The 115,343-nt window shown below is 70.6% G+C and carries 98 protein-coding genes, 1 tRNA gene, 4 pseudogenes and 1 riboswitch (2 of these 104 only partly in view); of the genes and pseudogenes, 61 read left to right on the top strand and 42 right to left on the bottom strand.

The window, feature by feature from the left end; genetic code table 11:
• Positions 1-394: the final stretch of an NUDIX hydrolase gene (locus CCZ36_RS19155; RefSeq protein ID WP_128818198.1), read on the top strand. 503 nt of this gene lie to the left of the window's left edge; only the last 394 of its 897 coding nucleotides appear in the window; its start codon lies beyond the left edge, outside the window; it ends in the stop codon at positions 392-394.
• Positions 391-1,227 carry an MBL fold metallo-hydrolase gene (locus CCZ36_RS19160; RefSeq protein ID WP_069735514.1) on the top strand — a complete coding sequence of 279 codons (837 nt, stop codon included), beginning with the start codon at positions 391-393 and terminating at the stop codon, positions 1,225-1,227. The genes CCZ36_RS19155 and CCZ36_RS19160 overlap by 4 nt, the downstream gene beginning before the upstream one ends.
• Positions 1,228-1,338: 111 nt before the next feature.
• On the opposite strand, the gene CCZ36_RS19165 is transcribed toward CCZ36_RS19160, so the two are convergent.
• On the bottom strand, positions 1,339-2,013 hold the full coding sequence (locus tag CCZ36_RS19165; RefSeq protein WP_003967450.1) for a Crp/Fnr family transcriptional regulator: 675 nt from the start codon (positions 2,011-2,013) through the stop codon (positions 1,339-1,341).
• A 496-nt stretch (positions 2,014-2,509) separates the two neighbouring features.
• Here CCZ36_RS19165 and nth point away from each other — a divergent pair, with 496 nt between their 5' ends.
• From nth to CCZ36_RS19180, 3 genes are all read left to right on the top strand, one after another.
• Positions 2,510-3,256: an endonuclease III gene (gene nth / locus CCZ36_RS19170; RefSeq protein WP_069735622.1), complete on the top strand. Its 747-nt coding sequence runs from the start codon at positions 2,510-2,512 to the stop codon at positions 3,254-3,256.
• Between the two features lie 221 nt (positions 3,257-3,477).
• Positions 3,478-4,260, top strand: a complete 783-nt coding sequence (locus CCZ36_RS19175; RefSeq protein ID WP_128818199.1) for an NUDIX hydrolase — start codon at positions 3,478-3,480, stop codon at positions 4,258-4,260.
• Positions 4,261-4,351: 91 nt separating this feature from the next.
• Positions 4,352-5,557: a MarP family serine protease gene (locus CCZ36_RS19180; protein WP_128818200.1), complete on the top strand. Its 1,206-nt coding sequence runs from the start codon at positions 4,352-4,354 to the stop codon at positions 5,555-5,557.
• Between the two features lie 239 nt (positions 5,558-5,796).
• Here the strand turns inward: CCZ36_RS19180 and CCZ36_RS35835 are convergent, their stop codons facing one another.
• The 5 genes and pseudogenes from CCZ36_RS35835 to acs all read right to left on the bottom strand — a co-directional run bounded on the left by CCZ36_RS35835 (position 5,797) and on the right by acs (position 11,388).
• Positions 5,797-6,000 carry a hypothetical protein gene (locus tag CCZ36_RS35835; protein ID WP_075265043.1) on the bottom strand — a complete coding sequence of 68 codons (204 nt, stop codon included), beginning with the start codon at positions 5,998-6,000 and terminating at the stop codon, positions 5,797-5,799.
• A 115-nt stretch (positions 6,001-6,115) separates the two neighbouring features.
• Positions 6,116-7,140, bottom strand: a pseudogene (locus tag CCZ36_RS19195) (alpha/beta fold hydrolase).
• Entirely contained in the window at positions 7,137-7,676 is a 540-nt protein-coding gene (locus tag CCZ36_RS19200) for a phage holin family protein (protein ID WP_069735510.1), read from the bottom strand. The pseudogene CCZ36_RS19195 and the gene CCZ36_RS19200 overlap by 4 nt, the downstream one beginning before the upstream one ends.
• Before the next feature lie 40 nt (positions 7,677-7,716).
• Positions 7,717-9,129, bottom strand: coding sequence for a Na+/H+ antiporter NhaA (gene nhaA, locus CCZ36_RS19205; RefSeq protein ID WP_079149438.1), 1,413 nt, complete (start codon positions 9,127-9,129; stop codon positions 7,717-7,719).
• Between the two features lie 255 nt (positions 9,130-9,384).
• Positions 9,385-11,388: an acetate--CoA ligase gene (acs, locus tag CCZ36_RS19210; protein ID WP_069735508.1), complete on the bottom strand. Its 2,004-nt coding sequence runs from the start codon at positions 11,386-11,388 to the stop codon at positions 9,385-9,387.
• 371 nt (positions 11,389-11,759) lie between these two features.
• Between acs and CCZ36_RS19215 the strand changes: the two genes are divergently transcribed.
• Positions 11,760-13,088, top strand: a complete 1,329-nt coding sequence (locus CCZ36_RS19215) for a hypothetical protein (protein WP_069735507.1) — start codon at positions 11,760-11,762, stop codon at positions 13,086-13,088.
• Positions 13,089-13,485: 397 nt separating this feature from the next.
• Here CCZ36_RS19215 and CCZ36_RS19225 read toward each other — a convergent pair whose 3' ends face one another.
• Positions 13,486-14,541: an ATP-binding protein gene (locus tag CCZ36_RS19225; protein WP_237302699.1), complete on the bottom strand. Its 1,056-nt coding sequence runs from the start codon at positions 14,539-14,541 to the stop codon at positions 13,486-13,488.
• A gap of 102 nt (positions 14,542-14,643) precedes the next feature.
• Between CCZ36_RS19225 and CCZ36_RS19230 the strand changes: the two genes are divergently transcribed.
• A complete protein-coding gene (locus CCZ36_RS19230; RefSeq protein ID WP_128818202.1) occupies positions 14,644-15,468 on the top strand; it encodes an oxidoreductase in 825 nt (274 codons plus the stop codon).
• 564 nt (positions 15,469-16,032) lie between these two features.
• Here the strand turns inward: CCZ36_RS19230 and CCZ36_RS19235 are convergent.
• Positions 16,033-16,878 (bottom strand): HAD family hydrolase, encoded by an 846-nt coding sequence (locus CCZ36_RS19235; RefSeq protein WP_069735505.1) that lies wholly within the window; start codon positions 16,876-16,878, stop codon positions 16,033-16,035.
• Positions 16,879-17,380: 502 nt separating this feature from the next.
• Here CCZ36_RS19235 and ssd point away from each other — a divergent pair.
• The 7 genes from ssd (at position 17,381) to CCZ36_RS19270 (ending at position 23,030) form a co-directional block, all read left to right on the top strand.
• On the top strand, positions 17,381-18,517 hold the full coding sequence (gene ssd / locus CCZ36_RS19240) for a septum site-determining protein Ssd (protein ID WP_128818203.1): 1,137 nt from the start codon (positions 17,381-17,383) through the stop codon (positions 18,515-18,517).
• The gene (locus tag CCZ36_RS19245) at positions 18,514-19,662 is read left to right on the top strand and encodes a TadA family conjugal transfer-associated ATPase (RefSeq protein WP_069740856.1); all 1,149 of its coding nucleotides are present in this window, start codon (positions 18,514-18,516) and stop codon (positions 19,660-19,662) included. Before ssd ends, CCZ36_RS19245 begins: the two co-directional genes overlap by 4 nt.
• A gap of 5 nt (positions 19,663-19,667) precedes the next feature.
• Positions 19,668-20,621 carry a type II secretion system F family protein gene (locus CCZ36_RS19250; RefSeq protein WP_206515750.1) on the top strand — a complete coding sequence of 318 codons (954 nt, stop codon included), beginning with the start codon at positions 19,668-19,670 and terminating at the stop codon, positions 20,619-20,621.
• Between the two features lie 35 nt (positions 20,622-20,656).
• Positions 20,657-21,460 (top strand): type II secretion system F family protein, encoded by an 804-nt coding sequence (locus CCZ36_RS19255; RefSeq protein WP_164873624.1) that lies wholly within the window; start codon positions 20,657-20,659, stop codon positions 21,458-21,460.
• 134 nt (positions 21,461-21,594) lie between these two features.
• Entirely contained in the window at positions 21,595-21,861 is a 267-nt protein-coding gene (locus CCZ36_RS19260; protein ID WP_128818206.1) for a DUF4244 domain-containing protein, read from the top strand.
• A 169-nt stretch (positions 21,862-22,030) separates the two neighbouring features.
• Positions 22,031-22,525, top strand: a complete 495-nt coding sequence (locus CCZ36_RS19265) for a TadE family type IV pilus minor pilin (protein WP_237302700.1) — start codon at positions 22,031-22,033, stop codon at positions 22,523-22,525.
• Between the two features lie 16 nt (positions 22,526-22,541).
• The gene (locus CCZ36_RS19270) at positions 22,542-23,030 is read left to right on the top strand and encodes an Rv3654c family TadE-like protein (RefSeq protein ID WP_237302701.1); all 489 of its coding nucleotides are present in this window, start codon (positions 22,542-22,544) and stop codon (positions 23,028-23,030) included.
• Positions 23,031-23,080: 50 nt separating this feature from the next.
• Here CCZ36_RS19270 and CCZ36_RS19275 read toward each other — a convergent pair.
• Positions 23,081-25,560 (bottom strand): annotated as a pseudogene (locus CCZ36_RS19275) (DEAD/DEAH box helicase).
• Between the two features lie 79 nt (positions 25,561-25,639).
• Here CCZ36_RS19275 and CCZ36_RS19280 point away from each other — a divergent pair.
• From CCZ36_RS19280 to CCZ36_RS19330, 11 genes are all read left to right on the top strand, one after another.
• A complete protein-coding gene (locus tag CCZ36_RS19280) occupies positions 25,640-25,993 on the top strand; it encodes an STAS domain-containing protein (protein ID WP_003967428.1) in 354 nt (117 codons plus the stop codon).
• A gap of 201 nt (positions 25,994-26,194) precedes the next feature.
• A complete protein-coding gene (locus tag CCZ36_RS19285) occupies positions 26,195-26,668 on the top strand; it encodes an ATP-binding protein (protein ID WP_069741043.1) in 474 nt (157 codons plus the stop codon).
• Positions 26,669-27,168: 500 nt separating this feature from the next.
• Positions 27,169-29,598 (top strand): sodium-translocating pyrophosphatase, encoded by a 2,430-nt coding sequence (locus CCZ36_RS19290; protein ID WP_128818209.1) that lies wholly within the window; start codon positions 27,169-27,171, stop codon positions 29,596-29,598.
• Between the two features lie 396 nt (positions 29,599-29,994).
• Complete coding sequence (locus CCZ36_RS19295) at positions 29,995-30,702, top strand: small secreted protein (RefSeq protein WP_128818210.1); 708 nt, start codon at positions 29,995-29,997, stop codon at positions 30,700-30,702.
• An 84-nt stretch (positions 30,703-30,786) separates the two neighbouring features.
• Entirely contained in the window at positions 30,787-32,322 is a 1,536-nt protein-coding gene (locus CCZ36_RS19300) for a DUF7059 domain-containing protein (RefSeq protein WP_128818211.1), read from the top strand.
• A 632-nt stretch (positions 32,323-32,954) separates the two neighbouring features.
• Positions 32,955-33,152: a hypothetical protein gene (locus CCZ36_RS19305; protein WP_006126426.1), complete on the top strand. Its 198-nt coding sequence runs from the start codon at positions 32,955-32,957 to the stop codon at positions 33,150-33,152.
• 281 nt (positions 33,153-33,433) lie between these two features.
• On the top strand, positions 33,434-36,322 hold the full coding sequence (gene topA / locus CCZ36_RS19310) for a type I DNA topoisomerase (protein ID WP_128818212.1): 2,889 nt from the start codon (positions 33,434-33,436) through the stop codon (positions 36,320-36,322).
• A 164-nt stretch (positions 36,323-36,486) separates the two neighbouring features.
• Positions 36,487-39,732, top strand: a complete 3,246-nt coding sequence (gene tmk / locus CCZ36_RS19315) for a dTMP kinase (RefSeq protein ID WP_128818213.1) — start codon at positions 36,487-36,489, stop codon at positions 39,730-39,732.
• 152 nt (positions 39,733-39,884) lie between these two features.
• Entirely contained in the window at positions 39,885-41,090 is a 1,206-nt protein-coding gene (locus tag CCZ36_RS19320; protein ID WP_069735492.1) for a DNA polymerase III subunit delta', read from the top strand.
• A 109-nt stretch (positions 41,091-41,199) separates the two neighbouring features.
• Positions 41,200-42,729: an alpha/beta hydrolase gene (locus CCZ36_RS19325; RefSeq protein ID WP_128818214.1), complete on the top strand. Its 1,530-nt coding sequence runs from the start codon at positions 41,200-41,202 to the stop codon at positions 42,727-42,729.
• A gap of 108 nt (positions 42,730-42,837) precedes the next feature.
• Positions 42,838-42,911, top strand: a tRNA-Thr gene (locus tag CCZ36_RS19330).
• Between the two features lie 505 nt (positions 42,912-43,416).
• On the opposite strand, the gene CCZ36_RS19340 is transcribed toward CCZ36_RS19330, so the two are convergent.
• The 5 genes from CCZ36_RS19340 to CCZ36_RS19360 form a co-directional block, all read right to left on the bottom strand.
• The gene (locus CCZ36_RS19340) at positions 43,417-44,004 is read right to left on the bottom strand and encodes a class IV adenylate cyclase (protein WP_128818215.1); all 588 of its coding nucleotides are present in this window, start codon (positions 44,002-44,004) and stop codon (positions 43,417-43,419) included.
• Between the two features lie 11 nt (positions 44,005-44,015).
• The gene (locus CCZ36_RS19345; RefSeq protein WP_128818216.1) at positions 44,016-44,678 is read right to left on the bottom strand and encodes a class I SAM-dependent methyltransferase; all 663 of its coding nucleotides are present in this window, start codon (positions 44,676-44,678) and stop codon (positions 44,016-44,018) included.
• Positions 44,596-45,168 carry a hypothetical protein gene (locus CCZ36_RS19350; protein WP_128818217.1) on the bottom strand — a complete coding sequence of 191 codons (573 nt, stop codon included), beginning with the start codon at positions 45,166-45,168 and terminating at the stop codon, positions 44,596-44,598. Before CCZ36_RS19350 ends, CCZ36_RS19345 begins: the two co-directional genes overlap by 83 nt.
• Positions 45,169-45,229: 61 nt before the next feature.
• A complete protein-coding gene (locus CCZ36_RS19355) occupies positions 45,230-46,132 on the bottom strand; it encodes a radical SAM protein (RefSeq protein WP_128818218.1) in 903 nt (300 codons plus the stop codon).
• Between the two features lie 104 nt (positions 46,133-46,236).
• Positions 46,237-46,929 carry an HAD family hydrolase gene (locus tag CCZ36_RS19360; RefSeq protein WP_128818219.1) on the bottom strand — a complete coding sequence of 231 codons (693 nt, stop codon included), beginning with the start codon at positions 46,927-46,929 and terminating at the stop codon, positions 46,237-46,239.
• Between the two features lie 96 nt (positions 46,930-47,025).
• On the opposite strand from CCZ36_RS19360, the gene CCZ36_RS19365 reads away from it, so the two are divergent.
• On the top strand, positions 47,026-47,799 hold the full coding sequence (locus tag CCZ36_RS19365) for a helix-turn-helix domain-containing protein (protein WP_206515751.1): 774 nt from the start codon (positions 47,026-47,028) through the stop codon (positions 47,797-47,799).
• A complete protein-coding gene (locus CCZ36_RS19370) occupies positions 47,786-48,253 on the top strand; it encodes an NUDIX hydrolase (RefSeq protein ID WP_128818220.1) in 468 nt (155 codons plus the stop codon). Before CCZ36_RS19365 ends, CCZ36_RS19370 begins: the two co-directional genes overlap by 14 nt.
• On the opposite strand, the gene CCZ36_RS19375 is transcribed toward CCZ36_RS19370, so the two are convergent.
• Both CCZ36_RS19375 and CCZ36_RS19380 read right to left on the bottom strand, forming a co-directional pair.
• Positions 48,241-48,804 (bottom strand): HD domain-containing protein, encoded by a 564-nt coding sequence (locus tag CCZ36_RS19375; RefSeq protein ID WP_128818221.1) that lies wholly within the window; start codon positions 48,802-48,804, stop codon positions 48,241-48,243. The two genes, CCZ36_RS19370 and CCZ36_RS19375, sit on opposite strands and share 13 nt — an antisense overlap.
• A gap of 131 nt (positions 48,805-48,935) precedes the next feature.
• Positions 48,936-49,472 carry a very short patch repair endonuclease gene (locus tag CCZ36_RS19380; RefSeq protein ID WP_128818222.1) on the bottom strand — a complete coding sequence of 179 codons (537 nt, stop codon included), beginning with the start codon at positions 49,470-49,472 and terminating at the stop codon, positions 48,936-48,938.
• A 31-nt stretch (positions 49,473-49,503) separates the two neighbouring features.
• Here CCZ36_RS19380 and CCZ36_RS19385 point away from each other — a divergent pair, with 31 nt between their 5' ends.
• The 4 genes from CCZ36_RS19385 to CCZ36_RS19400 all read left to right on the top strand — a co-directional run bounded on the left by CCZ36_RS19385 (position 49,504) and on the right by CCZ36_RS19400 (position 53,210).
• A complete protein-coding gene (locus tag CCZ36_RS19385; protein ID WP_237302702.1) occupies positions 49,504-50,763 on the top strand; it encodes a DNA cytosine methyltransferase in 1,260 nt (419 codons plus the stop codon).
• Positions 50,760-50,948, top strand: a complete 189-nt coding sequence (locus CCZ36_RS19390) for a hypothetical protein (protein WP_128818223.1) — start codon at positions 50,760-50,762, stop codon at positions 50,946-50,948. The genes CCZ36_RS19385 and CCZ36_RS19390 overlap by 4 nt, the downstream gene beginning before the upstream one ends.
• A 71-nt stretch (positions 50,949-51,019) precedes the next feature.
• Positions 51,020-52,030: a DUF4928 family protein gene (locus tag CCZ36_RS19395; protein ID WP_128818224.1), complete on the top strand. Its 1,011-nt coding sequence runs from the start codon at positions 51,020-51,022 to the stop codon at positions 52,028-52,030.
• Between the two features lie 151 nt (positions 52,031-52,181).
• Positions 52,182-53,210: a DUF4928 family protein gene (locus tag CCZ36_RS19400; RefSeq protein ID WP_128818225.1), complete on the top strand. Its 1,029-nt coding sequence runs from the start codon at positions 52,182-52,184 to the stop codon at positions 53,208-53,210.
• A 377-nt stretch (positions 53,211-53,587) separates the two neighbouring features.
• Here the strand turns inward: CCZ36_RS19400 and CCZ36_RS19405 are convergent, their stop codons facing one another.
• From CCZ36_RS19405 to CCZ36_RS19455, 11 genes are all read right to left on the bottom strand, one after another.
• The gene (locus CCZ36_RS19405) at positions 53,588-55,450 is read right to left on the bottom strand and encodes an FAD/NAD(P)-binding protein (RefSeq protein WP_237302703.1); all 1,863 of its coding nucleotides are present in this window, start codon (positions 55,448-55,450) and stop codon (positions 53,588-53,590) included.
• Positions 55,451-55,525: 75 nt separating this feature from the next.
• The gene (locus tag CCZ36_RS19410) at positions 55,526-56,455 is read right to left on the bottom strand and encodes an ABC transporter permease (protein ID WP_069735481.1); all 930 of its coding nucleotides are present in this window, start codon (positions 56,453-56,455) and stop codon (positions 55,526-55,528) included.
• Positions 56,442-57,263, bottom strand: coding sequence for an ABC transporter ATP-binding protein (locus CCZ36_RS19415; RefSeq protein ID WP_069735480.1), 822 nt, complete (start codon positions 57,261-57,263; stop codon positions 56,442-56,444). Before CCZ36_RS19415 ends, CCZ36_RS19410 begins: the two co-directional genes overlap by 14 nt.
• Positions 57,264-57,316: 53 nt before the next feature.
• A complete protein-coding gene (locus CCZ36_RS19420; RefSeq protein WP_128818226.1) occupies positions 57,317-58,429 on the bottom strand; it encodes an ABC transporter substrate-binding protein in 1,113 nt (370 codons plus the stop codon).
• A gap of 207 nt (positions 58,430-58,636) precedes the next feature.
• Positions 58,637-59,977, bottom strand: coding sequence for a sulfate adenylyltransferase subunit 1 (locus tag CCZ36_RS19425; RefSeq protein ID WP_128818227.1), 1,341 nt, complete (start codon positions 59,975-59,977; stop codon positions 58,637-58,639).
• A 1-nt stretch (position 59,978) separates the two neighbouring features.
• Entirely contained in the window at positions 59,979-60,914 is a 936-nt protein-coding gene (gene cysD, locus CCZ36_RS19430) for a sulfate adenylyltransferase subunit CysD (RefSeq protein ID WP_069735478.1), read from the bottom strand.
• Positions 60,914-61,477, bottom strand: a complete 564-nt coding sequence (gene cysC, locus CCZ36_RS19435) for an adenylyl-sulfate kinase (protein WP_128819624.1) — start codon at positions 61,475-61,477, stop codon at positions 60,914-60,916. Before cysC ends, cysD begins: the two co-directional genes overlap by 1 nt.
• 120 nt (positions 61,478-61,597) lie before the next feature.
• Positions 61,598-62,563 (bottom strand): 2,3-diaminopropionate biosynthesis protein SbnA, encoded by a 966-nt coding sequence (gene sbnA, locus CCZ36_RS19440; RefSeq protein ID WP_069735615.1) that lies wholly within the window; start codon positions 62,561-62,563, stop codon positions 61,598-61,600.
• Between the two features lie 64 nt (positions 62,564-62,627).
• Positions 62,628-63,875 (bottom strand): GNAT family N-acetyltransferase, encoded by a 1,248-nt coding sequence (locus CCZ36_RS19445; RefSeq protein ID WP_128818228.1) that lies wholly within the window; start codon positions 63,873-63,875, stop codon positions 62,628-62,630.
• Positions 63,876-63,877: 2 nt separating this feature from the next.
• Entirely contained in the window at positions 63,878-64,675 is a 798-nt protein-coding gene (locus CCZ36_RS19450) for a hypothetical protein (RefSeq protein WP_069740877.1), read from the bottom strand.
• 21 nt (positions 64,676-64,696) lie between these two features.
• Positions 64,697-65,983: a DUF1015 family protein gene (locus CCZ36_RS19455; RefSeq protein ID WP_069735474.1), complete on the bottom strand. Its 1,287-nt coding sequence runs from the start codon at positions 65,981-65,983 to the stop codon at positions 64,697-64,699.
• 270 nt (positions 65,984-66,253) lie between these two features.
• Between CCZ36_RS19455 and CCZ36_RS19460 the strand changes: the two genes are divergently transcribed.
• Positions 66,254-67,105 (top strand): LuxR C-terminal-related transcriptional regulator, encoded by an 852-nt coding sequence (locus CCZ36_RS19460; protein WP_164873528.1) that lies wholly within the window; start codon positions 66,254-66,256, stop codon positions 67,103-67,105.
• Here CCZ36_RS19460 and CCZ36_RS19465 read toward each other — a convergent pair.
• Both CCZ36_RS19465 and CCZ36_RS19470 read right to left on the bottom strand, forming a co-directional pair.
• Complete coding sequence (locus tag CCZ36_RS19465; protein ID WP_128818230.1) at positions 67,088-68,338, bottom strand: MFS transporter; 1,251 nt, start codon at positions 68,336-68,338, stop codon at positions 67,088-67,090. The genes CCZ36_RS19460 and CCZ36_RS19465 overlap by 18 nt on opposite strands.
• Positions 68,339-68,389: 51 nt before the next feature.
• Complete coding sequence (locus CCZ36_RS19470) at positions 68,390-69,601, bottom strand: ATP-grasp domain-containing protein (protein WP_069735471.1); 1,212 nt, start codon at positions 69,599-69,601, stop codon at positions 68,390-68,392.
• 197 nt (positions 69,602-69,798) lie between these two features.
• Here CCZ36_RS19470 and CCZ36_RS19475 point away from each other — a divergent pair, with 197 nt between their 5' ends.
• The 11 genes from CCZ36_RS19475 (at position 69,799) to CCZ36_RS19525 (ending at position 83,909) form a co-directional block, all read left to right on the top strand.
• Positions 69,799-70,917, top strand: coding sequence for a helix-turn-helix transcriptional regulator (locus CCZ36_RS19475; RefSeq protein ID WP_128818231.1), 1,119 nt, complete (start codon positions 69,799-69,801; stop codon positions 70,915-70,917).
• A 670-nt stretch (positions 70,918-71,587) separates the two neighbouring features.
• Positions 71,588-72,685: an LLM class flavin-dependent oxidoreductase gene (locus tag CCZ36_RS19480; protein ID WP_128818232.1), complete on the top strand. Its 1,098-nt coding sequence runs from the start codon at positions 71,588-71,590 to the stop codon at positions 72,683-72,685.
• On the top strand, positions 72,685-73,935 hold the full coding sequence (locus CCZ36_RS19485; RefSeq protein ID WP_069735468.1) for an MFS transporter: 1,251 nt from the start codon (positions 72,685-72,687) through the stop codon (positions 73,933-73,935). Before CCZ36_RS19480 ends, CCZ36_RS19485 begins: the two co-directional genes overlap by 1 nt.
• 34 nt (positions 73,936-73,969) lie before the next feature.
• On the top strand, positions 73,970-75,235 hold the full coding sequence (locus CCZ36_RS19490; RefSeq protein WP_128818233.1) for an ATP-grasp domain-containing protein: 1,266 nt from the start codon (positions 73,970-73,972) through the stop codon (positions 75,233-75,235).
• A 31-nt stretch (positions 75,236-75,266) separates the two neighbouring features.
• Positions 75,267-76,532, top strand: coding sequence for an ATP-grasp domain-containing protein (locus CCZ36_RS19495; protein WP_237302704.1), 1,266 nt, complete (start codon positions 75,267-75,269; stop codon positions 76,530-76,532).
• A 55-nt stretch (positions 76,533-76,587) separates the two neighbouring features.
• Positions 76,588-77,130, top strand: coding sequence for a flavin reductase family protein (locus CCZ36_RS19500; RefSeq protein ID WP_069735466.1), 543 nt, complete (start codon positions 76,588-76,590; stop codon positions 77,128-77,130).
• The gene (locus CCZ36_RS19505; RefSeq protein WP_128818234.1) at positions 77,127-78,410 is read left to right on the top strand and encodes an ATP-grasp domain-containing protein; all 1,284 of its coding nucleotides are present in this window, start codon (positions 77,127-77,129) and stop codon (positions 78,408-78,410) included. The genes CCZ36_RS19500 and CCZ36_RS19505 overlap by 4 nt, the downstream gene beginning before the upstream one ends.
• An 8-nt stretch (positions 78,411-78,418) precedes the next feature.
• Positions 78,419-79,429 carry a 2,3-diaminopropionate biosynthesis protein SbnB gene (sbnB, locus tag CCZ36_RS19510; protein WP_128818235.1) on the top strand — a complete coding sequence of 337 codons (1,011 nt, stop codon included), beginning with the start codon at positions 78,419-78,421 and terminating at the stop codon, positions 79,427-79,429.
• Positions 79,420-80,394 carry a 2-hydroxyacid dehydrogenase gene (locus CCZ36_RS19515; RefSeq protein WP_128818236.1) on the top strand — a complete coding sequence of 325 codons (975 nt, stop codon included), beginning with the start codon at positions 79,420-79,422 and terminating at the stop codon, positions 80,392-80,394. Before sbnB ends, CCZ36_RS19515 begins: the two co-directional genes overlap by 10 nt.
• Before the next feature lie 72 nt (positions 80,395-80,466).
• The gene (locus CCZ36_RS19520; RefSeq protein ID WP_069735463.1) at positions 80,467-81,597 is read left to right on the top strand and encodes an iron-containing redox enzyme family protein; all 1,131 of its coding nucleotides are present in this window, start codon (positions 80,467-80,469) and stop codon (positions 81,595-81,597) included.
• A gap of 233 nt (positions 81,598-81,830) precedes the next feature.
• Positions 81,831-83,909 (top strand): serine/threonine-protein kinase, encoded by a 2,079-nt coding sequence (locus tag CCZ36_RS19525; protein ID WP_128818237.1) that lies wholly within the window; start codon positions 81,831-81,833, stop codon positions 83,907-83,909.
• Between the two features lie 30 nt (positions 83,910-83,939).
• On the opposite strand, the gene CCZ36_RS19530 is transcribed toward CCZ36_RS19525, so the two are convergent.
• The 5 genes from CCZ36_RS19530 to CCZ36_RS19550 form a co-directional block, all read right to left on the bottom strand.
• On the bottom strand, positions 83,940-84,344 hold the full coding sequence (locus tag CCZ36_RS19530) for a GntR family transcriptional regulator (protein ID WP_079149421.1): 405 nt from the start codon (positions 84,342-84,344) through the stop codon (positions 83,940-83,942).
• 45 nt (positions 84,345-84,389) lie between these two features.
• Positions 84,390-85,385: an ABC transporter permease gene (locus CCZ36_RS19535; protein ID WP_069735460.1), complete on the bottom strand. Its 996-nt coding sequence runs from the start codon at positions 85,383-85,385 to the stop codon at positions 84,390-84,392.
• Positions 85,382-86,326, bottom strand: coding sequence for an ABC transporter ATP-binding protein (locus CCZ36_RS19540; protein ID WP_069740891.1), 945 nt, complete (start codon positions 86,324-86,326; stop codon positions 85,382-85,384). Before CCZ36_RS19540 ends, CCZ36_RS19535 begins: the two co-directional genes overlap by 4 nt.
• Before the next feature lie 131 nt (positions 86,327-86,457).
• Positions 86,458-87,102, bottom strand: a complete 645-nt coding sequence (locus tag CCZ36_RS19545; protein WP_069735458.1) for a response regulator transcription factor — start codon at positions 87,100-87,102, stop codon at positions 86,458-86,460.
• A complete protein-coding gene (locus CCZ36_RS19550; protein ID WP_128818238.1) occupies positions 87,102-88,319 on the bottom strand; it encodes a sensor histidine kinase in 1,218 nt (405 codons plus the stop codon). Before CCZ36_RS19550 ends, CCZ36_RS19545 begins: the two co-directional genes overlap by 1 nt.
• A gap of 217 nt (positions 88,320-88,536) precedes the next feature.
• On the opposite strand from CCZ36_RS19550, the gene CCZ36_RS19555 reads away from it, so the two are divergent.
• From CCZ36_RS19555 to otsB, 3 genes are read left to right on the top strand one after another with little or no spacing between them, the layout of a single operon-like run.
• Positions 88,537-89,319 carry an ABC transporter ATP-binding protein gene (locus CCZ36_RS19555; RefSeq protein WP_069735612.1) on the top strand — a complete coding sequence of 261 codons (783 nt, stop codon included), beginning with the start codon at positions 88,537-88,539 and terminating at the stop codon, positions 89,317-89,319.
• Positions 89,313-91,856, top strand: a complete 2,544-nt coding sequence (locus CCZ36_RS19560; RefSeq protein ID WP_128818239.1) for an ABC transporter permease — start codon at positions 89,313-89,315, stop codon at positions 91,854-91,856. Before CCZ36_RS19555 ends, CCZ36_RS19560 begins: the two co-directional genes overlap by 7 nt.
• A gap of 59 nt (positions 91,857-91,915) precedes the next feature.
• Positions 91,916-92,767 carry a trehalose-phosphatase gene (gene otsB, locus CCZ36_RS19565; protein WP_069740894.1) on the top strand — a complete coding sequence of 284 codons (852 nt, stop codon included), beginning with the start codon at positions 91,916-91,918 and terminating at the stop codon, positions 92,765-92,767.
• Between the two features lie 51 nt (positions 92,768-92,818).
• Here otsB and CCZ36_RS19570 read toward each other — a convergent pair whose 3' ends face one another.
• Together CCZ36_RS19570 and CCZ36_RS19575 are read right to left on the bottom strand one after the other, a co-directional pair.
• Positions 92,819-94,210, bottom strand: coding sequence for an alpha,alpha-trehalose-phosphate synthase (UDP-forming) (locus tag CCZ36_RS19570; protein ID WP_069740895.1), 1,392 nt, complete (start codon positions 94,208-94,210; stop codon positions 92,819-92,821).
• A gap of 126 nt (positions 94,211-94,336) precedes the next feature.
• Complete coding sequence (locus CCZ36_RS19575; RefSeq protein ID WP_069735611.1) at positions 94,337-95,287, bottom strand: glucosyl-3-phosphoglycerate synthase; 951 nt, start codon at positions 95,285-95,287, stop codon at positions 94,337-94,339.
• Between the two features lie 153 nt (positions 95,288-95,440).
• Positions 95,441-95,568: riboswitch (SAM riboswitch) on the top strand.
• 18 nt (positions 95,569-95,586) lie between these two features.
• Between CCZ36_RS19575 and thrC the strand changes: the two are divergent.
• The 13 genes and pseudogenes from thrC (at position 95,587) to CCZ36_RS19645 (ending at position 108,967) form a co-directional block, all read left to right on the top strand.
• A pseudogene (gene thrC, locus CCZ36_RS19580) lies at positions 95,587-96,881 on the top strand (threonine synthase).
• A gap of 35 nt (positions 96,882-96,916) precedes the next feature.
• Positions 96,917-97,195, top strand: a complete 279-nt coding sequence (locus CCZ36_RS19585) for a MoaD/ThiS family protein (RefSeq protein WP_006126483.1) — start codon at positions 96,917-96,919, stop codon at positions 97,193-97,195.
• Between the two features lie 445 nt (positions 97,196-97,640).
• Positions 97,641-97,847 (top strand): cold-shock protein, encoded by a 207-nt coding sequence (locus tag CCZ36_RS19590; protein ID WP_003967346.1) that lies wholly within the window; start codon positions 97,641-97,643, stop codon positions 97,845-97,847.
• A gap of 365 nt (positions 97,848-98,212) precedes the next feature.
• Positions 98,213-99,835, top strand: coding sequence for a chaperonin GroEL (gene groL / locus CCZ36_RS19595; RefSeq protein WP_003967345.1), 1,623 nt, complete (start codon positions 98,213-98,215; stop codon positions 99,833-99,835).
• A 163-nt stretch (positions 99,836-99,998) separates the two neighbouring features.
• Complete coding sequence (locus CCZ36_RS19600) at positions 99,999-100,508, top strand: hypothetical protein (RefSeq protein ID WP_069735453.1); 510 nt, start codon at positions 99,999-100,001, stop codon at positions 100,506-100,508.
• A 523-nt stretch (positions 100,509-101,031) separates the two neighbouring features.
• The gene (locus CCZ36_RS19605; RefSeq protein ID WP_128818240.1) at positions 101,032-101,163 is read left to right on the top strand and encodes a keywimysin-related RiPP; all 132 of its coding nucleotides are present in this window, start codon (positions 101,032-101,034) and stop codon (positions 101,161-101,163) included.
• Between the two features lie 50 nt (positions 101,164-101,213).
• A complete protein-coding gene (locus tag CCZ36_RS19610; RefSeq protein ID WP_128818241.1) occupies positions 101,214-103,217 on the top strand; it encodes an asparagine synthase-related protein in 2,004 nt (667 codons plus the stop codon).
• Positions 103,214-103,465: a lasso peptide biosynthesis PqqD family chaperone gene (locus CCZ36_RS19615; protein WP_069735451.1), complete on the top strand. Its 252-nt coding sequence runs from the start codon at positions 103,214-103,216 to the stop codon at positions 103,463-103,465. The genes CCZ36_RS19610 and CCZ36_RS19615 overlap by 4 nt, the downstream gene beginning before the upstream one ends.
• A complete protein-coding gene (locus CCZ36_RS19620) occupies positions 103,462-103,959 on the top strand; it encodes a lasso peptide biosynthesis B2 protein (protein WP_128818242.1) in 498 nt (165 codons plus the stop codon). The genes CCZ36_RS19615 and CCZ36_RS19620 overlap by 4 nt, the downstream gene beginning before the upstream one ends.
• A complete protein-coding gene (locus CCZ36_RS19625) occupies positions 103,886-105,775 on the top strand; it encodes an ABC transporter ATP-binding protein (RefSeq protein WP_128818243.1) in 1,890 nt (629 codons plus the stop codon). The genes CCZ36_RS19620 and CCZ36_RS19625 overlap by 74 nt, the downstream gene beginning before the upstream one ends.
• Before the next feature lie 158 nt (positions 105,776-105,933).
• Positions 105,934-106,488 carry a GNAT family N-acetyltransferase gene (locus tag CCZ36_RS19630; protein WP_128818244.1) on the top strand — a complete coding sequence of 185 codons (555 nt, stop codon included), beginning with the start codon at positions 105,934-105,936 and terminating at the stop codon, positions 106,486-106,488.
• Between the two features lie 166 nt (positions 106,489-106,654).
• Positions 106,655-107,155 carry a SigE family RNA polymerase sigma factor gene (locus CCZ36_RS19635; protein WP_065487879.1) on the top strand — a complete coding sequence of 167 codons (501 nt, stop codon included), beginning with the start codon at positions 106,655-106,657 and terminating at the stop codon, positions 107,153-107,155.
• A 588-nt stretch (positions 107,156-107,743) separates the two neighbouring features.
• Positions 107,744-108,967 carry a mannosyltransferase family protein gene (locus CCZ36_RS19645; protein ID WP_206515752.1) on the top strand — a complete coding sequence of 408 codons (1,224 nt, stop codon included), beginning with the start codon at positions 107,744-107,746 and terminating at the stop codon, positions 108,965-108,967.
• 130 nt (positions 108,968-109,097) lie between these two features.
• Here CCZ36_RS19645 and CCZ36_RS19650 read toward each other — a convergent pair whose 3' ends face one another.
• On the bottom strand, positions 109,098-109,676 hold the full coding sequence (locus CCZ36_RS19650; RefSeq protein WP_069735447.1) for a TetR/AcrR family transcriptional regulator: 579 nt from the start codon (positions 109,674-109,676) through the stop codon (positions 109,098-109,100).
• 91 nt (positions 109,677-109,767) lie between these two features.
• On the opposite strand from CCZ36_RS19650, the gene CCZ36_RS19655 reads away from it, so the two are divergent.
• Positions 109,768-110,214, top strand: a complete 447-nt coding sequence (locus CCZ36_RS19655; protein ID WP_069735446.1) for an anthrone oxygenase family protein — start codon at positions 109,768-109,770, stop codon at positions 110,212-110,214.
• A gap of 36 nt (positions 110,215-110,250) precedes the next feature.
• Here CCZ36_RS19655 and CCZ36_RS19660 read toward each other — a convergent pair whose 3' ends face one another.
• Entirely contained in the window at positions 110,251-110,715 is a 465-nt protein-coding gene (locus CCZ36_RS19660; protein WP_069735445.1) for a MarR family winged helix-turn-helix transcriptional regulator, read from the bottom strand.
• Positions 110,716-110,873: 158 nt separating this feature from the next.
• Between CCZ36_RS19660 and CCZ36_RS19665 the strand changes: the two are divergent.
• A pseudogene (locus CCZ36_RS19665) lies at positions 110,874-111,128 on the top strand (GNAT family N-acetyltransferase); the annotation flags it as partial.
• 286 nt (positions 111,129-111,414) lie between these two features.
• Here CCZ36_RS19665 and CCZ36_RS19675 read toward each other — a convergent pair.
• The 4 genes from CCZ36_RS19675 to CCZ36_RS19690 form a co-directional block, all read right to left on the bottom strand.
• The gene (locus tag CCZ36_RS19675; protein WP_237302706.1) at positions 111,415-112,401 is read right to left on the bottom strand and encodes a tetratricopeptide repeat protein; all 987 of its coding nucleotides are present in this window, start codon (positions 112,399-112,401) and stop codon (positions 111,415-111,417) included.
• A gap of 20 nt (positions 112,402-112,421) precedes the next feature.
• Positions 112,422-113,450 (bottom strand): MarR family transcriptional regulator, encoded by a 1,029-nt coding sequence (locus CCZ36_RS19680; protein WP_128818245.1) that lies wholly within the window; start codon positions 113,448-113,450, stop codon positions 112,422-112,424.
• A 552-nt stretch (positions 113,451-114,002) separates the two neighbouring features.
• Positions 114,003-114,854, bottom strand: coding sequence for a helix-turn-helix domain-containing protein (locus CCZ36_RS19685; RefSeq protein ID WP_069735440.1), 852 nt, complete (start codon positions 114,852-114,854; stop codon positions 114,003-114,005).
• Between the two features lie 16 nt (positions 114,855-114,870).
• Positions 114,871-115,343, bottom strand: the 3' portion of a protein-coding gene (locus CCZ36_RS19690) for a DUF6879 family protein (protein ID WP_069735439.1). Its footprint extends 43 nt past the window's final position; only the last 473 of its 516 coding nucleotides appear in the window; the start codon falls outside the window, past its right edge; its stop codon occupies positions 114,871-114,873.

The following is a 115,343-nucleotide window of genomic DNA, read 5'->3' on the forward strand; positions in this document are numbered from 1 at the left end:
GGACCTGCTGGGCGCCTGGGCGCGCTGGATCACCCCGGAGTTCGAACCGCGCCGCTACGACACCTGGTTCTTCGTCGCCGCGCTCCCCGAGGGGCAGCGCACCCGGGACGTCTCCACCGAAGCCGACCGTACGGTGTGGATCGCCCCGGCGGAGGCCGCCCGCCGCTACGACGCTGGCGAGCTGCTGATGATGCCGCCCACCGTGACCACACTGCGGGCCCTCGCGCCGTACAGGACGGCCGCGGCGGCCCTGGAGGCCGCCGACGCGCAGGACATGACCCCCGTCCTGGCGCAGGCCCGGCTGGAGGGCGACGAGCTGGTACTGACGTGGCCGGGACACGACGAGTTCACCAAACACGTGCCCGCGGCGGGTGGGGGAGGCGGGGCCGCATGAGCGACGCAGCAGCCCTGCCCGGACAGCCGCGCGGAACCGTCGTCTCCGGCCCCGCCACCACCCGTACGGTCAACGTCCTCGCGCCCAACCCGTCCGCGATGACGCTCGACGGGACGAACACCTGGATCGTGGCCGAGCCCGACTCCGATCTCGCGGTCGTCATCGACCCCGGGCCGCTCGACGACGTACACCTGCGGGCCGTCATCGACGCGGTGGAGCGGTCGGGGCGGCGCGTGGGCCTGACGCTGCTCACCCACGGTCATCCCGACCACGCGGAGGGCGCGGGCCGGTTCGCGGAGCTGACGGGGACGAAGGTACGGGCCCTGGACGCGGCGCTGCGGCTGGGCGACGAGGGCCTCGCGGCGGGCGACGTGATCACCACCGGCGGCCTGGAGCTGCGCGTGGTGCCGACGCCGGGGCACACCGCGGACTCGCTCTCGTTCCATCTGCCCGCCGACCGGGCGGTGCTGACGGGCGACACGATCCTCGGCCGCGGTACGACGGTGGTCGCGCACCCGGACGGGCGGCTCGGCGACTACCTGGACTCGCTGCGGCGGCTGCGGTCGCTGACGGTCGACGACGGCGTCCACACGGTGCTGCCGGGCCACGGGCCGGTGCTGGAGGACGCGCAGGGGGCGGTGGAGTTCTACCTCGCCCACCGCGCCCATCGGCTCGCCCAGGTGGAGACGGCGGTGGAGGCCGGGCACCGTACGCCGGCGGAGGTGGTCGCGGCGGTGTACGCCGACGTCGACCGCTCCCTGTGGCCGGCCGCCGAGCTGTCCGTGCGGGCGCAGTGGGAATACCTGACCGAGCACGGGCTGATCCAGGGCTGAGCCCCTGATCAGCGCCGGGGAGCCGGATGAGGGCCGGGGGGCCCGGGATCAGCGCCGGACAGCCGGATGAGCGGCCGTAAGGGCGCCGGTGGGGCGCCCCGTGGGCTCGTCTCAGCGCGAGCGCTTCGCCAGCCGCTCGACGTCCAGCAGGATGACCGCCCGGGCCTCCAGCCGCAGCCAGCCGCGGCCCGCGAAGTCCGCGAGGGCCTTGTTGACCGTCTCGCGGGAAGCGCCGACCAGCTGGGCCAGCTCCTCCTGGGTGAGGTCGTGCACGACGTGGATGCCTTCCTCGGACTGGACGCCGAAGCGGCGCGACAGGTCCAGGAGGGCGCGGGCGACACGGCCCGGCACGTCGGAGAAGACCAGGTCGGACATCTGGTCGTTGGTCTTGCGCAGCCGTCGGGCGACCGCGCGCAGCAGCGCGGTGGCCACCTCGGGCCGGGCGTTCAGCCAGGGCTGCAGGTCGCCGTGGCCGAGGCCGAGGAGCTTGACCTCGGTCAGTGCGGAGGCGGTCGCCGTACGCGGGCCCGGGTCGAAGAGCGACAGCTCCCCGATCAGCTCGCCGGGGCCGAGCACGGCCAGCATGTTCTCGCGCCCGTCGGGCGAGGTGCGGTGGAGCTTCACCTTGCCCTCGGTGACCACGTACAGGCGGTCACCCTGGTCGCCCTCGTGGAACAGCGCGTCTCCGCGCGCGAGGGTCACCTCACTCATCGAGGCGCGGAGCTCCGCGGCCTGCTCGTCATCGAGCGCCGCGAAAAGCGGGGCGCGCCGCAGAACGTCGTCCACGAGTTCTCTCCTTGTCGGCCTGTCCAGGGAACCGTGGTCCCCATCATGCCGGACGGTAAAACAGTGCGATCAATCACAAACCAGTTTGACGCACGGGCGTGCCGGACCCTACGGCAGGGGGCCGATCGGGGGCGGATGCGCCGTGGCAAGGGTGGTTGTCGGTGCCTGGCCCTAGGCTGGACGGGTGTCCGGATCACCGGGGAGAGCGCAGGCCGAGGGGGCTGACGGGGTGGCGGAGGGCGACGATTCCGCTGTGGGCGAACAGCCTCTCCCGCGCCCGAAGAATGCCGCGAATGGCTCCGCCGGAGACGCGCAGGGGTCCCCCGGAGGGCCGGGGAAGACGTTCGGGAAGTCGGCCAGGAGGTCCGCAGTGTCATCGTCAACGCCCGGCACAACAGGAAAGAAGACGCCCGGCACGACCGGAAAGAAAGCGAAGGCGGCCCCTGAGGCCAAGGCGGCCCCGCGTAAGGCGCCGAAGGCCGAGTCCCATCTCGCGATGGTCCGCCGGGCGCGCCGGATCAACCGCGAGCTCGCCGAGGTCTATCCGTACGCCCATCCCGAGCTGGACTTCCGTAACCCCTTCGAGCTCCTCGTGGCCACGGTGCTCTCCGCCCAGACCACCGACCTGAGGGTCAACCAGACGACGCCCGCGCTCTTCGCCGCATACCCCACGCCCGAGGACATGGCGGCGGCGGTGCCGGAGGAGATGGAGGAGATCATCCGGCCGACCGGGTTCTTCCGGGCGAAGACGAAGTCGCTGCTGGGCCTCTCGGCGGCCCTCCGGGACGAGTTCGGCGGTGAGGTCCCGGGACGTCTGGAGGACCTCGTCAAACTGCCCGGCGTCGGCCGCAAGACCGCCAATGTCGTCCTCGGTAACGCTTTCGGAGTTCCGGGGATCACGGTCGACACGCACTTCGGGCGCCTGGTGCGGCGCTGGAAGTGGACGGACGAGGAGGACCCGGTGAAGGTCGAGGCGGTCGTCGCCGGCATCTTCCCCAAGAGCGAGTGGACGATGCTCTCGCACCGCGTCGTGTTCCACGGCCGCCGGATCTGCCACGCCCGCAAACCCGCCTGCGGGGCCTGCCCCATCGCCCCGCTGTGCCCGTCGTACGGGGAGGGCGAGACCGATCCGGAGAAGGCCAGGAAGCTCCTGAAGTACGAGATGGGCGGCTACCCGGGCCAGCGGCTCAGCCCGCCCGCCGACTACCCGGGCAAGCCCGCGCCCGCGCTGGGGGCCGGGTGAGCGCCGAGTGAGGGCGAGTGAGGGGACGGAGTGAGGAGCCGGGCGAGGGGGCGGATTGAGGTGCCGGGCCAGGGGCCTTGGAACGGATCGCCCCGGAAACGGATAAACCCCCGGACGGATTTCTCCCTCAGGTTCACCCTCAGGGCGGATTCCTTCCCCAGGACGGAGCGGCTCGGAACGAAATGGCCGACGACAGGCGTTGGGAATCGACGGGGGTGCCTATGACGCACACGCACGCACACAGCACGACGCAGGCCAGGAACAGCCCCGCCGCGGAGCCGGGACACGGGCCGGCGGCGGGGCCGGGCCACGGCCCCGTCAGCCGTGTTCCCGACACGGCCGTCACCGTCAGCACCGACGGCCTGCCCGCCTGGCTCGATCCCGTCGCCGATGCCGCGCGCAGTGTCCGGCCGCAGCAGCTCAGCCGCTTCCTGCCGCCCGAGAGCGGGGCCGGCCGGCAGTCCGCCGTCCTGATCCTGTTCGGCGAGGGGGAGCGCGGACCCGAGCTGCTGCTCATGGAGCGGGCCGGGACCCTGCGCTCCCACGCCGGGCAGCCGTCCTTCCCCGGGGGCGCGCTGGATCCCGAGGACGGCGACCAGACCACCACCGGGCCGCTGAGGGCGGCGCTGCGCGAGGCCGAGGAGGAGACCGGGCTCGACCCGCGGGGCGTGCAGCTCTTCGGGGTGCTGCCCCGGCTCTACATCCCGGTCAGCAGCTTCGTCGTGACACCCGTGCTCGGCTGGTGGCGGGCGCCCAGCCCGGTCGGGGTCGTCGATCCGGCCGAGACGGCCCGGGTCTTCACGGTCCCCGTGGCGGATCTCACGGACCCGGAGAACCGGGCGACGGCCGTCCACCCGAGCGGGCACAGCGGCCCGGCATTTCTGGTCGAATCGGCCCTGGTCTGGGGTTTCACGGCCGGAGTGATCGACCGGATTGTGCACTACGCGGGATGGGAACGCCCCTGGGACAGGACCAGACAGGTGCCGCTCGACTGGCGCGCATGACACGCTGGCTGTTCTGCTGCGCTGTTCCGGGCCCGGCCCGGACCCCGTCACCACCGACGGGCCAGGTGACGAAACTGCGAGGCTACAGACGGTGAACGTGCTGGACATCCTGCTGCTGCTGGCTGCCGTGTGGTTCGCGGTCATCGGCTATCGCCAGGGTTTCGTCGTCGGCATCCTGTCGGTGATCGGCTTCCTCGGGGGCGGGCTCGTCGCCGTCTACCTGCTGCCGGTCATCTGGGACCGGGTGACCGAGGACGCCGAGGTCTCCACGGCGGTCGCCATCGGCGCGGTCGTCGTCGTGATCGTCTGCGCCTCGATCGGCCAGGCGTTCACCACCCACCTGGGCAACAAACTCCGCCGGTACATCACCTGGTCGCCCGCGCGTGCCCTGGACGCCACCGGCGGCGCGCTGGTCAACGTCGTGGCCATGCTGCTGGTGGCCTGGATGATCGGCCTGTTGCTGGCGGGCACTTCGCTGCCGACCCTCGGCAAGGAGGTCCGCAACTCCTCGGTGCTGCTGGGGGTCGACCGGGTGATGCCGGACCAGGCGCCCACCTGGTTCCAGGACTTCTCCTCCGTCCTCGCGCAGAACGGCTTCCCGCAGGTCTTCAGCCCGTTCGCCAACGAGCCGATCACCGAGGTCAAGGCCCCTGACCCGGCCCTGGTGGGCAGCCCGGTGGCCGCCCGCGCCAAGAAGTCGATCGTCAAGGTCGTCGGGACGGCCCCGAGTTGCGGCAAGGTCCTCGAAGGGACCGGCTTCGTCTTCGCCGAGCGCCGGGTCATGACCAACGCCCACGTGGTCGGCGGTGTGGACGAGCCCACCGTCCAGATCGGCGGCGAGGGTCGGCTGTACGACGCGAAGGTCGTCCTCTACGACTGGCAGCGCGACATCGCCGTCCTGGACGTCCCCGACCTCCAGGCCAGGCCGCTGCAGTTCACCGGCCCGGACGACGACGCGGAGACCGGCGACAGCGCGATCGTCGCGGGCTTCCCCGAGAACGGTGCGTACGACGTGCGCTCGGCCCGCGTCCGCGCCCGGATCAACGCCGACGGCCCGGACATCTACCACCGGGGCACGGTGCGCCGCGATGTGTACTCGCTCTTCGCGACGGTGCGCCAGGGCAACTCGGGCGGCCCGCTGCTCACTCCGGACGGAAAGGTGTACGGCGTGGTGTTCGCCAAGTCGCTCGACGACCCGGACACCGGCTACGCGCTGACGGCGGACGAGATCCGCGAGGACATCGAGATCGGCCGCACCGCCAACCAGCAGGTCGACAGCCAGGGCTGCGCCCTGTAGAGCCTGTCTGATCACTCCCGCCTGCCCCACGACGCCATGCGCGCACTCTCGCCGCACCGGCCCCAGAGCCACGTACGTCCAGTACGAGGGCCCGGGGCCGGCACGCCGAGAGCACGTACCTGACACCGTGTGGCCGCCCTGCGGGCGACGACGGGAACGGTCGGACAGGCCCTGGGCGCCGCAGCCGGGCGCGCGCGTCCTGGGGAACTCCACGAGCCCCCGAGGGCCTTGGGCGAGAGTCAGTTACGGGGGTGTCGGAGCCGTGCCGAGACCCAGCGGGCCCGGCGGCGGAGGATGCGGGAAATCCCGAGACGGGAACGGCGAAGGTCATGCACGTGGTGCACCCGGCCCCGAGGGCCGCTCCCCTCATGAGTGCTCACACCGGTCGAGGCGGCGGAGCGGCGGTTGCGTGCTTCGTCAGTGAAGTCGTGCGTCCAGCCCATACCCCGACGTCTGCCCGTGACCCAAGGTCGGTAATCGTGCGCGAGTCAGCCAATTGGCCTATGCGGCAGGCAATTGGCTGTTCGTCGGACACCTGTGCCCGGGCGGGCCCGGCGGCTACCGGTCCGGCTCGGGGTCCTTGAGCCAGTTGATGAGTTCGGTGGAGAAGCCGATCGGATCCTCCTCGTGCGGGAAGTGCCCGACACCGTCGAAAAGTCGCCACCGGTAGGGCGCCTCGACGTACTGGCCGGACCCGGCCGAACTACGGGTGCGGACCGCCGGATCGAGCGACCCGTGCAGGTGCAGCGTGGGCACCCGGACCGGGCGCTTCATCCGCCGGTTGAACTGGATCCCGTCCGGACGCGCCATCGACCGCACCATCCAGCGGTACGGCTCGATCGAGCAGTGCGCGGTCGAGGGGATGCTCATGGCCCGCCGGTAGACGTCCAGGGTCTCCTCGTCGGGGAACTCCGGGGTGCGGGGGCCCGCCCAGTCCTGGATGAGGTTCCCCACCAGGGCGGCGTCGTCCGCGAGGAGTTGACGCTCCGGCAGCCACGGGCGCTGGAATCCCCAGACGTACGAACCGGCCCGCGACTGGGCGAAGTCGGACAGCATCGAGGAGCGCCAGCGACGCGGGTGCGGCATCGAGGAGACGACGAGTCGGCGGACCAGCTTGGGCCGCATCACGGCGGCCGTCCAGGCGAGGTAGCCGCCGAGGTCGTGACCGACCAGGGCCGCGTCGGGCTCACCGAGGGAGCGGATCACACCGGTGACGTCGAGGGCGAGGTTGGCGGGGTCGTAACCGCGCGGCGTACGGTCGCTGCCGCCCACCCCGCGCAGGTCCATCGCGACCGCCCGGAAGCCGGCGTCGGCGAGCGCGGTCATCTGGTGGCGCCAGGTCCACCAGAACTGCGGGAAACCGTGCAGCAGGAGCACGAGCGGCCCTTCGCCCAGCTCGGCGATGTGGAAGCGCGCACCGTTGGCCGCCACGTCACGGTGGGCCCAGGGGCCGTCGATCCGCACCGGCCCCCGGCCGCGGCCCGGCCCGAGGGGCCCGCGGCCGGGCCGGACGGGGCAGCCGGGCCCTCCGGGTCCGCGGGACCCGTCGGACCGAATGCGCTGGAATCGGGGGGAACGGTCATGTGGACGAGCGTGCCACAGACCCGGCCTTCTCCTGACCCGAGCCGCCCTCGACACCCTTCTTCGCCAGCGAGCTGCCGGAGGCGGCGGAGCGCTCGATGATCGCGGCGGCCTCGATCGAGGGACGCGGATGGGGCTTGGCCTTCTGCAGCACGGCGGCGGTCTGCTTGGCGGAGGCGATGGACTTCTCCGGCGGCTTGACCTTCTTGAACTTCCGGATGCCCAGGAACGCCAGCAGCCCGCCCAGCGCGATGAACGCCACGCCCACGATCAGGAACGACCAGGCGAGCCCGAGGCCCAGGTTGTGGATGCCGTACGCCGCGGCGAAGCTCAGCACCGGGATCGAGAAGAGCGCCAGCACGCCCGCGACGATGAACGCGATGCTGCCGATCGCCCCGCGCCTGACGTCCTGTCGCACCTCCGCCTTGGCCAGGGCGATCTCGTCGTGCACCAGCGCGGACATCTCGGCCGTCGCCGAAGCGACCAGCTGTCCGATGCTGCGGTCCGTGCTGCCCGCGTAGTTGCCGGGGTCGCTCATCCCTGACTCCCTCTCCGTCTTCGACACATCCGATGTCAGATCATGCCGGACTGTTCGGCTTGTCGCTCGCTGCCCCCGCCCGCTCTTCGGCGAGGCGGCGGTGTTCGGCCGCCTTGCGCTCAAGGATGGCGGCCATCCGCAGGTGATATTCCGGATCATCCTGCTCGTAGACGTCCGGTACCCCGGATTCGTCCTCGTCCCGCTCCTCGGCCTCGTACAACTCCTTGTACTTGCGCACCCGGAGCCTGAGCAGCACGGCGGCGAGCAGGGCCGCGGTCAGCGAACCGATCAGGACGGCGGCCTTGATCTCGTTGATCATCTGCGTGTCGCCCTCGAAGGCCAGCTCGCCGATGAGCAGCGAGACCGTGAACCCGATGCCGGCGAGGGAGGCGAGCGCCAGGACATCGGCCCAGGCCAGGTCCTTGTTCAGCTCCGCCTTGGTGAAGCGGGCGGCGAGGTAGGTGCCGCCGAAGATGCCGACGGTCTTGCCGACGACGAGACCGAGGACGACGCCGAGTGTCTCCGGCCGGGTGAAGACGTCTGCCAGTGACTTCCCGTTCAGCGCGACCCCGGCCGAGAACAGGGCGAAGAGCGGGACGGCGATCCCGGCCGACAGCGGGCGGACGAGATGCTCGATGTGCTCGCCGGGGGAGTGCTTCTCGCCCTCGCGTCGGCTGCAGCGCAGCATCAGGCCCATGGCGACACCGGCGATGGTCGCGTGGATGCCGCTGTTGTACATCAGGCCCCAGATGACCAGGGCGAGCGGAACGTAGACGTACCAGCCCCGGACGTCGAAACGGAGGAGGAGGTGGAAGACGACCAGGCCGAGGACGGCTCCGCCGAGAGCCAGGAAGTTCAGGTCCGAGGTGAAGAACACCGCGATGATCAGGATCGCGAAGAGGTCGTCGACGACGGCCAGGGTGAGCAGGAAGGCACGCAGCGCGGACGGGAGCGACGTACCGATCACCGCCAGAACGGCGAGCGCGAAGGCGATGTCGGTCGCGGTCGGGACCGCCCAGCCGTCCGTCGAGCCGCCGCCGACGACCACGGTGAGGAAGTAGACGAGAGCGGGCACCGCCATGCCGCACAGGGCCGCCACCACGGGGAGGGCCGCGGCCTTCGGATCGCGGAGTTCGCCCGCGACCAGTTCGCGCTTCAGCTCGACACCGGCGACGAAGAAGAAGACGGCGAGCAGCCCGTCCGCCGCCCAGTGCGCCACGGAGAGGTCCAGGCCCAGGGCGCCCGGACCGAAGTGGAAACTGCTGACTTCCTTGTAGGAGCCGCCGAAGGTGTTGGCCCATACGAGTGCGACGACGGCAGCCACCAGGAGCAGCATCCCGCCGACCGTCTCGGTGCGCAGGGCCTCCGCCACGTAGTTCCGCTCGGGCAGCGAGAGCCTGCCGAACAGTGAGCGCTGAGGCGGTGTGGGGGTGGGTGGGGTGGGCGGTGCCACGGAAGATACCTCCAGGTCGGGACGGTGTTCGGGCATGACCGGTCAGGTGCCGACCAGACTTCCCGGCGCCCCTGTGGAGATGTTCTCTGAAGTTGTGGATGAAGCGCCCACTCTACCGGGAGGCCGAAGATCGGGATCGTACGAGGTGATCGTCGTACTGGAGGTGGTCCTCGGATCACATGCCTGATGGGCACCCGGCGCGTCGCCGGATGCCCATCGGAGCCGCACTCGTGCGGTGGTTCAGCGTCGGCCTCGTCAGTCCTCGTCGGCGGACGAGGAGGACGGCAGCTGGGTGGTGATCAGGTCCATCACCGAGGAGTCGGTCAGCGTGGTGACGTCGCCCAGCTCGCGGTTCTCGGCGACATCGCGCAGCAGTCGGCGCATGATCTTGCCGGAACGGGTCTTCGGCAGTTCGGCGACCGGCAGCACCCGCTTGGGCTTGGCGATCGGGCCGAGTGTCGCCCCGACATGGTTGCGCAGGTCCGCGACCAGCTCGTCGGAGGTGGTCGCCGTACCGCGCAGGATGACGAACGCCACGATGGCCTGGCCGGTCGTCTCGTCGGCGGCGCCGACCACGGCGGCCTCGGCGACCGAGGGGTGGGAGACGAGGGCGGACTCGACCTCGGTGGTCGAGATGTTGTGCCCGGAGACGAGCATGACGTCGTCGACCCGGCCGAGCAGCCAGACGTCGCCGTCCTCGTCCTTCTTGGCGCCGTCGCCCGCGAAGTACTTGCCCTCGAAGCGCGACCAGTAGGTGTCGATGAAGCGCTGGTCGTCGCCCCAGATGGTGCGGAGCATGGAGGGCCACGGCTCGGTGAGGACGAGGTAGCCGCCCCCGCCGTTCGGCACCTCGTTGGCCTCGTCGTCCACGACGGTGGCGGAGATGCCCGGCAGTGCGCGCTGGGCGCTTCCCGGCTTCGTCTCCGTCACACCGGGCAGCGGCGAGATCATCATCGCGCCGGTCTCGGTCTGCCACCAGGTGTCCACGATGGGGCACTTGTCGGCGCCGATGTTCTTCCGGTACCACATCCACGCCTCGGGGTTGATCGGCTCACCGACCGAACCGAGGACGCGGAGCGAGGACAGGTCGAACTTGGCGGGGATGTCGTCGCCCCACTTCATGAACGTACGGATCGCCGTCGGCGCGGTGTAGAGGATCGTGACGCCGTACTTCTGCACGATCTCCCAGAACCGGCCCTGGTGCGGGGTGTCCGGGGTGCCCTCGTACATGACCTGGGTCGCGCCGTTGGCCAGCGGCCCGTAGACGATGTACGAATGGCCGGTCACCCAGCCGATGTCGGCGGTGCACCAGTAGACGTCGCTCGAAGGCTTGAGGTCGAAGACGGCGTGGTGCGTGTACGCCGCCTGGGTGAGGTAGCCGCCGGAGGTGTGCAGGATGCCCTTCGGCTTACCCGTGGTGCCCGAGGTGTAGAGGATGAAGAGCGGCTGCTCCGCGTCGAACGCCTCGGGGGTGTGCTCGGCGGACTGGCGGGCGGTGATCTCGTGCCACCAGATGTCGCGGCCCTCGGTCCAGGCGGTGTCCTGGCCGGTACGACGGACGACGAGGACGTGCTCGACGGTGTCGAACCGGGAGACGGCGTCGTCGACGGCGGGCTTCAGCGCGGAGGGCTTGCCGCGGCGGTAGCCGCCGTCGGCGGTGATGACGACCTTGGCGTCCGCGTCCTTGATCCGGGCGGCGATGGCGTCGGCCGAGAAGCCGCCGAATACCACGGAGTGCGCGGCGCCGATGCGGGCGCAGGCCAGCATCGCGACGGCGGCCTCGGGGATCATCGGCAGATAGACGGCGACCCGGTCGCCCTTGCCGACGCCCAGCTCGGTGAGCGCGTTGGCGGCCCGGGAGACCTCGTCCTTCAGCTCCGCGTAGGTGATGGCCCGGCTGTCGCCCGGCTCGCCCTCGAAGTGGATGGCGACCCGGTCGCCGTTGCCCGCCTCGACGTGGCGGTCGACGCAGTTGTACGCGACGTTCAGCTTGCCGTCCGCGAACCACTTGGCGAAGGGCGGGTTGCTCCAGTCGAGGGTCTCGGTCGGCTCGGTGGCCCACGTCAGGCGGCGGGCCTGCTCGGCCCAGAAGCCCAGCCGGTCCGCCTCGGCCTGCTCGTACGCCTCTGCGGTGACGTTGGCGTTGGCGGCCAGCTCGGCAGGCGGAGCGAACTTCCGCTCTTCCCGAAGCAGGTTGGCCAGGCTCTCGTTGCTCACGACTTCTCCCAGTCCCAGGGTGTCCGTTGTGTCCCGGGGCATAGCTCATCAGGCGCGAGGCCGGGTGACAAGAGCCTTCCGGGAATTGGTTTAGACCTGTGTTCTCGTGTATGGGGCCATGATCCCGCTCCGCGTTCGAGAGCCGCTGGACGACGCGTGGCGCGCGACATTTCCGGCCATCCGAACGGGGTCATCTGATGGCACGGCCCCTGGGCCCGTCCGGTTCAGGCCGGAGGCGTTCGGGCTATTCGATAATTCTTATCGGTGAATAAGAAGCTTTTCATTCGGTATGTCGCCCTTGCTTGTGTGGAACCGCGTGCGAACTTGGCCGCGCCGCCGTCGGTACTTCGACGCACTTCGTCGCACTTCGGCGTACTTCGACGCAAATGACCTGCAAGGAAGAGGGTGGGCGGATGATGGCCGCCACGAAGAGGATCGCCATGGGCGTCATGTCCACGGCCCTGGTCGCCGTTCTCGCGGGCTGCTCCGGCTCTGTATCCGGATCCGGCAATGGAACCGGAGCCGCAGGATCGGCGTCCGGAGGCGCGGAGGGCGACGCGGAGAAGGGTGCCCACGGCGCCAAGGAGAACCCGCCGGCCAACGCCCCGAAGAACGCGGTCAAGCTCATCGGGGACGGGTCCACCGCCTTCACCGGGGTCCAGCCGAACATGCCGGCCGTCGAGCGCCTCGCTCCCGGCGAGAAGCCTCCCCAGTTCGTGGTGTTCTCCTGGGACGGTGCCGGAGAGGACAGTCAGAAGCTCTTCTCGCACTTCCGTGGCGTGGCCAAGAAGTACAACGCCACGATGACGTACTTCCTGAGCGGCGTGTACCTGCTGCCGGAGGAGAAGAAGGACCTCTACAGCCCGCCCCAGCACGCGCCGGGCCGCTCCGACATCGGCTTCAACGACACCGAGGGCATCCGCGACACCCTCACCGAGGTTCGTGCCGCCTGGAAGGACGGCAACGAGATCGGTACCCACTTCAACGGCCACTTCTGCGGCGCGGACGGCGGCGTCGGGACCTGGTCCGTCGATGAGTGGAAGAGCGAAATCAGCCAGGCGAAAGCTTTCGTCAAGGGCTGGAAGACCAACGCCCCGGAGCTGAAGGGTGAGGCCCCGCTCCCCTTCGACTACGACAAGGAACTGATCGGCGCCCGCACCCCCTGCCTCGAAGGGAAGGAGAACATGGTCGCCGCCGCCCGGACCATGGGCTTCCGCTACGACTCCAGCGGCGTCGGCAACCAGGTCTGGCCCCAGAAGAAGGGCGGGGTCTGGGACATTCCGCTCCAGCTCGTCCCGATGCCCGGCCGCGCCTTCGAGACCCTCTCGATGGACTACAACTTCATGGTCAACCAGTCCGGCACGACCACCCAGGGGGACCCCTCCCAGCACGAGTTCTGGGGGAACCAGATGCGGGACGGGCTGCTCCAGGCCTTCGACCGCTCGTACAAGGGCAACCGGGCACCTCTGATCATCGGCAACCACTTCGAGTCCTGGAACGGTGGCACCTACATGCGCGCCATCGAGGAGACCATCGCGAACGTGTGCACCAAGGAAGGTGTGCGCTGCGTGTCCTTCCGGCAGCTCGTCGACTGGCTGGACGCGCAGGACCCGAAGACGCTGGCCAAGCTCACGAAGCTCGGCGTCGGCGAGGCCCCCAAGGCAGGCTGGCCGTCCTACCTCGGCAACCAGCCGGGCGCGGCGAAGCCCGCGGAGAAGCCCGCAGAGAAGCCTGCCGCGTAGGCCGCGTAGGCCGACGCGGGTGAGCCTCCCGCCGGGGCGGCCGACCGAGGCCCCGGCGCAGCGCCCGACCGGCCGAAGGGCCGGCTGACCGCACAACGCCCCCCCACATCACCTCACCGCCTCACCGCCTCACCGCCTCATCGTTCGCCGGCCGCCCGGGGGTGGTCGGCGAACGAGGTCCGGTGGCGGCGTTCGGGAGCCGCTGCCCGGGCCCGGCGCTCGGGGGCCGCTGCCTGGGTCCGGCGTTCGGGGTGCGACGCTCGGGTCCGGCGTTCGGGGTGCGACGCTCGGGCCCGGCGTTCGGGAGCCGCTGCCTGGGTCCGACGTTCAGGGGCCGACGCTCGGGCTCGGTGTTCAGGGGCCGACGTTCCGCGGCGGCTCCCGCGTCGGCACCGCTTCAGGCGGGTGCTGCGACGCCCGCCCCGACGCCCGCCCCGGCGCCCGCCCCGGCGCCCGCCCCGGCGCCCGCCCCGGCGCCCGCCCCGGCGTGCCGTTCGTCGAGCACGAAGGCCGGGTCGACCTGGGCGGCCAGGTCGGCGCCGGTCTTCTCGTTGCCCCAGCTCTCGGCGTTCTTCAGGTGAAAGTGCACCATCTGGCGCGTGTAGCGCTCCCAGTCGCGGAGCCCGTACGAGTCCTCGGCGGCGTCCTGCAGCGTCTGCAGGGCCATCCGGTTGTCGGCCTCCAGCAGTTCGAACCTCGACGGCCGCCCCTTCTCCATCGACCGGACCCAGTCGGAGTGACCGACCCCGATCAGCAGGTCGTCGCCTACCTCCGCGCGCAAGAACTCCAGGTCGTCCTGGCTCTGCACCTTGTTCCCGACGACCTTCAGGGCGACTCCGAAGTCGCGTGCGTATTCCTTGTACTGGCGGTACACCGACACCCCCTTTCGCGTCGGCTCCGCGACCAGGAACGTCATGTCGAAGCGGGTGAACATGCCCGAGGCGAACGAGTCCGAGCCCGCCGTCATGTCGACCACGACGTACTCGTCGGGGCCGTCGACCAGGTGGTTGAGGCAGAGCTCCACCGCCCCCACCTTGGAGTGATAGCAGGCGACTCCGAGATCGGACTCCGTAAAGGGGCCCGTCGCCATCAGCCGGATGTCCCCGTCGTCGAGCCGCACCGTCCGCGCACAGGCATCGAAGATCGGGTTGTCCTCGCGGACCCGGAGCAGTCGGGATCCCTCGCCGGGCGGAGTCGTCTTGATCATCGTCTCGGCGGAAGCGATACGGGGGTTGGCGCCCCGCAGATAGTTCTTGATGAGGGGGAGGTGGGCACCCATGGCGGGCAGCGCGGCGGCTTCCGCGTCGTCCAGCCCGAGGGCGGCACCCAGGTGCTGGTTGATATCGGCGTCCACGGCGATGACGTGGGCTTCGTTGGCGGCGAGGTGGCGGATGAAGAGCGAGGACAGCGTGGTCTTGCCGCTGCCGCCCTTCCCGACGAAAGCGATCTTCATGTTCACCTAGGGTAGCGGGTCGATTGCTTTGTGCAGTCATCGTTCGTGAAGATGGCCACTTGAGGGTGGTCCGGGAGGGGCGGGCGCGTAGCCTCGCTACTTATGAGTACGACTGCCTCAGACCCGCTTGCCGCGCTCGGTTCCCTGCCCGGCGTACCCGAAGCCGTGGACTCCGTGCGCAAGGCCGTCGACCGGGTCTACGGACACCGCGTCATGCGGCGCCGCAGCAATGAGGTCACGGCCGAAGCCGCACTGCGAGGCTCTCGTGGTTCGGCCGCACTGGCCGGTGCCGACTGGAACCTCGAAGAGGTCCGTCGGCGTACCGACTTCAGCGGAGAGGATGAGGCGCGCACCGTCGGTGCTGCGTTGCGGCTTACCGCGGAAGCGGGGCAACTCCTTTCCATCTGGCGGCAGTCGCCGCTGCGGGTGCTGGCCCGGTTGCATCTGGTGGCAGCCGGCGGGGCGGCTCCCGACGACACGGTGGGGCGTCCGCGCCTGGCGGGTGAATCCGTCGACGAGCCGCTGATCGAGGCGCCGCTGCCCGGGGCCGATGAGGTCGCCGGACGACTCGAAGGTCTCTCGCAGCTGATCATCGCGGGCGGTAGTGCTCCGGCCCTGGTCACGGCGGCCGTGGTGCACGGCGAACTGCTTGCGCTGCGCCCGTTCGGTTCGCACAACGCTCTGGTGGCCCGGACCGCTGAGCGCATCGTGCTGATCGGCAGCGGGCTGGACCCGAAGTCGATCTGCCCGGCCGAGGTGGGCCACGCGGAACAGGGCCGGGCGGCCTATGCCGCGGCGTTCGAGGGCTATACGGCCGGCACCCCGGAGGGCATGGCCGCCTGGATCACCCACTGTGGACGCTCGGTCGAACTGGGCGTACGCGAGTCGACCGCGGTGTGCGAGGCGCTCCAGCGGGGCGCTGCCTGAGGATCCGGTGATCGCCCGCGCCGGGCGGGCGATGGCTCGGCCCGGGGCGGCGGCCCGGGTGCACAGAGGGGGTCGAGCCCGAGGGCGATGGTGCGGGTGCAGGGGGGGCGACCCGTGCCCGAGGGAGTTGGCTGAGGCCCTAGGGTTAGCTGGGGCGCGAGAGGGCGGCCGGGCCCAAGGGCGACGGTGTGCGGGCGGCCGGCCTGGAAGCGTCGGCCCGGTGCAAGGGTTGCGGCGGTACCGGAGTGCGGTACCGCCGCTGGCACGTCGGCCCAGTTACCAAGCGTCCTCGTAAATTGCCCATCAGGTCGGGTACTTTGCCCGTCACCTGGTGCGGCTGGCCCGTATTCGACGGGTCGACGTCGCGTGGGTGCTCGGCTTTCGTGCGCGGTCCGTGGGGCCGTTCTGCGTACAACAGGTCATCCTCGCGGATGTCCTTGGTCTCGCGGGCCGTTATGTCCTTTGTACTCCAGGACCAGGGGAACGGAAACCCCTGGCCCCGCTTCTTTACTTTTAGGTTCAATCAAGGGTGAATCGGGCGGCGGTCGCCGACTGGGTCATGCTTCACCCGGGCAGGGCGACGCCGACGGTACGACGGCGGCTGGCGTACCAGACGAGCCCGGCGGTGACGGCTGCCGCGCCGACTGCGGCCGCCGCCACGAGGGCGGGGCGGGGCGGCATCGAGAAGGTGGGCAGGCGCTGCTTGAGCCGGACCGGGCGGTTGAAGACGAGAATCGGCCACTCGCGAAGGGTCGCTTCGCGGCGCAGCGCGCGGTCGGGGTTGACCGCGTGCGGGTGGCCGACCGACTCCAGCATGGGCACGTCGGTCGCCGAGTCGCTGTAGGCGTAGCAGCGCGAAAGGTCGTACCCCTCCGAGACTGCGAGCGCCCTCACGGCCTCGGCCTTGGTAGGGCCGTAGGCGTAGTACTCGATCTCTCCCGTGAAGCAGCCGTCGTCGCCGACGACCATGCGCGTGGCGACGACCCGGTCCGCGCCGAGCAGTTCGCCGATGGGTTCGACGACTTCGGCGCCGGAGGTCGAGACGATGACCACGTCGCGTCCTGCCGTGTGGTGTTCCTCGATGAGGGTGGCGGCCTCGTCGTAGATGATCGGGTCGATCAGGTCGTGCAGGGTCTCAGCAACGATCTCCTTGACCTGCTGGACGTTCCACCCCTTGCAGAGGGCGGAGAGGTATTCGCGCATCCGCTCCATCTGGTCGTGGTCCGCGCCCCCGGCGAGGAACACGAACTGTGTGTACGCGGTGCGCAGTACGGCGCGGCGGTTGATCAGTCCGCCTTGGTAGAAGGACTTGCTGAAGGTCAGCGTCGAAGACTTCGCAATGACCGTCTTGTCCAGGTCAAAGAAGGCTGCTGTGCGCGGCGAGAAGCAGTTTTCCACAACGCTGAGCATAGGGGCCCACCATTCGGCGTAAACTCCGGCGCGTGGGTTTGCCTGAGAAGGGCCTCGGGTACACCATGGAAGTCACGGATCGTTCGCGACCGTGCTAACCCGGTCCGACTCCTCCCCCCCCCGAGTCGGCCGTGGGGACGACCCCCGCTCTCCCCCCCGGCGGGGGTCGTCGCATGTCCGGACGCGTTTTAGGGGTGGAAACCACCTTATGTCTCCCATCCGGCCGTCATCGGCCTGATCGTGTGAGCCGACCTTCGTGCGACTCGTCTCGTCACAGTGTGTAGCCAAGAGGCTGCTCTCCGGAAGTCGCTGGTATGGGTGACGAAGTTATTCACAACCCCGGGGTTGTCCACAGTTCTTCATCAAGATCCACATGTTTTTCCGTGGTGCTGCACGTTGATTCCACCCGCGAAGTCCGCGGGTGCCGGACTCGCGCATCTCGGAAACGCTCCGAGAACACCGCGAACCGCACTGAAGGGGCAGTGAGAAGGGGGCGGAGATCGTGGCTGGATCCCTCGCAGGAGAAGAGGCGGCGGTCGTCGGCGGGCGGCGCGGAGGCCCGCTGATCGTGACGGAGGACGTGGAGCTGCTGGATGACCTGCTGCGGCTGTGCGCGGTGGCCGGTGCCGAGCCGGAGGTCCATCACGGGCCGCCCGGGCGCCGTGGCAGCTGGGAGCGGGCTCCGCTGGTGCTGGTGGGCGACGACGCCGCCGCGCGATGCCGGGGCGCCGACCGGAGGAAGGGGGTGATTCTGGTCGGCCGGGACCAGGACGATCCGGACGTCTGGCGGCGGGCGGTGGAGATCGGGGCCGAGTATGTGCTGCGGTTGCCCGATTCCGAGGGCTGGCTCGTCGATCAGATCGCCAACGCCGCCGAGGGTGTGGGACGGCCGGCGCTCACCGTCGGCGTGATGGGCGGCCGGGGCGGCTCCGGCGCATCGACGCTGGCCTGCGCCCTTGCCGTGAGTGCGGCGAGGGCCGGTCGGCGGACGATGCTGATCGACGCCGACCCGCTGGGGGGCGGGATCGACGTCCTGCTCGGCGGCGAACGGGCCGAGGGCCTGCGATGGCCGGATTTCGCGCAGTCGAAGGGGCGGCTCGGAGGCGGAGCCCTTGAGGACTCGCTGCCCGCGCTTCACGGGCTGCGGGTGCTGAGCTGGGGACGCGACGACGAGGTGGTGATCCCGCCGCAGGCGATGCGGGCGGTGCTCGCCGCCGCGCGCCGGCTCGGCGGAGTGGTGGTCGTGGACCTTCCGCGCCGGGTCGACGAGGGAGTCGCCGAAGCCCTGGCCCAACTCGATCTCGGGCTGCTCGTGGTGCCGGGTGAACTGCGCGCGGTGGCTGCGGCCAAGCGCGTTGCGTCCACGGCCGGAATGGTGTTGGACGACCTGCGGGTAGTACCTCGGGGCCCGTATGCGTCGGGGCTGGACGGGCGCTGGGTCGCCCGGGCCGTCGGCCTTCCGCTCGTCGGTGAACTCCCGTGGGAACCAGGCCTTCTGGACTCCCAGGACGACGGAATCCCGCCCGGCGGCAACGCCCGGAGCTCCTTGGCCCGGTTCTGCGCGGCCTTCTGGGACCAGGTGGCGGCAGCGGGAGACACGAGTCCCGTGGCCGGCCCGCCCGGAGGAGGAACGGCATGACGGACGAATTGCTCGACGCCGTCCGTCAGCGGCTGGCACGCAGCGGTGCCGCTCCCACCCCGGCCGGAGTGGCCGCCGCCCTACGGGCCCAAGGGCGGCTGCTGGGAGACGCCGAGGTGCTGGGAGCAGCAGCGGAGCTGCGCGGTGAACTCGTCGGCACAGGCGTGCTGGAGCCGTTGCTCGCAGATCCGGAGGTGACCGATGTGCTGGTGTCCGCACCGGACCGGGTGTGGGTGGACCGGGGCGGTGGGCTCCAACTGACGGGGGTCACCTTCCCGGACGCGGCGGCTGTCCGCAGGCTGGCCCAGCGTCTCGCGGCGGTGGCCGGCAGGAGGCTGGACGACGCACGGCCCTGGGTGGACGCACGGCTGCCCGACGGCACACGGATGCACGCGGTGCTGCCCCCGGTGGCCGTCGCCTCGACCTGCCTCTCCCTGCGCGTGGTGCGGCCGCGAGCTTTCTCGCTCGCGGAGTTGGTGGACGCGGGCACGGTGCCGCCGGGCGGCGACCGGATCCTGCGGGCCCTCGTGGAAGCCCGGATCTCCTATGTGATCAGCGGAGGTACCGGGGCGGGCAAGACGACGCTTCTCTCCAGCCTGCTGGGCGCGGTCGGAGTGAACGAGCGGATCGTGCTCGCCGAAGACTCCGCCGAACTGCGACCGGACCATCCGCATGTGGTCCGCCTGGAGTCCCGCCCGGCCAATCAGGAGGGCGCGGGCCGCGTGACATTGCGCGATCTGGTCCGGCAGGCGCTGCGGATGCGGCCCGACCGGCTGGTCGTCGGCGAGGTGCGCGGAGCTGAAGTCACCCAACTGCTGGCTGCTTTGAACACCGGGCACGAAGGGGGCTGTGGCACCGTTCACGCGAATGCCGCCGAGCATGTCCCCGCCCGGCTGGAGGCCCTGGGCACCGCCGCCGGTCTCGACCGGGTCGCCCTGCACAGCCAGTTGGCGGCTGCTCTCTCGGTGGTCGTCCATCTCGTACGGGATCGCGCGGGGCAACGACGCGTCGCCGAGGTGCACGTCCTGGAGCGGGATGCCGCGGGGCTCGTCTTCACGGTTCCGGCCCTGAGCTGGGGCGTCGGCGGCTTCGTTCCGGAGCGGGGCTGGGAACGGCTGCGGTCGCTGATCGGCGGTGCGCTGTGATGGCGATGGCGACGGTTACCGCGACGACAGCGACTGCGACGACAGCGGTGACATCGGCGTACGCCGCCCACGCGGTGGCTCTCTGCGCGGGATCGGCGGTGTGGCTCGCGATGATGCGGGACCCGGGCGTGCGGCGGGCGCGGGTGCTGTTCGTGGACGCTCCGCCCCAGCCGCGTCGGTCGTGGAGTTGGTGGTCACGACTGATCGAGGCCCGGGGGCGCGTTGCCGAGACGGCCCGAGTGCGTCGGGAGTGGTGGTGCGTCCCGGGCGCGGTCCTGCTCGCGGTGCTGGGAAGTTCGGTGCTGCCGCTGGTCGCGGGGGCCGTCGCGGTCCCGTTGGTACGCCGATGGCTGCGGAGGCGGGCCGGAGCGCGGGAGGCGGAGAAGGGCGCGACCGCGGTCGTGGCGCTGTGCGGAGCCGTGGTCGGGGAGTTGCGGGCCGGGCGGGAGCCGGGGCAGGCGTTGTCGGTCGCGCTGCGAGAAGGCATCGCGGAGGAGGGCCCTGCGGCAGCGACCGTTGCCGGCGGCAGGCTGGGGGAGGCGGAGGCCGCCGTGCTGGCGGCGGCACGGTTCGGCGGTGATGTGCCGGCCGCGCTGCGTCAGGCGGCGGAGGGCCCGGGGATGGGTGGCCTGTCCGGGATGGCCGCGTGCTGGCGAGTGGCCGTGGACGGAGGGGCGGGCCTGGCGGGCGGGCTGGAGCGCCTGGAGGCCGCGCTGCGGGAGGACCGGCGCAGACGGGAGGAGTTACGCGCCCAGCTGGCGGGGGCGTGGTCGACGGTCGTGGTCCTGGCGCTGCTCCCCGTCGCGGGTCTGGGGCTGGGTGCGGCCCTCGGCGCCGAGCCCTTGCGCGTACTGCTGCACACCCCGGGCGGTCTGGCCTGTCTGGCGGTGGGCTCGTTCCTGGAGGCGGCCGGGCTGTGCTGGGCCCGCCGGATCGTGCGGGGAGGGGAGGCGGTGTGAACGGGGTGGGCGGAGAAGTTCTCCACAGCCTGGGGATGTCGGCGGCGGTGTTGGGGGCGACGGCCCAGGTGGCAGCCGTGATCGCTGCCAGATACCGGAAGCGGGCGGTTCGTGGGCGGGGCGCGCGGTTGTTGGGGACGGACGCGGTTTCCCGGTCCGGCGGGTGGGGCCGACTGGTCGCACGGCTCCGGTCGGGGGGTGGTCCGAGCCGTTCCGAGGCCGTGTGGCGATGGGCGGCGCCGGGCGGGGCCTGGCTGACCGGATGGATCCTGGTCGGCGGTGTGCTGGGCTGCGCGGTCGGGGCGGCCGCGGCGTACGGGGCGTGGCGGTGGCAGCGAACCCGCCCCCGTGGCCGTCCCTGCCAGAGCCCTCCGGAGCGTGCCGCGATCGCCGGGCAGCTCCCCCTGGCCGCGGATCTGCTGGCCGCCTGTGTCGCGGTCGGGGCGGGTCCCCGGGAGGCCGCCGAGGAGGTGGGCCGGTCCATCGGCGGCCCGGTCGGGGACCGGCTCGCCCGAACCGCCGTCGAGATCCGCCTCGGCGGCGAACCGGCCGAGGCGTGGGGTCGGTTCGGGGAGATACCGGGCGCGGGCTCGCTGGCCCGCTGCCTGTACCGGGCGGGTGCGACGGGGGCCCCGGCGGCCGATCCCATCGCCAGGCTGGCCGCGTCGATACGCGCCGAGCGAGCCGCCGCCGCGGTGGCGCGGGCGCAACGGGCTGGAGTGTTGATCACCGCGCCGGTCGGCCTCTGCTTCCTCCCCGCCTTCCTGGCGGTCGGGGTGGCGCCGGTGATCATCGGCCTGGCCGGCGACCTGCTCGCGACCGGCGGTCCGGGCCGGTGAGGCTGTGCGCGGTCCGTGGCCGACGGCTGCCGACGGACGCCGTCGGGTTGCTCTGCCGGTCATTCACTTTCGCTGTCAATCGCGGGTGTTCCGTTCGGGCTCCCGCTCGTCATCGATGTTCATCGGGGGATGAAATGGAAACGAAGTTCTGGGACCGCGCCGTCGGCGCTCTGCGCCGGGGGCGGCTGGTCGCGGGGGCGCCGGACCGGCGGGCGAGGTGGTCCGCGTGGTGGGCGGGTCGGCTCGGACGGTCCGATCGGGGGATGACCACCTCCGAGTACGCGGTGGGAACGATCGCGGCGTGTGCCTTCGCGGCGGTGCTCTACAAGGTCGTGAACAGCGGGCCGGTGCTGTCGGCACTGCAGTCACTGGTCGAGGACGCGCTCGATGCGAAGTTCTGAGATCAGGTCGGGGCCCGGCCCGGGGGCCCGCTTCCGGGCGTGGGGCCGGTGCCTCTCCCGGTCTCTCGACCGAGGTCTCTGCCGGCGGCTCGACCGGGGTCGCGAGCGTTGGTGGCCCCGGGGCCCGGCCTCAGGTGGCGGCGGAGCTCGGGGCGGCGATCGGGGCGCGGTGACCGCGGAGGCGGCTGTGGTGATCCCGGTGCTCGTGGCGTTCGTCTTGGCTCTGCTCTGGGCGTTGCTGGCCGCTGCGGACCAGATCCGGTGCGTGGATGCGGCGCGGGCGGGCGCTCGGGCCGCGGCCCGTTCGGAGCCGGAGACGGCCGTGCTGGGCGCCGCGCGGGACGCGGCGCCCCAGGGGGCCCGGGTCGAGATGGGGCGGGCGGGAGACATGTGGCGCGTCCGGGTGGAGGCACCGACCCGGGGGCCGCGTGTGCTGGCCCTGACGTTGAGCGCCGAGGCGGCCGCCTTGGCGGAGGACACGGTGGGGGTGCCGGACCATGAGGGCGAGGAGAGCTGGAGGCCGGGGACTGGAGCCGGACAGACGTCGCCGGTGGGGCGTGCTCCGGGGGCGGAGCTGGGGTGCGGGCCGGGGGTGGAGTGCCGTTGGCCGGGACCGGGACCGGGACTGGGACCGGGGAAGAGGCCGGGGCCGGGGCATGTGTGAGGGATGGTGCCGGGGCATGGGCGGGGGACGGGGCTGGAGCGTCCTTGGTCGGGGCCTGGCCCGACGTGGGCGCTGGGGCCGGGGTGGCGGCGCTGACCGCGGCGTGGCGACCGTGTGGGCGGCTGTCACCGTGGCCGGCCTGTGCACCGTGTTCGCGGTGGTGCTCGCGCTGGGGCAGGCCGTGGCTGCCCGTCACCGTGCGGGCGGGGCCGCGGATCTGGCGGCTCTCGCGGCTGCGGACCGGGCATTGGAGGGGGCGGAGGCCGCGTGTGCGGCGGCCCGGAGAGTGGCCCTGGCGCAGGACGCCGTGGTCGTTCGCTGCGTGGTGCTGGGAGAGGTCGCCGATGTGACGGCCCGCTCGGGATTCGGGCCCTACCTTCCCACCGTCAGAGCCCGGGCCGGGCCTCCCACAGGCCCTTCGGCCAGGGGCCCGGCCGACACCCCCGTCCGACCTCCGGCAGATCCTTCTGGCGATGCTCCGGCTGAGCCTCGTGCCGAGCTCTGACGTCTCGTCGGTATGGCGGTCCGGGGGCCGTCGGTTTCCTTCTCGTCGGGTCAGTCCTCCGGGGCGTTCGGGCCGTCCGGTTCTGCGGGAGCGGCTCTGAGGAGTTCGGTGAGGAGGCGTACGGCTCCGCGTTTGTGCAGAGGCTCGTTGCCGTTGCCGCACTTGGGGGACTGGATGCACGAGGGACAGCCCGCCTCGCACTCGCAGGAGGCGATGGCCTCCCGGGTCGCCGTCAGCCAGGCACGGGCGGTGTGGAAGGCCCGCTCGGCGAATCCGGCTCCGCCGGGGTGGCCGTCGTAGACGAAGACCGTCGGCAGGAGGGTGTCCGGATGCAGCGGTACGGAGACGCCGCCGATGTCCCAGCGGTCGCAGGTGGCGAAGAGGGGGAGGAGCCCGATCGAGGCGTGTTCGGCGGCGTGCAGGGCACCGCCGAGGATCTCCGGATTGATGCGGGCGGCGTCGAGTTGGTCCTCGGTGACCGTCCACCAGACGGCGCGGGTGCGCAGCGTGCGGGGCGGCAGGTCGAGCTTGGTTTCGCCCAGGACCTCCCCGGTGATCAGTTTGCGGCGGAGGAAGGAGACGACCTGGTTGGTGACTTCGACGGAGCCGTAGCAGAGCCGCCCCTGGCCCCAGGGGATCTCGGTGTCGGTGTCCAGGACGGTGATGGCCGTGGTGTCGCGGGCGACCGTCGAATACGGGGTTCGGCCTGCTCGACGAGGGCCACGGAGTCCTCCAGGTCCAGTTTCCGGACCAGGTGGGTGCGGCCCTGGTGGAGGTGGACGGCTCCCTCGTGGACGGCCGTGTGGGCGGCGGCCGCGTCGACGGTGCCCAGCAGCCGGCCGGTGCCCTCCTCGACGATCTGGACGGGGCGGCCGCCCCCGCCCCGGATGTCGGCGAGATCGGCGGCCCGTTCGCGGCGGGTCCAGTGCCAGCCCGACGCGCGCCGGCGCAGCAGTTTCGCCGCCTCCAGTTGCGGCAGCAGCTCGGGAACGGCAGGGCCGAAGAGGGCGATGTCCGCTTCGGTGAGGGGGAGTTCGGCAGCTGCGGCGCAGAGGTGGGGGGCCAGGACGTAGGGGTTGTCCGGGTCCAGCACCGTCGACTCGACGGGCTGCCGGAACAGCGCCTCCGGGTGGTGCACCAGGTAGGTGTCCAGCGGGTCGTCCCGGGCCACCAGGATGGCCAGGGCGCCCTGCCCCGAGCGGCCGGCGCGGCCCGCCTGCTGCCAGAGGGAGGCCCGTGTGCCCGGGTAGCCGCAAATGACCACCGAGTCGAGGCCGGAGACGTCGATGCCGAGCTCCAGGGCGGTGGTGGCCGCCAGGCCGAGCAGTTCGCCGGAGTGCAGAGCCCGCTCCAGGGCCCGGCGCTCCTCGGGAAGGTAACCCCCGCGATAGGCGGCGACCCGCTTCGGCAGCGAGCGGTCGACCTCCGCGAGGCGTTCCTTGGCGATCACCGAGATCAGTTCCGCGCCGCGCCGGGAACGTACGAAGGCGACCGAGCGGACCCCCTGGAGGGTCAGGTCGGTCAGCAGGTCGGCGGTCTCGGCCGTCGCGGTACGGCGTACGGGGGCGCCCTTCTCACCGTGCAGGTCGGTCAGCGGGGGCTCCCACAGGGCGAAGACCAGCTCGCCGCGCGGGGAGGCGTCGTCGGACACCTCGACGACCGGCAGGCCCGTCAGGCGTCCGGCTGCGACCGCGGGGTCCGCCGCGGTGGCCGAGGCGAGCAGGAAGACCGGATCGGCCCCGTAACGGGCACACAGGCGGCGCAGGCGGCGCAGCACCTGGGCTACATGGGAGCCGAAGACGCCCCGGTAGGTGTGGCACTCGTCGATCACGACGAACCGCAGGGCGCGCAGGAACGAGGACCAGCGGGGATGGGAGGGGAGGATGCCGCGGTGCAGCATGTCGGGGTTGGTCAGGACGTAGTTGGCGTACTGCCGTACCCATTCGCGTTCCTCGACCGGGGTGTCGCCGTCGTAGACCGCGGGCCGGACGGCGTTGCCGAGCGGGGCCGCGAGCGCCTTCACCGAGCGCCGTTGGTCGGCCGCCAGGGCCTTGGTGGGGGCGAGGTACAGGGCGGTGGCCCCGCGGCCGTTCGGGGCCTCGGAGCCGTCCAGCAGGGTGCTGAGGACCGGCGCCAGGTACGCGAGGGACTTTCCGGAGGCCGTGCCGGTGGCGATCACGACGGAATCGCCGTCCAGAGCGTGCTCGGCCGCAGCCGCCTGATGCGCCCACGGACGGTCGATCCCGGCTTTCTCGATCGCCGAGATCACTTCTGGCCGCACGCGATCCGGCCAGATGGCATGGGTTCCCGATCTCGGGGGCAAGTGCTCCGTATGAGTGATGCGCGCGGCCCGGCCCGCCCCTACGGCGAGCCGGTCGAGGATCATGGCGGGAGAGGGGCGCGAGCCCCTGCTCTCGGCTGGTTGTCCGGGACGGTGATTCTTGGCCATCGGCACCGAGTGTGTCACTGGCGTGACGGACAATGGTCCCAAGGCGTCGTGCATGGCTGCTGGTAAGTGATTGAATGCCATCGCGGCTGGCGATCCGTCCCCTGGCCTCCGTCGGGGAGACCGAGGGGCGACCGCTCGATAGCAAGGTGCTGGAGGATCCGTGGACCTGTCCTTGTCGACTCGCAATGTGTCCGGCCCTGGTGGCGACCGTACGGTCGTCGAGGTCGGTGGCGAGATTGATGTGTATACCGCGCCCAAGCTGCGCGAGCAGTTGGTCGAGTTGGTGAATGACGGCAGCTATCACCTGGTTGTCGACATGGAAGGCGTCGACTTCCTCGACTCCACCGGCCTCGGCGTGCTCGTGGGTGGCTTGAAGCGTGTCCGGGCCCATGAGGGCTCGCTGCGCCTGGTCTGCAACCAGGAGCGCATTCTCAAGATCTTCCGGATCACGGGTCTGACCAAGGTGTTTCCGATTCACACCACGGTCGACGAGGCTGTCGCCGCCACCGACTGAGGTCGGAGCGGACCGGCCTCCGGGCCGGTCGGCAGGCGGTGAACAGGCCGGCAGCGGCAGCGCATGGGCCGCGACGGGCAGGCGGTCGACCCTCGGGTCGGCTGTCGGCTTTGTCGGCTTCCGGAGGAGGAGAGAGCAGGGGTGCCGGGCGACACGCCCGGGGCCCCTGAGGCGTACGCCCGAACGTTCGAGGGGGATGGCATGGCCACCGTTGAACTCCGCTTCAGCGCCCAGCCTGAACATGTCAGGACGGCCCGCCTGGTGGCGGCCGCCGTGGCGCGCCGGGCCGGCGTGGACGAGGCGGTGCTCGACGAGGTCAGGCTCGCCGTCGGTGAGGCGTGCAGCCGTGCGGTCGGGCTGCACCGCAGTCACGGCATCACCGCGCCGGTCAGCGTCGCGCTGACCGAGGAGGAGAAGGCGTTCTCCATCGAGGTCGGGGACAGCGTTCCCGGCCCCGGCGCCGATCCCGCCGAGTCCGGGGCGGGTGACGCCTCCGGTGGTGGGTCCGGAGCGGGGTCCGCGCGACCCGACTCCGAGGCCGACGGTGAGGGCGAGGACGAGATGGGCCTCGCGGTCATCAGCGGCCTCGTCGACGATGTGGAGGTTCGTTCCGGTGCAGGCGGCGGAGTGATCCGTATGAGCTGGCCGACAGCCGACGCCGCGGTACGGCCCTGAGGCTGCGGCGCGGGCTTGGGGCCGCGGTGCGGATGTGAAAGCCGCCGTCCCGGCCTTGGAGCCCCCCGTACGGCCGTGAGGCCCGCGCTCGTGTCCGCGGGGTCGAACCTGCGTGCCCGAAGCCGTGTACTCGTGCCCGTGTACTCGCGCCTGTCCCTGCGCCCGTGTCACCAACCAGGTCATGCCCCTATCTCTGTGTTCGCGCGCGAGGCGGTCGGTGCTGAGGTCCGGCTCGCGGGCCCCCAGACGTCCGGGTGACGTGATGTCTCGTTTTTCCAGGCCCTGTTGAGCAGGGCCTTTTTCATCGAGGGCTCGGCGAGGAATCGTCGAAGTTTTCCGGGTAATGCGTCTGCCTCATTACTGCATTCGAGCAGAATCACTCCGCTGATCTTTCGGCGTTGGAGGGAGAGCGATCAATTCTCTTCCCGCCCACTGTTTTGATCAGGTTCCGCTCCCTACAATCCGTCCACGACTTGAGCGCTGAGCGTCAAGGAGGACGTATGGCGGAGTTCTTCACCACCCCAATGGCAGTACTGACTCAAGAATCCGCACTTTCCGACCGGCCCGCTTCCCTCGCGGCGGCTGTACTCACGGACGGCAACCGGCTGATCGTCATCGTCGTGGCGGTCGTCGCCGTCGCCGCGCTGATCGCCGCCCAGCTGCTCGTACGCCAGGTTCTGGCGGCCGGCGAGGGCACCGAACGGATGAAGGAGATCGCCGCGGCGATCCAGGAGGGTGCGAACGCCTATCTGGCTCGGCAACTGCGCACGGTGGGTGTCTTCTCCGTCGTCGTGTTCTTCCTGCTGTTCCTGTTGCCGGCCGACAACTGGTCACAGCGCGCAGGGCGTTCCCTCTTCTTCCTGGTGGGTGCGCTTTTCTCGGCGGCGACCGGATACATCGGCATGCAGCTCGCCGTCCGGAGCAATGTGCGGGTTGCCGCAGCCGCGCGGGAGGCGACTCCGGCGGAAGGCGAACCGGAAAAGGATCTCACCTCCGTCTCGCACAAAGCGATGAAGATCGCTTTCCGTACCGGTGGTGTGGTCGGAATGATCACGGTGGGACTCGGTCTGCTCGGGGCCTCCTGTGTCGTGCTCGTCTATGCCGCCGACGCGCCCAAGGTGTTGGAGGGGTTCGGCCTCGGTGCGGCGCTCATCGCCATGTTCATGAGGGTCGGTGGCGGGATCTTCACCAAGGCCGCGGACGTGGGCGCCGACTTGGTGGGCAAGGTGGAGCAAGGCATCCCGGAGGACGATCCGCGTAACGCCGCCACCATCGCCGACAACGTGGGCGACAACGTCGGGGACTGTGCGGGCATGGCCGCCGACCTCTTCGAGTCGTACGCCGTGACGCTCGTCGCCGCGCTGATCCTCGGTACGGCCGCGTTCGGGGACTCCGGTCTCGCCTTCCCCCTGATGGTCCCGGCGATCGGTGTCGTCACCGCGATGATCGGGATCTTCGCCGTCGCCCCGCGCCGCGCCGACCGCAGCGGGATGACCGCGATCAACCGAGGCTTCTTCATCTCCGCGCTGATCTCGCTCGGACTCGTGGCCGTGGCCGCCTTCACCTATCTGCCGTCCTCGTACGCCGAGCTGGACGGGGTCACCGACGGGGCGATCACCGCGCACGGCGGTGATCCGCGGGTCTTCGCGCTGGTCGCGGTGGCCATCGGGATCGTCCTGGCCGCGCTCATCCAACAGCTGACCGGCTACTTCACCGAGACCAACCGCCGCCCCGTCCGGGACATCGGGAAGTCCTCGCTGACCGGCCCGGCCACCGTGGTGCTCGCGGGGATCTCCATCGGTCTGGAGTCGGCCGTCTACACCGCGCTGCTGATCGGCCTCGGCGTCTACGGGGCGTTCCTGCTGGGCGGTACGTCGATCATGCTGGCGCTCTTCGCGGTCGCGCTCGCCGGAACGGGGCTCCTCACCACGGTGGGCGTCATCGTGGCCATGGACACCTTCGGCCCGGTCTCCGACAACGCCCAGGGCATTGCCGAGATGTCCGGCGACGTCACGGGGGCCGGCGCCCAGGTGCTCACCGACCTGGACGCGGTCGGCAACACGACCAAGGCCATCACCAAGGGCATCGCCATCGCCACCGCCGTGCTCGCGGCCGCCGCGCTCTTCGGGTCCTACCGCGACGCCATCGCCACGGCGGTCGACGACGTCGGGGCCGGGGCGGGCGAGCTCGGGCTGAGCCTGGACATCTCGCAACCCAACAACCTCGTCGGCCTGATCCTGGGCGCGGCGGTCGTCTTCCTGTTCTCCGGGCTCGCCATCAACGCCGTGTCCCGGTCCGCCGGATCCGTGGTCTACGAGGTCAGGCGGCAGTTCCGTGAGCGCCCCGGGATCATGGACTACTCGGAGAAGCCGCAGTACGGGCGCGTCGTCGACATCTGCACCCGCGACGCCCTCCGTGAACTGGCCACGCCCGGCCTCCTCGCGGTACTCGCGCCGATCGCGGTCGGCTTCACCCTCGGCGTCGGCGCGCTCGGCTCGTACCTCGCCGGCGCGATCGGCGCCGGAACGCTGATGGCGGTGTTCCTCGCCAACTCCGGCGGGGCCTGGGACAACGCCAAGAAGCTCGTCGAGGACGGCCACCACGGGGGCAAGGGCAGCGAGGCCCATGCGGCGACCGTCATCGGTGACACGGTCGGCGACCCGTTCAAGGACACGGCGGGTCCGGCGATCAACCCGCTCCTCAAGGTGATGAACCTGGTCGCCCTGCTCATCGCCCCGGCGATCGTGCAGTTCAGTTACGGCGCGGACGCGAACCCCTGGGTGCGGGCGCTGGTGGCCGTCGTCGCCAGCGGGATCATCGTCGCGGCGGTGTACGTCTCCAAGCGGCGGGGCATCGCCGTGGGCGACGACGACGTCCCGGGGGACGGCGGCCCCTCGGTCCCGGCGCCGGATCCGGCGGCGGCTCCGTGACCCGTAGGCAGGGGAGGGGGAGGCTCTGGATGTCGGTGGTGGCCTCGTCGTGAGGTGACGGTCCATCAAAAAGGGGGCGGACGGCCCGTGCTGATGTGCCGTCCGCCCATCTTTTCTTGCGGGGGCCCCAGCCTCCCCTCCCCAGGGACCGCTCTCGTCCGGCGCCTTCGGCGTGCGGGCCCCCTCCTGCTTCCTTCCTGTCGGACACCGCCAACGCGAAAACCTTCATTCGGATGAGTGACCGCTCACACGTGCGGTTCTCTTCATGAGTGGCATCTCCCTCATTTCCCTTGATGCAAATGGCTTCAAAAGGGTGCATAAAGGATGACCGGCACCCGGCTGTCGTCCCCTCGCCGTGTAAGTTCCGGGCCGAGAGCCTTGGAAGGGACCGATCCGGTGAACAAGAAGCTTGCAGCCGCACTGTCCGGCGGTGCGGTACTCGTGCTGACGCTGTCGGGCTGCAGCGACGACAGCGACAACAAGGTCAACGACTGGGCCAAGAAGGTCTGCGACCAGGTTCAGCCGCAACTCCAGAAGATCAACAACGCCAACGCGTCGATCCTCGAGAAGACCGGGGACAACAACAAGCCCGCCGACGTCCAGAAGGCCGACTCGGTCGCTTTCCAGGAGATGTCCGAGGCGTACAAGGCGCTGGGGACGGCTGTGGACTCCGCCGGTCCGCCGCCCGTCGACGGCGGCGAGGCCACGCAGAAGGCGGCGGTGAAGGAGCTCAACGCCTCCTCCAAGGCATATGCGGACCTCAAGACCCAGGTCGACGCACTCGACACCAAGGACCAGAGCAAGTTCGCCGACGGGCTGAAGACCATCGCCGACGAGCTGAACAAGATCAGCACCGGTGGTGACAAGGCGCTGAGGAAGCTCCAGTCCGGCGAGGTCGGTGTCGCGATGTCGAAGCAGGAGGGCTGCCAGAAGCAGACCGCTTCCACCGGCCCCTCCGGTTCCGGGGCGGCCGGTGCCGGCGACGACGCGTCCCCGGAGGGCTCGGCCGACGACAAGAAGGAGTCCGACGACAAGGACTCCGAGGACAAGGGCTCCGCGGACAAGGAGCCGGCGGACAAGGAATCCTCGGAGAAGAAGTCCTGAGCGCTGTTCTCCCGCTGACGGCCCGGACACCCGGTGGGTGTCCGGGCCGCTGCCGTTGTCGGTGCGACCGGACACAATGGGAGGGTGAGTAAGAGCAGCCTTCCCGCACCCGACCACGCCGCCGCCCTCCGTGAGGCCCTGCTCGCCGCGGACTTCACCGCGGACGGGCTCCTCGACCGCCTCGGCGCGCCCGCCTACGCCGCCCTTGCGCGCAGCGAGACCGTCCCCGCCCTGCGGGCCACCCGGGGCGACACTCCGCTCGACACGCTGGTGCGGCTGTTCCTTCTCCAGCGCCCCGTCACCGAGGAGCGGGCCCGTGAAGCCCTTCCGCTGGATGAGTGCGTCGAGGACGGCTGGGTGAATCGCGAAGGCGGTGCGGGCGGGGAGATCCGTGCACGCGTCGACGTACGGCCGTACGGGGGGCCGGACGGCGAGGACTGGTTCATCGTGTCCGACCTCGGCTGCGCGGTCGGCGGCGCGGGCGGGATCGGCTCGCGCGAGGAGGGCGTCGTCCTCGGCGTCGGCGGAGCCTCCACCACCCTCGCCGGGATCACCGTGCGTACGCCGGTCGCCTCGGCGCTCGATCTCGGTACGGGCTCCGGTATCCAGGCGCTCCACGCCGCCCAGCACGCGACCCGGGTCACCGCCACCGACCTCAACCCCCGTGCCCTGGAGTTCACCCGGCTCACCCTCGCCCTGTCCGGCGCCGCCCCCGCCGACCTGCGCGAGGGGTCCCTCTTCGAGCCGGTGGGCTCCGACACGTTCGACCTGATCGTCTCCAACCCGCCGTTCGTCATCTCGCCCGGTGCCCGCCTCACCTACCGGGACGGCGGCATGGGCGGCGACGACCTGTGCCGCACGCTGGTGCAGCAGGCGGGCGACCATCTGAACGAAGGGGGTTACGCCCAGTTCCTCGCCAACTGGCAGCACGTGGAGGGCGAGGAGTGGCAGGACCGGCTGCGCTCCTGGGTGCCGTACGGCTGCGACGCCTGGATCGTCCAGCGCGAGGTCCAGGACGTCACGCAGTACGCCGAGCTGTGGCTGCGGGACAGCGGCGACCACCGCAGCGACCCCGCCGAGTACGACGAGCGGTACGAGGCGTGGCTCGACGAGTTCGAGGCCCGGGGCACCACGTCCGTCGGCTTCGGCTGGATCACTCTGCGCAAGTCCTCCGCGGCGGCGGCCGGGAACCCCTCGATCGTCGTCGAGGAGTGGCCGCACGCGGTGCAGCAGCCGCTGGGCCGGGCGGTGGAGGAGCACTTCGCCCGCCAGGACTACCTCCGCGACCAGGACGACGCGGCGCTGCTCGCCGGGCACTTCACCCTTGCCGCCGAGGTCGTCCAGGAGCAGGTCGGCCTGCCGGGGGCGGAGGACCCCGAGCACGTGGTGCTGCGCCAGCACCGGGGCATGATGCGGGCGACCAAGGTCGACGCGGTGGCCGCCGGGTTCGCCGGTGTGTGCGACGGGTCGCTGCCCGCCGGGCGGATCCTGGACGCCATCGCGCAGTTGATGGCGGAGGACCCGGTGCTTCTGCGTGACCGGACACCGCAGGCGATCCGGCTGCTGGTCGAGGAGGGCTTCCTGGAGCCGGCGTCCGGCGTCGGGGCGCGGGGGGAGTAGGGCGGCCGTGCCCGGGGGCTCGGAGTGCGGGACTCGGGGTGCCGGTCGGTCGGACCGACGCCCGGGTCCCGGTCGTTCCGGTCGCCCGGGTGCCGGTCGTCCCGGTCGCCGGGGCTGTCGGGGGCACCCTTCGCCCCGGACGCCTGGAGCCCCGCATACCGGGAGGTTCGCAGCCCCGGGCGCCCGGGTGTCGAATGCCCGCCCGGCCGGGGCGTGCCCGCCGCCCCGGCCGTGCCGAGTGCGGCCGGTCGCCCCGAGTGCGGGCCGGGTGCCTTCCGGTACTGACCCGTGCTGGTCGTTGTCCGAGGCGCGCTGTCCTTATTGACCAGCGTGTTCGTGTGCCGCACTTCCCGCGTGGCGCGCCCGGACCGTACATTCCGGTCACGGGCGTCCCCGGCCCGGGCCAGGACCCGCCCCCGGCCCCGGCCCCACCCCTCCGCGTCCCGCCGAAAGCGTTCCGCCGGTCGGCGGGGGAGTGCTGTTCACCCGGGGTTCGTGTGGGCGACGCCCCCGGGTGACAGCCTCCCCGTGCCGGGCCGCCCAGGTCCGGCTCCGACGGGCCGGCCCGGCCCGTCCCGGGCGGCTCCCCGACGAGCCGTGCGACGGGTCACACGACGGTCCAGGGGAACGACATGGAGAGCGCCACCGCAGTCTTCGCCGGTACGGCCCTGGCCCTGTTCGGCGCCGCCCTCCTGATCTGGACAGGGGCGCGAGCCCTGCACCGCGCGCCGGTGGCGCACGGTGTGAGCCCGGTCGCCTCCACCGCTCTCACGACGCTCTTCGGCGTGGTTTTCCTCGGCCTCGGTGTGTGGGTCTTCACGCACGTCTGATCCCCGCCTCCGGCCGGGCGACGCCAGGGCCGACGGGTCTCCCGGCGGACACCGCCACCGTCTCCGAAAGGCCGCGGGCCGAAGCCCCGCGTGGCGCGGACCCGGCGGTCCGGGCGGCAGGAATGGCGGAAGTCGGGTTACCGTTCGAGTGGCCGTTGCGGGCTTTTGCCGTTTGACACGGGGGCGGGTTGTACCGTCACACTCCGCAGCGACAGCACCGCGGGCGGCGTCATGACGCCGCCCGGATGCCCACCGAGTGTCGACCGGAGAGAAGAGCGAAGTTGTCCCCGACCAGCGAGACCGCACAGGGCGGCCGCCGACTCGTCATCGTCGAGTCGCCTGCCAAGGCGAAGACGATCAAGGGCTATCTCGGCCCCGGATACGTCGTCGAGGCGAGCGTCGGGCACATCCGCGACCTCCCGAACGGCGCGGCCGAGGTCCCGGACGAGTACACCGGCGAGGTCCGCCGCCTCGGCGTGGACGTCGAGCACGACTTCCAGCCCATCTATGTCGTCAACGCGGACAAGAAGGCCCAGGTCAGGAAGCTGAAGCAGCTGCTGGCCGAGTCCGACGAACTCTTCCTCGCCACCGATGAGGACCGCGAGGGCGAAGCCATCGCGTGGCACCTCCAGGAAGTCCTGCGGCCCAAGGTCCCGGTTCACCGGATGGTCTTCCACGAGATCACCAAGGACGCGATCCGGGCCGCCGTGGCCAATCCGCGCGAGCTCAACCAGCGCATGGTCGACGCCCAGGAGACCCGCCGCATCCTCGACCGTCTCTACGGCTACGAGGTTTCGCCGGTCCTGTGGAAGAAGGTCATGCCGAAGCTCTCGGCGGGCCGCGTCCAGTCCGTCGCCACCCGCCTCGTCGTCGAGCGGGAGCGGGAGCGCATCGCCTTCCGCTCCGCCGAGTACTGGGACCTCACCGGAAAGTTCGCCACCGGCCGCACCGGCGACGCCTCCGACCCCTCGAACCTCACCGCCCGCCTCAGCTCGGTCGACGGCCGCCGGATCGCCCAGGGCCGCGACTTCGGCCCCGACGGGCAGCTCAAGGCCGGCTCCGCCCAGACCCTGCACCTGGACGAGGCGAACGCCCGGGCGCTCGCCGCCGCGCTCGCCGACTCCGCCTTCACGGTCCGGTCCGTCGAGTCGAAGCCGTACCGCCGTTCCCCGTACGCCCCCTTCCGGACCACGACCCTCCAGCAGGAGGCGAGCCGCAAGCTGGGCTTCGGCGCGAAGGCGACCATGCAGGTGGCGCAGAAGCTGTACGAGAACGGCTTCATCACCTATATGCGTACGGACTCCACGACCCTCTCCGACACCGCGGTCGCCGCGGCCCGGGCCCAGGTCACGCAGTTGTACGGGGCGAACTACCTCCCCGAGAAGCCGCGTACGTACGCCGGCAAGGTCAAGAACGCGCAGGAGGCGCACGAGGCGATCCGCCCCTCCGGCGACCGCTTCCGCACCCCCGCCGAGACCGGGCTCACCGGCGACCAGTTCCGGCTCTACGAGCTGATCTGGAAGCGGACCGTCGCCTCCCAGATGAAGGACGCGACGGGTAACTCGGTCACCGTCAAGATCGGCGGCCGGGCGAGCGACGGGCGGGACGCCGAGTTCTCCGCCTCCGGCAAGACGATCACCTTCCACGGCTTCATGAAGGCGTACGTCGAGGGCGCCGACGACCCGAACGCCGAGCTGGACGACCGCGAGCGCCGGCTGCCGCAGGTCGCCGAGGGCGACGCGCTGTCCGCCGACGAGATCACGGCCGACGGGCACGCCACCAAGCCCCCGGCCCGCTACACCGAGGCCTCGCTGGTCAAGGAGCTGGAAGAGCGCGAGATCGGCCGCCCCTCCACGTACGCCTCGATCATCGGGACGATCCTGGACCGCGGTTACGTCTTCAAGAAGGGCACGGCGCTCGTCCCGTCCTTCCTGTCCTTCGCCGTGGTCAACCTGCTGGAGAAGCACTTCGGCCGGCTCGTCGACTACGACTTCACCGCCCGGATGGAGGACGACCTCGACCGCATCTCGCGGGGCGAGGCCCAGTCCGTGCCGTGGCTCAAGCGCTTCTACTTCGGCGCCAAGCCCGGAGACGACACCGCCGGAGCCGGAGCGGCCTCCGACGCGGGCAACGGCGACGGCGACCACCTCGGCGGTCTGAAGGCGCTGGTCACCGACCTGGGCGCGATCGACGCCCGGGAGATCTCCTCCTTCCCCGTCGGCAACGACATCAAGCTCCGCGTCGGCCGCTACGGCCCGTACATCGAGCGGGGCGAGAAGGACGCCGAAGGCCACCAGCGCGCCGATGTGCCCGACGACCTGGCCCCCGACGAGCTGACCGTCGAACTGGCCGAGGAGCTGCTGGCCAAGCCCAGCGGCGACTTCGAGCTGGGAGCCGACCCGGTGACCGGGAACCAGATCATCGCCAAGGACGGGCGCTACGGCCCGTACGTCACCGAGGTGCTGCCCGAGGGGACGCCGAAGACCGGCAAGAACGCGGTGAAGCCGCGCACCGCCTCGCTCTTCAAGACCATGTCCCTGGACACGGTCACCCTCGCCGACGCCCTCAAGCTGATGTCGCTGCCGCGCGTCGTCGGTGAGGACGCCGAGGGTGTCGAGATCACCGCGCAGAACGGCCGGTACGGCCCGTATCTGAAGAAGGGCACCGATTCCCGGTCGCTGACCTCCGAGGACCAGCTCTTCGACATCACCCTCGAAGAGGCCCTCGCGATCTACGCCCAGCCCAAGCAGCGCGGCCGGGCCGCCGCCAAGCCCCCGCTGAAGGAGCTGGGCACCGACCCCGTCAGCGAGCGGCCCGTGGTGGTCAAGGACGGCCGCTTCGGCCCGTACGTCACCGACGGCGAGACCAACGCGACGCTGCGGACCGGCGACAGCGTCGAGGAGATCACGCCCGAGCGCGGCTACGAACTGCTCGCCGAGAAGCGCGCCAAGGGGCCCGCCAAGAAGAAGACGGCCAAGAAGGGCCCCGCGAAGAAGGCGACGGCCAAGAAGACGGCCGCGAAGAAGACGACGGCCACCAAGACCACGGCCGCCAAGAAGACCGCTGCGAAGAAGACGACGACGGCCAAGAAGGCGACGGCCACGAAGACCGCTGCCAAGAAGGCGACGGCCACGAAGACCGCCTCGTCCTCCGTTCCGTCGGACGACTGACGGCCGCACCGAGCGGACAGCACCCCGCCCGGCGCCTCGATCCCCGTGATCCCGGCGCCGGGCGGCGGCGCGTCAGGGCCCGTGAGGGCCTGGCCGAAAGGTGTCCACGTCCATATGTTCGGACGGGCCGACAGTCACCGCACCGCTGCCGATAGGCTGGGCGGATGACGCGAGCCGAGCAGCCAACGGTCGTGAGCCCCACCTCCGACACACTTGCCGCAGACTCACGCGAGCGCGCCGTACGGGCCCTGTTGCGCATTCCTCCGCTGAAGCGGTTGTGGAGCGCCCAGCTCGTCGGCGGTATCGGCGATGCACTCGCCCTTCTCGTGCTGGTGCTGCTGTCGCTGCAAGCGGCGGTCCTTGAGGGCTCATTCGGCACCGGATACCGCGGGGCGGCCTTCGCCGTCGCCGCCGTCTTCGGTGCCCGGATCCTTTCCACCCTGTTCTTCGGAGCCGTACTCCTGGGACCCCTGACGTCCCTCACGGGGCCCGGCGGAAAGCTGGACCGACGATGGCTGATGATCGGGGTGGACGGGCTGCGCCTGGCGCTGCTGGTCGTCGCCCCGCTGTGGATCGACTGGACGCCCGACAAGGCGCTCATGATGATCCTCATCACCGTCTTCGTGACCGGCGCCGGTGAGCGCCTGTGGGCCGTGGCCAAGGACAGCGCCGCCCCGGCGCTGCTGCCCGGCCCGCCCCTCGAAGGCGCGGCCGTACGCCCCCTGCCCGACCACCTCGACGCCCTGCGCCGGCTGTCGCTGCGGACGAACTTCCTCGCCGTGCCCGCCGCCGCTGCGGTCCTGCTCGTCGCCACGCTGGTCGGCAACCTCCTCGGCTCGGGCCTGGAGTGGTTCTCCTTCCACCAGGCGGCCCTGGGGTCCTACGTCGCGGCGGGGCTCTTCTCCGCCTCCATCTCCACCCTGTACTTCCTGGAGTTCCCCGCCGACCGGACGCCCCGGCCGCGCTCCCCGCTGGAGGGCCTGCGCCGCCCCGCCACCGGCACCGGCCCCGACAAGGGCCGCACCGGCGCCGTCCCTCTGCTGGTCGCGGTCTGCGCCGCCGTCGCCGGAGCCGTCGCCGCCGCCGCGGCCGTCTCCGTCCTGCACGCCTACGACCTGGGCGGCGGGCCGGCCACCTTCGCGCTGCTGATCCTCGGACTGACCGGCGGCACCGCCCTCGGCATCCGCACCGCACGCCACGTACTGCCGACCCTGTCGCGCCGCCGTCTGCTGGCGCTGGCCACGGCCGTCACCGGCCTCGCGCTCCTCGCGCTCGGCCTGGTGCCGGACACCGCGACCGGGATCGCCGTCTCCCTGCTCGCCGGTTACGCCGCCGGGGTCGCCGCGAACACCGGGCACACCCTGATCGACCAGGAGACCGAGGCGTTCCGGCAGGCCCGGACCACCGAGCACCTCCAGGCCGTCGTCCGGGTGCTCGTCGCGCTCGGTGCGGTCGCAGGACCGCTGCTGGCCGCCGCGATCGGGCGGCACCGCCTGGTCGCCGGTGACTTCGTCTTCGCCCACGGCGGGGCCGCCTTCACCCTGATGCTGCTCGGCGCGCTGCTGCTGCCCGTCGCCGCGTTCGTCCTCGCCAAGGCGGACGACCGGGCGGGCGTGCCGCTGCGCCGGGACCTGCGCGAGGCGCTGCGCGGCGACGAACCGGCCGTCGCGCCCGCCGCCACCGGCTTCTTCCTGGTCCTGGAGGGCGGCGACGGAGCGGGCAAGTCCACCCAGGTCGAGGCGCTCGCCGACTGGATCCGGTCCAAGGGCCACGAGGTCGTCGTCACCCGCGAGCCCGGGGCCACCCCCATCGGCAAGCGGCTGCGGTCGATCCTCCTCGACGTGTCCTCCGCCGGTCTCTCCAACCGGGCCGAGGCCCTGCTGTACGCCGCCGACCGCGCCGAGCACGTCGACTCCGTCGTCCGCCCGGCGCTGGAGCGCGGCGCGATCGTCATCTCCGACCGCTACATCGACTCGTCCGTGGCCTACCAGGGCGCGGGCCGGGACCTGGCCCCGACCGAGATCGCCCGGATCTCGCGGTGGGCGACGAGCGGCCTCGTACCGCATCTGACGGTGCTGCTGGACGTCGACCCGGCGACCGCGCGGGAACGGTTCACGGAGGCGCCGGACCGGCTGGAGTCGGAGCCGGCGGAGTTCCACGAGCGGGTACGGTCCGGGTTCCTGACCCTGGCCGCCGCCGACCCGAACCGCTATCTGGTGGTGGACGCCGGCCAGGAGCCGGAGTCGATCACCACGGTCGTACGTCACCGGCTCGACCAGCTCCTCCCGCTCTCCGAGGCCGAGATCGAGGCCATCGAGGAGGCCCGGCGCAAGGCCGAGGAGGAGGCGCGGCGCAAGGCCGAGGAAGAGGCCGCCCGCAAGGCCGAGGAGGAGCGCCTGGAGAAGGAGCGCCAGGAGCAGCTCGCCCGGCTGCGCGCGGAGGAGGAGGAGCGCAAGCAGCGCGAGCTGGAGGAGGCCCGCCGCCGCGAGGCCGAACGCCAGGCGGAGGAGGCCCGGCAGCGTGCCGAGGAGGCCCGCCGCCGCGCCGAGGAGGACCGGCTCCGGCTGGAGGCCGAGGAGCGGGCCCGCGAGGCCGAGCAGGAGCGGCTGCGCCTGAAGGCCGAGGAAGAGGCCCGGCAGCGCCAGGAGGCCGAGGCGCTGCGGCTGGAGAAGCAGCGCAAGGCCGAAGAGGCCCTGCTGCGCGCCGAGGAGGCCCGCCGCCGGGCGGAGGCCGAGGCGGCCGCGCGTACGGAGGCGGCGCGGGCCGAGGCCGAGCGCGCGGAGGCGGAGCGGGCGTCCCGTTCCCGTACGGATTCCCGTCCGGAGGCATCCTCGCGTTCTGAGGGCGCGGCGGGGCCGACGGTGCCGGAGAACGAGATCACGGTCCCCACGCCGATCGTGAACCCGAACGAGATCACGCAGCCGGTTCCGGCGGCGCGACCGGAGGACGGTGGTCCTACGGGTTCCGGTTCCTCCGGTTCCGGACGCTCGGGCTCCGGTTCGGCTTCCGGGGACGACGAGACGGCGATGCTGCCGCGCTACACGGACCAGCGGCCGACGGGGCCGGCAGGGTCGGCGGGTCCTCGGCAGGCCCGGGACGCCGACGAGACGGCCGTGCTCCCGCCGGTACGGGGCGACCAGCCGTCCGACCGGGTGCCCCAGGGCTTCTTCCGGGACGAGAGCCCGGCGCCCTCGCCCGCGGAGAGCGAGAACGAGCGCACCCGGGAACTGCCGCAGGTCGAGGACCCGAACGCCCCGGCTCCGGACCGCCGGCGGGGGGCCCGCAAGCGCCCCCGCCCGGACTGGGCGGAGGAGACCCCGCTGGACGATCTGCCGACCCTGGCGGACGAGCTGCTCGGCGGCCAGGACGACGAGGACCGCGGCGGCAGGGGACGCCGCCCGCGCGGCTGACGCGTCGGCCGAGGCGCCGCGGAGAAGTACCGGCCCGTCCGTCCCTCCGGGGGCGGGCGGGCCGGACTGTCAGTGGCGTCCTCCACAATGGAGAGCGACGACGCACCGCGGTTCGCGGGCAGTGCACGACACCACCGGAAGGGCGGTGACCCATGACCGTATGGGACGACCTGGTCGGACAGGACCGAGTGCAGGAACAGCTCGCCGCTGCCGCCCGGGACGCCGATGCGCTGGTCACCGCCGTGTCCGACGGCAAGCTGCTGGACCAGGGCTCGAAGATGACGCACGCCTGGCTGTTCACCGGACCGCCCGGTTCCGGCCGGTCCACGGCGGCGCGGGCGTTCGCCGCCGCGCTCCAGTGCACGAGCCCGGACCGGGCGCTGGGCGGAGCCCCCGGCTGCGGATTCTGCGACGGCTGCCACACGAGCCTGGTCGGTACGCACGCCGACGTCGAAGTGATCCGGACGGACCTGCTCTCCATCGGTGTGAAGGAGACCCGGGACCTGGTCAGGCGCGCCCAGCTCTCCCCGGCGGTCGGGCGGTGGCAGGTCATCGTCATGGAGGACGCCGACCGCCTCACCGAGGGCGCGGGCAACGTCCTGCTGAAGGCGGTCGAGGAGCCCGCGCCGCGCACGGTCTGGATGCTGTGCGCCCCCTCGCTCGAAGACGTCCTGCCCACGATCCGCTCCCGCTGCCGGCACCTCACCCTGAGCACCCCACCGGTGGAGGCCGTGGCCGATGTGCTGATCCGCCGCGACGGCATCGACCCCGAGCGGGCGCACAACGCGGCGCGCGCCACCCAGGGGCACATCGGGCGGGCCCGCCGTCTCGCCACGGACGAGCGGGCGCGGGCGCGGCGGGCGGCGGTGCTGAAGGTTCCGCTGCGGGTCGCCGACGTGGGCGGCTGCCTCAAGGCGGCCCAGGAGCTGATCGACACGGCCACCGACGACGCCAAGCAACTGGCGGAGGAGGTCGACGCCAAGGAGACCGACGACCTCAAGGCGGCGCTCGGCGCGGTGGCCGGGGGCCGGATGCCGCGCGGTACGGCGGGGGCCATGAAGGAGCTGGAGGACAGGCAGAAGCGCCGCAAGACGCGTACACAGCGCGACAGCCTGGACCTGGCGCTGACCGAGCTGACCGGGTTCTACCGCGATGTGCTGGCGCTCCAGCTGGGTTCGAAGCTGGCCATCGCCAACGTCGACGTACAGGACTCCCTCGACCGGATCGCGGAGTCCTCGACGCCCGCGCAGACCCTGCGCAGGATCGAGTCGGTGATCGCCTGCCGGGAGGCGATGGACCGGAACGTGGCGCCGCTGCTCGCGGTGGAGGCGATGACGATGGCGCTGCGGGCGGGCTGAGGTCTCACGGGGTCTGTTCAGCTGCGGGGCCCTGCTCGCCTGTGCGGCCCGGTTCACCCGAATGAGCAGGGAATCGTACGACTCGTCACCCGGCGGATACGCTCCCTGAATGGATACCAGGCGCCTGCTCCGCACCTTCGCCATCGGGATCGGCACTGCCGGTCTGCTCATCTCCGGCTGCAGCGGCAGCGGCTCGTCGCCGAACGCCTCGGCCACCGGCACCGCGGCCCCGGAGGGGCTGACGGCGTACTACACGCAGAAGCTGAGCTGGCGCGACTGCGGGGTGGAGGGGTTCGAGTGCACCACGATGAAGGCGCCGAGGGACTACGACAAGCCCGACGACGGGGACATCGAGCTTGCCGTCTCCCGTAAGAAGGCCACCGGCCCCGGCAAGCGGATCGGTTCCCTCCTGGTGAACCCGGGCGGCCCCGGCGGCTCCGCGATCGGCTATCTCCAGGGGTACGCGGCACTCGGCTATCCCGCCCCTGTGCGGGCCCGCTACGACATGGTGGCCATCGATCCGCGCGGCGTGGCCCGCAGTGAGCCCGTCGAATGCCTCACGGGCAAGGAGATGGACGCCTTCACCCAGGTCGACCAGACACCGGACGACGACGCGGAGGTCCGGAAGCTCACCGCCGCCTTCGAGAAGTTCGCGGCGGGCTGCGAGAAGCGGTCCGGCGAGATCCTCCCGTACGTCTCCACCGTCGACACGGCCCGCGACATGGACGTCCTGCGCGCCCTGCTCGGCGACGAGAAACTGCACTACGTCGGAGCGTCGTACGGCACCTTCCTGGGCGCCACGTACGCCGACCTCTTCCCGCAGCGGGCCGGCCGACTGGTCCTGGACGGGGCGATGGACCCGTCCCTGAAGGCGATCGACATGAACCGGGACCAGACGGCGGGCTTCGAGGGGGCCTTCCAGTCCTTCGCCGCCGACTGTGTGAAGCAGCCGGACTGCCCGCTCGGCACCACGAACACCGCCGACGCGGCAACGGCCCTCAAGCAGCTCTTCACGGACCTGGACGCGAAGCCGATCCCGACCGGCGACGACCGCGAGCTGACCGAGTCCCTGGCCACCACCGGCGTGATCGCCGCGATGTACGACGAGGCGGCCTGGCCGCAGCTCCGCGAGGCACTGGAGGGCGCGCAGCGCAGCGACGGCTCGGGCCTCCTCTCGCTGGCCGACAGCTACTACGAGCGCGAGCCGAACGGGAAGTACGCGAACCTGATGTTCGCCAACGCCGCCGTGAACTGCCTCGACCTGCCGCCCGCCTTCGACGGCCCCGACGCGGTCGAGAAGGCGGTCCCGGACTTCGAGAAGGCCTCCCCGGTCTTCGGGCGCGGCTTCGCCTGGGCCTCCCTGAACTGCGCGTACTGGCCGACGAAGGCCACCGGCACCCCCCACCGCACCGAGGCGAAGGGCGCCGCGCCGATCGTCGTCGTCGGCACCACCCGCGACCCGGCCACCCCGTACACGTGGTCCAAGGCGCTCGCGGACCAGCTCTCCTCCGGCACGCTGCTCACCTACGAGGGCGACGGCCACACCGCGTACGGCCGGGGCAGCGACTGCATCGACACGGCGATCAACACGTACCTCCTGGAGGGCACCCCGCCCGCCGACGGCAAGAAGTGCACCTGACCCACGCTGACCAGGACAAACGCCTCCGGGGATGCCGTGTGCGGAGCACCCCCGGAAACTGTGTAGACTTGGCTCCGCTGCTGATCGCACCATAGTGCGACAGGGCGCGCCGCCTTAGCTCAGTTGGCCAGAGCAACGCACTCGTAATGCGTAGGTCTCGGGTTCGAATCCCGAAGGCGGCTCAGTTGAACCCCAGGTCACATAGTCTGTGACCTGGGGTTTTCTGTTGCTCGAGGCATGGCAGGACACATGGTCGAGGTACCGTGGTTTCGCCTGCGTGACCAGGGCGGGGGCTTAACCTCGGCGGAAGAGCCTGCTCTGGCCCCGATGCTTGCCGGTTCTCTTGCCGGAGGTCGACTGCCCCACCTCGGCGGATTCGCTTGGCCGGGTGGACCCGGAGGGCGGTTCTCGTTGAAGAAGGGTTGCCAGACCCGTTCCTGCAGCTCGCCGATGCAGGCGCCGCACGCGTACATCGGGGCTTGCGCCCCGGCGACTCTGGCGGGGCCGATCCACAGGACGCGCGTCCACCGCTGCCCGCAGTAGAGCCAGCAGAGTCCGTCGACCCACTCGTTGCCGTCGTCGGTGGCCGCCGGTGAGGGCAGTCCTCCTCGGGCGAACTCGGCGATCCCGGGGATCACCCTGTGCTGTAGGGCGACTTCCGTCAGCACCGCTCGCCTCTCTCCGTGATCAACAGTCCTGGGCCGTGGGAGAAGCGTCCTTCTGCTTCTCGGCTTCGGAGAACAGCAGCGTGGGCTCGGCGAGGATGTCGCGGCTGGACTCGCTCTTGTAGATCTCGTCGACGCTGCCGAACCGGGCCTCGGAGTAGTCGAGGTCCAGCAGCGCGGCGGCCTGGCGCACCGACGCCTCGTGGGGTCCTTCGATCTCCAGAAAGGTGGGAAGGTCCGGCCAGGTGTCGAAGTCGAAGGCGACCTCTCCCAGGCGCCATTCCTCGCGGTAGTTCTCCTGGTACCGGACCTCGGTGAGGCCGACCCGGCGCAGGATATCGGCCATGGCGTGCAGGTCGGTGACCTCGGTTTCGATCTCCTTGGTGCCGTCGATCGTCGTGGCGTCGGTGACCTGCTTGAGCGTGAGCGTCGAGCGGGTGCCCTCGTCCCGCAGGCGGATCCAGGCCCCGCCGTCGAGGGAGTCGTTCTCGAAGATCTTGCGGGTGAGGAGAGTGCGGGGGAACGCCTGGACGGCACCGAGGGCGCTCAGCTTGGTCTGGAGGTCGGCGACGTCCACGGACAGGAACTTCGCCTCGTACTCGTGCTTCATGGGGCCTTCTCTCAGAAGTGGTCGGTGAGGGTGGACGTCCGGGCCGCGAGCAGCAGGCCCATGCGGTGGGTGTGGTCGTGCAGCTGGCCGACGTGGGGCCGCTCGGTGAACTCGGTGGTGCGCAGAGTGAGCAGTACCTCCCAGTCGCCGATGAAGTGGGGGTGAAGGCGTTCCGGGGAGGTGTAGTGCTCGATCATGTGGTGGCGTCTTTCGACGGGCATCATGAACTCCGCGCCGAACACACCGCCCGGGCGGACCAGGCGCTGCATGCGGTCGACGAACTCGCCGAGCGGGCGGTGGTGGTTGGCACTGTAGTGCCACGAGCAGCTCGTCCAGACCGCGTCGCACTGCAGGCCCAGAGGTTCACCGTCCAGGAAGTCGTCCTCAACGACCTCGACGCGTTCGTGGAGTTCTTCGAGCTTCAGTCGATCGATCAGTCCCAACGCGTGGGCCTGGCTGTCACCCGGGAGGTGGACGTCGCCCCCATGGAGGGCGACCGCGTCACGTTCGACGGCGACGACGCGGTAGCCGGCGGCGGCGAGGGGCAGGACGAACTTGCCGTCGCTCGCGCCGACCACCGCGACGGTGGCGTCAGGGGCGACACGTTCCCGCAGCGTGGCGAGAAACTGCGGGAAGAACGTGAGGGTGTGCTCCCACAGGCTTTGGGTCTGCATGGGAGTGCGCTCCTTGCGTATCGGTATTCATGATCACTCGGAGAACCTCGTCGGGACTGCGCCCCGTGGTGTCGACGCGATGCATGGGGAACGAGGCGTAGGCGTCCGTCACCCGGTCCGTAACGGTCTCGATCAGTGAGTCCCACCGCGACACCGGCTTGTTCCGCCCAGCGAGTCGACGCTGTCTCTCGTCCTCGTCGCAGACGAGGTGGTATGTAGCGGGTGTCGGCAGCCAACTCGGCAGGGTGATACCGAGCCGTGCCCCCAAGGCCCGGTGAGTGGCGAGGCACCGGGCGAAGTAGCTCTCGACGACGACCGGGACGCCGACGTCGAGGTGGTGCTGGATCTCCTCGGCCGCGGTGAACAGGCCAGAGAGGTAGAAGCACATCCGTGCCTCTACGTTCGTCCGCTCGTCCAACGCCTGTCTGAGCGGCTGGTAGGGCAGCGGGACGGTAGCGACGAGGACGGCCTGCCGGGCGGCGGCGAGCATGGGCGCCAGAGTGGATTTGCCGGTGCCGCGTAATCCCTCCAGGCTCTCGAAGCGCGGGTGATCAGGCACGGCCGTACACCACGTCCGGTACCGCGAGGGTGAGCTCGTCGACGGACGAGGGCTTGTGGACGATGCGTCCTGCCGCCTTCTCGTACCAGAAGGCGTGCGCGTCCTTGCCCACGGCCTTGCAGGACATGGTCAGCGCACCGCGCGGGTCGACCTCGACGCGGTCGATTTCGCGAGGACCGTCGGAGGGGGCGCACACCTGCGGGGCACCGTCCTCGGAGAGGTCCTCGTCGACGACCACCTCCAAAGGCAGATCGGCTGACGCCAGATCGTCCCGGAGCCGGCCGTAGGCGGAAGGGGAGGTGACCAGCAGTTCGGGGTGGTCGGCGGCGTTGCCGACCGGCCGCAGGTGGTGGAGTTTGAGCTGCCGGACCCCGAGCTGCGCCAAGGCCCTACCGAGGGGCAGTACTTCGGCGATGTTCCGCGAGGTGACGGTCATGGTCGCGCCGGTCGGAACGCCGAGATCCCGAGCCAGACCGAGCGCGTTCAGGGCGCTCTGGTAGCTGCCCTGCTTTCGGATGCCGTCGTTGGTCGACCCGACGCCCTCCAGCGAAACCCTGAGCAGGTCCAGGTAGGGGGCGATCTCGGTCAGACGGCGCTCGATCCGGTACCCGTTGGTGCAGATCTCGACGCGCAGGCCCAGTTCCTCCTTGGCGTGGAGGACGACCTGCGCGAGGTCCCGGTGGACGAAGGGCTCTCCGCCGAGCAGTGTCACGGCCTCGGTGCCGTACTGGTCCCGCATCAGGGTGAGGAGATCCGCGGCTTCGTCGACGGTGAAGGCGTCGGCGTACTGGAGCCGCTTGCCGTGGAAGCAGTGCAGGCACGTGAAGTTGCAGCGGTAGAGCAGCTGCAGGTACAGCATGCGGATCTTCTTGATCCCGGTGACTTCCTCGATCACGTCGGCTCCTTCGGCTGGTTGCCTGGTGGGAGCCTGATAGTGGCCTTCTGCTCGGGGACCTCGACACCGCGTTCGGGGACGGTCCAAGGACGTCCTGGGACGTTTCAGTGACCTGCGAAGGACTCCAGGATGCCGAGGACACGCTTCGTGTCCGACAGGTCGGGCAGGACTTCGACGGCTCCGGCGGCGGTCAGTTCCTCCTGGCTGTGGATGCCGGAGGCGACAGCGAGGACGCCGGAGCCTGTGGTCAGAGCCGCTTCCACATCACGAGGGGTGTCCCCCACGAGGACGGTGGGAATGTGGGCCGGAACACCATGAAGCCGCTGTGCGCGCTCGCGGGCGACAGCGACCAGGTGGGGGCGGAGTTCGGCGTCCGCTCCGTAGGCGCCGACCGGTAGATCAAGCAGGGAGTCGAGGCCGAACGCAGCAAGCTTCACACGGGCGTTGGCGGAGATGTTGCCGGTGAGGACTGAGGAGACCCAACCGGTCTGAGCCGAGGCGGCTTTCAGGGCGTCGTGCACACCGGGCAGGGCGGTCCCGCGCCTGCGCAGCTCCTCCTGGCGCGCTTCCCCTGCCTGGGCGAGCGCCGTCTCGACGAAGTGCCAGTCGGGCACGGGTAGCCCATCGCGGACGAACATGTCGCGCATGATCAGTCGATCCGTACGCCCCTCAGTACGCGCGGGCTCCGTGGGCTCCCGACCTGAGAGGCCACGAAAGGCAGCGGCGTAGATCTCCTTGCTGACCCCCGCGTTCTCGATGAGGGTGTGGTCGATGTCCCACAGGACGAAGAGCTCCATGCCGCCAGAGTAGGCAGTCCGCGAGGTTCCACTACAGCGGACTGCGTCCCAAAACGTCCTTGCGCGATCACGCGCCGTGCCGATTCGATGGCTGCTGTGAACAACCGACTGCGCACTGTGCTCGGCCAACGCGGCGTCTCGCCCGATGCACTCGCCGAGATCTGCGAGGTGGATCCCAAGACGGTCAGTCGATGGCTGGGCGGACGGATTCCCCATGCACGGCACCGATTCCGCGTCGCGCGACACCTGCGCGTCGAAGAGACCTTTCTCTGGCCCGAGCCGTCCAAGCGTCCAGGCCGGCCAAGGGACGGGTTAGGCACCGAGCTGGTCGGCACCTACCAGAACCGGGCCAGCGTGCCCCGGGATGTATGGCTCGCACTGCTGCGAGAGGCGCGGCACGAGATCGGCGTCCTCGTCTTCTCCGGCACCTTCTTCGCTCAGTCCAACCCCCACGTCGCCAAGATGCTCTCCGAACGCGCCGCCGACGGCGTCCGGGTTCGCCTGTGCTTCGGCGATCCCGGTGGACAGGCAGTCGCCGTACGCGGCCGCGAGGAGGGAATCGGCGACACCCTCGCCGCCAAGATCCGCGCCTCACTGACGTACTACCGCCCGCTGCTGGGCGAGGCCGGGTGCGGCGTACGACTCCACGACACCACCCTCTACACGTCCATGTTCCGCTACGACGACAACCTGCTCGTCAACCCACATATCTGGGGTCAACCAGCCAGTGCCAACCCCCTCCTGCACCTCAAGAGGGCGGGCGATACGGGGTGGTTCGACAACTACGCTGAAAGCTTCGACGCCGTCTGGGCCGCTGCGAGGCAATGGACACCCGACCAGGAGAGGACCGCCGACCATGGGCAGGACTGAGTACTACAACGACCCCTCTGCCCCGAAGGCGAACACCCTTATCCCTGCCAGCAACCTGCTCGTCGCCGACGAGACAGGCGCCATCCTCCTCCAGCGGCGCCGCGACACCGGCCAGTGGGCCCTCCCCGGCGGAGCACAGGACATCGGTGAGACCGCGGCCGAGTGCGCGGTGCGCGAGTGCCTGGAAGAGACCGGGATCATCGCGGAGCTCACCGGGTTCCTCGGCGTCTACACCAACCCGAACCACATCGTCGCGTACACCGACGGCGAGATCCGCCAGCAGTACGAGAACACCTACATCGGCCGGCCCGTCGGCGGAGTGCCCACGATCAACGACGAGGCCGACGGCGTCCGCTTCGTCCAGCCGACCGACCTCGACCAGTACGACATCCACCCGAGCATGCGACAGCAGATCGGGGACTACCTCGCCGGTACCTACCCCTACCTCGGCTGAGCCGCCAGGGCGGCTTCCACCCGCTCCACGGAGGCAAAGATCTCCGGGGCCGCCCGGCGGATGAACCGCCCGACCACGCTGTCGTCCCCGTAGCGGCTGCGGATCTCCGCGACCCGGTCCTGCGCGGTGGTTCGGTCGCCGTCAGGCGTGGTCGTCATGTCGCAGTACACGAGGGCGTCCACCAGCAGCGGCTCCTCCAGCAAGGGGAACTCCGCCGCGAGCTCCTCGCGCAACCCGCGCTCCTCTGCCTCAAGGAGCGCAAACGAGTGGTTCGCGACCAACCGCACCAGCCGCTCGTCGGCCCTGTGCTCGTCCCGAAGGAACCGGGCTCCGTCCAGGGGGTGGAAGCCCGTCACCGCCAGGCGAGGCGCATACCCAATGTCATGCAGCGTGGCGGCGGCGACAAGAAGACTGGCATTTTGGTTGAGGACCTGGCCTACTTCGGCCGCGCGGTTGGCCACTCCCTGCGTATGCGCCCACCTCCGTGGAAGCGACCTGCTGAGCTCGGCATCGGCGACCTGCGCCGCCCACTCCTCGATCAGATCGGCCATGTCGGGCCTCCCGCCCCCAATCCTTCTCGAACACACCACGGCGAGCTGACAGTGATCATGGACGTTCGCGGCGGGCCCACGCCCGTCTAGCCCCATCCGCCACTCGCACGACCCGAGGGCGGTCGGTGTCGCTAGCGAGAGGGTGGTTGCTTGCGTGAAAGCACCACCGAACGAACACGCTCAGCTGCCAGAAGAACATCCTCATGCTCCCAGATGCGAATGGGCTCCCAGCCAGCGTCGCGCAGCCGCTGATCAGTGTCGGCGTCGCGCGCCTTATTACGCGCCACTTTGTCAGCCCAGTACTGGCCGTTCCGGACGGCCACGGTGTGGTGTTCGGGGCAGCCGTGCCAGAAGCACCCGTCGAGGAAGACAGCAACCCTAGCCCTTGCGAAGACGAGGTCGGCTGTGCGCCTGACGGTAGGCAGGGGCCGCGCAGCAACGCGATATCTCATCCCGAGTGCGTGCACAGCGCGGCGCAACGCGAGTTCGGGGGCTGTGTCCCGGCTCCGGTTTGCCTTCATGCTCGCGCGTACAGCCTCGTTGGAGGCCCACGACGGTTGATCCTGGTTCACACTCCATCGTAGGTCGCTACGGGCTGCGATGGGCAAGGGTCGGCAGGTTGCCGAGCGGCCCGGCCGAAGCTCGCGGGCCGTGCCATCCACTCCCATGATCAATAAGCTGTGACCTAGGATCTAGCCTGTGACTCTTGCACCGGCATCCACCTCTCTCATCCCTCGCGTCTCCGTCGGCGAGGCGAATGGTTCGGCAGCGAAGCTGGAATACGCCGTAGCCGAGTTCTTCGCTGGCATCGGTCTGGCCCGGCTGGGGCTGGAAGGCGCTCGCTGCGGTTTCAAGGTCACGTGGGCCAACGATCTCGAAGAGAGTAAGCAGAGCACTTACCTCGGCCACTTCGGCCAGGACGAGGCTAAGCGCTATAAGGTCCAGAACATCAAGGACGTCGCCAAGGACATCGACGCAGCCGGTGTGCCGAGGAACCTTGACCTCGCATGGGCGTCCTTCCCGTGCACGGACCTGTCTCTGGCCGGAGGCCGTGAGGGACTCGCTGGCAGTGCGTCGGGAACATTTTGGGATCTCACGGACATTTTGGGGTGCCTAGGATCCGACAAGCCTCGAGTGGTGGCCTTGGAGAACGTCAACGGGTTCGCCACCAGCCACGGCGGTGAGGACATCAAGGCCGCCGTGCGTAAGCTCAATCTTCTGGGCTACTCGGTCGATGTGATCACCCTGGATGCCCGCCGCTGGGTTCCGCAGTCCAGGCCGAGGCTCTTTCTCGTCGCCAGTCTGGAAAAGCCACTGCGCCGGGACGACGCTCGTAACACCGAACTTCGACCGAAGTGGCTCGACACCGTTCTGGACGCTCCTGGGCTCGTCACGCATCGCGCTCTGCTTCCCTCGCCACCCCCCTTGCTGACCGAGGGCTGGACGGACTTGGTCGACGGCGACTCGGACGACGGCGTCGAGTGGTGGGACAAGGAACGGACCGCGAAGTTCACAGCCGAGCTGTCGAATATCCAGAAGAAGCGCAAGGGCGAAATTGCAGTCGCCGGGAAAACGATCTATCGAACCGCGTACCGGCGTACCCGGGGAGGCGTTCCCGCGTGGGAAATCCGCGCTGACGACATCGCTGGCTGCCTCCGCACCGCAGGGGGTGGCTCATCGAAGCAGGCAGTCGTGCGGATCAGGAAGAACCAGCCGCTCAAGGTGCGCTGGATGACGGCACGTGAGTACGCCAAGCTCATGGGTGCCCCGGACTACACACTGCCGGAGAGTCGCAATCAATCGATCATGGGCTTCGGTGATGCCGTGTGTGTGGACGCGGTCCGGTGGCTGGCCGAGAACTACCTCGAACCGCTTCTGTCGGGCAGGATGCTGTCGCCCACCGAGGGGTGCGATGCGGAACCAGCTGACGAGACCCTGCGCGAAGTCGTGTACGCGTGATCCGTGAACCGGCTGAGGTGGTCGTCCGGGCTGACGGCAGGGTAGAGCTCCCGCTGGGACTTCTTGCCGAAGCCGGCGTCGATCTCGGCGAGCGCCTACTCGCTTTCAGCGCTGATGACGGGTTGATCGTGCTCCGGAGGTTGGAGGACGCTACCCGCGACCTCCTTGATGGGCAAGGGCTCTGATCGAGCAAGACCGTTAGCCCGTCGTTCTTGAACCGCCGAAGCACGACGCCGTCTTTAAGGGGAGCCGTCAAGTGGTATCGATCGAGAGTCAGCAGCCTTCTGAGGCCGTGAACAGCGCCGCCGACGCGATGATCAAGCAGATAGAGCCCTGGTATGAGAGTCGACGCAGCAAGAAAGGGACGGTCGACTCCAACGTCATGTGTGCCGGGCTCTACATCACAGAGTTCCTGTCTACTGCGTTTCCGCTTGCACATGGTGACTATAAGGCGGACTCCCAGGTCAAGGGGGCAAGCGGTTCGAAGGCCAAGGCCCTTCTGGCCGATCATGCTGAAACCCGGCAGTTCACCAGCGAGGGCGGTCGAACTTCGCGGCTCACAATCAAGCACGCTGAGACTCTCGCCGAGATAATCAACCTGGCAGGCTCCCAGGAAGGTGTGGAGGGGTTCACTCCCTTGGAACGGAACCTCCTGGCGCGCATCTTGCAAGGCTGGTTCGTCGCCCGAATTCAGGAAGACTATTTCGGCAAGCAAAAGGTAAGCGCGGAAATCGACCCGAACTTCTCCGTTCGCACGACCGTCGCAAATCTGCTGGAGGCAGGGCGTGAGCGCGGCGGAAACACTGCCGGTGCCATCGCACAGCACCTGGTAGGGGCAAAGCTTCAGATCCGCTTTCCGAACGAGAAGATCAACGTCGAGAGCTACACGACAGCTGACGTGCAGACTGGACGGGCTGGAGACTACGAGGTCGGTGATACGGCCATTCACGTGACGATGTCCCCCGGTGAGAAAGTCTTCAGCGAGCGATGCGCCGGAAACCTCAAGAATGGCTTCAGGCCACGGGTTTTGGTGCCGGAAAACGCCGTGGCAGCTGCTAGCCAGATCGCGCGTTTGGCCGGCTTTCACAAGCAGGTAGCTGTCCAGTCCATCGAGGACTTTGTAGGTACGAATATCGAAGAGGTCGCCGGTTTCGCCAACGCTGAGATCAAGGCTCAGTTGCGGAAGCTCTTGGAACTCTACAACGATCGTATCGATGCAGCCGAGGCGGACAAGTCCCTCAAAATTGAGATCCCTACAAACCTGTGATGCTGCTTCGAAGGGGTGCCGGACGCACCTATGGCGCGGATTGGCAGCCAGGTGGAAAGCTGCACATGCGACCACTCGGCGCATTGTGTGAGGCGGATATGAAACGGCGGCGCGAGGCGTCGGCCTCGCTGAACGAGAGGCCCAGACGGCGATGGTGACGATTAACGACGAAACGGAGATTTCTTCGCGCGTTCGGAATGCCGCCGATCTCATGCTGGAGGCAATCGAGGCGTGGTACGAAGTCAAGCGCGACAGGAAGGGAAATGTATTCTCGAACGTCATGTCGACGGGGCTTTACATGACTGAGTTCCTGGCCTCTGGTTTCCCTCTTGAGGAGGGGTTTTACGCAACGGAATCACAGTTGAGAGGAGCGAGTGGCCGAAAAGCGAAGGAAATCTTGGCCGGTCACGGTGAAACTCGCAAATATCCAGCGATGGGCGGTCGGACCTCCCGGGGAACGATTGGTCACGCTCGTGAACTGGCCCACGTGCTCAACACGGCAGGCGAGGCTGCTGGGGTAATTGATTTCGACGCCGTAGACCGTGGTTCGCTGGCCTTTCTGCTTCAGCAGTGGTTCGTCGGGCGGGTGCGCGAAGACTACTTCGAAAAGAAGAAGATCACCGCTGATCTCAACCCGGACTGGTCGATCCGTGCCGTGGTCAGCTCGGTTCTCCATGCTGCGCGCCAGAGGCCCGGCAACGCAGCCGGTGCGGTGGCGCAGCACCTTGTGGGAGCCAAACTCAAGATTCGTTTCGACGGTACCGGCGTCCGGATCGATGGAATAAACGATGAAAGCTACACAACGGCCGATCAGCAGACTGGTCGAGCTGGCGACTATCAGCTCAACGACACTGCCATTCATGTGACGATGTCGCCCACGATGGAGCTTTTCTCCGGGCGTTGCCAGGATAACCTGAATAACCGTTTTAGGCCGCGAGTGCTGGTCCCGAGCGACCAGCTTGGACGCGCCACCACCTACGCTCAAGACGCAGGAATTGACAATCTCGTGGCTATCCAGTCCATCGAGGATTTTGTAGGCACCAACATCGAGGAGACTGCCAGCTTCTCTCAGGCAGAGATCAGAAAGCGGCTGAGGGATCTCGTGGTGATCTATAACGACCGTATCGAGGAAGCCGAAGTCGACATGTCGCTCAAGATCGAGATCCCGCACAATCTTTGAACCGTCGGTCGTTGGTGCAGTAGTCTCCCCTGCCCGGAACGCGCCCTTATCTGCGTGAGCGCTGCGTGAGCGGACAGGGTGGTGCAGGATGGATTAGGCGGTACGCGGGTGCCTGGCCGCACCTTCCTGAACTGCGGAAACGGGATTTGACGGCACGTCCCGGCACGCCTCGAGACGATCTTGCAGGCCCTCGTAATGCGTAGGTCTCGGGTTCGAATCCCGAAGGCGGCTCAGAGAAGGCCCAGGACAGACATCGTCTGTCCTGGGCCTTTGTGATGTCGTGGTGGAACCGGCCGGCCGTCCCGCCGGGTGACATACGGGACGGCCGGCCCATCTCGGATCTCGTCCCTGCCCCCGCTGTTCGCGATGGGGGCAGGTCAGGAGTCCGTTCCCCTCGGGAGTGCCGCGCTCAGTGCGAGGTCGGCGTCCATCAGGGCGCGGGAAGGGGCGTGGGGGGACGGGATGTAGTGGTTGTAGTAGCTCGAACCCTCGGTGTACGGGCCCAGGAGGAAGATCCGCTGTTGCACAGTGCCTTCGGAGTCCACCAGTCGGCCCTCCCGGGTGACGTCCAGCCCCGGGAGGCCGGTGCCGCGGTGTGCGAGTGTGCGGGCTCTGCCCGACTTCACCAGGTCGGCGAGGAGGGATCCGGCGGCCTCTTCCACGCCCGGTTCCACCAGGTGGCCGGTGATCACGCGGTCCGCTCGCAGGACGGTCGGGGTGCCGAGGGTCGTGGACTCCAGGGTCCAGGGGCCCCGCTCCCCGTCCCGGCTGAGGGTGGGGCCGGCCCCGGGGGCGAGGCGGACGATTCCGGCCCGGATCAGTGCCAGCAGCTCCACCGAGCGGTCCAGCTGGGGTCCGGTGACCATGCGGTTGACCGTGGAGGCGAACTCTCCGAAGAAGTAGCCCGTCGACTCGTCGTCCAGGCCCGGTGAGTCGATGACCTCGCGCAGCACGTCGCGGTGGTCCCGCAGGACCTCCAGGGCCTCCTTCAACGGGCTGTTGCCGAGTCCCGCCCGTGCTTCGGCGAGGTCTTCGGCGACCTGTTCCGTGAACCAGTCGGCGTAGTCCTCGTAGGTTGCCCAGCGCCGGGGTTCGGAGCGACGCGACAGGAACCCCCGCACCGGCGAGGCTCCGAAGCGCTCTCGGCTGTCCGTCAGCAGCGCCTCCGTGCCTTCCTCGGCCGCGCGCTGTGCGAACTCCCGTCTGGCGGACTCGGCATCGCCGGTCTGCTGGGCCAGGAGGGTGCGATAGTACGTGAGTTCGATCTCCGTCTCCACGAGAGGGAGGATGTCCTCGGTGAAGTTCAGCCGGCCGTACGGCCGTCGATCGCGCAGCTGTTTCACCCGCGTGGAGGTGAGGGCGAGTGGTGCGGCCTTCACCCGGCCGGGGTTGAGACGGGGACGGCTCCGGGCGGGCAGGCCGGTGCGGCAGGTCAGGATGATCTCCGGTTCGCGTCCACTCGGTTCGTACCGGCTCCGACCGTCGTCGATCACATGCCGGCCGCCCCGTCCCAGGGTCAGACTGGCGACGATGTCCATCGCGGTCAGGCTCATGCCCAGCAGCACCACGCGCTCGCCCGCCCGCACCGGGTCGACGGCTGCGGGAAGCGGATAGGGGCGCCTGATGTACGGGGCGTCGGGGGTTTCCTCCGGGGGCAGATACAGGGTGTGGTGCCCGATGGTCACGAACACGGCGTCCGTCGTGAAGCTCGTGCCGTCGGCCAGGGCGACCCTTTCTCCCGCTGGGTCGGGGCGCACGCTCGTTGCCGTCGTGCTGTGCCACTGGAGCCTCAGGGAGGCGGGGGCCGCGGCGAGAATGCGTTGCGCCGCCCAGCTCAGATATTCGCTCAGCAGCCGCCGGGGCAGATAGTCATTGGCCCGGACCGGCCGGCCGGCACCGGTGCTGACCGTGTATCCGTCGTCCGAGAGACGCAGATCGCGCTCGACGCACCACTCGTACAGACTCGGTCCCGGTACCGATGCCGGTCCGGTCACCATGGAGGCGTCGGAGAAGGCCGTCAGCTGGGAACAGACCGTGTTGAGCAGGAGGTAGTCGGGCTGGTCCGGGCGGTGGAAACCGGCTCCGGGCGGCTGCGCGTCAACGATGTGCACGGTGACGTCGAACGGATCGGCCAGGCATCTGCTCACCAGCCTTTCGAGCACCCCGAGGCCGCGCGAGCCCATTCCGATGATGGCGATGCTCGGACAGGTGGAGCCGGCTATGACCTCGAAGGTGAACAAGGGCTCGTTGTTCCTTTGATTCTCGGATGTGGTGCGGGAGAGGACAGGGAGTGCCAGGAGGCGTCGGTGAGCAGCTCAGCTCCTGGCGAGGAGGCCGCGGCTGCGCAGCACGTGACGTTCCAGGGGCGAGAAGAACAGCAGGTCGATACCGATGCCGACGACCAGGATCAGCAGGATCGTGGCGAGCACTCCCGGCATGTCGCTGTAGGTACGGAAGTTCTCCATCAGCTGGCCCAGCCCGGTGCCGAGGTCCGGCGAGCTGGCGATCAGCTCAGCGGCCATCAGGGAGCGCCAGGAGAACGCCCAGCCCTGCTTGAGCCCTGCCAGATAGCCGGGCAGTGCGGCCGGGAGCAGGACGTGACGGACGGTGTGGATGCCGGTCGCGCCCAGGGTGCGGCCCGCCCGCAGGTACAGCGGCGGGATCTGGTCGACGCCCGCCACCAGGCCATTGGCGATCGACGGGACGGCGCCCAACAGGACCACGGCGTAGATCGTCAGGTCGGTGAGGCCGAACCAGATGATCGCCGCCGGGACCCAGGCGACGGAGGGCAGCGACTGGAGGCCGGAGAGGATCGGGCCGATCGCCGCGCGTACGGTCTTCACCCGGGCCACCAGCAGCCCCAGCGGGGTGCCGATCGCGACGGAGACGACGAAGCCGAGGGCGCCGCGGGAGACGCTGGTCCAGATGTGGCCGAGGAGGGTGCCTTCGAGCCACATGGTCCTGATGGACCGCCCGACGTCGAGCGGTCCGGGCAGCACGTAGTCCGGCTTGAGGTCCCAGGCGGCGGCGCACTGCCACAGGGTGAGCACGATCGCCACGGCGACCAGGGGCGGGACCGCCTTGGCGAGGACGATCCGGCCGATCGGTACCCGTTCCACGGTGGGGGATTCGAGGGCGTCCAGTCCGGCCTCGAGCCCGGCGAGGTCGGAGTCCCGGGAGGGGCGCGGGCTCGTCCGGGGGGTCTGCCCGGCCCCGGGTGCGGTGTCGGTGTCAGTGCTGGCCATGTCGGCGGATCTCCCCACGCAGCTGTTCGGTGATCTCTACGGACAGTTCGGCCACCGCCGCATCCTCGATACGGCGTGGCTGCGGGAAGCCGACCTGCCATTCGCGGGCGATCCGCCCGGGGCGCGAGGACAGCAGCACGACCCGCTCCGCCAGCCGCACGGCCTCGCGCACGTTGTGTGTGACGAACAGGACGGACACCGAGGTCTCCGCCCAGATCCGGGTCAGTTCCTCGTGGAGTACGTCCCGGGTGATCGTGTCCAGGGCGGCGAAGGGCTCGTCCATCAACAGGAGCCGACTGTCCTGGGCGAGCGCCCGGGCGAGCGCGACCCTTTGCCGCATGCCGCCGGAGAGTTCGTGCACCCGCTTGCCGTGCGCGCCCTTCAGCCTGACGAGTTCGAGGAGTCGCTCCGCCTCCGAGCGGCGCTCCGTCTTGGCCACACCGCGCAGCTTCAGCGCCAGCTCGACGTTCTTGCCGGCGGTCAGCCACGGGAACAGGGCGTGTTCCTGGAACATCAGCGCCGGACGCCCGCCGGGTACGTCGATGGTCCCGGCGGACGGCTGGTCGAGCCCCGCGACCAGATTGAGCAGCGTCGACTTGCCGCAGCCGGACGCTCCCAGGAGGGTCACGAACTCGCCCGCCCCGACGGTGATGCTGATGTCGTCCAGGACGAGCTGCCTGCCCGGTCCCGGTCGGCCGAATGACTTCGAGACGTGGTCGATGCGTACGGCGTGCGACGTCGGGCGTGCCGCCTTCCCGTCCGCGACCGACGCGTCGGCGGTGTTCTGCTCGACGAGTGTGGTGGCCAAGGGTCTCACTTCCAAGGGGCGTGACAGATGGTCGTAACGGGCATGGCGGGGCGCTACTTGACGCCAAGTCCGGCGTCGGGGACGGCCGGTCCGCCCGCCGCCTTCAGGACCCTGTTCAGCGGGCGCAGGTCGTAGATGCCGTCCAGAAGCGGGTCCTTGAGCAGGCCCGTGCCGACCGCGTGCTCGGCCGAGTCGCGCAGGCTCGCGGCCAGCGGGTCGTCGGTGACCTCGACGTTCTTGAACGCCGCGTCCAGCACCTCCGCGGGCAGCTCCTTGCCGGCGTCCCTCTTCAGCCTGGCGTTGACGCTGGCCTTCGCCTTCTCCGGGTTGGCCTTGATCCACGCGTTGGTCTTCACCGAGGCGCGCAGCAGCGCCTCGGCGACGTCCGGATGTTCGGTGAGGAAGTTCTGTGAGGCGATGACGTTGGTGATGACGAACTTGCCGTCCTTCCACAGCGTCCGCTCGTCGAGCAGGACCTTCCCGCCTTCCGTGAGCAGCCGGGACGCGGTGGGCTCGGGCACCCAGGCACCGTCGATGGCACCGGACTTGAAGGAGTTCGGGATCTCCTTGTTGTCCTGGCGCAGCACGGTCACCTCACCCTTTCCGGTGGTGGGGTCGACCGTGAGCTTCTTCTCCGCCAGGTAGTGCAGGAGCGCGACGTCCTGGGTGTTGCCGAGCTGCGGGGTGGCCAGGCGCTTGCCCCTGAGCTCGTGGAGCGACGCGATCCGGTCGGGGTTGACGACGAGCGAGACGCCGCCGGAGGCGGAGCCGGAGATGATCCGCAGGTTCCGGCCCTTGGACCTGGTGTAGCCGTTGATGGCGGGGGAGGGCCCGATCCAGCCCACGTCGACCGCCTCGGCGTTCAGCGCCTCGATCTCGGAGGGGCCCGCGTTGAAGACCTGCGGCTTGATCCTGGTTCCGCCCAACTCTTTCTGGAAAAAGCCTTCCTGAAGTCCCACCAGGGCCGTGGCGTGGGTGATGTTGGCGAAGTAGCCGACCTTCACCTCATCGAGGCCGCCGACCTTCTCGCCCTTGGCGACGGGAACGCTCTTGTCCTCGCCCTTGGCCTGTGAGCCGTAGCCGCAGGCGCCGAGCGCACTGATCAGCAGGGGGAGCGTGAGAGTCGCGGCGAGGGAACGGCGCAGGGTGGTCCGGGGGGCAGGCATGGCAGACGGTCCTCAGGTCTTCGTCGGCGTGCGCGCGAGGCGTGCGGGCGGAACGGCGCGCGGGAGGCGTACGGGCGGAACAGTGCGCGGTAGACGTACGTCATCGCGCATATCGCCCCATACCGCCCTGGCCGCTGCCGAGCGTCCCGCTGCCGATCCGGCCGCCCTCCTTCGCGAAGGACGTGTACACATCGATGTCCGTCATGATCAGAAGTTCCAGCCCTCGTCGGCCGCCACGACGGTTTCGGCGGCGGCCCCGGCGAACGCGGCGCCCGCCATGCCGGCGCTCAGCGTCGTCCCGTCCGCCGGGTCGATCAGCAGGAACGAGCCGGTGCGCCGGGAGTCCTCGTACGGGTCGAGCGCGAGCGGCTCGGCGGTGCGTACGACGACCCGCCCGATGTCGTTGGCGACGAGCTGCCCGGGGGCCGGGTGCTGGGAGAGGTCGTCCAGGGTGAGCCGGGACGGGATGTCCTTGACGATCGCCTTGACGGTGCGGGTGGTGTGCTTGAGCAGCACCCGTTGGCCCACCGAGAGCGGCTGGTCGGCCACGTGGCAGACGGTCGCCTCGACGTCCTGGGTGACCGGCGGGGCGTCGTCGGCGGGGGCGATCAGGTCACCGCGCGAGATGTCGATGTCGTCCGCCAGCCGGAGCGTCACGGACTGCGGGGCCCACGCGGTGTCGACGGCCTCGCCGAGCGCGTCGATGCCCTCGATGGTGCTGGTACGTCCCGAGGGCAGCACCGTCACCTGCTCGCCGACCCGGAACACGCCGTCCGCGATCTGACCGGCGTACCCGCGGTAGTCGGGGTGCTCGGCGGACTGTGGACGGATCACGTACTGCACCGGGAGCCGGGCATGGCCGGCGGTCAGGTCCTGGGCGACCGGCACCGTCTCCAGGTGCTCCAGGACGGTCGGCCCGCCGTACCAGTCCATGTGCGCGGACGGCTCCACCACGTTGTCCCCGGCCAGCGCCGAGATCGGGACCGCCGTGATGTCCGGCAGGCCCAACTCCCGCGCATAGGCGGTGAACTCCTCGGCTATCGCGGCGAACACGGGCTCCGCGTAGTCGACCAGGTCCATTTTGTTGACCGCCAGCACCACGTGCGGGACGCGCAACAGGGCCGCCACGGCCGCGTGCCGACGGGTCTGCTCCACGACTCCGTTGCGGGCGTCGACCAGCACCACCGCCAGCTCGGCCGTGGACGCCCCGGTCACCATGTTCCGGGTGTACTGCACGTGCCCGGGGGTGTCGGCCAGGATGAACCGGCGCCGGGCGGTGGCGAAGTAGCGGTACGCCACGTCGATCGTGATGCCCTGCTCCCGCTCGGCCCGCAGGCCGTCTGTCAGCAGTGCCAGGTCCGGGGTGTCCTGACCGCGGCTGAGCGAGGTGCGTTCCACGGCCTCGAGCTGGTCGGTGAGGACCGACTTGGAGTCGTGCAGAAGGCGTCCCACGAGAGTGGACTTGCCGTCGTCGACGGACCCGGCGGTGGCGAAGCGCAGCAGGGTGGTGGCGCTCACCTGCGCACCCGATTCGAGGTGTGTGGTCATCTTAGAAGTACCCCTCGCGCTTGCGGTCTTCCATCGCGGCCTCGGACATCTTGTCGTCGGCCCGCGTCGCTCCCCGCTCGGTCAGCCGGGAAGCGGCGATCTCGGCGATGACCTGGTCGAGCGTCACCGCGTCCGAGTCGACGGCACCGGTGCAGGACATGTCGCCGACGGTGCGGTAGCGCACCATCCGGGTCTCGACCGTCTCGGATGCCTTGGGCCCGCCCCACTCGCCGGCGGTCAGCCACATCCCCGAGCGCCGGAACACCTCGCGCTCGTGGGCGAAGTAGATCTCGGGGAGTTCGATCCGCTCGCGGGCTATGTACTGCCAGACGTCCAGCTCGGTCCAATTGGACAGCGGGAACACCCGCACATGCTCGCCCGGCGCGTGCAGGCCGTTGTAGAGCTGCCACAGCTCGGGCCGCTGCCGGCGCGGGTCCCACTGGGAGAACTCGTCCCGCAGGCTGAACACCCGCTCCTTGGCCCGTGCCTTCTCCTCGTCCCGCCGCCCGCCGCCGAAGACCGCGTCGAACCGCTCCGCCCGGATCCTCTCCGTCAGCGGCAGCGTCTGGAGCGGATTGCGCGTACCGTCGGGCCGCTCGCGCAGCACACCCCGGTCGATGTAGTCCTGCACGGAGGCGACGTGCAGCCGCAGCCCGTGCTTCTCGACCGTACGGTCGCGGTACTCCAGGACCTCGGGGAAGTTGTGCCCGGTGTCCACGTGCAGCAGCGTGAACGGCACCGGCGCCGGCGCGAACGCCTTCTGCGCCAGGTGCAGCATCACGATGGAGTCCTTGCCGCCGGAGAACAGGATCACCGGCCGCTCGAACTCGCCCGCCACCTCCCGGAAGATGTGCACCGCCTCGGACTCCAGGACGTCCAGGTGCGAGAGCGTGTACGGGCTCGCCCGTTTCTCGTCCGTGGCCACGGTCCCGCCCATCAGGCCAGTCCCCTCTCCGCGAGCAGGCCGGCCAGCTCGCGCACGGAGTCGCCGACGGAGTGCCGTTGGGTATCGATGCGCAGGTCGGGAGCGATCGGCGCTTCGTAGGGGTCGTCGATACCGGTCAGCCCCGACAGCTCGCCGGAAGCCTGCCTGGCGTACAGGCCCTTGACGTCGCGTACGGAGCACACCTCGACCGGGGTGGCGACGTGAACCTCCAGATAGGGGGTACCGGATGCCTCGTGGCGAGCCCGGACGGCCGCGCGACTGTCGGCGTAGGGAGCGATCACCGGTACGAAGACGAGTACACCGTTGCGTGCGAGGAGGTCCGCCACGTATCCGACCCGGCGCACATTGAGATCGCGGTCCTCCCGGGAGAAGCCGAGCCCGGCGGAGAGGAACGTGCGGATCTCGTCGCCGTCCAGCACCTCGACGGGCCGGCCCGTACCTCGGCACAGCCCGGCTGCCGCGGAGGCGATGGTGGTCTTGCCCGCACTCGGCAGTCCGGTGAGCCACACTGTTGCGCCCTGACGGGACGGGTGGTCAGGGGTGGCCGACGCCATGGGCTCGGCCGCTGGTGACCGGGTGGGGACGTTCACTGCATCTCTCCGTTATGGATCGGTTCGCCCGTGCGTAGCGGCGGGCGGGAAGGAAGTACGGGAAGTCGGCCGGTGGCTCGGACGTCACCGAGGAGGAGGTGTCGGGCCTATCGCCGAGTGTCCGAAGGACTCGGACACCCACACGTCGTTGTAGAGGGTGTCGACGTAGCGGTCGGCGAGATCGGGTGCGATGGCCACTGCTTTCGCATCCGTGCCGGCCGGAAGCCGGTTGAGCGCGGCGCTGACGACCGTCCCTGTCGATCCACCGAAGAGGAAACCCTTTCGGGCCAGTTCCCGGCACATGCGGACGGTGTCCGCTTCGGGAACCAGAATGACCTCGTCGACATAGCTCGCGTCGAGGATTTCAGGACGCCGACTGGTGCCGAGTCCGGGAATGTAGCGAGGACTCGGGGCCGCGCCGAACGTGACGGACCCGACGCTGTCGACGGCGACGATACGGACATCGGGGCGGCGTTCCTTGAAGTACCGGGCACAGCCCATCAGGGTTCCCGTCGTTCCGGCCCCGATGAACAGGTAATCGAGCTTGTCATGGTGTTTGTCGATGGCGGGAGCTGTCGTCTGGTAGTGCGCCTCCCAGTTGTTCTCACTGGCGTATTGGTTGAGCCACACGTAGTCGGGATTGCTCTCGCACGATTCCTTGACGTAGCGAATTCGGGATCCGAGGAACCCGCCCGCCGAATCGGGCTCCGTGATGATGACCAGGTGGGCGCCCGCAGCCTCGATCAGCCGGCGGCTTGCCGGGTTCGATCGCGGGTCGGTGACGCAGACGAACTGGTAGCCGCGCGCGGCGGCCACGATGGCGAGCGCTACGCCGAGGTTGCCGGAAGACGATTCGACAATGACCGATCCCGGCCTGAGCCGACCGTCCTGCTCGGCTGCTTCCACCATGGCGGTCGCGGCCTTGAGCTTGACCGATCCGGCGAAGTTGAACCCTTCGCACTTGAGGACGAGGGGCTTCGAGAAGGACGGCTCCAGGTCCACGTAGAGGTCATCAAGTATCAAGTCGACCGGCGACTGGACTATGCGCATGCTGAACTCGACCACCTGTGGCTTTGAAGGCTGATCGCATACGTGTTGCACGTGCGTATGCGGATCATCCGGCGAACTTCTGCAGATAGGGGAGATTGCGCTCCTGAAGGAGTTCCAGAAGCCTTCCGATTCTGTCCAGGGCTTCCGCGTCAGGCGTCCAGAACCACATGACACGCGGTTCGACGACGGCTCCTCGTCGTGCCTTTGCTTCGAAACCCTCAAGCCCGAGGCGTACCGCGCCGATGCCGTTCTCGATCGCCGTGCGGACAGGCCGGTAGAAACAGGCCCACGGGTACGCGGTGCTGCGGTCCTCGACCGCGTAGTCGCAGCCGTACGCCATGAACATGCTGCTGCGGGGCCCCATCAGGTGGAGGGCGCAGGCAATGATCCGGCCGTCGTCCTCGACCGCGGGCACCCGGACCTCGTCCGGCATGGTGCTGCCGAGCAGGGTGCGGGCCCGGGCGATCGTGAGCGGGTCGGGACGGCCGCCGTGCTTGGCCAGGGTCTGTGCTTCGAGGTCGGATATACGGTCGACCTCGTCGATCAGATTGACCTCGCGCAGCAGCAGGCCGGACTCCTCGATCCGCTTCTCCTCGCTGCGGTACTGGCGGCGGCGGCGGCTGGGAAGCCGCCCGAGGTACTCCTCGTAGCTCCCACAGCCGTCCGTGACGAACGACGAGGCCCCGGTCACCACACCCCGGCGGAATCCGTGCGCGGTCAGCGCCTCGGTCAGGATGTGATCGCCGGGAGGCACGAAGGGGAAGGCCACGGCTCCGGCACCCTGGGCGAGCGCTGCCTGCTGTGCCCCGCCGACGAGTTCGCGCGCGGTCCGCTCGCGTTCCGCCTCCTCCGTGTCCGGAGCGTGGAAGAGCTCACTGCGGTCGAACCCCCTGACGACGAAACAGGATCCGATGTCTCGGGCCAGGGCCTGCCAGTTGGGCTCGTCGTCGCCGGCTCCTTGCCCAGCCGCCCCACGGGCGAGATCACGTTGCCGGCGACGCAGCGCAACGGCCTCCGCGCCGCCGTCGGTGCCGTCCGCGTCGAGGCGCAGCATGGCTTCCGAACCGAGCAGCTTGAACGGATTGCTGGCCAGCCCGGTGGCCGGGGTGGTCAGAGCACCGTGCAGCGCGCCGCGCAGCGCCTCCGACGACCGCACCGTAACCAGGAGGTTCCGGCCCGGTTCCAGATGCTCCCGGAACCGCAGATAGCGGCGGTCCGCGTCGATGTCGGCCGCGCCGGTCAGCTCGGACCACTGGGCCTCGCCGATGTCGTCGACGCTGTGCAGCGTCTCCACTCGCCTGGTCGTGGGCATCCTCAGCCCTTCGGGAGGATCAGCTTGGGGTCCTGTCGAAGGTCCCGGTAGTACTCCAGCGCCCATTCGACGTGTCCGCGCAGCCCGCCCTCGACGGGGAACTCGTCGACCTCCGGCGCGGATTCGACCGGCGGTTCGATGCCCCGGCTGCTGAGTACCCGGGTGAAGAAGTGGTCGACTCCCGAGGTGCGGTGGTTGCTCAGGGCAAGGTCGGGCCTGGGCTCCCAACTGAGCTGAGACGTGTCGAAGTCGAGCCCCAGGCGGCTGCTGACCTGCGTCATGACGGACTGCGGCCGGGACCGGAAGTCGTAGGCGTCGACCAGGACGTAGTCGATGCCGTGCGTCCTGCAGTGCGCGATCTGGCGCTCCAGGGCAAGCCAGCCGGTCTCCTCCAGGGGGAACTCCAGCGGCTCTCCGGACCTGCGCTTGACCTCGCGCCGGGAACTGATACTCAACCGCGGGTCACGGATCAGGAAGATGGGCACCGCCGTGCCGACATCGAGGAGTTCACCGATGCGGTCACCGGCCTGGAACGCGATTTCCTTGATCAGGAGCGCGTTGCCGGCCTTGGGGCCGGTGACGGCCGACAGGTCCACGGCGTTCTCGACCGACTCCCAGGCGTGCGAGGCGTCATGGCCGTCGAAGTGCGCAGCCTCGAAGGGCTCGTGCGCGTAGTAGCCGATCCTGGGGTTGTTCCACAGGACGCGGGCGAAGGCGGTCGACGCGGTGCGCGGGGGCGCGATGACCACATAGACATCGTCGTGCTTGGACGCCAGGTGCGCTGTCCGGGGGGAGGCCATCTCTCTCCTTGCGTGGTGGGGTCAGCTCGACGATCGGTGCGGGTCCATCCGCATCACGAGTCCGAGCGGTGGCTTGAGGGGGAAGTTCGTGGACTTCTTGGGCAGTCGACGGCCATCGGTCGCCGCTGCCCAGATGGCCGACTCGTCGAGGGGGTTGAGCAGTACGGCGAAGCCGCCCGACGCGGCCGCTGTCGCGATGGCGTTCGGGACCGAGTCGACGCATGCGGCGTTGGCGGCGGCGGCCTCACCGACCGCGTCGGGGAGCAGGCCACCGACGATCAGCTCCACGTCGGTGGGCCGGCCCGGGTACGCGGTGGCCGGCCGGGCCCGTGCGAGTCCCACCAGGTGGTGCCGGTCCCCGTCGCTGAGGAGCGCCACGGGCCCGCTCCGCCGTGCGGCCAGCAGGCCGAGAGCGTCGGACAGTGTGCCCTCGCACGGTTCGAGCGGATAGTCGGGGAGCAGCCGGTCCACGGCCGCTCCCAGCGGGACTCCGTGCACCACCCGGTGGAAGGCGGCCGGTGAGAGGGGATACCTCCGGGAGTCGACCAGGAGGGCCAGACCGTGCTCCCAGAAGCCGGGTGTTTCACCGGCCGCCCGCTGGAGGTCGCGCAGTGCCAGCTGCGCGGAGAACCGGTGGTGGCCGTCGGCGATGACGGCGCGGCTGCGTGCGAGTTCGTGGCGTACGGTCTCCAGCCCGTCCGGCGCGGTCAGCTCCCAGACGCGATGCAGGGCGCCGCACTCGGTGGCCGCCTCCAGGAGCGGTGGTTGTTCGGTCGTGAGGTCCACCACGTCGGAAGCGGCACCCTCTCCGTGGTACCGGAGGGTCAGCGGTTCCAGGTCGGCCCGGAGTCCACGGAGCATGTTCCGGCAGCGGTCGACGACATGGGGCAGGACGTCTTCGTGCGGGTACACCGCACTCGTGGTGGGAGGCCCGACGCGGAGCGCTCCGATCAGTCCCCGCTGGAGCTTCCCGTCGGCGCTCTTCTCCTCGTGCACATAGAGTGCGGGGCGATCGCCGGTGAGCAGGAAGCCGGAGGACAGCCAACTGCGCATCAGCCGGCCGCTGTCCACGTAGTCGGAGCCGCCGGACGGCAGGGCCAGTCCGAGCACCTGATGGAGACCGTGTCCGGCCACCGCGCCCGAGGGCGCGTCGGCAGCCCTGGCCACCTGCGTGGATGTAGCGATGAACCGGGCTGCCCCGCCGGGGTCCGCCGGGTTGCGGAAGACGCCTTGGAAGGGTTCGAGCCGCAGTCCGGAGTGGTTGCCGGAGGCTGCTTCTCGACGTGCGTGTGCGGTGTCGTAGAGCATCGAGGCAATTCGAGACGAGGGGCGGGGGAAGCCTCCGGGCGAGCGAAGCAAGAGTTCGCCGACATCGGGAGGGGAGACGGAAGTCATGCGGCTCTCGCCGCGTCCTGCCGCAATATTGCCTGCCGATGGAGGACCGAGGTACCCCTGTGAGTGATCATGTTTATGCACTGCCTGATTAGGAGGGCAGTGCAGGCGAACGGGGGATTCGTGAGTGGTGAAAGGTCTGGCCTTCCCGATGGCACGGTCCGGGGGGACGACCCCCTGGACCGTGTGAAACGCGAGGTCCGTGAGATGGCCGAGCGGTTGCGGACGCTCGATGAGGTCCTGGAACAGGCCTCATCGGCCCGTGAGTCCGTGGAGGACCGTCGGCGCCCGGACACGTGGTTGAGCGTGATCAGCGGGTTGGGCCGGATCAATGCGACGCTGGATCTCGCCACGCGCCAGTGCGAGCGGGAGGTGCTGACCGCGCAGCCCGGGGGGCCGCGTGATCGCGAGGTCCTCGAACAGGCGCTGCCCCGGGACAAGGCGCTGCTGGAGCGCGGGGTCAGGATGCGGACTCTCTATCAGCACACGGCGCGCTTCAACGCCCCCACCCAGGCCTACGTGCGGGACGTGTCGACGCTCGGCGGGCAGGTCCGCACACTGGACCAGTTCTTCGCCCGGCTCATCGTCTTCGACCAGCGGGTTGCCTTCATACCTGACCCGGAGGACAGGAGCACCGCCGTGGTCGTACGCCACCAGGCGGTCGTCTCCTTCCTCACCGGGGCGTTCGAACGCGCCTGGCAGCTGGCTGAGCCGTTCAGTTCGGCGTACGAGAGCCGCACCGACGGAAAGATCGTCCCCGAGATGCAGCTGGCGATCGCACGGTTGCTGCTGCACGAGGACAAGGACGCGACCATCGCGCGGAGTCTGGGCATCAGTGAGCGCAGCTGCCGGGGGCACATCGCCAAGATGATGAAGGAGCTCGGGGCCAGGAACCGAACGCATCTCGGCTATCTGCTGGCCTCGTCGGGCGTGCTGGGGGCGTCCGCCTCTGATCGGCAGGACGCCCCCGGGGCCGCTGTCCCGCACCGCGGAACGACCGCGGCTACGGGCGGGCGCCGGTCACCGCGTCACCGATGACGCGTGCTCGGGCTGCCGGACCCGCCTGCGTGGTGCGCCGGCGAGGACGAGGAGCGAGAGCGCGGCGGCCCCGCCCATCATGAGGAGCCAGTAGCCGTCGCCGAGCCGGTCGGCGCCCGCGAGTGCGGATGCCGCGGCGTTCGCCCCCGTACCTCCGACGGCGATACACATCCCGACCAGGCCGAAGGCCGCGCCGCGGTGTTCCGCGTCCACCGCCCCGGCGACCTCGCCGTCCAGTCGGGGGTCCACGATCACTTCGCCGAGCGAGAACAGGACGACCCCGGCCACCAGTGCGCCCATGGAGCCGAACCCGAGGAGTCCGAAGCCCGCCGCCATGGCGATGAGTCCGCCGGATATGACGAGCGCCGAGTTGGCGATGTTGCCCATCGGCCCGGTGACCAGGAACTGGAGGGCCACGACAGAGACCGCGTTCACGGTGAACAACACTCCGACGAAGCCCGCACTCTGATGCTCCGCCACCGTGACCGGCAGCGCGTACTCGACCTGTACGTAGCAGAACCCGAAGGCCATGGCGGTCAGTACGACCCACCGCATGCGCGGATTGTGCCGCAGGAGTGCCGGGATCTCCCGGAGCGAGGACCGTCGTCCGTCCGCCCCGCGGGTCTTCGCGTCCATCCCGCTTGCCGGGCGGGGGGAGGCCAGGCGCCCTCGGACCCGCCAGAAGGCCAGTGCGAGGGCGAAGAAGACGAGCGATGTGGCGGCGAGGCCGATGGAGGGGTTCCCGAGCAGGAGCACGCCGCCGACCAGCGGGCCGATCGCCAGGCCGGCGTTGTTCGTCGCACTGCGCAGCGCGAAGACCGAGGCGGTCTTCGACGGATCACCGACGAGGCCGGCAAGCGCGGCTTTCCCGGCCGGGATGTAGAGGGCGCTGCCGAGGCCGAGCAGCCCGCAGGCCGCGATCACCGCGATGCTGGAGGAGAGCCCGGCGAGGAGGACGTAGGACGCCCCGCGCAGGACCAGGCCGAGACACATCGTGTTCATCGGGCCCAGCCGGTCGGACACCGCCCCGCCCACCACCATCAGGCCGAACTGCGCCCACAGCCGCACGGTGAACGCCATGCCGACCGCCCACGGGGACATCCCGTGCTCGTGCACCAGATAGATGGCCAGGTACGGAAGCACGATGCTGCTGCCCACGGTGATGCAGAAGTTCCCGAGGAGCAGCAGCATGCAGCCAGGGGTTCGGCGGACGAGGGCCAGCGTCTCACGCACAGGGTCTCCGGTGGGGTCGGTGGGTTGACGGCCTGTCGGGCTGCGAGAGGCTCAGGCGCCTTCGGCCACGACCTCGATCTCGTAGGTCCGATAGACCCGGCGTACCGCTTCATCGACGTCCTCGGGCCGGTCCACCCGCAGGTACACCAGGCAGCTCGCCGCAGCGGAGTTGAGGTGATCGGGCACCACCTCGCCCTTCTTGCGGATCACGTCGACCTGGACCACGGAGGGCAGGGCTTCGAGCTCCTCCGCCGGTGTCTGGGTGACGATGCGGCCGGGGGACACCGGGAGATAGCAGTGCGCGAGCACGCCCTCCTCGGAGGTCGGATCGAGCCGGGGGCTGAGCCCGAGGGCGAGCTCCAGCGAGGCCTGCCACAGGTCGACACCGGTATGCAGCCGCACGGCTTCCGGGATGCCTCCGCCGGCCGGGCGGCAGGCGATCTCGCCCGCGATCAGGCCGTCGGGGGTCTCGAAGAACTCCATGTGCGTGACGCCGGACTCCAGTCCGAGGCTGCGGACGCTCTGCTCGTGCATCTCCTCCATGCGGCTGCGCACGGGGTCGCCGGGGGGCAGGATGGAGGAACCGAAGGTGGTGTCCCGTTCGAGGACGGGTACGAGATAGCGCGACGAGGCGGCGAAGACGACCTTGCCGTCCTCGACGACCCCGTCCAGATGGCACTCGCCGGTCATCGGGACGAACTGCTCGACCACCAGCGGCACCGGCAGCGCCCTGATGCGGTCCGCGGCCGGAGTCCGGCTGAACTGCTCGAACTGCTCCGGCCCGTCGAAGAAGCAGACGTTGATGGAGCCGCCGCCGATCATCGGCTTGACGACCACGGGCCAGCCGAGCTCGGCGGCCGCCTCGGGGACGTGGTGCAGTGCGGGGGCGATCCGGAAGCCGGCCACCGGAAGCCCGCCCGCCGCCATCCGCTGCTTCATCGCGTACTTGTTGGAGAAGTTGTTCGCGACGTCGTAACTCTGCCCGGGAATCCCGAAGTGCGAACGGAGATAGCCTGCCGCGCCCTGACCGAGCTCGAAGGGCGAGAAGATCCGGTCGATGGGACGTTCCCGGAGGACGGCGAGCAGTTCCCGCCGCATGGCGTCGATGTTCTGAACACTGTCCACGAGTCGTACATCGACGTCCGGACCGTAGCTCTGCACATGTCCTGGTTCCGTGATCACGGTCAGGTGATCGATGGCCTCCGCCGTTCGTATGCGGTCCGGCAGGACGTTCTTCATGACATGCAGCAGCAGGACGTTCATACCCGTGTTCACCTTCTGAGGGAGCGGTGTGTTGCGACGCTCCCGTGTTGCTGCGGTCGAGCAACGGCGCGTGGTACAGGCGCGCAAGCCGAGAAGGGAAGCGCCAGGAGAATACCTCCCGGCTCGGCGAATCCGGAGGAGAATATCAGGTTGATCTTCCCATCGGCGGGAAGAAGGGCACAGGTATGTTGGGGATCATGTTTGAACCTGGCGTGAATACGACGCGAATGCAAAAGGGATTGAATCCCCCTGAATGGGACATGTTGTCGAGCCTGAGGCTTCAGCCCTTGGATCTGCAGGTCTACACCTATGCGGTCGATTGCCGCCGGTTCGACGAGCAGGGCGTGGCCGAGGAGCTCGGTATCGACGCGGAAACGGCGAGGGAGTCCGTTCTGCGATTGTTGACGCTTGGACTTCTGCGGCCCTCTCCGTGCAAGGAGGGCGGCTATGCGGCGGCCGGTCCCGAATCGGCGCGAATGCTGTCCCTGTACCCGCTCGAGAACGAACTGCGCAGGCGGGCCGAAGCCGTCGGACTCATTCGGCGGGACCTGGAGACGCTGAGTCCCATTTATCAGGACAGCTCTGCCTGGAAGCGCAGGAGCGGGGCATTCGAGGTGCTCGACGATGTCGCATCGGTGCGCTCCCTCCTGGCCAAGGAGGCGGCGGAGTGCCGCGAGGAAGTGCTGGCCGCCCAGCCCGGCGGCGGGCGGCGGGTCGAAGTCCTGGCCGAGGCCATCGAGCGCGACGAGGACATGCTGCGCCGGGGCGTCCGGATGCGCACCCTGTACCAGCACACCGCCCTCTTCGACGGGCCGGCCGAGGCCTACGCCGAGCGGCTCACCGGGCTCGGCGGTGAGGTCCGGACGACGAGCGTCGACTTCATGCGTCTGATCATCTTCGACCGGAAGCTGGCGATCATCTCCTACGCCGAGGATCCGGAGGGGGCGGTGGTCATCAGGGAGCCGAGCACCGTGCGCTTCGCCGTCGCGGCCTTCGATCTCATCTGGCTGAACGCCGAACCCGTCGAAGCGGCGTCGGGTCGCGAGAAGATGCGGTCGGTGTCGAAGGACCTGGACCAGGCCATTCTGCGGCTGCTGGCGGAGGGGATGGACGACCGGGGAATCGCCCGCAAGCTCGGCATGTCGCTGCGGACCTCTCAGCGCCGCGTGTCGAGGATCATCGAGACGCTCGGTGCCAGGAGCCGTTTCGAAGCCGGATATCTGATCGGCAGCGGAGGCCTGCTCGACGACGCTTCGGCCCGAGAGGTACAAGCACCGCGGACCGCGGGAGAACAACGGATGAGCCATTCCCGGTAACCGCCGTCGCCGAGCGTGAGTGGTCCGGAGTTTCGCGGGTACGGCGTTCCTGGTCGGCCGCCGTCATGAACCGCAGTCCCTTCGGAAGGCGTACGGCGTACGGCGTGCGCCGAGCGGCCGTCGAGGCCGCGATCCCGTCGGGCAGATGGTGAATCATTGCTTCTGGTTTATCCGCGTGCGCCCGTTTCATTCCTTATATTCTGCAGGTGTGTTGCGCCAGGCTAACTCACGCCACCCTTCTTGCTGGAAAACCGTCCACCATGCGAGCCAGTATGGAGTTGAGCCGGATGCGTGCGAGCTCGGGCTGCGCGCATCACAGACCAGAGTTCCAAAGGATCTGAAATGCTTAACGGGGACCTCCAGAATTTCCTTTCCTATGTCACTGCGACCTCAGTGACAATGCCGCCGACCGGTCACGCGGTGGACACGGGTTGGGGATGGCCGGTGGGTAGGAAGAACGCTTCGAATGGGCGCGCCCGCGCGCTCACGCAGACCGTGGACACGGGGTGGGGTTACAGCCCGGCGGGTTCGTAGGGCTGCCTGAGTACCGGTCCCCGCCGCCCGGGACGGTCACCGTCCCGGGCGGCGGATCTCCGGGTTACCCGTGCGGCGCGGCGGATGCCGCGTGCCGGATCCAGATACTGCAATCGACATTCGACAGAGGTCTCACGTGAGTGAATTGCGCTTCCACTGGTGCTCGCCGCTGGAAAGCGGCCAGAAGAAGGCATCCGGGCAGTACGACGCGGGCAGTCTGGACTTCGACGAGATCCTGTCCTTCGTCAAGGAGGCGGAGGAACTCGGTGTCGACTCCCTGCTGATGGCGATCAGCTACCACATGCCGGACCCGCTGCCCATGCTCGGGGCGCTGTCGCACCTCACGGACCGCATCAAGCTGCTGCTCGCCTACCGGCCGGGGCTGCTGTCGCCCACGCTGTTCACCCAGGTGGTCAACACCGTCTCGTGGATGTCCGACAACCGGATCAGCCTCAACCTGGTCGCGGGCATCTCCCCGGCGGAGCAGGCGTACTACGGCGACTTCCTGAAGCACGACGAACGCTACGAGCGGGCCGGGGAGTTCCTGGAGATCCTGCACGAGCTGTGGTCGGAGAACGGCCCGGTGACGTTCGAGGGCAAGCACTACCAGATCAAGGACGCCCAGCTGGGGCTCCGTCACAAGGGCGGCGGCCGGCCCCGGATCTACATCAGCGGCGCGTCCGGTGTCGCCCAGGCCACGGCGGTCGAGCACGGCGACTGCTGGCTGCGATACGCCGACACTCCCGCCGAGATGGCCAAGGCGGCGCAGCCCGTTCTGGAGCAGGGCTGCGAGGTCGGCCTGCGGATGCAGGTCCTGGCTCGCGCCACCCGTGAGGAGGCCCTCGCCCAGGTCGCCGAGATGATGCGTGAGCCCGACGAGAAGCACCGCAAGTGGATCGCCGACTTCGTCGCCAACTGCGACTCGGAAGCGGTGAAGAACTCCTTCCGGCTGGCCGACACCTCCGGTGACGACTGGCTCTCGCCGTATCTGTGGACCGGCGCCGTCGCCTACCGGGGCGGTCCCGCGCTGTGCATCGTCGGCAGCTACGAGGAGGTCGCCGACTACATCATGGAGTACAAGGCCGCCGGCGTGAGCGAGTTCATCTTCTCCGGCTGGCCCTCGCGCGAGGAGATGCGGATCTTCTACGGGAACGTCCTCCCCCTCGTCCGGGCGCGCGAGGCCCGCCTCGCGGCCCTGGACACCACTGTGGGAGCACCGGGCCAGGTGGCCTGATGGATCGCGGTGGACGTGGGCGCACGTCGCTCTTCGGAGCCGGTGTCCTCATGGGCCTGGTGGCGGAACAAGTGGTGCTGTTCAGCGTTCCGCTGATGTTGTTCCAGGAAACCGGGAACCTCTCCGTCCTCGGGTTGGCGTTCGCCCTCGAATGGCTGCCCGGCCTGCTGGCCTTCCCGTTCGCCGGGATTCTGGCCGACCGTGACGGCGGGCCCCGGCTGTTCTCCCGGGTCAACGCCCTGCGGGCCCTCGTCCTCGCGGTCGTGCTCATCCTCTGTGCGGCGATGCCGTCCTGGACCACGGCCGCGCTGATGACCAGTGCGGTGTTCATGTCGCTTCTGATGGCGCCGATCCGGCTGTCCGTCGAGAAGGGCGTCCTGCTGCTCGCCGAGGGCGAGCGGATCCCGCGCATGCAGTCGCTCGTGCAGAACATGGAGCTCCTGGCCATGGCGATCGGCCCGGGGCTGGGCCTCGTCGCCGCCCTGGTGATCGGCAAGCTGTGGCTGCTCGCCATCTCGGCCGTCCTGTTCGTCCTGGCCGCCCTGTGCTGGCTGCCCCTGCCGCGAGGCGTACGGCAGCCCGGTACGGGCAGCGTGGCCAGGACCCTGGGCGAGCTGCGCCTGGGCTGGTCGCTGCTTGCCGGCAACAAGCCGGTCGTCCTGCTCGTCAGCGTCAACTTCGCCATCAACCTGGCGTTCGCCACCGCGCTGAGCGTCAACGCGGCCGTGGTCACCGGGGTGTTCGACGCACCCGAGTCATCGTTCGCCCTGCTGAACACGCTGGTCGGGGTGACCGGCCTGGTGAACCTGATGCTCGTGCCGTGGCTGTTGAACCGCTTCGACGTCAAGGCCCTCGGAGTCTTCGGGTTCACCGTGCTCACCTCGGCGCTGCTCGGCCTCGCCGCGGCCCCGTCGTACGCCGTCTACGCGACGGCGTACGTGGCGGCCCTGATGGGTGTGGCCTACTTCAACATCTTCAACCGGACACAGCGCGTCAAAGTCATCCCCGCCGATCACCTCGGCAAGGTGATGGGCCCGTTCTACCTGCTCAACACCTTGTCCTACCCGGTCGGTGGACTGTTGATCGCCGTCGCCGGCACCTCGGTGGGCCCTCAGCGGCTCGTCGGCATCCTCGCCGTGATTCTGGGGCTGTACGGCCTGGCGGTACTGCCGCTGACCATCCGCGGGTTCGCCCGGGCCATCGCGGCCAAGGAGGACGAGAAGCGCCTCGTCGAAGCCGTCGCCGACTGATCCCCCCAGACTCTCGCGTCCTACGGAGCACCCCATGCACATAGTCATCGTCAACCGCTGGCCCAGGTTCACCGACGGTGTGCGCTGGGACCACGAACTCACCCGGTACGAGGAGTTCGTGGACCACACCGCACACCAGGTCAGCTACGTGGTCGACCCGGCCGGCGCGACCGGTGTGCGGGCCGCGCGGGAGCAGATCGCGGCGCAGGTCGTGGTGGCGGACATCAGCTCCTTCGACGAGGTGAGCGCGGCCGTCGCCACGGTCGTCGACGAGGTCGGACGCCCCGTCGACCGGATTCTCACCCTCTCCGAGTTCACCCTCGACACCGTCGCGCGGGTGCGGCAGGCACACGGCATTCCCGGTCCCACGCCCGAGGACGTCGCCGTGTACCGGAACAAGGTCAGGATGAAGGAGCTGCTGGCCGCGGCCGGGCTGCGCACCCCGCGGTTCGCGCCCTGCGAGGACGTCGAGCAGACCGTTTCCTTCGCGCGTTCCTGCGGCTACCCCGTGATCGTCAAGCCCGTCGACGGCGCGGGCAGCATCGGCGTCCACCGCGTCGCCGACGAGGAGGAGCTGCGTGCGCTCTGGGCCGGGCAGTCGCTGCACGGCACCGAGATCGAGGAGTTCATCTCCGGCACCGTCCACCACGTCGACGGGTTCGCGGACGCCGACGGCAAAGTCGTCTTCCAGGTCGTCTCGCGCTATCTGAACGACTGCCTCTCCTTCCAGAACGGCACCCCGCTGGGCTCCGTCGTCATGCAGAGCTCGGCGCTGCGTGACCGTATCGAGGACTTCGCGCGGGACTGCGTCGGCGCCCTGGACATGCGAGGCATGCCCTTCCATCTGGAGCTGTTCGTCACGCCGGCCCAGGAGCTCGTGTTCCTCGAAGTCGCGGGACGCGTCGGTGGGAGCGAAGTGCCCTATGTGATCCACAAGCTGTTCGGCGTCAACCTCTTCGAGCTGTGGCTGCGGCACCTGTCCGGCGACCCCCTGCCCGCGGTGGCGCCGAAGGACGGCGACCCCTCGGGCGGCTGGCTGATCATGCCGAAGCCGCAGCACCTGCCCGCGGAAGTGGTCACGTCCTCGTCGATGCGTGCCTCCGTGAACTCCGTCTGGCGCGAACTGGTGCCCGCACAGGGGCAGGTGCTGGAGGCGAGCGGTGGCTACGACTCGCTGCAGAGCGGTCGGTTCATCGTCGTCCACGACTCCGAGTCCGGGGCGGAGGCGGACATGCGGCGGCTGATGGCCGACTTCCGGATCGAGCTGGCAGGGCACCCGCAGTCCGCCCCGGCTCAGTGACCCCCATGAACGAGTACGAGGAGAGAACGCTGTGAGCGATCGCCCCCTGGTGGCCCTGGTGTACCAACGACCGGGTATGCCCTGGATGTTCGAGGGCGCCGAGCGGGCCGGCGTGGACGTGGTGCTGATCCATCGCCCCGACCCCCGCCCCGACGAGGCGCTGCCGGCCGAGCTTCCCCCGGCCGTGGTCCGCGCCCTTCCGCTCGACATCTTCGGGGACGAGGCGGGATCGCTCGCCGCCCTGGAGGAACTGCACCGCGAGCGGCCCCTCGCCGCCTTGGTCACCGCGCTCGACGTGGCGGTGCCCTTCACCGCCAAGGCCGCCAGGTCGCTCGGCCTGCCCGGGCTGAGCGAGGACGCCTCGGTGGCCGTGCGGGACAAGCGCGAGATGCGCCGCCGGATCGAGAAGGCCGGGCTGAACACCCCTGCGTACGCCGCTCTTTCGAGTCCTGAGGAGTGGAAGCTCGCCGCAGACCTCGACTTCCCGGTCGTCGTCAAGCCCGCCGGCGGCTTCACCAGCCTCGGCGTGACCCGCGTCGATTCCCGGGACGACCTGGAGGACGCCGTGTCGTCCGTCTGGGAGGTGTGCAGCCGCCACCTGGGCTACGGCAAGGACTCCGCGGCGTTCGAGGGACTCGTCGTGGAGGAGTATCTCGACGGCGACGAGTACTGCGTGGAGTCCCTGTCGTACGGCGGCGAGACACGCATCCACACGATCGGCTACAAGGGGCGCCCCGAGGGCCCGTACTTCGAGGAGACCGTCTACCGCGCGCCCGCACCCCTGACGCCGGCGGTCGAGCGGTCCATCACCGAGCAGGTCACCGCGGCCCATCGCGCCCTGGGAGTCACCGACGGGCCCACCCACGCCGAACTGCGCCTGCGCGGCGACAAGGCGTACCTCCTGGAGATGGGCGCCCGGGTCGGTGCCTCCGGCGGCTCGCATCACATCGTGGAGTCGGTCACCGGCGTCGACTTCGCGGGGGAGACCTTCCGGATCGCCATGGGCCGGGAGCCGGTGAGCTGGAGCAGGCCCGTCGTGCGGCCCGGCGTCGGCGCCATGTACTTCGTGCCGGTCGGCGGGTCGGGGCGTATCGCGGACATCGAAGGCCTCACCGAGGCCGCCGACGATCCCCGCGTGGACCGCGTCATCCAGCTGTTGCACCCGGGCGACCGGGTCCTGCCCTACCCGGAGTACTCCGGGTACCCCGGCTTCGTCCTCTCGCACCACGGCGACTACCCGGACGCCGAACGCTTCCATCAGGGGCTCGACGCTTCGGTGTTCGTCACCTACGAGTGAGTCCCGTCCGGTGCGCGCGGCGGACCCGCGTGCACCGGAGTCAAAGGAGCCCAACATGTCTGCCGCCGTATCGGCCGCGGCCCCCGCGGTCGCGTCCGCATCCGCTGCCACCTCCGATGCCGCCAAATCCGAACTCCGGCGCACCCTCGGCCGCTTCGCGACCGGCGTGGGCGTCATCGCCGCTCAGGGGCCCGAGGGTCCCGTGGGAGTCCTGGTGAACTCGTTCACCTCGGTCTCCCTCGCTCCGCCCACGGTGCTGTTCTGCATCGCCACCACGTCACGCACCTGGCCGCACATCGAGCGGGCCGGTACCTTCGCCGCCAGTTTCCTGCGCGAGGAGCAGCGGGAGACCGCCGAGCGCTTCTGGCGTTCCGAAACGGACCGGTTCGCCGGGGTCGCGACGACCACGGCGGCCACCGGAGCGCCCGTGCTCGCCGACTCCCTCGGCTACGTCGACTGCCGGGTCCGTGAGGTCCTGCGCCGCGACGATCACTACCTGGTGCTGGGCAGCGTGGTCGAGGCGCGCCCGCTCGGGGCGGGCAGCCCTCTGCTGTTCTTCGACGGGTCCTGGAACACCGTGCGGGAGGCCGCGTCATGAGCGCACACGCCGCGGACGAGCTGCTGCTCATCGGCGTCGGCCTGATGGGACGGCCGTACGTCGAGGCAGCGCGGAGGCTCGGCCTCCGCGTGCGCGCCGTCGAGGCCGAGTCCCGGGCCGACGAGGTCCGTGACCTGGTCGACGAGCTGGAGGTGTGCCAGGGCCGGTACGGCGAGCTCGACGAGTTGTGGGCGGAAGCGGCCTACGCGGCCGTACGGCGTCGGCGTCCCGCCGGCGTTCTCGCCTTCACCGAGTCGCATGTCCTGGCGGCGGCCCTGGTGCAGGAGCGGTTCGGGCTGCCCGGCCCCTCCCTGGAGGCGGCCGTGATCTCCCGGAACAAGGCGCTTCAGCGCGGCCGCTTCCCGGAGCACGGGATCGGCCAGCCCGCGTACCACCTGACCAGCGCCCTCGCGGAGGCGGGGGAGTGGGCTGCCGAGCGATTCCCCGTGGTGGTGAAACCGCTGTCCTCCGCGGGCAGCGCGGGCGTGGAGCTCGTGCCCGACGGGGCAGCTTTCCACGATGCGGCCCGACGGCGCGCGGCGGAGACACCCCTGCTCGTGGAGGTGTGCGCGCAGGGCCCCGAGTACAGCTGGGAGGCGCTCGTCCGGGACGGTGAGGTCTGGGCCGCCAACGTCACCGCCAAGGACACCACCGGCCCACCGGACTTCGTCGAGGTCACCCATCGCGTCGCCGCGCAGCTGACGCCCGAGCAGTCCGCCCGGGTGGACGGGCTCGGCCGGGCGGTGGTCGACGCGATCGGCATGCGGACGGGCGTGGTGCACCTGGAGTTCCGCCTGACCGCGTCCGGCCCCGCCGTCATGGAGGTCGCCGTCCGCACCCCGGGCGACCATCTCCTCGACCTGTGCTCACTCGCGTACGGCGTCGACTGGTTCGAGATGGCGGTCCGCCTCGCGGTCGGCCTGCCGCTTCCCACCCCGCCGCGGGGGCCCGTCCGCTACGCGGCCAGCCACTTCCTCGTCCCCGACCCCGGCGCCGTCGTGGCGGTCGAGGGCCTGGACGAGGTGCGGGCCCACCCCGCCGTCCTCCGCGCCGAGGTCGGCGTGGCACCCGGCGACGTCCTCGGTACGGCCTCCTCCTCGGCGCAGCGCGCGGGCTACGTCCTGCTGGTGGCGGACTCTCCCGATGAGCTCGAAGAGGCACTCGCTCACGTGCGGAAGGCGCTGTCGGTGATCACGGTGCCCGACAACGCTCCCGGCGCCACCCCGAGCCCGGCCGAAGAGGCCGATGAAGCCCCGACCCCCCTTTCACCCCAGGAGTAGTGCGACACATGTTCGATTTCAATGTGGTCGGCGGTACGACGGCCCGAGAGATCATCGCCGCATCGCGGTCCGAGCTCGTCTCCGTGGTCCGTGACGCCTACCTCGCCCACCACCAGGGCGACTCGGTCAACCCCAACAGCTACTTCCTGCGCTTCCCGGAGAAGCCCAGCGCCCGCATCATCGCCCTGCCCGCCTACCTGGGCGGCAACGACAACGTCGCCGGCATCAAATGGATCGGCAGCTTCCCCGAGAACATCGAGAGCAACATCCCCCGGGCCTCGGCCGTCCTGCTGCTCAACGACTACGCCACCGGCTACCCGTTCGCCTGCCTGGAGGCCTCCCAGATCAGCGCGGCCCGTACAGCGGCCTCGGCGGTCCTCGGCGCCCGCGAACTGCTCGGGTCGGTCGTAGCGGAGAAGATCGCGGTGGTCGGCTCCGGCATCATCGCGCGCAACATCATCGAGTTCTTCGCCGCGGAGGGCTGGCGGGTCGGTGACTTCGCCCTGCACGACAAGGTGCCCGCCTACGCCGAATCCCTCGCCGCCCACACCCGTGATGCCCTCGGCTACGGGGCGAGCGTCCACGACGACCTGGGCGGGGCGCTGAAGGGCGCCGATGTGGTGGTGCTGGCGACGGTGGCGGGCGAGCCGTACATCACCGAGCCGGACGCCTTCGCCCCCGGTCAGGTGGTCCTCAACGTCTCCCTGCGGGACATCGGCCCCGAGATCATCCTGAACGCCCACAACATCCTGGACGACGTCGACCACTGCCTCACCGCGAACACCTCCCCGCACCTGGCCGAACAGCTCACCGGCAACCGCGACTTCGTCGACGGTGTGCTCGCCGACGTCATCCGCGGCGACATCCGGCCCGACGCGACCAAGCCGCGGATCTTCTCGCCCTTCGGACTCGGAATCCTCGACCTCGCCGTCGGCTCCTACATTCACCGACGCGCGGTCGAGACCGGTCGGGCGACGGCCATCGACGGCTTCTTCGGGGAGACCCGGCGATGGAGCTGACGGCCCCGAAGGACCCGCGGCCCGTCCTGGTCACCCGGCGTCTCGCGCCCGGTACCGTCGAGCGGCTCACGAGCCGCCACCGCACCGTGCTCCACGACAGCGACCAGGTGATGCCCCGCGAGCAGCTGCTCGCCGCGCTGCCCGGCACCGAGGCGGTGCTCACCACCCTCGACGACCGGGTCGACGAGGAGTTCCTCGACACGGCGGGCCCGAGCCTGCGGATCGTCGCGAACCATGCGGTGGGCGTGCACAACATCGACCGGGCCGCCTGCGCCGCTCGCGGTGTCGTCGTGACGAACACCCCGGGCGTGCTGACGCAGTCCACCGCGGACCTCGCCGTCGCCCTGCTGCTCGCCGCCGCGCGGCGCATCGGAGAGGGCGAGCGCATCGTCCGCTCCGGTACGCCCTGGAACTGGGCGCCCGACTTCCTCCTCGGCGCGGAACTGACCGGACGGCCCCTCGGCATCATCGGCATGGGCGCCATCGGCCGGGCGGTGGCGCACCGCGCCCGCGCCTTCGGACTGCGCATCGCCTACCACAACCGCACCCCGCTCTCCGACGAGCTGAGCGGGGGCGCCCCCTGGCGACCGCTCGACGACCTCCTCGCCGAGTCCTCGCTGCTGGTCGTCAGCTGCCCGCTGACCGAGCGGACCCGCGGGCTCCTCGACGGGAAGCGGCTCGCGCTGCTGCCGCCGGGCGCCGTCCTCGTCAGCATGACGGCGGGCGTCGTCGACGAGGACGCCCTGGCGGCGGCCCTCGACACCGGCGCGCTGCTCGGTGCGGCCGTCGACCACCACACCCAGGAGCCCGCGGTGAACGCGGCCCTGCTGCGGCAGGAACGTGCCGTCCTGACGCCGCACCTGGGCAGCGCCACGGTCGCCACCCGACAGGCCATGGGACGGCTCGCCGTCGACAACATCCTCGCGGTGCTCGGCGGCGGCGCACCGACGACTCCGTACGCGTGAGAGGCCCTCACACGATCCACCGGCACGACTTGCTCATCCGTACGACCCGCACAGCACCCATAGGAGTACCCGATGACCGGAGCCGCCAACAGCACCGCTTCTGAGCGGGCCGTCGCCCAGCAGAAGCCCTCTTCGCTCGCCAAGAGCCTCAAAGGACCGCGGTCCGACGAGACGCTGAGGCTGTACGACCACTACTGGCCGCCGGTCGAGCACTTCGAGGGCTTCGACCCCGAGCTGATCGACTTCCTCGCCAACGAGCCCGCCAAGCAGCGCGCGATCCTGGAAGGTCTGCGACACGACCCGGAGGCCCACGGCCGGTTCCTGCACCGCCACCTGGCCGCCATCTACGCCCACAACTTCGGCTACCGCGACGGCGCCTACACCCGGCACACCGACGACGACGGCGAGATAGCGCAGTTCACCGCGAAGATCTCGCTGGAGCGGGAGCTCTTCGACCACTGGGTCACCCCGGGCGACGTACCCCGGTTCGACGACCAGCTCAAGGCGGCCGATCACCTCGACCACCTCGCGGAGACCAACCCGGGCGTCGTCCACCCCCTGTTCGACTTCATCCGGGACGAGGCGTCGCGCGAGCAGATCGAGCGGTTCCTGCAGTGCGAGCTGATCCGCAACGAGGTCGTGGACGACGAGGTCGCCCTCCTCGTCGTGGGCCTCCAGGGCATGCAGAAGGCCGTGGCGGCCGCCAACCTGTGGGACGAGTGCGGTCGTGGCAAGCTGGAGAACTTCCACACGTACTGGCTCCGCCGGCTCCTGGAGGCCTCCGATGACGGCTGGGAGGCGCTCGACCGCTACCGTGTCGGCCACCCCTGGTTCGCCAAGCTGACGTCCAACCTCAACGCCGCGCTGCTCACCCGCCCCGCGTACAAGATGATGGCGTACGGCTGCTTCCTCGTCTTCGAGAGCTGGGTCGAGCCGCACTTCGTCCGCATTCTGGAGGGCATGACCCGCGTCGGCATCCTCGACGACGAGGTGCGGATCTACTTCACCGCCCATGTGGCGATCGACCCCCGGCACAGCCGGGAGCTCTCCGACGGTCTGCGCGAACAGCGGCCTCTGCTCAGCGACGACGAACTCAGGGACGTCGTGTACGGCGCGCACCTCGCGTCGGACACCGGGCGCCGCCAGTTCGACCACATGCTCACGTATCTCCGGGCGATGCCGTCGGAGGGTGCCGCCGGCTGACCGGGCACCTCGTCACCGGACCTTCCGGGGGGAGCCGGGCGCGGGGCGGTGCCATGTCCGTCCCGCGCCCCGGAGCGGTCCATCGCGCCGCGACCGGGCGACGCCCGCGGTGGGCGCATCCGCCGGCCGGTGACCGGCCGTGAGGCGGTCTCCGGCCTATCCTGATCGCGCGCACGGCTCCGGCCGGGCGTCAACGACCGCAGGACACAAGGCCATCGGGGGATCGGGTCGGCATGGGCGAGGGCGCGGACAAGGGCAGCCGGGGGTACACGGCGATGGAGGGCATACGGCCGCTCGCGGCCGGTGATCCGGTGCGGATCGGGCCCTATCCGCTGCTGGGCCGGCTCGGTGCGGGCGGGATGGGCCGGGTGTACCTGGCCCGTTCGGCGGGCGGGCGCACCGTCGCCGTGAAGGTGGTGCACGAGGAGCACATCACGAACGGGGAGTTCCGGGCCCGCTTCCGCCGGGAGATCGAGGCGGCCCGCCGCGTCGGCGGGCGGTACACCGCTCCCGTACTCGACGCCGACGCCGACGCCGACCGCCCGTGGGTGGCCACCGGTTACGTCCCCGGCCCCTCCCTCGAACAGGCCGTGCGGGAACACGGGCCGCTGCCCGCCGCATCGGTCCACGCCCTGGCCGACGGGCTGTTGCGGGCGCTGCGCGGCATTCACGCCGCCGGGATCGTCCACCGGGACCTGAAGCCGTCCAACGTCCTGCTCACCGTCGACGGCCCCCGTGTCATCGACTTCGGTATCGCCCGCGCGCTCCAGGTCTCCGTGGAGTCCCTGCTGACCAGCACGGGCATGGTCATCGGCTCGCCCGGGTTCATGGCGCCCGAACAGATCCTCGGCGAGGAGACCGGGGCGGGGGCGGACGTCTTCTCCCTCGGCTGTGTCCTGATGTACGCGGCCACGGGGCAGCTGCCGTTCGGCGCCGGTGCGAGCAACCAGCACGCGGTGATGTTCCGGATCGTCCAGTCCCCGCCGGACCTCGACGCGGTGGAGGACGCCTCCCTGCGCGAGCTCATCGAACGCTGCCTGACCAAGAGCGCCGCCGAACGCCCGGGCGTGGACGTGCTGTTGGAGGAGCTGGAGCCCGACCGGTCCCCGGACGCGCTCCGTGGCGCGTGGCTGCCGCCGGTGCTCCTGGCCCGCCTGGCGCAGCAGTCCGCGCTGCTGCTCGACGCGGATGTGCCGGAGCGTGCGGATGTGCCGGAGCCTGCGGACGTACCAGAAGTCTCGGATGCCCCCGAGGCTCGTGACCCCGGCACGGTCGATCTGCGGCCGGCACCGGTGACGGGCAGCGAGGCGGGCAGCCCGTCACCGGACCCGGACCCGGACCCGGACCCGGACTCGGCCGCAGCCCTCCCGCCGGTCCCGTCCCCCGCCCTCGCGCCCGAACCGGCTCGTGCCGCCTCGCCTGTCGTTCCGGATGCCTCGGGTGCCGGTGGTGATGCCGGTGCCGGTGACCGGCACCGGCGTCGGAGTCGGCGGCGTGCCTGGGTTGTCGCCGCTGCCGTCGTTGCCGTGCTGGCCGCCGGGGGCACCACCGCCTTCCTCAACCGCGACCCCGGCGGCACCGATGCCCGGGGCGGAGACGCCGTCGCGCCGCCCGCCGACGGCGACGGCCCCTCCGGCGACCCGGCCGCTCCCGCCGGGAAGGGCGAGGGCGAGGGCGAGGGCGGCGAGGACGGCCCGAAGGGCAGCGGGAAGGGCAAGGGAGACGGGAAGAAGGAAGAAGGCTCGGAAGAGGGGCCGGGCGGAGAAGAAGGCGGTGGCGACTCCGGCGGCGGGCAGGGCGCCGGCGACGGTTCCGCTTCCGGCGGGGGATCGTCCGGGGCCGAGGGGAGCGGCGCTCCCGACGGAGGGGGTACGCAGGACGGCTCCGGCTCGTCGGGTTCATCGGGTTCGTCCGGGTCGGGCGGCTCCGGTGGTGCCGCGCAACCGCCCGCCCCGGATCCCGCCCCCGACGGCCGGGTGCCGCAGCACTTCGTCGGGACCTGGTCCATCGCGTCCCCGTACGACGTCCTTCAGCCGCACACCGTGGTCATCCGGCGGGTGTCGCCCGGGCAGTCGGCCGTGACCCTCATCGCCGACGTACAGGGTTCGGGGCACTGCGAGTACACGGCGAAGCTCAGCTCCGTGGCGGACGGCGGGAACCGGATCAACGTGGGCACCGCCGTGGTGGACAAGGCCCGTTCCGGCGGGATGTGCCGCGATACCGATGCCTCGTTCTTCACCGTCGCCGGGTCCGGCATCCTGCACGACGTGGGGCCCGCCCACGGCAGCGGCTACCGCTACAACCGCGCCTGAGCGGGCCTGTCGGTCAGGTGACCCGATCGGTCAGTCCGGCGCCTCGCCCGGGTACGCGCTCTCGAACGCCGCGTGGAACAGGGCCGTGACGTCCTGGCCGGTGAGGCCCTCGGCGCGGGCCTGGGCCAGCCAGTCGGTGAGGGCGGTGCGCAGCGGGGAGCCGGGGCCGGTCCGGGGCTGGGCGAGGGTGCGGGTGATGAACGTGCCCGCTCCCTGGCGTACCTCGGCCAGTCCCATGCGCTCCAGCTCGCGGTAGGCCTTGAGGGTCGTGTTGGGGTTGACCTTCGTGGTCGCGGCGACCTGGGCCGCGGTGGGCAGCCGGTCGCCCTCCTCCAGCGCACCCATGCGCAGCGCCTGCTCGACCTGCCGGACGATCTGGAGGTAGGTCGCCACTCCACCGCGGCGGTCGATGCGGAACACGACCACGGACTTCACCTTCCGCTCGATTGCCGACACTTTACGTAGGGGAGGGACGCGTGGTCACAGGGGGCGGCGCGAGGTCCACCAGAGGGTGAACGCCGTGAGCAGGATCGTTCCCGCGAGCAGGATGCCCGCCGCGGTCCACTGCATCGTCGCCATCTGTCCGTAGTCGAGGTACTCGATCACGTCGTTGACGATGCCGTGCTCCTTGATGCACGCGTTCTGCGCCTCGTCGGTCGCCTCGGCACAGGTGCCCCAGCCGTACAGCGTGCCGTCCGCGCTGCCGACCCAGCGGTCCAGCTCGTACACGTCGTGGAAGCGGGCCGGGAGTTCGGTGTCCTTCGGGTACGTGAACATCTGCGGCGACCCGAGCCGTACGCGGATCTCGTCCCAGACGAACACGGTGGTGACCGAGGTGAAGAGGAACGTGCCCACCATGGCCGGGAGCATCCGGCGGACCAGGGCGCCGATGGTGACGCCGGCGGCGGTGAGGAAGAGAAGGAAGGCGGGGAGGACGGGGCCGGTGTTGTCGAAGATGACGCCGTCGATCCACTCGCTGAGGAAGAGGGAGCGGTGCGGCTTCCACCACCAGGTGAACAGCGCCGAGAGCACCAGGCCGGAGATCAGCGCGAGGCCGTAGGCCAGGCCCAGCTTGGCGATCAGCCACTGGCGGCGGGTCACGGACTGGGTGGTGACGAGCTGTGCGGTGCCGCTCTCCTGGTCGCCCGCGATCAGCGGGGCGCCGACGAAGACGGCGAGGATCAGCGGCAGGCCGTTGATGATGTTGGTGATGTACTCGTAGCCGCGGTTGTTCTCCATCGGCCGGCCGGGGTCCTTCTCCGGCCAGCCCTTGGCGTCGAGCAGTTGCACCAGCTCGTGGCGCTCGTACGCGATCCAGAGGGCGGTGAGCACCGTGAGGCCGAGGACGCAGGCCAGCGCGACCCGGTGCTGGCGGACGACGAGCCAGGGGAGACCGCGCAACAGACGGCGTCCGGAGTCGAGTTCGGAGGGCTTCCCGGGCTCTCCGGGCTTCTCGGTGAGGGTGGTGGTGCTCATGCTGCCTGGGTCCCTTCGGCGTCGACGCGGGCGCCCTGGGTGAAGAGCGGGGGCGCGTCGGGGGAGCGGAGATGGGCGAGGAGGACTTCCTCCAGCGAGGGTTCGGCCCTCTCCCAGTCGGCCGGGAGCGGGCCTCCGGGACGGATCATCGCCTGGAACTGCCGCCCCTGGACGCGGGATTCGACGACGGTGTGGCCGGCCAGCTCGGGCGGCAGCGAGCCGTCCCGGGACACCCCGGTGACCAGGGTGTGCGCCGGTACGAGCGCGTCGGCGTCACCGGCCATGCGGATACGGCCCTCGGAGACGACCAGCAGGTAGTCGCACATGTCCTCCAGCTCGGTCAGCATGTGCGAGGACATCACCACCGTGGTGCCGCGCTCGACGGCCTCCGCCATCAGCAGGGTGCTCATCTCGTCCCGGGCCAGCGGGTCGAGGTCCGACATCGGCTCGTCCAGGAGCAGCAGGTCGGGCCGTTTGCCGAAGGCGAGCGCGAAGGCCACCCGGGTGCGCTGGCCGCCGGAGAGCGTGCCCACCTTCGCGTCCCCCGGGACGTTGCCCGCGCGGACGATCCGCTCCGCCGCGGCCGCGTCCCAGCCGGGGTTCAGCTCGGCGCCCATGCGCAGCGTCTCGGCCACGGTGAACCGCTTGAACAGCGGCTTGTCCTGGCCGAGGAACGCGACCTGGGGCAGCACGGCGGGGTCGTCGACCGGTACGCCGAAGACGCGCAGGTCGCCGGTGGTCGGCTGCACCTGGCGGGTCGCCAGCCCGAGCAGGGTGCTCTTGCCGGCTCCGTTCGGGCCGACCAGACCGCAGATGCGGCCGGCCGGAATCCGGAAGGAGCAGTCACGCAGCGCCCAGCCGCGCCGGTAGCGCTTGCCCAGGCCGCGGGCCTCCAGCGCCCAGTTGCCGGACGTCGCGTTCGGGGTGCTCGTGTCTGCCACGCGCCTCACCTCGGTTCCGTGATCCGTGATTCCATGAATCAATTAATGGAATCATGGAGTCGTGAGGGAATGACTGTCAAGCTCGGCAGCTCGGGGAGCGAGTGGGTGGGGTGTGCGGGGGAGGGCGAGGGTCAGCCGCGCAGGAAGGCCAGGACCGCCAGCACCCGTCGGTTGGTGGCGTCCGAGACATCGAGGTCGAGCTTGGAGAGGATCGAGCCGAAGTGCTTGCTGACCGTGCCCTCGCCGACGTGCAGGGCCTCGGCGACGGACGCGTTGGACCGGCCTTCCGCCATCAGGGCGAGCACCTCCAGCTCACGGGCGGTGAGCCGGGCCAGCGGATCGCGGCGGTGCCGGATCAACTGCCGTACGACCTCGGGGTCCACCACCGTGCCGCCCTCGGCCACCCGGCGCAGCGCGTCGGCGAACTCCTCGACGTGGCCGATGCGTTCCTTCAGCAGATAGCCCACCCCCGTACCGTCCGAGGTGGACAGCAGGTCCTCGGCGTAGGCGCGCTGGACGTACTGGCTGAGCACCAGGACCGGGAGTCCCGGCAGCTTTCCGCGCAGTGCGACGGCGGCCCGCAGGCCCTCGTCCGTGAAGCCGGGCGGCATCCGGACGTCGGTCACCACGATGTCCGGGCGGTGTGCCAGGGTGGCGGCGTCGAGTTCCTCGGCCGTGCCCACGGCGGCCAGGACCCGGTGCCCGAAGCGTTCCAGCAGACCGACCAGGCCCTCGCGCAGGAGCACACTGTCCTCGGCCAGTACGACGCGCAGCATCAGGTCCTCGAATCCGCGGGCGGGCAGGGGACCTCCAGCCGGAACACCGTCGGCCCTCCGGGCGGACTGGACACTAGCAGGGCCCCGCCCAGCACCGAGAGGCGATCGGCCACACCCTGGAGCCCGGTCCCGCCGGCCGTGTCCGTGTGCGTCCCAGGGACCGAGACCGCCCCGCCGCGCCCGTTGTCCTCGACCGCCACCGTCAGCCGCCCGTGCGCGGCTTCGCCGGTCACCGTCACCCGGGTCGCCCCGCTGTGCTTCGCCACGTTCGTCAGCGCCTCGCTCACCGCGAAGTAGACGGCGGTCTCGACGGCTTCGAGCAGCCGGCCCGGTACGGCCAGACGCACGTCGACCGGGACCGTCGAGCGGTCCGCCAGGTCCTCGACGGCGGCCACCAGGCCCCGGTCGGTGAGGACCTGGGGGTGGATCCCGTGGATCAGCTCCCGGATCTCCACCAGCGCGGCCGACGCCTCCTCGTGCGCCCGCCGCAACAGCCCGTTCAGGGGCTCGGCCGGCTTCTCCAGCCGGGCGAGGCCCAGCGTCATGGAGAGCGCCACCAGCCGCTGCTGCGCGCCGTCGTGCAGATCGCGCTCGATGCGGCGGCGTTCCGCCTCGAACGCGTCCACCAGCCGCATCCGCGACCGGTCCAGCTCCTCGATCCGGGAGTCGAGCGCGCCCTCCGGCGGGGAGAGCAGGGCCCGCGTCAGGACGGCGCGGCCCCGGGCGACGATCCCCAGCGGCCAGGTCAGCAGCGGCAGCAGCACCACCCCCGCGACCAGCACCGCGAACGCCTCCGGCCAGGAATCCGCCAGCCAGAGTTTCAGGACCCGCGCCTCCCCGTCCCCGCCCGCCGCCATCATCACCGGCGTCCCGATCAGCCCGCCGCACACCAGGAGAACCGTGCCGACCGCCAGCGCCTCCAACGGCCACAGCACGCACGCGAAGAGCAGCGCGTACGCCAACTCCCGCCAGGTGCACCGCTCCTGGAGCCGGGTCCGCAGCCAGGACGCCAAACCCGGCGCGGGCGGCTCGCGGTGCGGGTCGGCGAGCGGCACCGGGTCGATCAGCCGGAGCCTTCGCCGCTCCAGCGCGGCCAGCGGGATGCCGGAGAGGACGAGCGTCAGCAGCAGCGGCACCCCGATGACGACCACGGCCAGCGCGCTGCCCGCACCGGCCAGGAGGAGCAGCGCGAGGAGCGTCACGGCGCCGAGGGGCACGCTGGTCAGCAGGTAGAGCGCGGCCCGCAGGCGGGTGGGCGTGGACCCCGGTGATGACGGGGGCGATGGGCTGGGGTGAGCATGCCCGGCACGTTACGAGACGGTTCTCGCGGGCGGCCACCCTGCTTCCTGCCCCCTCGTGGTGGAGCTGGCTCCACCACGAGGACTCCGCCTGGCTGCGATGTGCGGGGCGAGCGCCGCCGGTTGAGTGGACGCCATGAATCCAGCAGCGACTACCGACCCGCCCGCGGCGCTTCGGCTCCGGTCCGTGACCCGCTCCTACGGTGGCGGCGGCCGGGGCGGCGGCGTGGTGAACGCGCTCGACGATGTCAGCCTGACCATCCGCCGCGGCACGTTCACCGCCGTCATGGGCCCCTCCGGCTCCGGCAAGTCGACACTCCTGCACTGTGCGGCGGGCCTGGACCGGCCGACCGGCGGCCGGGTGCTGCTCGGCGACACCGATCTGACCGGGTTGAGCGAGGCCCGGCTGACCCGGTTGCGCCGGGAGCGGATCGGCTTCGTCTTCCAGGCGTTCAACCTGCTGCCCTCCCTGACCGCCGCACAGAACGTGGCCCTGCCGCTGAGGCTCTCCGGGCGCCGGCCGCGCCGGGCGGAGGTGCTCGACGCGCTGGACCGGGTCGGGCTGCGGGACCGGGCCCGTCACCGGCCCGGCGAGCTCTCCGGCGGCCAGCAGCAGCGGGTGGCGGTCGCCCGTGCCCTGGCGACCCGGCCCGATGTGCTCTTCGGCGACGAGCCGACCGGCGCCCTGGACTCCACCGCCGGGCGCGCGGTGCTCGGCCTCCTGCGGGCGATGGCCGACGACGGGCGCACCGTGGTCATGGTGACCCACGACCCGGTCGCCGCCTCCTTCGCCGACCGCGTCCTCTTCCTCGCCGACGGGCGGATCAGGGACGAGCTGGACGCGCCCTCGGCGGAGCGGGTCGCCGCGCGGATGACGGCGCTCCCCGCTCCGGAGCTCCGGGCGGTGGTCCCGTGCTGATGCTCGCGCTGCGCGGGGTCCGGCTGCGCTGGGTCACCTTCGCCGGGTCGTTCGTCGCCCTGGCCCTGGGCGTGGGGCTCATCGCCGCCACCGGGCTCGCCCTCGCCGCGACGTTCGACGCCCCGGAGCGAGGCCCCGAACGGTTCGCCGCCGCTCCCGTCGTCGTCCGGGCCGACGGCCTTCTCCGGGTCGACACCCCGACCGGGACCCGGACCGCTCCTCTCGACCGGCCCGGCCCGGTCCCGCCGGGTCTCGCCGCTCGGCTGGCCGCCCTCGGGCGGACGGTGGAGGACCGTACGTTCCCGGCGGACGTCGTGGACCCTCGCGCCCGTGAGGCCGTGGACGCCCGGGTCGGGCACCCGTGGTCCGTCGCCGCTGCCGCCCCGTACCGCCTGACCACCGGTCGCGCTCCCGCGGCCCCGGGCGACGTCGTCGTCACCACCGGGTCCGGCGGCCCCCGGCTCCGCACCGGGGACCGCGTCCGGGTCCGCACCCCCGCCGGCGGCGAGACCCGGACCGTCGTCGGCACCGTGGCCGGCCGGGGCTTCGAGGACGCCGTCTTCTTCACCGACGACGAGGCCGCCCGGATCTCCCCGGCCATCGACGCCCTGGTCGTGCACGCCGACGCCGCCGCCGTACGCGAGGCGCTCGGACCGGACAGCGGCACGGACGTCCTCACCGGCCACGACCGCCGCCGCGCCGATCCCGACCCCGACCGCGACGGCCGGGCCCTGGTCTCCGTCAACGCGCTGCTCGGCACGGCCGCGGGCATCACCCTGTTCGTCTCCGCCGCCGTCGTGGCCTCGACGTTCTCCTACGCCGTGGCCCAAAGACGGCGGGAGTTCGGGCTGTTGCGCACCGCCGGTGCGACGCCCGGCCAGATCCGCCGTACGGTGCTCGCCGAATCGGTCCTGATCGGGGTGGCGGCCTCGGCGGCGGGCACCCTGTTCGGGGCCACGGGCGCGCCCCTGCTGGTCCGCCGGATGACGGAGGCGGGCCTCGCGCCGTCCTGGTTCGCCCTGGGGGACCCGTCCTGGCCGCTGCACGCCGCCTTCTGGGCCGGGGTGGCCGTCGCCACGGCGGCGGCCCTCGTCTCCTGTCACCGGGCCGGACGTACCGCCCCGACCGAGGCGCTGCGCGAGGCGGCCGTCGACAGCCGCGTGATGCCGGTGAGCCGCTGGGTGGCCGCCGTTCTCGTCCTGCTCCTCGGACTGGGCCTGCCCGCCCTGGCGTTGGCGACCGACCCCGGTGATCTGCTGGGCCGCAAGTCCTATGTCACCCGGCCCATGCTCCTCATCGTCGGCTGCGCCCTCCTCGCGCCCGTCCTGGTGCGCCCGGTCGGCCGGCTGCTGACCTGGCTGCCCGCGAGGCTGCCCGGCGCCACCGGCGTACTCGTCCGGGAGAACACCGCCGCCGGGGTGCGCAGGACCGCCGCCGTCGCCACGCCCGTCCTCATCACCGTCGCCCTCGCCGCCTCCCTGACGGGCACGGTCGCCACACTGGAGGAGGCCAGGGCCACCGAGGCGCGCACCGTCACGATCGCCGACTTCGTGGTGACGTCGGAACAGGACGGCCGGCCGCTCGCCACCGCCCTGCTGGAGCGGGTGCGGGACATCGACGGGGCCGTGGTCAGCGCCTCGCGGTCGACGGCCGTCACGGTCCTCGAAGAGGACACGGCCCTCGTCTCCTCCAAGGCCCGCGCGGTCGACCCCGCCCGGCTGGCAGACGTGGCGAAGCCGCCCGTGACGGCCGGCCGGCTCGCCGACCTCGACGACGGCTCGATCGTCGTCAACGAGGAGTGGCTGACCACCCGGGTCGGCGACCGGGTCACCGTCTGGCTCGGCGACGGGAGCGAGAGGTCGCTGCGGATCGCCGCCGTCCTGGCCACCGGCACCGGCGACAACGGCGTCTACGTCACCGCGCGCAATGCCGGGGGCGCGGAGACCGACCGGATCGACGTCAAGGTCGCTCCGGGCGGCGACCGGCGCGCCGTCGCCGCCGCGCTGAACACCGCCGCTGCCGACACCGGTACGCGGGTGGAGACCCCCGCGGAGCGGCCGGCCCCGACCGGTCCGGGGCCGGATGCCCGCCCCGCTGACGATCCGCCCGCGGCCGCCCCCGGCCCGGACGACCCCACGCGCACCGGCCTGCGCATGATCCTCGGCATCGCTCTGCTCGCCACCGGGACCGCCCTGGCCAACACCCTGGTGATGGCCACCTCCCACCGGGGGCGCGACCTCGCCGTGCTCCGACTCGCCGGGGCCACCGTCCCGCAGGTCCTGCGGCTCGTCGTGGCCGAGGCGGTGGCGGCGGTCGGGGTGGGCGCGGTGCTCGGGGGCCTGGTCGCCGCGGTGAACCTGCTGGTCGTGTGGGGCGCGCTGGCGCTGCTGGGCGTCACGACCGCCGTCGTGGTGCCCTGGGGAACGCTCGGCCTCGTCGTCGCGGCCGCCGCGCTCCTGGCCGCCGGCTCCGCCGTCCTGCCGGCCCTGTTCGCGCTGCGGCCCCGGCCGGTCGAGCTGGCGGGCTCCCCCGAGTAGGGGGCGTTCCGCCCGGGGCAGGGCTCGTGGTCGACCGGTCCAGGGCTTAGGCTCGCCCCATGGGCAGTCACCCGGAACGTCTTCCGAACCCGACCACCCCGGCCGGCCGCGAGGGGCTCGACGCCGTTCTGGCCCGGCCCGACCGCGCGGTCGTCGCCCTCGACTTCGACGGCACGCTCGCCGACATCGTCCCGGACCCCGAGCAGGCCCGCGCCCACCCCGGCACCGTCGCCGCGCTCGCCGCGCTCGCGCCGAAGGTCGCCGCGATCGCCGTGATCACCGGCCGCCCGGCGGGCGTCGCCGTGCGCTACGGCGGCTTCGCGGGCGTCCCCGGCCTGGAGCGCCTCGTCGTGCTCGGACATTACGGGGCCGAGCGCTGGGACGCCGTGACCGGCACGGTCCGCGCCCCCGCCCCGCATCCGGGCGTCACGGCGGTGCGCGCCGAACTCCCGGGCGTACTCCACGACGTCGGGGCCTGGAACGGCACCTGGATCGAGGAGAAGGGGCAGGCCCTCGCCGTCCACACCCGGCGGGCGCAGGACCCGCAGGCGGCCTTCGAGTCGCTGCGCGGGCCCCTCGGCGAGCTGGCCGCCAAGCACGGGCTGATCGTCGAACCGGGTCGGCTGGTGCTGGAGTTGCGCCCGCCCGGCATGGACAAGGGCGTCGCGCTCGCCGGGTTCGTCGCGGAGCTGGACGCGGAGTCCGTGATCTACGCGGGCGACGACCTCGGGGACCTCGCCGCGTTCGCCGCCGTGGAGAAGCTGCGCGGCGAGGGCCCGGACGGTGTCCCCGGCCTCCTGGTGTGCAGCGGCAGCGCCGAGGTGCCCGAACTGGCCGAGCGGGCCGACCTGTCGGTGCCGGGCCCCGCCGCGGTGGTGGACTTCCTGGCGGCCCTGGCGGACCGCCTGTAGACACGACCGGGCGGCGGCCCTGGCCGAGCGGCTGTGAAGCCGCGAGGGGTCTCACTCCTGCCGCAGCGCCTCCAGCTGGTCCAGGAACCACCGCTGCGGCGGGAGCGCGGTCGCCGCCTCCGCGAGCCGCTTCGTGCGGCCCGACCGCTCGTCGACGCTCATCGTCAGCGCTTCGTGCAGGGCCTCCGCCGTGCCCGTCACGTCGTACGGGTTCACCACGATCGCGTCCTCGCCCAGCTCCTCGTACGCCCCCGCCTCCCGCGACAGCACCAGGGCGCAGCCGTGGTCCGAGACGACCGGGACCTCCTTGGCGACCAGGTTCATACCGTCGCGGATCGGGTTGACCAGGGCCACGTCCGCCAGTCGGTACGCGGCCAGCGAGCGGGCGAAGTCGTCCTTGACGTGGAGCACGACCGGCGTCCAACCATCCGTGCCGTACGCCCCGTTGATCTCCGTGGCCAGTGACTGGACCGCCGCCGTGTAGTCCCGGTAGACGGAGAGGTCCTGGCGGGAGGGGTAGGCGAAGGCGATGTGGACGACGCGCTCGCGCCACTCGGGGCGGGTCTCCAGCAGCGTCCGGTACGCGTGCAGGCCGCGCACGATGTTCTTGGACAGCTCCGTGCGGTCCACCCGCACGATCGTCTTCCTGTTCTCGCCGACCTGCTCGCGCAGCGCCGCCATCCGCTCGTCCACGTCCGCCTCGTGGGAGCGGCGGCGCAGGAAGTCCGCGTCGGCCCCGAGGCCGTGCACCCCGATCCTGGTGCGGCCCGTGCCGCCGAGGATCTCCGTACAGCAGCCGATGAACGCGTCCGACCAGCGGCGGGTCAGGAACGCGGCCCGGTCCGCGCCGAGGATGCCGCGCAGCAGCTGCTCGGCGATGTCGTCGGGCAGCAGCCGGAAGTAGTCCACCGGGGCCCACGGGGTGTGCGAGAAGTGGCCGATCCTCAGGTCCGGGCGCAGCTCGCGGAGCATGCCGGGGACCAGGGCCAGGTGGTAGTCCTGGACCAGGACCGCCGCTTCCGGCCCGGCCTCCTCGGCGAGCGCCTGGGCGAAGGCCCGGTTGTACGCCTCGTACGCGGCCCACTGCCGCCGGAACTCCGTGTCGAAGACCGGCTCGACGGGTGTCTGGTACAGCAGGTGGTGGACGAACCACAGCACGGAGTTGGCGATGCCGTTGTACGCGTCGGCGTGCACCTCGGCGTCGATGTCCAGCATCCGCACGCCCGGCTCGCCGACCCCGCGGCGTACCGCCTCGCGGTCACCGTCACCCAGCGCGGCGCACACCCACAGCTTGTCGTCGACGGCGCTCAGCCCGGAGACGAGACCGCCGCCGCCGCGCTTGGAGTCCAGCGTCCCGTCCTCGTCGAGTGTGTACGTGATCGGGCCGCGGTTGGACGCGACGAGGACCTGGGCATGCGAGGAAGACGTGTGCTCGGAGACCATGTAGCGGAACCTAGCCCGTTCGGGAAGCCGTCAAACGCCTCGCAGGGGCACGCGTCCCGCTCGCGGGGGCACGCGTCCCGCCGCCCCACGCCGCGGGTCCGCCCCGGACGGCCGCCCCTCGCCCGCTCACGCCGCGTGGCGCTCCGCGTACTCCGCGATCTCCCGCATCGGCGGCCGCTCCTCCGTGTCCACCGCATGGGTGCGCGGTACGAAGCCCTCCTCGCCGCGCTCGAACTGGGTCAGCACCGGCCGCACCAGGTGGCCCCGGGAGAGCCGCAGCTGGGCCGTGCGGTAGATCGCCGCCGCCATCCGGCCCAGCGCCTGACCGTCCTGGTGGCGGTGGACGCGTACACCGACGTCGACCTGGCCCAGCGCGTCCAGGCCCACCGTGTGCAGCGCGTCCACGAGCAGCCCCAGCTCCACTCCGTAACCGACCGGGAACGGCAGCCGCTCCAGCAGGGACCGCCGCACCGCGTACTCGCCGCCCAGCGGCTGTACGAAACCGGCCAGCTGCGGCCAGTGCAGATTGAGCAGCGGGCGTGCCACCAGTTCAGTGACCCGGCCGCCCTGACCTGCGCTGCCGCCGAGCGGGCGGTCGTACATCGCCTTGACGAACTGGACCGTGGGATCGGTGAGCAGCGGGCCGACCGTGCCCGAGACGAAGTCCGCCGAGAAGTCCTTGAGGTCGGCGTCCACGAAGCAGACGATCTCCCCGCTGGTCACCAGGAGTGAGCGCCACAGCACCTCGCCCTTGCCGGGCACGGCCGGGATCCGGGGCAGGATCGCGTCCCGGTGGACCACGCGCGCGCCCGCCGCCCGGGCCACCGCCGCGGTGGCGTCGGTGGATCCGGAGTCGATCACCACGAGCTCGTCGACCAGCCGGATCTTCTCCATCAGCTCGCGGCGGATCGTCGCCACGATCGCGCCGACCGTGGCCTCCTCGTTCAGCGCGGGCAGGACCACGCTCACGGACGTACGGCGCGGGTCGGCGGCCCGGGCGTCGGTGAGCCGGTTGAGCGGGCGGTCGCCGGACGACCAGGAACGCCTGGTCAGCCAGCGTTCCACCTCTTCGAGCACGGTCGGCACTCCCTGTGTGTGATCCATCTCGCGGTTCGGACGACTATCTCAACGGTCCGGTGCTTCGGTTACAGTCTTGAACAACGCGGATGACCGTCGCATGTCGGGGTCGGAGCGCACATAAACGCCTGGATCGAAGATCCAGCGCCATAGAGCTCATCCAGAGGGACTGAGGGAACGGCCCGTTGAAGTCCCGGCAACCCTCCTGCCGACCGCGAGGTCACGGTGGGGAAGGTGCCAATTCCGTCTTGCGGCGAAATGCGTCGCGAGGAAGATGAGGAGAAAGGGCCTCCGCCATCATGGCTGTTCAGACCATTGCAGGTAATGCCACCACCGCCCCCGTGGACCTCGGTCCCGCCGCGGCGCTTTCCTGCCGCGAGTGCGGCGAGCGTTTCGAGCTCGGCCCCCTCTTCGCCTGTGCGTCCTGTTTCGGCCCCTCGAAGTGGCCTACGACCTGCCCACCGGCTCCGCCGAGGAACTGCGCAAGCGCATCGAGGCCGGTCCGGACAACATCTGGCGCTATGCCCCGCTGCTGCCCGTCCCCGCCGACGTCGCGGACAAGCCCAACCTGAACCCCGGCTTCACCAAGCTGGTCAAGGCCGACAACCTCGCCCGTGAGCTGGGCGTCACCGGCGGCCTGTACGTGAAGGACGACTCCGGCAACCCGACGCACTCCTTCAAGGACCGCGTCGTCGCGATCGCCGTCGAGGCCGCCCGCGCCTTCGGTTTCACCACCCTCTCCTGCTCCTCCACGGGCAACCTGGCCGGGGCCGTCGGCGCCGCCGCCGCCCGCGCCGGACTGCGCTCCTGCGTGTTCATCCCGCACGACCTGGAGCAGGGCAAGGTCGTCATGGCCGCGGTGTACGGCGGTGAACTGGTCGGCATCGAGGGCAATTACGACGACGTCAACCGCTTCTGCTCCGAGCTGATCGGCGACCCCCTCGGCGAGGGCTGGGGCTTCGTCAACGTCAACCTCCGCCCGTACTACGGCGAGGGCTCCAAGACGCTGGCGTACGAGATCTGCGAGCAGCTCGGCTGGCGGCTGCCCGACCAGATCGTCATCCCGATCGCGTCCGGCTCGCAGCTCACGAAGATCGACAAGGGGCTCCAGGAGCTGATCAAGCTCGGTCTGGTCGAGGACAAGCCGTACAAGGTCTTCGGCGCCCAGGCCGAGGGCTGCTCCCCGGTCTCCGCCGCCTTCAAGGGCGGGCACGACGTCGTGCGGCCCCAGAAGCCGAACACCATCGCCAAGTCGCTGGCCATCGGCAACCCGGCCGACGGCCCCTACGTCCTCGACATCGCCCGGCGCACCGGCGGCGCGGTGGAGGACGTCACCGACGAGCAGGTCGTCGACGCGATCAAGCTGCTGGCCCGCACCGAGGGCATCTTCGGCGAGACGGCGGGCGGGGTGACGCTCGGCGTGACGAAGAAGCTCATCGAGGCCGGTGTCATCGACCCGGCGCTCACCACCGTCGTCGTCAACACCGGCGACGGCCTGAAGACGCTCGACGCGGTCTCCGCCACCTCGCAGGCCACGGCCACCATCAAGCCGAGCCTGGACGCGTTCCGCGCCGCGGGCCTCGGCACCGCCTGACGACCACCCCGTAACGAAGGAAGAAGGGCACCACCATGAGCGTCAAGGTCCGCATCCCCACCATCCTCCGTACGTACACGGGCGGCCAGGCCGAGGTGCCGGCGGAGGGCACGAAGCTCTCCGAGGTCATCGAGTCCCTGGAGAAGGACCACCCGGGCATCGCGGCCCGCGTCCTGGACGACCAGGGCAAGCTGCGCCGCTTCGTGAACGTGTACGTCAACGACGACGACGTGCGCTTCGAGGGGGGCCTGGACGCGGCCACCCCGGACGGCGCCGGCGTCTCGATCATCCCCGCGGTGGCCGGCGGCTGCTGAACCGCCCGGGGCCGCTCCACGGCGGCCCCCGCCGCACCTCTGTGTGACCCCTGTTGCCCCCTCCGCGAGAGAAGCGGAGGGGGCAATTCTGCATGGTTGAGCGCGGTACAGTTGGGGAAGCCCCATCCGCTGCCCGTGCCGCCCGCATATGAGAATGCGCCCGGCCCCGATAAGAAGCAGCCAAAGTACCTGAACCTCTTGCGGCATAAGTGCCCTTTGCCTGGCCCGACTTGCCCGTAAATCTCAGCAAACCCGCATATTCGCGTGTTCCGCCGCGCCCGGAATTCTCGTCCGATTGACCTGTTGCAGAGGGCAGTTGGGCGGATACATTCAGCCGCGGTCGACGCGCTGCGGCGCCGCGCACCCTCTCCTGTCGGAGGGTGAGTTCCGACCCGGGCCCGCGAAGTGCGGTCCCGTGCAAGGGCCAGTAATAGGGGAGTTAGGCATGGCTCAGGGCACCGTCAAGTGGTTCAACGCGGAGAAGGGGTACGGCTTCATCGCGGTCGACGGTGGTGCGGATGTTTTCGTCCACTACAGCGCGATCCAGATGGACGGGTACCGCACCCTCGAAGAGGGGCAGCGAGTTGAATTCGAGATCTCGCAGGGCCAGAAGGGGCCCCAGGCCGACATGGTCAAGCTCGCCGTCGGCTGAGCTCGGCGCGGTCGTCCGACGACACCACTCACGCACGTAGGGCCCGACCCCGGGATCGGCGAATTCCAGGGGATCGGGCCTTACGCGCGTTCAAGGGGGGGCGACGACGTGCGCGCGTCCGGGAGCCGGTCGCGCTCCGCGCCCTCGACCGCATGGCGGGCACCGGCCGAAGGCGCTTGCACTCTCGGGGGTCGAGTGCTAATCATTGGCGTTAGCACTCTCCAGGTGAGAGTGACAGAAACTTGGACCGGGCCGGTGAGGCCCGCAGGCGCGGTGGGGCAAGGAACCACCACGCACGCAGGCCGTCCGTCGCGGGCGCCTCTCGGTCCGGAGCAATCCACCCCTGTCCGGGAGGACCACTTCACATGGCCAAGATCATCGCGTTCGACGAGGAGGCACGGCGCGGTCTCGAGCGCGGGATGAACCAGCTCGCCGACGCCGTCAAGGTCACCCTCGGCCCCAAGGGCCGTAACGTCGTCCTCGAGAAGAAGTGGGGCGCGCCCACGATCACCAACGATGGTGTTTCCATCGCCAAGGAGATCGAGCTCGAGGACCCGTACGAGAAGATCGGTGCGGAGCTGGTCAAGGAGGTCGCCAAGAAGACGGACGACGTCGCCGGCGACGGTACGACCACCGCCACCGTTCTCGCCCAGGCGCTCGTCCGCGAGGGTCTGCGCAACGTCGCCGCCGGTGCCAACCCGATGGCCCTCAAGCGCGGTATCGAGAAGGCCGTCGAGGCCGTCTCCGCCGCTCTGCTGGAGCAGGCCAAGGACGTGGAGACCAAGGAGCAGATCGCTTCGACCGCCTCCATCTCCGCCGCCGACACCGAGATCGGCGCCAAGATCGCCGAGGCGATGGACAAGGTCGGCAAGGAAGGCGTCATCACCGTCGAGGAGTCCCAGACCTTCGGTCTGGAGCTGGAGCTCACCGAGGGTATGCGCTTCGACAAGGGCTACATCTCGGCGTACTTCGCCACCGACATGGAGCGTATGGAGGCGTCGCTCGACGACCCGTACATCCTGATCGTCAACTCGAAGATCGGCAGCGTCAAGGACCTGATCCCGCTGCTGGAGAAGGTCATGCAGTCGGGCAAGCCCCTGCTGATCATCGCCGAGGACGTCGAGGGCGAGGCGCTCTCCACCCTGGTCGTCAACAAGATCAAGGGCACGTTCAAGTCCGTCGCCGTCAAGGCCCCGGGCTTCGGCGACCGCCGCAAGGCCATGCTCGCGGACATCGCCATCCTCACCGGCGGCACCGTGATCTCCGAGGAGGTCGGTCTCAAGCTGGAGAACGCCGGCCTGGACCTGCTCGGCCGTGCCCGCAAGGTCGTCATCACCAAGGACGAGACGACGATCGTCGACGGCGCCGGTGACAGCGACCAGGTTCAGGGTCGCGTCAACCAGATCCGTGCCGAGATCGAGAACTCCGACTCGGACTACGACCGCGAGAAGCTCCAGGAGCGCCTCGCGAAGCTGGCCGGCGGCGTGGCCGTCATCAAGGCCGGCGCCGCCACCGAGGTGGAGCTCAAGGAGCGCAAGCACCGCATCGAGGACGCGGTGCGCAACGCCAAGGCCGCCGTCGAGGAGGGCATCGTCGCCGGTGGTGGCGTGGCTCTGCTCCAGGCCTCGGCCGTCTTCGAGAAGCTCGACCTCACGGGTGACGAGGCGACCGGCGCCAACGCCGTGAAGCTCGCGCTGGAGGCCCCGCTCAAGCAGATCGCCGTCAACGGTGGTCTCGAGGGTGGCGTCGTCGTGGAGAAGGTCCGCAACCTGCCGATCGGTCACGGCCTCAACGCCGCGACCGGCGAGTACGTCGACATGATCGCCGAGGGCATTCTCGACCCGGCGAAGGTCACGCGCTCCGCCCTGCAGAACGCCGCGTCCATCGCCGCGCTGTTCCTCACCACCGAGGCCGTCATCGCCGACAAGCCCGAGAAGGCCGGCGCGGCCGCTCCGGGCGGCATGCCGGGCGGTGACATGGACTTCTGATCGGTTCCGGCTCCGCGCCGGTCGATCGAGGTTCCGCGTACGTCGAGTACGCAGGTACGTCCCCCAGGGGCGGTATCTCCTTCACGGAGGTGCCGCCCCTGGGGCGTGTCCGGGGACAATGGGGCGAGGCCGCGGTCGTACGGACACGGGGGGCGGTACGGGCATGAGCGTGCGTGCTACGGGGAGAACGGGCGGCCGGGGGCGGCTCAAGGGGGTCTCGCTCGTCGTGGGCGGGGCCGTGCTGTTCGCGGCGGGGCTGTTCGTCGTGGTGGCCGGGACGGGTCTCTCCGGCGCCCTCGGTATGCGGGTGGAGACCTTCGGCCGCATCGACTGCGACGACACCCGCACCGAGAAGGGCCAGACCGTCTGGCACTGCTCCGGCGAGACGCCCGCCCAGCAGCGCGCCAACGACGCGGAGCGCGAGAGGGTGGCCCACGAGGCCCTGCGCGCCCATGTGGACGGCGTGCCCCGGTCCGCGGAGATCAGCCGCAGCAGGATCCTCTTCGCCGACCACGACGGCCGGATGGACCCCGAAACGATCACCGCGACCCAGGTGTTCGACGGCGGACGCTGGTACGCCCACTCCTCGATGCTCGTCGGCTACGGCATGATCCCGCTGTTCCTGGGCGCGGGAACGGCGGCCTGGGGCGGCTACCGGCTGCGCGCGGGGTAGCGGACGGGGCAGCGCGGGCCCTCGGCGTGGCCGAATGACTACTTGCCGTGGCCACTCCCGTACGGCAGTGCGTTTCGGCGCACCCCTGCCGAGGGCGGTGGCGCGCCCGGGCTCCCTGGGGTAAAGCGGTCGCGGAGCCGCCCCGCGGCCCGCTCCGGCCGGTTCCCCGGGGCCTCCTGTCGGCCGCTCCCCGTCGTGGCAGCTCACCGTAGGGTCCGGCGACCACGTCCAGTCATTGGTCCAGTCCACGAAGCCCCTCCGGCGGGGCGGTGTGCGACTGCACACGGCGGACGTCAGGGCGACCGGGCCCGGGCGGAGGCCCCCGAACCGGTCCGCGACGCACCTCGCCGCTCGCGCTATCCAGCCAACTTCATGCGGTAAGTCGGAATCACGCGTACCGGTTCAACGGTCGGACATGATGGCCCTGGTGTTCGCATGACGAACACCCGTCGCACCAGTAACTCCAGTTATGCAGAAGTCCTTTGGGCATAACGGGCGTCAACCGCACAGAAGGGAAGGTGTCATGAAGCCGCAGCAGCAGCAGAAGAAGGCTTACGTGAAGCCGTCGATGTTCCAGCAGGGCGACTTCTCGAAGAAGACCGCCGGCTACTTCGTCGGCTCGTACAAGGAGTACTGGAGCCGGCGGATCATCTGATCCGCCGATCCGTTTCCTGTGCACCGCGTGAGAACTTCCGAAAGGTGAAGATGCCCGGCCAGTTGCGTGACTACTTCGTCGTCCTGCCGGACAGCGCGGCGGGAGCGGCAGCGGCCGGGCAGCTTCCCGTACCGGGAGAGGCTGCCGGGCGGTCCGCCGCGCCGGACGCCACCGGGCCCGCCCGGGAGGTGGGCGACACCCTGACCGTCGCCCACCCCTCGGGCCGGCCCTGGATCGTCGCCCGCCCGCTGGTCCGCCGGGTCAGCCAGATCGCCCGGGGCTCGGACGCCCTCGTCCTCATCGGCCCGGACCGCGTCCCCGACGCCGTACTCGCCGGGATTCTGGAGGGCGCCCGCGACCGGACCGGCCTGGAGCGCCGCCTCGCCCGGCTGCCCGGCCTCTACCACGTGGTCGCCCGGCTGTCCGGGCAGAGCTGGATCCGGGGCACCGCCACCGGACTCCGCCGGATCTACCACGCCCGGCACCCGGCGGCCGGAACCATCGCCTCCGACCGCCCCGCCGTCCTGGCCCGCCTGATCGACGCGCCCCTGGACGACAGCGCGCTGGCGCTGCGGCTGCTGGACTTCCTGCCGCACCCCCTGAGCCGCCGCCCCGTGTGGCGGGGCATCCACGAGACCGGTGCCGGGCACGGCCTGGCCCTGCCCGCCGCAGCACCGGGCACGGCCGCCGTCCCCGGTCCCACGGAGCATCGCTGGTGGGAGCCGCCGCCCGGCGAACTTCCCCTGGCGGAGGGGGCGCGAAAGGCCGGGGACGCCATCGCGGCCTCCGTACGGGCCCATGTCGGCGGCCTGGACCGGATCAGCTGCGAACTCTCCGGCGGACTGGACTCCACCGCCCTCGCCTTCGCCGCCCGCGAGACCGGCCCCGCGTCGCTGTCCCTGCTGACCGTGGCCGCCCGGGACCGCTACAGCGAGGACGAGACCTGGGCGCGCAGAGCGGTCGAGGCGGCAGGCGGCACCCCCGCGACGGCGACCCGGAACACCCACTCCGCCGCCACCCGGGGCCGCCCCTCCGCCCCCGCCCTGGACCACCACGTCATCCCCGCCGGCGACGCCCCGTACTTCTACGCCGATCTCGCCTCCACCGCAGCCGAGTTGAACGACGAACCGCTCCCCGTCGCCCCCGGCCGGGCCCGCGCGGAACTGCTCCTCGGCCGCGCCCACGCCACCGGCTCCCGCTACCACCTCACCGGCTACGGCGGCGACGAGATCTTCCTCGGCCTGCCCCACGCCTACCAGGACCTCTTCCACGGCAGCCCGTTCACCGCCTGGAGCCACCTGGGGGGCCTGCGCCACCAGCTCGGCTGGCCGCTCCTGCCCACGGTGAAGGCGCTGTTCGACCGTTCGACGTTCCCCCGCTGGCTCGCCGGGGCGGTCGCCGCCGCACCCCAGCCGGTCGCCCGGGCCCCGCTGTTCTCCTGGGGCGTACGGCAGTCCCTGCACCCCTGGCTCACCGAACACGCGACCGCCCTGATCGCCGAGGAGTTCCGGGCCGCCGCCGAGCAGGCCGAACCGATCGACCCGCGGCGGGGACGGCACGTCGACATCGACGGCGTACGGATGGGGGCCCGGCACTTCCAGGCGATGGAGGACATCGGCATGACGATCGGGCTGCCGGTCGCCGCCCCCTTCTACGACGACCGGGTCCTGGAGGCGACCCTCGCGGTACGCCTGCCGGAGCGCATCAGCCCCTGGCGCTACAAACCGCTCCTCGTCGAGGCGATGCGCGGGGTGGTGCCGGACGCGCTGCTGGCCCGGACGACGAAGGACCACATGGCCTCCGACGAACACCAGGGCCTGCGCGAACACGCTCCGGAACTGGTCGAGTTGTGGACGGGCTCCCGCCTCGCCGAACACGGTCTGGTCGACGCCCGCCGACTGCTGCGACTGGCGGCCGAGCCCTTCTCGCCGGTCCTGGTCGAACACTCCATCAGCTCCACCGTGGCCGGGGAGACCTGGCTCCGCACGGCCGAGAACGCCTGGCCCCCACCCGAGCCGTCCCTCCCCACCACCCCCAGCGAGGCATCCCTGTGAAGCTCAGAAAAGGCATCGCCGTCACGACCACCGAGTACGGCGGCGTTCTCCTCGACGAGAAGAGCGGCAGCTACTGGCAGTTGAACGACACCAGCGTCATCGTGGTCGAGACCCTCGCGGCGGGCCGCGCCCCGGAGGCCGCCGTCGAGCGGATCGTCGCCGAGTTCGACGTCGAGCGGGCCGAGGCCGAGTCGGACGTCGCGGAGCTGACCCGCCGGCTCGTCGAGGCGAGGATCCTGCGGCCATGACCACCGAGATGACGATGCCCCGCCGGGGCGCCGGGGCGGGTGGGATACGGCTGCGCACCGCCATCGCCGCCGCGTTCGTCCTGGCCCGGCTCAAGCCCGGCCGGCTGCGCCGGACGCTCGCCCGGTGCGCCCGGGGCGCGCGCCCGGCCACGTACGCCGAGACGTCGGAGGTGCTGGACGCGGTCACCGCCATCAGCCGCCGCTGCGCGAGCCGTTACGGCTGCCTGCCCCGCTCGGTGGCCGTCGCCCTGGCCTGCCGGATGTCCGGTGTCTGGCCCGACTGGTGCGCGGGGGTGTGGGCGACCCCGCCGTTCTCCCCGCACGCCTGGGTGCAGGCGGAAGGACGTACGGTCGGGGAGCAGGCAGAGGCCGCCGATCTGCGTCCTCTGATGGTGGTGACGGTACGCGAGGGGGTCCAGGGTGAGCGCGGTGACGGGGACGTCGGCGGGGGCGGGGCAGGCGGGCCCGGGCCCGGTTCCGGGGAGATCACCTGAGAGCACGGAGCGACCGGGGCCGGAGACACCTCCGGACCGGACTGTGCCCGCCCCGGCCGCCGCCCCCACGCCTCCGCCCGCCCCCGGCCCTTCGCCCCTCCGCCTGCTCCTGGCCCGGGTCCGCCCGCACCGGGGCGTCCTGATCCGGGCGGGCCTGCTCTCGCTCGCCGGGTCCGGGGCGGGTCTGGCGATGCCGCTGATGGCGAAGCACGCGGTGGACACGTTCGCCGAAGGCCGCTCGCCCGTGGCCCCGCTCGTCGCGCTGACCGCGCTCGTGCTGGCCGGGGCCTGCCTCTCCGCGTACGGGAGCTTCCTCATGTCCCGGACGGGAGAGGGCGTCGTCCTGCGCGCACGCGACCAACTGGTGTGCCGCATCATGCGGTTGAAGGTTCCGGCGGTGGACCGGCTGACGCCCGGCGACCTCCAGTCACGGGTCACGAGCGACACGACCCTCCTCCGTACGGTGCTCTCCAGCGGACTTGTCGAGTCGTTCAACAGCGTCCTGATGCTGCTGGGCACGCTCGCTCTCATGGCGTACATGGACCTGACGCTGCTCGGTGTGACGCTGGTGGTCGTCGTCGGCATCGGGGCCGTGACGTCCCTGCTGATGCCGCGCATCCAGCGGGCGCAGCTCAAGGCGCAGGAGTCCGTGGGTGCGATGGGCGCGGCCCTGGACCGGGTGCTCCAGGCGTTCCGTACGGTCAAGGCGAGCGGGGCGGAGGAGCGGGAGACCGCGGTGGTCGCGGCGGCGGCGCGGCATGCGCACGACCGGGGCGTGTCGGTGGCGAAGTGGGCCTCGGTCACCGAGGTCACGATGACGATGTCGATCCAGCTGGCGTTCCTGGCGGTGCTGGGCGTCGGCGGCGCACGGGTTGCGTCCGGCTCGCTGGAGATCTCCTCCCTGATCGCGTTCCTGCTGTACCTCTTCTACTTGATAGGCCCGATCGGCGGCCTGGTCGAGGGCTGGACGGGCCTCCAGAGCGGGCTGGCGGCGGTGCGCCGGATCGACGAGGTGGAGTCGCTGCCCGGAGAACCGGCCGAGGAGCCGGTCGCGTTGACGAAGGCGGACGGCGGCCCGCTCGGGGTCACCTTCCAGGACGTGACCTTCGACTACGGGGACGAGCGCGCCCCCGCCCACCAAAGGGTGACGTTCGACGTGCCGGCCGGCGGGATGGTGGCGCTGGTCGGCCCGTCCGGGGCGGGCAAGTCGACGGTGTTCAGCCTGCTGGAGCGCTTCTACGACCACGAGGCCGGCACGATCACCGTGGGCGGCCGGGACATCCGCGACTGGCCGCTGGCCGAACTGCGGGGCTCACTGGCGTACGTGGAACAGGACGCGCCGGTGCTCGCCGGGACGCTGCGGGAGAACCTCCTCTTCGCCGCCCCGGACGCCGGGGAGAGCGAGCTGACGGCCGCGGTCGCCCGCACCCGGCTGGACGCCCTGGTCGAGCGGCTGCCGGACGGCCTGGACACGGCGGTCGGCCACCGGGGCGTCACCCTCTCCGGCGGCGAACGCCAGCGCATCGCCATCGCCCGGGCCCTGCTGCGCCGCCCCCGGCTGCTCCTCCTGGACGAGGTGACCTCGCAACTGGACGCGGTCAACGAGCAGGCGCTGCGCGATGTGATCCTCGAACTCGCCGAGCGCACAACGGTGCTGGTGATCGCGCACCGCCTGTCCACGGTCCGGCACGCGGACCGCATCGTGGTCCTGGAGGAGGGCCGGGTGCGCACGGCGGGCACGCACGAGGAGCTGATGGCCGGGGACGAGCTGTACCGCGAGCTGGCGACGACCCAGCTGGCGGCGGAGGCGCGGTGAGAGATCCGGAGGGCGCGGACGACGGGGGCGGCGAGGCGGACGCGGACGGTGGGTGTGGCGCGAACGAGGAACTGAGAGGCAGGTTCGCCGAGGAGGTCGACTGGTCGCAGGCTGCCGGCCGTCCCGTACCGCGAAACCTGTTGAGGAAGGATCGCGGCATGACGCATACAAGCTCTTCTCCCTGGAAGTCGTCCCCCGAGTTGTCGTTCCGGCGGGCGGGGGAGGGGGATCTGGCCGAGCTCGTGCGCCTCCGGGACGATGCCGCGCGCTGGCAGATCGAGCGCGGCATCGACCAGTGGAAACCCGGGGAGCTGGGGCCGGAACACTTCGGGGCGCGGTTGCGTGCGGGCGAGGTGTGGATCGCTACCGCCGGTCCCGGCGGGCCGAACGCCGGGGCGTGGGAGCTGTGGTGGGAGGACGAGCCGGCCTGGGGCGTCCAGCCGCCGGTGGCGGGCTACGTCCACCGCCTGATGACCGACCGGCGCACCGCCCCGCCCGGGGCCGGGCGTGCGCTGCTGGCGGAGGCCGAGCGCCGGATCGCCGCGTCGGGCCGGCCGCTGTGCCGACTCGACTGCCTGACGTCGAACACCCGGCTCCGCCGCTACTACGAGCAGGCGGGGTACGTGGTGGTCGGCGAGCAGGCGGGAAAGAACGGGGACGGCGGCCGGACGTACGGGGTGACCCTGTTGGAGAAGCGGGTGGGGGCGGGTTGAGCGGCGGCTGAACCCCCGCCGGAGCGGGTTGAGCGCTGGCTGAATCCCCGCCCGGCAGGCTGAGCCCGGCTGTGACGACCGTCACCCGGATGCTCGGTCGACGCTGTAGACCGGATGCCCGACGGCAGGCGTATACCCGGTGAAGCGAAAGATCCGGGAGCAACTTTTGACCGTCGAGGAGTTCGAAGAGTTCTACGCCCAGGCGGTCGCACGTCTCACCGGCCAGTTGTACGTGATGACCGGCGACCTCCAGGAGGCGCAGGACGTCGTGCAGGAGGCGTTCGTCAAGGCGTGGGTCCGGCGGGGGCGGCTGGAGCGGGACGGGCAGCCCGAGGCGTGGATCCGTACGGTCGCCTGGCGGCTGGCGGTGAGCCGTTGGCGTTTCCGGCGGCGGTCGGCTGACGCGTGGGGCCGGGGGAGCGGTGGGGCGGAGCACGTCGCGCCGCCGGACCCGGACCATGTGGTCCTGGTCGACGCGCTGCGGGAGCTGCCCGCCCAGCAGCGGCGGACGCTGACCCTGCACTACCTGTGCGACCTCACGGTCGAGCAGATCGCCGGGGAGACCGGGCTTTCCACCAGCACCATCAAGACGCATCTGGTCCGTGGCCGGGCGGCGCTCGCCCACCGGCTGCGCGACCCCCGCATCGAGGAGGCTCCTGATGTCTGAACCGCGGGATCCGAAGGAGCCGCAGGATCCGTTGCGGTCCCTGTTCCGGGAGGCCGGTGAGTTCGGGCAGGCCCTCACCGCCCCGGACACCGCGTCGAGCATCACCCGGCGCGGCATGCGCGCGCAGCGACGCCGGATGGCCGTGGTCGCGGTGGGGGTGTGCCTGGTCGTCGGCGGGGGCGGCGCGGTCGCGGTGGGCCTGCTGCCGGTGCGGCCGCAGCCGGTGGCCCCGGCCACGAACCCGTCGCCCAGCTACCCCTCGCCCGTACCGTCGGAGGGCCTGCCCACCGAGCAGCCGTCAACGCCGCCGTCGCCGAGCACCACGGTGCCGGGGAGCGCGGGGACGCGGGGGCGGAGGGGCCGTCGGGCCGGACCACCGAGCCGGGCGGGCCGCCCACGCGTACGCGTACGAGCACGACGCCACCGACGGCATCGGCGACAACCGATGGGGGCGCGTCGACGCCCTGACGCCGCCGCGCGGCCTCGACCCTTCCCTTCTCCTCTTCTTCCCTTCCGTGCCCCGGCGGCTCTCCGGGCGATCCGGCGCGCCCCGACGTACCCGCGAGGCGCGCCCGAAAGGTGCCTGCGTTGTCCACGCTCTCCCCGGGGCTGCGGCCGTCTCCTGTCCGTCCCGCACCCGAACCCCGGGCGGCCGAGCTCCGGTTGGCACGGTTCCGCCTGGCTCCCGCCGATCGCGGCATCCTGTGGCTCTATCTCCTGACCCGCGTCTCCCTGTGGATCACGGCCCACTTCGCCCGCTGGCTGTTTCCCGCGCAGTCCGGCGTACGGGAGGCGGCCCCGGTCCTGGCGCCGTTCCAGCAGTGGGACGCGAACCACTACCTCCACATAGCCCGCGACGGCTACTTCCCGGCGGGCGCGGGACCGTGGACGAGCGGCTGGGACAACCGGGAGGCGTTCTTTCCCGGCTACCCCCTCCTGCTCCGCGCCGTGCACACGGTGGTGCCCCACTGGACGGCGGCCGGGCTGCTGATCTCGTTCGTCGCGGGGGCCGTTGCCGTACTGGCCCTGGCCCGTGTCGCGCGGGCGTATCTGCCGGAGGACGCGGCGGGCCCCCGTACGGCTGTCCTCTTCCTGCTCTCGCCCTGCGCGGTGTTCCTGGCGGCGGGTTACACGGAGGCGCTGTTCCTCGCGTTCGCGCTGCCCGCTTGGCTCGTGGCGATGAAGCACCGGTGGGCGCTCGCCGCCGTACTGACCACGTCGGCGACGGCGGTGCGCGTGAGCGGCCTGTTCCTCGCGGCGGCCGTCGGGCTGCTGTTCCTGCTGTCCGTACGTGCGGGCGAGGGCCGGCGGAGGTGGCGTGCGGCGGGCTGGACGCTGCTTCCGGCGCTGCCCCCGGCCGCGTACAGCTGGTATCTGCACGCGCGGACCGGTGACTGGATGGCCTGGAAGCACGCGCAGGAACGCGGTTGGTACCGCACGTTCCACGCCCCGTGGGAGGCGTGGGCGAACACCTGGACCGGGGCGTTCGGCGGTACGCAGTCGACCGGCTACGCGTTCATGTTCCAGGCGGAGTTGGCGGCGATGGTGGTGGGGCTCGCCCTGGTGGTGCTGCTGGTACGCCGACGCCGCTGGCCGGAAGCGGTGTACGTGGCCCTCAGTCTCTGGGCGCTGGGCACCTCGTACTGGTACACGTCCGTCCCGCGCGCGACGCTGCTGTGGTGGCCGCTGTGGATCGGCCTGGCGGCGCTGAGCCTGCGTCGGCCGTGGTTCAGGACGGCGTACCTGTGTGTGGCGGCCCCGGTGACGACGCTCGTCGCGCTGACGTTCCTGACGGGGAGATGGGCGGGGTGAGGAGGCGGGGGCCGGTTCTCCCGGCCGGTTTCCCGAACAGTCCCGGCGTTTTCCCGAACAGCCCCGCCGGTTCCCCGAACAGTTCCCCTCCGGGGCGTGACGGGCAGTCGGTGTACGTGCACGGGGACGGTCAGAGCACGGCGAGCCGTTCCACCAGGAGATCCAGTCGCTCCCCCGCGCCCTCCGGCAGGAGCCGCCCCGCCCGGGTCAGGGTGGCCAGCCCGTGCAGGGCCGACCAGAAGAGTTCGGTGAACAGCGCCGGGTGCACGCCCTCCCCGGCGACCTCGCCGAGGGTCTCCAGCAGCGCGGCGAAGGCGTCCTTCAGCGGTTCCGGGGTGTCCTCGCGCGCGAAGGCCAGGCCGCCGTCGAGCTGGAACAGGGCGTCGTAGACCGCAGGGTTCCGCTCGGCGAACTCCAGGTACGCGTGGGCGAGGGCGGCGACCCGGGTGCGGCGGCCGTCCGCGCCCGAGCTGGCGGCCCGCAGCGCCGAAGCCATCTCGGTGGCGCCTTCGAGCGCGACCGCGCCGATGATCTCGCGCTTGCCGCGGAAGTGGCTGTAGAGGACGGGCTGGCTGTATTCGATGCGCTCGGCGAGCCGGCGCGTGGTGACCGCGTCCCACCCCTGCTGGTCGGCGAGTTCGCGAGCCGTCGCCACGATGAGGCGCTCGCGGTTCGCCCGTTCCCGTTCCTTGCGTTCCTGGACCGACATGTACCGACCCTAGCATCGCTAGACAATCAAGCGGCAGCAGGTCTAGCGTTGCACCATCATCTAGCATCGCTAGATTCCGAGAGGGGTCATCATGCTCGACGTACTTGAGGTCGTCACCACCGTGATCGTCGGACTGCTGGTGGGGGTGGAGTTCTCCGTCGCCTTTGTCATCAACCGGATCCTGGACGCGCTGCCCGACGACAGTGCTCAGCGCGGGCGAAGCCACGGGGGCCGGATGCTTGGGGCGGTGATGCCGTTCTGGTACATCGGTTCACTCGTCCTGAGCGCGATCTGGGCCGTGGCCGGGTGGGGCGAGCCGGGCGCGGGGCTGGTCGTCGCGGCGGGCGCGCTGTTGCTCCTCGGCGTGCTCATGTCGCTTCTGCTGCTCGTCCCGATCAACGACCGGGGTAAGACGTGGACCTCGGAGAACCGGCCCGAGGACTGGAAAGAGCAGATGAACCGCTGGGACCGCTACCACTACGCGCGCGTGGCCGTCCTCATCGGCGCCTTCGCGTCGCTGGTCGCGGCCCTCGCCTGAGGCGGGCCCGGCACCGCCGCCTCCTCCCGGCCGCCCCTACCGGTCGGCGCTGAGCTTCCCGGCGATCCGGCCCAGCGTGGCGAGCTCCTCCGGTGTCAGGCGGTCGACGAAGTGCCGCCGTACGGAGGTGACATGGGAGGGCGCGGCGTCCCGTAGCACGTCCCAGCCCGCCGAGGTCAGGACGAGGAGGCAGCCCCGGCCGTCGGTGGGGTCGGGGGCGCGGCGGATGAGTCCGCGTGCCTCCATGCGGGAGGCGTGCCGGGACAGGCGACTGCGCGACCAGCCCATCTTGGCGGCCTGTTCGTGCAGCGTGCTGGTGCCGTCCTCGCGCTCGGACAGGGTGCTGAGCACCTCGTAGTCCGGCTCGGACAGGCCGAGTGCGGCCAGGTCCTGTGCGACGCCGACCTGGACGGCGGTCACCATGCGGAGGTACGCCCGCCAGGCGCGGTCCTCGTCGGGGGTGAGCCAGTCGACCGGGGGAGCCGTCTCGTTCGTTGACATGTAACCAACCTACCGGCTTATTTCATTTCTATGACAACGAAACGGTTGCGCGTCCTCGTTCTGGTCTGCAGTACCCGCCCCAACGCGCTCGGCCCCGCCGTGGGGCAGTGGCTGACCGACGTGCTCGCACCCGGCGCCAAGCTCCTCGGCGCAGACCTGTCCGCACCCGCCGCACCGGCACCGACCTCCACGTGGGACGCCTGGCCGTCGCCGCCCCCGACCTGCGGGGGCAGGGCGTGGGCCGCTGGCTGCTGCGCCTGGCCGAGTCGGCGGGGGAGGGGTGCGGCCGCATCGTCCTGTCGACCGGCGCGGCCAGCCACCGCAACATCGCGCTGTACCAGCGGCAGGGGTACGCACTGCTGCCCGAGACGCAGGAGGCCGGCGCGGTGGATCTGGCGAAGGCGGTGGCGTGAGCGCACGCCGTCACCGGCGCGATCTGCGACGACGCCGGGTCGGGCACACCGTCACCCGCCCATGGTCCGGAGTCCGGCGTCAACAAGGACCCCTGCCCCGGCGAGAGCGAAGGCGCCACCGATCACTCTGCATGTGACGACACTGGCGGGCCACGACCGGTAGGCGTAGGACATCGCCTGGAACCGTTCGGCCGCCCCTCGGACGTTTGCGGCCAGGAGCCCCCCGCCCACGAGCGCGACGCCACCCCACATCAGCTCGAACATCTGACTGTTCACGACTACCCGTTCAGCTTTCCTGGATTCGGTGGGCCTCGGCAACCAGTCCCGGAGGGAGTTGCGGTCCTGCGCACGCGTAGTCGATCAGCAGGTTCCGGTAGGCGGTGTCGGCGAGCGAGGGGGCCAGGGCGATCAGGGCCGTGAGGTCGTCGGCCGAGCCGACGAGGCGTGTCCGGTAGGCAGCGCTCGCCGCGCGCAGGGTGGCTTCGCGAGGTTCGTGCTGCAGGCCCTGTTCGACGAGGCTCGCGGCTGCGGCGAAGTCGCCCTGCTCGGCACGCAGGTCTGCCAGGTCCAGGTAGAGGGACCAGTTGCCGGGCTCCAGGAGCAGGGCGCGTTCGAAGGACGCGGCAGCCTGATCCAGGTTGCCCATCGCGCGCCAGGTGGCCGCTCGCGCGAGCGCTGTCCACATGACCGGATCGACGGCGTCCGCACGGTCGCACAGGGCGAAGGACAGTTCGTACCGGCCGCAGGCCCGGGGCAGCCGGGCCATGGCGGCCAGCGACTCCGGTGCCGGGTCCCGTTCGGACACCACGTCGAGGGCATGGAACCAGGGCGCGAACCGCTCCCGCATCGCGTCGGTGTCCAGGTCACGACCGTAGTCCAACGTCCGCAGACACGCCTCGGCCAGCGCCGCAGCACTCACCGCACCGAGAAACCGCGCATCGCCGAACCAGGGTGCGGCACCCCAGGCGACGTCGGGCCGCACACCCGTGACCGAACCGAGGGCCATCACCGCGTTGTCCATGTCCCCTTCGAGGAACAGGAAGTACGCCTGCGCCGGCACGGTACTCAAGGAGCCGTCCTCTGCGAGGCTCTCCCGCAGGCCGTCCGGGCGGAGGCCCTGCCACAACGCCGCGAGGGCCACATAGGGCTCCGGAGCCGCCGGCGCGGAGGCTATCACCCCCACCAGAAGCTCCACGGCACCCACGGGGCTCCCGCCGCAGTGCGCCATCACACCCGCGAGACTGACTCCCGCTGCTACTGACTGATTGGCCATCGCCAGAGAGTACCCGCACCTCAGACGGGTTTGAGGAGGTTGCGGAGGTTGGCCATGTGGGCTTTGACGGCGGCGATCTGGGTGGGGTCGGGGGGTGTGGTGTTGTCCTGGGCGGTGTGGGTTTGGTGGCAGGGGTGGCAGAGGCCGTCGGGGAGGGCTTCGGGCTGTCCGGGGCGGCCGCAGTCGGTGCATTCGACGAGGAGGCGGTGGGTGGGGGTGGGGGCGTCGGGTGGGGTGCTTGTGGTGGTCGGCAGGTGTGGGGGCAGTTTGTCGGTGAGGCGGCGGCGGAGGAGTCCGACGGGGGAGTCGACCTGTGCGGGGAGTCCGGCGGTGAGGGTGCTGGTGAGGTAGTCGGTGGTGACGCCTCGGTCGAGCCATTGCGCTGCGAGGGGTTCGAGGGCGGTGCAGTCGTGGGCGGAGAGGGCCAGGCGGTGGTCGTCGCGGCCGAGGCGGGCGAGGGCGAGGTAGGCGGGGGTGGGGGCGGCTTCCCGGGTCGGCTGCGCGGGCGGCGCTGACTCGGCGTCCGGGGCCTGGTGCGGGGTGCGTTGGGGCGGTACGGCGGCGGGGGCCGGGGGCTCCGCAGGTGCTGCGAGATCTGGTGAGGCGGGTGCTTCCGGCGTGGCAGCGGGCGCTGCGGTCTGGGCGGCGGTTTCGGTGGCGAGGTAGGCGGTCCACCACTCGTTGTCGCGGGCGGTGCGGGACCAGAAGGTTCGGAAGACCCAGCGGGTTTCGTCGCCAGCGCCGACCGAACACCGTACGCGCCGCAGATGTCCGGCGACGGAGAGGGCGTTGAGGGCGGTGGAGATGGCCTGCTGCCCGTAGAGGGGGAGCTGCTTGGCCAGGTGCTTCACGCTCATCGCGGCACCGTCGGGGAGGTGGTCGACGAATCCGGCGACGTACCGCTCACGGGTCGGCAGCAAGGCGAAGTTGTCACGCGTGCGGCGCTGTTGGTCGGGTGCGGTGCGTTTGCCGTAGCCGGGTTTGGCCATCGGGTACGCGGCGGAGACTGCGGGGACGGGCAGGGCGGAGCTAATGTGCTGTGTAGCCACGGGATCGTCCTTCTAGGGTGCTGGATCTTGTGGTGAGACCCCGGCTCGGTCTGCGAAACCGTGTCGGGGTCGTTCAGTTCTCGCACCGTAAGCGGCGGTCACGCTGCGCCGCAAGCTGTCACGATTAGTCATACCAACTGGCCGTGACGGGGTGGGGAGGTGGGGGAGGTTTTCCCAACCACCCTCTTCTACCCCCGGGTTAAAGAAGGAGCTCGGACCCCGGGTCTCGCATCCCGACGCCCGAAATCCCGGGTCCCGAGCTTCGGGCCGGAGCCCCGTTCACGTACCCCCGGAAGAGTGACCTGCCCGTCCCCGAAGCCCGGGCCTCGCGGCCCGGGACCCGAGTTTCGAGGCCTTCGCCGTGTCCTTGTCCAGGGCGGTGCGCAGCCTCTTGATGCTTTCCTGCGCGAGATGGTCATCGGCGACGCGGATCGCATGGCGGGTTCGACCTCTGGTCGGGAGGACGCACATTCCTTGCCCACAGGGACGGGCTTCAGAGAGCTTCCCGGAAGGGACGAGGCGCTCCAGGGCTGGCGACCGACGTGGCACCGATCAGGAGTCGAGAGCCGTGAGGGCCCTCGCGATGATCTCACGGGCCGCCTGCCCCCGCACGGCGTGTTCGGAGAGCCGATCGAATGCCTGGGTGTACAGCTCCACTTGGCTTGATTGAACAAGGGTCTGGGCAGCGTCCAGTGTGTCGGCGTGGACCCGCATTTTGTCGAACATGGTGAAGGTGGGCATCGGCCATACGGTCCGCTCGGCGGCGAAGGGGATGATGCCCACGGCGACCCTGGGCAGGGCCATGGCGGCCAGCAGGTGTCCGTACTGGGCGGCCATCGTCTCGACGTCGGCGACGCGGTACCGCAGGACCGACTCTTCCAGCACGATCAAAAGCCGGCGATTGCCCTCCCGGATGACCCGGTTGCGGTTCATGCGGGCCGCTACGGCCTCGCTCACGTCGTTCTTGGTTTCCCGGAAAGCCGCGATGGACGAAAGCAGAGCCGTGGCGTACTCAGGTGTCTGGAGGAACCCGGGGATCACGTCGGAGCAATAGGCGCGAAAGAGCTTGGTGCGGTCGTACAGGGACGTCCCGCTCTCCTGCAAACGTCGCAGGCCGGTCCCCTGGAGTCGTCTCCACTGGACGTACGCCTCCGCCGACTGCCGGTTGGCCGCCGCCAGGTCGTCCGCCTGCTCAGAGGCCCCACATGCGGCGCACCAGGCCCGGATATCGGCGTCCGACGGGGGTGTTCGGGCGTTCTCGATCCGTGAGGACTTCGACTCGTGCCACCCGCAGCGAACGGCCAGTTCGCGCCCTGAAATGCCGGCGTCCAGACGTATCTCCCGGAGGCGAGCAGCCAGAGCCTCGCGCGCCTCCTGGACGTTGGGGGAGGGGTGTTGGGGCAACGAACTGGCCGTTCTCTCAGATCGTGAACTGTTTGTGTGAGGTGGCGAGTGACCAGACGCTTTCGAACGCTGAGCGGCACAGCTCCACAACCGCAGGCTCGTCCGTGATCTCGTCCTCCACCACGGCACCGTCACCCGAAAAGTGGTGAACCCGCAACAAGGTGCCGTCGAACAGCCAGAAGTCGTTTCCCGGCAGCGCGATGCCGGTTGCCAGCCTCCTCGGCAACCATCGGACTTCTTCGCCTGCTGCCACGTTGGCGTGGGTGACGTAGTGCTCCCAGCGGATGTACTCGCTCACCGGCTCCGAAACGATTCGAGCCCTCCTGATGGTGACACCACGAGCCACGGTGTCAGAGATCAGTTGATCGTACGGATGCCACCAAGCGTCCCTGTCCGTCCAGTCGATGCGCTCTCCCCGCCGCCACGCCTCGAAACGTTCCGTGGAAGCGTAGGAGTCGCGCATCTCCAAGTGGACGGCGGATCGCTGGC

The sequence above is a fragment of the Streptomyces sp. S063 genome (assembly GCF_002832675.1).
GTDB lineage: Bacteria > Actinomycetota > Actinomycetes > Streptomycetales > Streptomycetaceae > Streptomyces > Streptomyces sindenensis.

Excerpts from the sequence above, each read along its gene's own strand:
- CCZ36_RS19160 (WP_069735514.1), top strand. The coding sequence starts at position 391 with ATGAGCGACGCAGCAGCCCTGCCCGGACAGCCGCGCGGAACCGTCGTC.
- nth (WP_069735622.1), top strand. The coding sequence starts at position 2,510 with ATGGTCCGCCGGGCGCGCCGGATCAACCGCGAGCTCGCCGAGGTCTAT.
- CCZ36_RS19175 (WP_128818199.1), top strand. The coding sequence starts at position 3,478 with ATGACGCACACGCACGCACACAGCACGACGCAGGCCAGGAACAGCCCC.
- CCZ36_RS35835 (WP_075265043.1), bottom strand. The coding sequence starts at position 6,000 with ATGGGCTGGACGCACGACTTCACTGACGAAGCACGCAACCGCCGCTCC.
- CCZ36_RS19200 (WP_069735510.1), bottom strand. The coding sequence starts at position 7,676 with ATGAGCGACCCCGGCAACTACGCGGGCAGCACGGACCGCAGCATCGGA.
- acs (WP_069735508.1), bottom strand. The coding sequence starts at position 11,388 with ATGCCCCGGGACACAACGGACACCCTGGGACTGGGAGAAGTCGTGAGC.
- CCZ36_RS19215 (WP_069735507.1), top strand. The coding sequence starts at position 11,760 with ATGATGGCCGCCACGAAGAGGATCGCCATGGGCGTCATGTCCACGGCC.
- CCZ36_RS19225 (WP_237302699.1), bottom strand. The coding sequence starts at position 14,541 with ATGAAGATCGCTTTCGTCGGGAAGGGCGGCAGCGGCAAGACCACGCTG.
- CCZ36_RS19230 (WP_128818202.1), top strand. The coding sequence starts at position 14,644 with ATGAGTACGACTGCCTCAGACCCGCTTGCCGCGCTCGGTTCCCTGCCC.
- CCZ36_RS19235 (WP_069735505.1), bottom strand. The coding sequence starts at position 16,878 with ATGCTCAGCGTTGTGGAAAACTGCTTCTCGCCGCGCACAGCAGCCTTC.
- CCZ36_RS19245 (WP_069740856.1), top strand. The coding sequence starts at position 18,514 with ATGACGGACGAATTGCTCGACGCCGTCCGTCAGCGGCTGGCACGCAGC.
- CCZ36_RS19250 (WP_206515750.1), top strand. The coding sequence starts at position 19,668 with ATGGCGACGGTTACCGCGACGACAGCGACTGCGACGACAGCGGTGACA.
- CCZ36_RS19255 (WP_164873624.1), top strand. The coding sequence starts at position 20,657 with ATGTCGGCGGCGGTGTTGGGGGCGACGGCCCAGGTGGCAGCCGTGATC.
- CCZ36_RS19260 (WP_128818206.1), top strand. The coding sequence starts at position 21,595 with ATGGAAACGAAGTTCTGGGACCGCGCCGTCGGCGCTCTGCGCCGGGGG.
- CCZ36_RS19270 (WP_237302701.1), top strand. The coding sequence starts at position 22,542 with ATGGGCGGGGGACGGGGCTGGAGCGTCCTTGGTCGGGGCCTGGCCCGA.
- CCZ36_RS19285 (WP_069741043.1), top strand. The coding sequence starts at position 26,195 with ATGGCCACCGTTGAACTCCGCTTCAGCGCCCAGCCTGAACATGTCAGG.
- CCZ36_RS19290 (WP_128818209.1), top strand. The coding sequence starts at position 27,169 with ATGGCGGAGTTCTTCACCACCCCAATGGCAGTACTGACTCAAGAATCC.
- CCZ36_RS19305 (WP_006126426.1), top strand. The coding sequence starts at position 32,955 with ATGGAGAGCGCCACCGCAGTCTTCGCCGGTACGGCCCTGGCCCTGTTC.
- tmk (WP_128818213.1), top strand. The coding sequence starts at position 36,487 with ATGACGCGAGCCGAGCAGCCAACGGTCGTGAGCCCCACCTCCGACACA.
- CCZ36_RS19320 (WP_069735492.1), top strand. The coding sequence starts at position 39,885 with ATGACCGTATGGGACGACCTGGTCGGACAGGACCGAGTGCAGGAACAG.
- CCZ36_RS19325 (WP_128818214.1), top strand. The coding sequence starts at position 41,200 with ATGGATACCAGGCGCCTGCTCCGCACCTTCGCCATCGGGATCGGCACT.
- CCZ36_RS19340 (WP_128818215.1), bottom strand. The coding sequence starts at position 44,004 with ATGAAGCACGAGTACGAGGCGAAGTTCCTGTCCGTGGACGTCGCCGAC.
- CCZ36_RS19345 (WP_128818216.1), bottom strand. The coding sequence starts at position 44,678 with ATGCAGACCCAAAGCCTGTGGGAGCACACCCTCACGTTCTTCCCGCAG.
- CCZ36_RS19350 (WP_128818217.1), bottom strand. The coding sequence starts at position 45,168 with ATGCTCGCCGCCGCCCGGCAGGCCGTCCTCGTCGCTACCGTCCCGCTG.
- CCZ36_RS19360 (WP_128818219.1), bottom strand. The coding sequence starts at position 46,929 with ATGGAGCTCTTCGTCCTGTGGGACATCGACCACACCCTCATCGAGAAC.
- CCZ36_RS19370 (WP_128818220.1), top strand. The coding sequence starts at position 47,786 with ATGGGCAGGACTGAGTACTACAACGACCCCTCTGCCCCGAAGGCGAAC.
- CCZ36_RS19375 (WP_128818221.1), bottom strand. The coding sequence starts at position 48,804 with ATGGCCGATCTGATCGAGGAGTGGGCGGCGCAGGTCGCCGATGCCGAG.
- CCZ36_RS19380 (WP_128818222.1), bottom strand. The coding sequence starts at position 49,472 with ATGGGAGTGGATGGCACGGCCCGCGAGCTTCGGCCGGGCCGCTCGGCA.
- CCZ36_RS19400 (WP_128818225.1), top strand. The coding sequence starts at position 52,182 with ATGGTGACGATTAACGACGAAACGGAGATTTCTTCGCGCGTTCGGAAT.
- CCZ36_RS19410 (WP_069735481.1), bottom strand. The coding sequence starts at position 56,455 with ATGGCCAGCACTGACACCGACACCGCACCCGGGGCCGGGCAGACCCCC.
- CCZ36_RS19420 (WP_128818226.1), bottom strand. The coding sequence starts at position 58,429 with ATGCCTGCCCCCCGGACCACCCTGCGCCGTTCCCTCGCCGCGACTCTC.
- CCZ36_RS19425 (WP_128818227.1), bottom strand. The coding sequence starts at position 59,977 with ATGACCACACACCTCGAATCGGGTGCGCAGGTGAGCGCCACCACCCTG.
- cysD (WP_069735478.1), bottom strand. The coding sequence starts at position 60,914 with ATGGGCGGGACCGTGGCCACGGACGAGAAACGGGCGAGCCCGTACACG.
- cysC (WP_128819624.1), bottom strand. The coding sequence starts at position 61,477 with ATGGCGTCGGCCACCCCTGACCACCCGTCCCGTCAGGGCGCAACAGTG.
- sbnA (WP_069735615.1), bottom strand. The coding sequence starts at position 62,563 with ATGCGCATAGTCCAGTCGCCGGTCGACTTGATACTTGATGACCTCTAC.
- CCZ36_RS19445 (WP_128818228.1), bottom strand. The coding sequence starts at position 63,875 with ATGCCCACGACCAGGCGAGTGGAGACGCTGCACAGCGTCGACGACATC.
- CCZ36_RS19450 (WP_069740877.1), bottom strand. The coding sequence starts at position 64,675 with ATGGCCTCCCCCCGGACAGCGCACCTGGCGTCCAAGCACGACGATGTC.
- CCZ36_RS19455 (WP_069735474.1), bottom strand. The coding sequence starts at position 65,983 with ATGCTCTACGACACCGCACACGCACGTCGAGAAGCAGCCTCCGGCAAC.
- CCZ36_RS19470 (WP_069735471.1), bottom strand. The coding sequence starts at position 69,601 with ATGAACGTCCTGCTGCTGCATGTCATGAAGAACGTCCTGCCGGACCGC.
- CCZ36_RS19475 (WP_128818231.1), top strand. The coding sequence starts at position 69,799 with ATGTTTGAACCTGGCGTGAATACGACGCGAATGCAAAAGGGATTGAAT.
- CCZ36_RS19485 (WP_069735468.1), top strand. The coding sequence starts at position 72,685 with ATGGATCGCGGTGGACGTGGGCGCACGTCGCTCTTCGGAGCCGGTGTC.
- CCZ36_RS19490 (WP_128818233.1), top strand. The coding sequence starts at position 73,970 with ATGCACATAGTCATCGTCAACCGCTGGCCCAGGTTCACCGACGGTGTG.
- CCZ36_RS19500 (WP_069735466.1), top strand. The coding sequence starts at position 76,588 with ATGTCTGCCGCCGTATCGGCCGCGGCCCCCGCGGTCGCGTCCGCATCC.
- CCZ36_RS19505 (WP_128818234.1), top strand. The coding sequence starts at position 77,127 with ATGAGCGCACACGCCGCGGACGAGCTGCTGCTCATCGGCGTCGGCCTG.
- sbnB (WP_128818235.1), top strand. The coding sequence starts at position 78,419 with ATGTTCGATTTCAATGTGGTCGGCGGTACGACGGCCCGAGAGATCATC.
- CCZ36_RS19515 (WP_128818236.1), top strand. The coding sequence starts at position 79,420 with ATGGAGCTGACGGCCCCGAAGGACCCGCGGCCCGTCCTGGTCACCCGG.
- CCZ36_RS19520 (WP_069735463.1), top strand. The coding sequence starts at position 80,467 with ATGACCGGAGCCGCCAACAGCACCGCTTCTGAGCGGGCCGTCGCCCAG.
- CCZ36_RS19525 (WP_128818237.1), top strand. The coding sequence starts at position 81,831 with ATGGGCGAGGGCGCGGACAAGGGCAGCCGGGGGTACACGGCGATGGAG.
- CCZ36_RS19535 (WP_069735460.1), bottom strand. The coding sequence starts at position 85,385 with ATGAGCACCACCACCCTCACCGAGAAGCCCGGAGAGCCCGGGAAGCCC.
- CCZ36_RS19545 (WP_069735458.1), bottom strand. The coding sequence starts at position 87,102 with ATGCTGCGCGTCGTACTGGCCGAGGACAGTGTGCTCCTGCGCGAGGGC.
- CCZ36_RS19555 (WP_069735612.1), top strand. The coding sequence starts at position 88,537 with ATGAATCCAGCAGCGACTACCGACCCGCCCGCGGCGCTTCGGCTCCGG.
- otsB (WP_069740894.1), top strand. The coding sequence starts at position 91,916 with ATGGGCAGTCACCCGGAACGTCTTCCGAACCCGACCACCCCGGCCGGC.
- CCZ36_RS19570 (WP_069740895.1), bottom strand. The coding sequence starts at position 94,210 with ATGGTCTCCGAGCACACGTCTTCCTCGCATGCCCAGGTCCTCGTCGCG.
- CCZ36_RS19585 (WP_006126483.1), top strand. The coding sequence starts at position 96,917 with ATGAGCGTCAAGGTCCGCATCCCCACCATCCTCCGTACGTACACGGGC.
- CCZ36_RS19590 (WP_003967346.1), top strand. The coding sequence starts at position 97,641 with ATGGCTCAGGGCACCGTCAAGTGGTTCAACGCGGAGAAGGGGTACGGC.
- groL (WP_003967345.1), top strand. The coding sequence starts at position 98,213 with ATGGCCAAGATCATCGCGTTCGACGAGGAGGCACGGCGCGGTCTCGAG.
- CCZ36_RS19600 (WP_069735453.1), top strand. The coding sequence starts at position 99,999 with ATGAGCGTGCGTGCTACGGGGAGAACGGGCGGCCGGGGGCGGCTCAAG.
- CCZ36_RS19605 (WP_128818240.1), top strand. The coding sequence starts at position 101,032 with ATGAAGCCGCAGCAGCAGCAGAAGAAGGCTTACGTGAAGCCGTCGATG.
- CCZ36_RS19610 (WP_128818241.1), top strand. The coding sequence starts at position 101,214 with ATGCCCGGCCAGTTGCGTGACTACTTCGTCGTCCTGCCGGACAGCGCG.
- CCZ36_RS19620 (WP_128818242.1), top strand. The coding sequence starts at position 103,462 with ATGACCACCGAGATGACGATGCCCCGCCGGGGCGCCGGGGCGGGTGGG.
- CCZ36_RS19630 (WP_128818244.1), top strand. The coding sequence starts at position 105,934 with ATGACGCATACAAGCTCTTCTCCCTGGAAGTCGTCCCCCGAGTTGTCG.
- CCZ36_RS19650 (WP_069735447.1), bottom strand. The coding sequence starts at position 109,676 with ATGTCGGTCCAGGAACGCAAGGAACGGGAACGGGCGAACCGCGAGCGC.
- CCZ36_RS19655 (WP_069735446.1), top strand. The coding sequence starts at position 109,768 with ATGCTCGACGTACTTGAGGTCGTCACCACCGTGATCGTCGGACTGCTG.
- CCZ36_RS19660 (WP_069735445.1), bottom strand. The coding sequence starts at position 110,715 with ATGTCAACGAACGAGACGGCTCCCCCGGTCGACTGGCTCACCCCCGAC.
- CCZ36_RS19675 (WP_237302706.1), bottom strand. The coding sequence starts at position 112,401 with ATGGCCAATCAGTCAGTAGCAGCGGGAGTCAGTCTCGCGGGTGTGATG.